The following is a 113,706-nucleotide window of genomic DNA, read 5'->3' as shown; positions in this document are numbered from 1 at the left end:
GCTGGAGTTCTACCGGGATCTGACCGAGTACGCTGGCTATGAGCTGGAAACCGCTGGGGTGCTCAAGGGCGGTAGAAAGTTCTGGGCGCTGGCCCGTAGCGGACTGGGCACGGCGCTTAAGGGTCAGGACCAGGTCAACGCCTATCTGCTGTTGGCCACGTCCTGTGATGGCTCACTGGCCACCGTCGCCACACCCACGTCAGTCCGAGTCGTCTGCAACAACACTCTGACCATCGCCGTGGATGGCATGAGCCAAGGCGTGAAGGTGCCGCACAGCACCGAGTTTCGCCCGCAGCTGGTCAAGCAACAGCTGGGCATCTCAGTCGCCCAATGGGACGACTTCATGTATCGAATGAAGACCCTGGCCGAACGCAAGGTCAGCCAGGACGAGATCAAGACCTATTTCCAGTCGGTGATCTGCAACGCCGAGGCGCCGCTGGACGATCCTTCCAAGCTGCCCAACGTCCGGGCGCTCAACCGCGTCCAGAAGCTCTACCAGGGCGAAGGGCGGGGCTCGCAGCTCTGCACGGCCCAGGGCACCGCCTGGGGCCTGCTCAACGCCATCACCGAGTACGTCGACCACGAGAAGCGCGCCCGAAGCAACGACTACCGCATGGATTCCGCCTGGTTCGGCCAGGGAGCGAGCCTCAAGGACAAGGCGCTGGCGTCGGCCATGGCGCTGATCGCCTGATCGATATCGTTCCCCTACACATCACGGCATAGCGCCCGGCCCCCACCAAGGCCGGACGTTTCTGTTTCTGGAGGACTCATGTCATCGCGATTGTCATTCGAGATCTGCCGCGCCCTGACCCAGCTGACTCGCCAGCTGCTGGGGGCCAATGAACGTGAAACCCATACCCACGTGCTGGCCGAGGGCCGGATCTACCGCGTGGTCGTGTCACTGGAGCCGGTCCCGGCCGAACAGCTCTACGAGGTCATCAACCGCTACCTATAAGGAGGTCAACATGGCAACCACTACCCAACCAACGCCTTCTCCTAAGCCATCTGGGCACAACGGCCAGGTGTCGACGGACCCGCCGCTGCAGGAGAGCACGGCGATCATCCAGGTGATCGAGCGTGCCGCTCTCAACCCGGAGGTCGACATCGACAAGATGGAGCGACTGCTGCAGATGCAGGAGCGTGTCCTCGACCGCCAGGCGCTGATGGCCTACAGCGCTGCCATGGCGTCGATGCAGACCGAGATGCCGAGCATCGCCGAGCGTGGCCAGGGCAACAACGGCGCCTACGCCACGTTGGAGGATATCGTCGACACCGTACGCCCGATCATGCAGCGCCACGGCTTTGCGGTGAGCTTCCGTATTCAGACACAGGAGCGTGGTATTCAGGTCACCGGTGTGCTGATGCACCAGGGAGGTCATCGCGAGGAGACCAGCATGCTGCTGCCGGCGGACGTCAGTGGCAACAAGAACGCCGTGCAGGCCTTCGGTTCATCCACCAGCTACGGCAAGCGCTACGTGCTGTGTGCGCTGCTCAACATCACCACCCGCGGCCAGGACGACAACGGTCAGGGCGCCGCGCCCCCAATGAAGGTGGTCACGCCCTTCCAGGCCAGCCAACTCAAGCAGCTGATCACCGCCTGTCCCATCACTACCCAGGAGTGGCTCGTTGGCAAGTACGGCGAGGTCGAGCGGGTCCCCCGCAGCGACTTCGACAAGCTGCGTGCCTCGCTGCAGAAGCGGGCCCTACCCAACCATCAACGTCACTGAGCGATCGGCGAGGGTTACCCCTCGCCGCTATGCCGTCATGTCACAAGGAGATCGTCATGCAGATCCTGACACTGGAACAGGGCACGCCCGAATGGCATGCCGCACGCCTCGGTATCGTCACCATGTCCGAGCTGAAGACCCTGCTGGTCAAGGGCAAGGGGCCGGCAGGCTTCGGTACTGGCGCCATCAGCTACATGCACCAGCTGATCGGCGAGCGTATCACCGGTGAGCCCTCGGATGCCTTCCAGGGCAATGCCCATACCCAGCGTGGCCACGAACTGGAACCGGTGGCCCGGGAGCTTTACCAGGAAGCCACTGGCCTGCCTCGCCTCGAGGAGGTCGGCATCATTCTCAACCACGGCGTGGGCTATTCACCGGACTGCCTGGTGGACAGCCACGGCCTGGCCGAGATCAAGACCAAGCTGCCCAAGTACCAGATCGAGCTGCTGCTGGACGGTGAGCTGCCGCAGGAACACGTGGCCCAATGCCAGGGAGGCCTGTGGGTCAGCGAGCGGGAATGGATCGACTTCGTCAGCTACTGGCCGGGGATGCCGCTGTTCGTGAAGCGCGCCTACCGGGACGAGGCGCTGATCAAGACCATCGCCGAGCGGGTCGAGGCGTTCTACGAGGAAATGGAGCGCCGCATGGCGCAAGTGATGGCGGCCTGAGGAGACACCCTATGAATCACCGTAAGCTGAGTGCCGGCGAGACCGCCGGTACCTATCGCATCACCGACACGGTGACCGAAGCAGAGCTGCTGAGCATCGCCCAGACCTTCGCCCGTCGACGGCTGGCCAGGGGGCGCAAGATCACCCAGCCGGCGCTAGCGTTCGAGTACCTGCAGATTCTGCTGCAGGACTACGAGCATGAGGTGTTCAGTGCCATCTTCCTCGACAGCCAGCATCGCGTCATCTGCTTCGAGGAGTTGTTCCGCGGCACCATCGACTCGGCCAGCGTCTACCCCCGTGAGGTGGTCAAGCAGGCACTGGCCAATAACGCCGCGGCTGTGATCTTGGCCCACAACCACCCAAGCGGCGATCCAGAGCCCAGCGATGCGGACCGGCGCATCACCCAGCGGCTCAAGGACGCGCTGGGGCTGGTCGAAGTGCGGGTCATCGATCACATCGTGGTCGGTAGTGAGGGATGCGTTTCGTTTGCGGAGCGGGGGGATCTATAGTGCCCATATTGCGACAAAAACCGGTGCTGCCCATCGGGCAGCACCGGTTTAGTTGGTATTTTTTTATTTTGCCTAGAGCCCCAGCATTGCAACGGCAAATCATGAGCGCCTCGAAATGCCTGGTTGCACGTTGCGGCTGCCGCGTGCCGGCCACTCCACGGGCCGTGGTAGAAGCACTCACGCGATAATGACTGGGCAGCTATTCCGAATCTGTGGCCCACCAGCGTGAGAACTCCTGGAATTCGTCATCTGGTCGTATCACCTCGCCAATGATTGGCACCACTAGGCGATATGGTTGATCTTCACTGGCCTTTACAATGCGTTCGAAGGGTTCGTCCCAGTCGTGGGCTGCGATAGAGAAACGACCCGCATGACCCGGGAGGAGGATCTGCGTGTCAAGGTCGAGGGCTGCCTGTGCGGCCTCCTCGGGAGTCATGTGGATGTTGGCCCAGCGGCTGTCGTACTGGCCCATGTCCAGCGCGGCCACGTCGAAGCCACCCAGGCGCTCGCCAATCTCACGGAAATGCGGGCCGTAACCGCTGTCTCCACTGAAATACAGGTTGCGCTGAGGCGCTTCCAGAGCAAAGGCCACCCACAATGTCTTGTTTCGGGTCAGCATGCGCCCGGAGTAGTGGCGCGCTGGCAGGACGTGAATGCGCAAGTCGGGGTCAAGCTCCAGCACGCTATTCCAATCCGCCTCATAGATATTTTCAGCAGGATAGTCCCAGTGCCGGAAGTATTCACCCATGCCCAGCCCCGTCACCACATGGCGCACCCGCTCCCGCAGCGCGGCGATGCTGGGATAGTCGAGATGGTCCCAGTGATCGTGGGTGATCAGCAGGTAGTCAATTTCCGGAAAGTCGTCAGCTGTGTACGGAGTTGTACCGGCAAAGGCGGTATTGAGGTATGGGGCCGGCGCAGCCTCTGTGGAGAAAACCGGGTCGATCAGGATGCGATGCCCCGCTACCTGCACGAAGTAGGACGAATGTCCCAGCCAGACTACCACGTCCTCCTCCGGATCGAGCGCCTTGAGATCACGCCGTACCGACGGCAAGGCCATATCGGGAGCCAGGCGCGGATTTCGATCGAACAACATCGACATGACGTTGCCCACGAAGCCGCGGCTCTCGCCGGTGCGCATCGGGGTGTCGATCAGGTTGCGGAACTCGCCGTCGACATAGTGCGGTGATGCCTCAATGGCGCGCAGGGATTCGCCCTCGGGCAGCGCCCCGAACTTAGGATGTTGCAGATAGGCGTAGCTACCTGCTGCGAGGGCGGCACCCAAAACCAACAGTACCAAAGCGGTACGGCGTAACCATTTCTTCATCAACCATCTTTCTCCATCACAGCAAAACCCCATGTCGCAGTCTCTTAATTCGACAACGGTGCCAGGCCGATACCAAAGCGATGCTCTTGCCCAAACAGGCCAAAAGAACAACCACCTTATCAAGGTGTAGTTGGATAGAAAGCGGCAGCTTTCCATCAAGACATGCGATCCACAGCGACAGCGCTTGAATCAACGGTCTACTTTCTCGTCGATCCAGGCCAGGATTAGATCGGCGATCTGTAAGTTGTTCTCGTCCATCATCATCATGTGGCTGTTGCCGCGCGTGCCGGTGTCGGCTGTGGCCAGCAAACGGACATCGCCCTGGGCGGCATCGATGCGCTCTTTGAATGCCTTGCAGTCGTTGAAGCGATCTTCCCAGCTTGGCCCCGGCAGCTGTGTGTTAGCCGCAAGATGGTCACCAAACAGGATGAACATCGGTGTCTGCGCGAGGGTGGCTATCTCGTCATCAGTGTGGACCTCTGCATTACAGGTACCCGGTTCCACCATCACGATGGCTCGAATGCCAGTGGCGTCGATGATGGCCGATTCCAACGGATATGGGCCGGATTGGGAGTGGACCAGCAGCACCGCGCCATCGAGTTGCAACGCCAGGTCTGACAATGCCTCCCAGTTCGGATTGGTTGCACGGGAGGTCCCGAGAAGGTCGGGGACGCTTTGCTTGGACAATTCGGCTGCGGCCTCGACCGGGAATTGCGTATCAGGGAACGGCTGGCCGGGTTCAGGGCCAAAGCGAAAGTTCGTCCATGCACCGAAACGGTCCCCAAGCCTGAGCAGTTCGGGTTGCTCGTCGGCTGGAACTTCCTCGGCCTGGACCCTGTTGAATACGGACTGGTCGAAGCCCGAACGCGCTCGACCTATCTGATCAACGACGTAAACCGGATGGCCTTCGCGGACGAAATATTCGAACCATCCCATACGACCGTCCGGAGTGGTGTCGTAGGTCTTTCCGCTGAGCGTGGCGCCATGGACCATCACCACCGGCACGCTGGCTGCCCTCTCTGGAACCATGTATTCCACATACATCTGATTGATAGTGATCTGATCGTCCGGCCCCAGGCTGCCGATCTCAACGTCAGTTCTTTCCACCTGCTCACCACCAACGAAGAAACTGCCGCGTGATTCGAGGACCAGTGGGCTTTCAGCAGGCCGAATATCGTTCAGTTGTTGAGCGGTAGCCGAACCCACGCCCAGCGTGCTGGCTAGCATTATGGCCGCAATAGCCGTGCTCAAAGGTCTAGTGGTCGGGTTGTCAGGTAAGCGCATGGGCTGTGTCCTTGTCCGTTAACAGGGGTATCACAGAGTAATTCGGTGGCGTTGCGGTCATAACATTTGGTCGTGACCATGGCGACCAGGATTCATGGTATGGCCCGCCGCTCGCAGACTCCTGAACCGATAGGCCAGAAGCCATGCGCTTACAGAGTGGCCGTAGCGTCATGGCAGCGGTGCTTCAACCCCGCTAAAGGCGAGCACCGCCGGCGGCAGTCGCTCGCCGCGGATGGTGATTTGGTCGAGGGCCGTATTCAACTCTTGAAGCTCGTCGGCGCTGAAACTGACCTCTTCCGCACCAATGTTCTGGAGCATGTGCGCCATCTGTGTCGTTCCGGGGATGGGCACGATCCAGGGCGCCTGTGCCATGAGCCACGAAAGCGCGATCTGGGCCAGCGTCGCGTCCTTGCGCTCGGCCCAGTCCTTCACGAGCTGGACGAGCGCCATGTTGTGGGGCAGATTCTCTGGCGAGAATCGGGGCTCGATTTTTCTGATATCGCCCTCTGCGAAGCGCGTGTTTTCGTCGATAGCCCCAGTGAGAAATTGGACCCCAAGCGGACTCCATGGCACGAACCCAATGCCCAGCTCCGCGCACAGGGGGATGACTTCCTCCTCAGGACCGCGCCACAGCATCGAATATTCGTTCTGAACGGCAGCAACGGGCAGCGCGGCGTGCGCGCGACGCAGGGTATCCAGGCCCATCTCAGACAACCCCCAATGCAGCACCTTACCTTCATCCATCAAGTCCTGAACGGCGCCAGCGACATCTTCAATCGGTACCTCCGGGTCGACCCGGTGCTGGTAGAGGAGATCGATCCGATCCGTGCGCAGGCGCTGGAGCATCCCCTCGACAGCCAGTTTGATGTGTTCCGGGCGACTATTGAGCCCTGGTTGCCGCTCGCCAGTTTCGAGATCGATGTTCCAGCCGAACTTGGATGCAATCACGACCTGATCTCGGAACGGCGCGACACCTTCGCCCAAGATACGTTCTACCTCGTGAGGACCGTAGGCCTCGGCCGTATCGTAGAAAGTAACGCCACGATCGAAAGCGGTCCGAATGATATCGATCATCTCAGGACGGTGCGGGATCGTGGTTTGATAAGTGCGACTCATGTTCTGGACGCCGAGCCCGAGACTCGATACCTCCAGCGATCCCAGTCGGCGGCGCCCAATCGCCTCGTTGGTCTGATTGGCGCTGCTGCTGGCGCTTTCGACGCTCGCCTGTACTCCCTCTCTCAACGGGCTGAAGCCCGCCGCAATCCCTGCGGCAGCCAGCGCCACCGATCCCTTTAGTAACTGACGACGACTGCTATCCATGGCTACTCTCCTCGCTTGGCTGTTAATGCGCTTTTTCAATTACGAACGTTGAGGAAGGGGCTCGAACCTGGGTTCATGCTAAAGAGTTCTAGCGTAGAACTCGTTCAGCTTGCCCATTGCGGTATCGACATACTCAGGCATCCAATAGGTTTCGATGTGCGTGGCGTCGTCGATGAGGAACAGTTCCTTGTCCTCAGTGCCAGTGGCCTGGGCGAACGCGTCTTCGGTCATGTAAAGGCTGTCAGCTTCACTGCCTGCAATCATCAGCAGCGGTTGGTCGATCAGTTCGATCTGATCAGTGGCATCCCAGCGCATCAGGTCGAGCAGGCTGCTGGTGGTATACCTGAAGGTCGAGTTGGGGTGCGCATGTGTCCGCCAGTAGTACTCGTAGCCTTGGCGATACAAATCAAACGGCAGCGCTGCGATCTCCTCATCGGTCATATCAGCGTCGCCAGAGTAGAGCACCTCGCCGCCGGCCGCTTCCTGTGCTCGGGCATCCGAAGCCTGCTGCAAACGTTCCTGAATCGTGTCCAACTGGGAGTCCTGGTAGCCATTGCGACGTACCGCCCCTGAGTTGAACATGCTGAGCGTTGCGACAGACTGAAAACGCTTGTCGGTCTGCGCTGCGGCCAGCGTGTATCCGCCACCGCCACAGAGGCCGAGGATACCCAACCGAGCTTGGTCAACGCCCTCATACTGGGTGATGAAGTCAGCCGCACCGTGGATGTCCTCGATACGGTAAACAGGTTTATCGACGTTGCGCGGTTCGCCGCCACTCGCCCCCTGATACGCCGCGTCCATCGCAATCGTGATGTAGCCCTGTTCTGCCAAACGCTGGGCATAGAGGCCCGCAACCTGTTCTTTCACTCCACCGTTGGGGTGTGCCACGACGATGGCGGGGTACTCCTGCTCGGGATCATAGTTCGCCGGCGTATAGACATTGGCCGCAATGTCCAAGCCGTTCAGTTGATAAGTGACCGGGTGAATGTTGACCTGGCCTGTCTCGTTTTCGGTGATTGCACCTTCATAGACCAGGGTAAAAGGGTTCTGCTGAGAGTCCGCCGCGACAGCAGTCGTTATTGATGAAACGCCTAACATCGCACCTGTGACAATCAGTGCGGTGGCGCCGAGAAAATTTTGTCTCTTCAAAGTGACGATTGCGTTGGTCATTTTGCTCTCCATATACGTCTTTACAAACGAATAAAGTAATAGCGTCTTGAGAGAGGGCGCCTGGAACTGTCAGTCCAGGTTTTTCTCCGATAGAAACTGTGAAACCTGGTCGGCGATCTCGACATTATTGAGGTCGGACATCGGAAAGTGCGTGTTGCCCTGAATCCCGATCTCTGGCAAATGCACCAGCTGTGCGTCACCGCCATGGCGATTGATGGCATCCACCCAAAGCCGGGCCATGGCCAGCCGTACCCGCCAGTTGTCCTGTCCGCGTTCAGTAGTGGGTTCGATCGGAAAGTTGTCGCCGTAGTAGATGATGATCGGAATACGGGTGAGTTGCTGGAAATCCACTAACGGCACTGCTTCCGCCTCCAGTACTCCGGCCGCACTGGGCATCTCCGGCGGCACTTCTCCCTCAGGGAAGATAAACCCGCTACCAGGTTCAAAAGCGACGATAGCCTCGACGTTCTGGCTCTTGATCGCGGTCAGCCAGCCAGGTCCACCTGCCTGCGAGTGCGAGAACAAAATGCCAGGGCCCGTCTTATCGAATAGCGCTGCCATGGCATCCGAGATTACGTCGGCATCGTAAGGCCCGGTGTTGGGCGTGACCGAGCGAAAGAACTGTTCCAGCGTCTCGGGGGTGCGGTCGAACTGGACGTTTTCGAAGTAGTCTGGCCACTTGCCGAGCCGAAATTGATCGAAGAAGAGCTGATCCAGAGGTGTCGGTTCGATTGTCTCCGCGACAGTGCTATTGCCCGCTCGACCTCGACGTGGCTGATCGACGAGATAGACTGGAAAGCCCCGGCGCAGGAAAAGGGTTTGAAACCCTTCACGGCCATCTGAGGTGGTTTCCCAACTGCGCCCTGATTGAAAAGCGCCATGCAGCATGATGATAGGTAGCGGTTTGGAGTCCTGCGGGACTTGATAGAAGGCGTAAAGATGATCGCCATGGAAGGTCTGCCCCGCAGCCGTCGGGTTGTTGTTGTCGTAAGTGCCGGGAGTACTCACCAGTTCCCCGCCTGCGGCGAAGCTACCTTGCTCCTGAATCACGAGCAGGTCGTTGGAGCTTGAGCCCTCGGGGAGGGTTGTGCAGGCGGAGAGCGAGGTCAGTGCCGTTAGGGTCAGCAGAGCCTTGGTAATATGCATGTTCAGCCTCCAGACTCCGCGAGTGCCTGATTCAGTGCCTCACTGGCACGGCTAGCGGCATCTTCATCGAAGCGTTCTGCAAGCACCTCGGTGAGCTGACGCAACTGTTCATCCGTCAGACCAACCCGCATGCTGACTCCCATATGCGAACGCAATTGTGCCTCGGCTCCAGGCAATGCAGACAGAACACCCACAGTTCCCAGCTGACGACTCTGCCAATCGAGGTTGTCTCGCTCGAAGAGGGCGCCGAACAGGTGGGTTTGCAGGAACTCGTTGATGATTGGAGCAAATTCGTACACGGGGCCCTCTACCGTCCGGCCAGCCAGTTTGGTCTGATTGGCCGTCCCAGCAGCTCGCAGATCTTCGCCCTGCGGAATCTCACCGCTGGGCTCTCTTCCCGGATCGTCTTCTATGCCTTGCTGTTGGCGATCCTCAACGACGCGAAGCAGTGCATTCAGTGCATTGAGACTGCGCGGGAAGCCGGCATAGGCGTAGAGGTGCACCAGCAGTTCGCGCGCGTCACTCACGCTTAGGCCATCATCCAGTCCCTGGTTCAGGGCCGTTTCGAGGCGCTCGATATCGCCGCTCGCGGCAAGCGCCGTAATCACGGGAATGGCCTGCTGCCGCTCGCTCAACGTTTCGGAGGCTGCGTCAGTATGCATAGCGTCCCGGGAGGCCTGGGTCGAAGATGAAGGTTCGGTAGCCTGGCTCAGTGGCACCCAGAGAACGGCGGATGCGATCAGTGCAATCAATGTGGTTTTCATGTTTTCTCCCTTTACGGATTTTCCGTAGCCTGGTCCGGCTCTTGGTATTCTTCGTCGCTGACCCGTTCCAACCAGTCAACAGCCCTGCTGTCTTGCATGTAAGCCACGGAGATATGCCCCATGCTTGTGGTATCCGTAGCGCCATGCCAGTGATTGACGTTGGGTTCGATCCAGACCACATCACCGGCTCGGATCTCATGCCTCGGCTGACCTTCTTCCTGCACCCAGCCTTTGCCATCGGTCACGATTAGCAGCTGTCCGGCCGGATGCGTATGCCAGGCGCTCCGCGCACCGGGTGCGAAATCGACCTTGCCTACGCTGCCATATTGGGCGCTGTCGCCGGCAACCATTCTATTTACTACGGCATGGCCGGAGAAATTTTCGGCGGGAGCAATGCTGGACGGCGCCGAGCCCGCTGGAGTGACCTGGATACCTTGTGCTTGCGCAGAGGCGGCGCCCATGAGAAGCAGCGATATGCTGGCTGCGATCAGGTGAGTTTTCACTGGAGACTCCTTCTCTGTCATGACGCAGAACATCGTTCGTGCCCATATGAACGCGTGAACGTGCTCGGCCGATTAGTGACCAGAGAAGAGCCTATAGAAGAGGTGTATTCAGAGTAAGCCCATAATCATGCAAGCGCTTTTGAGCTGAGTTCATCAATGCGCCGACTCCGTGCGTCTCCTGCTTTTCACGAAGCTTAACGGGGAAGGGTTGGCGACCGAGTGAGTCAATCCTGATGGCGTAGCGCCTCGACGATGACCGCCAGCGCGCCGGAGGATTGCCGCCGGCTGGGGTAATAGAGGTGATAGCCTGTGTAGGGCTGGCACCAGTCGTCCAGTACGCGGATCAGCCGGCCTTCGGCAATGTGCTCTGTTACTGCATCGTCCGGCACGAAAGCCAAGCCTTGCCCCTCGAGCGCGGCCCGCACGATAGGAGAAACACTGTTGTAAATCCACTGTCCGGTCACGTGTACCTTGAGTTCGCGCTTTCCCTTCTGAAAATCCCATGGCAGCAGACCACCGTGGGTGGGCAGACGCAGGTTGATGCAGTTGTGTTCCGCTAGGTCATTGGGAATTTTGGGCTTTGCCCTGTCAGCAAAGTAAGCGGGGGAACCAACCACGGCGATGCGCATGTCTGGGCTAATGCGCACCGCGATCATGTCCTTGGCCAGTTCGTCGCCCAAGCGCACGCCAGCATCGTATCGCTCGGCAACGATGTCCGAGCGGTTGTAGTCCACAGTGACTTCCACCGTGATGTCGGGGTATTCGGGCAGTATCTTAGACAGTTTGGGCCAAAGGATGGTATTGGCCGCATGTTCAGCGGTGCTGATGCGCACCGTGCCGGCGGGCTTCTTGCGCTGTTGGGCCACGGCCACCAACTCAGCGTCGATCTCTTCGAAGCGAGGCGCAACTTGCTCAAATAAATACACACCCGCTTCCGTGGTGGACACGCTGCGCGTGGTGCGGGTCAGCAGGCGTACATCCATGCGCGACTCCAATGCTCGAACGGCATGGCTGAGCGCGGATGGCGACACGCCCAGCTGCGCAGCGGCGCGAGTGAAGCTGCCCTCGCGAGCCACGTGGATGAAAGCGAGCAAGTCACTGTAACCGTCTCTAGCCATTTTTGAATCCAGCTCAAGTCCGTATGTCGATTACCCTATCTTATCAATGAAGTGCCTTGTCGCTACATTGCTTGTTGCATGCTGGCGAGAGCATCACATCAGCCAATGTTCCCACAAGCAATCTTATTTCGGCTTCGTGTCGCCGCGGTTTTGAAGCTAGCGCACTGACGAAGACGAGTTGGCTCACCCATGTGCGAAAGTTGACAGGTGAGGTACTAGCGATGCTTTCGACATCACCCTGCGACGAGCAGAGTAAACGAACCCCTGTGTCGGCAAGCAAAACAACGGCACAGACGCTCCCGGCGGTCAGCATCCAGTATCCCTGTCTTCATTCAGAGGATCGTTGCAATGATCTACTGAATCATCCGGCCTTCCGAGACTTCAGCCATCGGATGCTGCCATGGGATGGACAAAACTACGACTTGGCGTTGCCGCTCAAGGAGATTGGCCAGCTCCTGCCCTACCACAGCCAAGTGGCACCGGCAGTCGTGATCGCCGCGCTCAACCGCATGGTGCACGATGTGAGCGCCGACCGTACCGTATTTTATGAATTTTACACGGATGCGCAGCTGCAGGCGCAGCCGGCGCTGAAGAACACGGGGCTGTTTTTTTTCCGAGGCAAGCCCGGCGCCCCTTTCGCTGTCATTGCACCGGGGGGCGGGTTCACCTACGTGGCGTCGGTGCATGAAGGCTTTCCCTATGCCGAGGAAATCAGCAAGCAGGGACTCAATGCCTTCGTGCTGACGTATCGGACGGGGCAAGGCGGCAGGATGGCGACAGAGGATCTGGCGGCGGCGATTGCCTACATCGTCGAGAACGCGGATGTCTTACAAGTCGACATGGCAGGCTACTCGCTGTGGGGCAGCTCCGCAGGAGCGAGGATGGCCGCAGCCATCGGCTCGCATGGCACAGCCTGGTTCGGCGCTCCATCCCACCCCAAGCCGTCTGTGGTGATCATGGCCTACACTGGCCACTCGGAAGTCGCCACATCGGAGCCGCCCACGTTCGTGGTCGTGGGTGACGGCGATGGCATCTCGCCGCCTACCGCGATGGAAACGCGCATTGCCGCATTGCGGCGCATCGGAACGCGGGTCGAGTACCACAAGTATTCCGGCGTGGGTCACGGATTCGGCACAGGCCAAGGCACCAGTGCACAGGGCTGGATCGGCCAAGCCATCAGATTCTGGAAAAAGGAAATCGAGATAGCGTCATGAATTCACCAAAATCACCTTCTCGTCGGGCTGTTCTGTCGGCCTCCATGCTGTTGCCGCTGGTGGCCTGGGCGCCATCCGTACTGGCTACATCGGAGACAACGCCACGTCGCGCCGGCGAAACGCTGGTGGCGTATTTTTCGCGTACTGGAAATACCCGTGTGATTGCCGGTCAGATTCACCGTGCTCGGACCACCGATCTTTTTGAAATCAAACCCGCCACCTCGTATCCCGAGGACTACGAACAAACCGTCGCACAAGCGCGGCGTGAACGGGACAGCGGTTTCGAGCCGGCACTTCAGGACAGGGTCTCCAACATGGCAAACTACTCGACCGTATTCCTTGGCTTCCCGATTTGGGGAGGCACCGCACCGCCAATCATCCGCTCCTTCCTCTCCAGCCATGACTTGTCGGGTAAGACCCTGATTCCCTTCATCACCCACGGGGGCTATGGCTTGGGCAACAGTCTCGCCGTAATCGCTGAGCACGCCCCTCGGGCCCGGCTACTCAAAACTGAGCTGTCGATGGAGGCCGATCAGGAGCGGCGGACTCTTAATCGCGTCACGGACTGGCTCAACGAGGTTCCATCGACTGACTGAACTCACATTGACCGGCTCGACCAATCGCTTTGGTAATATTCGATCTGGAAAAGATTTTTACATTTGCAATTCAGCGCTGCGCAACTGATCTTTGTTTGGTATCTGGCAGCGCCTAGCCATGCCACGCCAACGCTCCTAGTCTGACTGTTTCTGTTGGAGCCCCAACTGCAGCGGAGTGGCATGCTATAGGTTGGCTGAACGTCCTCAGCATGGACAGCAATAGCACGAGGATGAGTGGAATCTTATTAGCCTGCTACTAATCATGGGGGGCCTCGTATGGCGTTCTCAGCTGCAGACGTTCTGGATAACAGGAAAAAATGCGTCTACAATCCGTATTGCAGAAATCGCTGCCTGCAACCTGAGGAACCGTTGTGAATCAAGAAGAAATCAGCCGTTTCATCTGCCAGGAACTGCCTCGCCACCACCTGCAGAGCGTGCTTGAGAGCATCGAGGCGGCGTTCAACAAGAGCGATCGTCACCTCAAAGCTACCTATCAGAATGTGCCTTTAGCAGGGCCTGGTCCGCAATCCCACCACTACATGGTGCAGGAGGCGCTGCTGGGGTTGCCAGGGGGGGAGGGCTTCGAGGTGATCAACCGAGCCACACGCCCAGCCGGCGGTTACTACGCGCTTATACGTGCCGGTTTTCTACAGATCACAACCAGCATCGTGACGGTAGACAGGGTTCCTCCAGTCCGGGAGGCCAAGTTTCGGCGCGAACTTCGTGTGGAAAACGAGCGGTTGCAGCAGCAACATCCTGATTTTTTTGCTCCTTTCGTGCCACCCTTCGGTCCAAACGATGACTCGCTTCATGCCTTGTTGTTACCACATTCGGCTAAGTGGACTGAAGGGGATCATAGCAGCCCGTTGGGCTATGTGATCGCTGTTCCTTACAGTGACCATCGGGCACGCTATCACCTGTGGGCAGAGGTAGGTCAGCTCTGGCAGTACTATGATGAGGAAGGGGAGCTTCCTGATGTTGCCTACCCGACCCTGCGTGAGAGGATGCGCCACGCCGAGTCTGAGGACCAAAGCGAAGAAGGTGGAAGCGAGTGACATGAGAACAGGGGTTGAGGGTTTCCAGGGCCAGCGGTTGAGCCAGTTGCGTACGGTCCACAATTTAACCCTATCGGAGCTGGGAGAGCAGGTTGGTCGCTCTTCCAGTACCGTTTCGGCTTGGGAGAAAGGTGCTCAGCTGCCTGAGGTTGAGTCATTTGATCGCCTGTGTCGCGTGTTTAGTGTTTCTCGCATGTGGTTTTTGAGGCCAGTGCCCACTGCAGTTGAAGAGAAACAGCGCCCTTACTTTTTTCGTAACCAAGCGGCTGCTTACAAACAGGCGCGCGAAAGGTCTCAGCTATATTTGGCCTGGCTTCAAGAGATCTCTGACTTCTTTCAAGATGCGATGGACTGGCCTGAAGTCAATGTGCCAATACTAGATACCGACGATTGCCGGCTGATTAGCGATGAGGATATTGAGGAAATCGCGCGGGAGTGTCGCGAGACTTGGAAGCTCGGTACGGCTCCTATCCCGAATGTCATCCAGGTGATGGAGAATGCGGGTATTATTTGCACCCGTGCAACCCTGGGGCACGTCAAGATGGACGGTGTTTCCCATGTATCAATTCTGGATGATCGTCCGTATGTTCTTATCGCTGAAGACAAAGCGAATGCGATTCGCAACCGCTTTGACGCAGCGCATGAGCTTGGACATGTCGTTCTTCACTCCAGAATACCGGCTTCCCAATATACGAAAAACGAGCTGTATGATCTTTTAGAAGCTCAGGCTCACCGCTTTGCTAGTGCCTTTTTGATGCCGCCTGAAAGCTTCTCCCAAGAGGTGGTGTGGCCAACGCTTGATAACCTGCTTTCACTGAAGCCTCGCTGGAAAGTCTCTGTGGCAGCGATGATTGTACGCTGCCGTGATTTATCGCTTCTTTCTGACCAGCTGGAATTAAGGCTATGGAAAGGGCGTTCGGCACGCAAATGGACGAAAGGCGAGCCAGGCGATGATGCTTTTGAGTTTGAACAGCCCAAGCTGATGATGCGTGGTGCTCACCTGTTGGTCGATAATGGCATTTTTGATCGTGCTGAGCTGGTGCATCAGATTGGGCTATCACCCGAAACTATTGAGATGCTTTGCAACCTGCGCCCGGGTTACCTGAGCGCGCAGCCTGAGGCTGGAGGTAACGTTGTGCCTCTCAAGCTCAAGCACAATGCCGGGAGGTCGGGTCGAGCTACCCGAGCGGATGTTCTGCCATTTCAGAAATAGCGCGGTGATAATGTTGAAAATGCCAGTGAAAGGAAATGCCTGGTCGAGGAAAAACTAATGGCGAACGGGAAAGTGTTAAGGCAGTTGATTCGAGCCGGGGCCAGTGGAGACTCTGCTGCATTTCGTCATGCTTCAGAAACTATTATTCAGGATGAACGGCAGAAGCAGCACCATCTGTTAGCTAACGACCTTGAGAAAATTCTGTACGGCGATAATTTAAAGCCTGCAAAATGGAACGGGCGTAGTGCTTTACCACAGCCTCCCACTGACAAAGAGCGTGGTTTACCTCTGCTGGATATACGCCAAGCGCAACGACCCTTGGAAGAGATTGTATTACCAGATAAAAGCTTGGCAGCTATAGAAGAGTTGCTGGAAGAACACAGGCGTGCAGATGTTCTTAAAAGTTACGGTATGAAGCCGTCAGGCAAAGCTATTTTGTTTGGCCCTCCAGGATGTGGAAAAACCCTAGCTGCAGAGGTGATCGCTTTTGAGTTGGATCTTCCACTAGCTATAGTACGCCTTGATGCTCTAGTTTCTTCTTTTCTTGGAGAAACTGCTGCAAACCTTCGTAAGGTGTTTGATTTTATTGCAAATCAACCAATGGTGGTTTTGTTTGATGAATTTGATGCCATTGGTAAAGCGCGGGATGATTCAGCCGAGCACGGTGAGTTGCGTCGAGTAGTTAACGCTGTACTACAAATGATGGATGCTTACCAAGGAAGAAGCCTTATCTTGGCAGCTACTAACCATGAGAGGATTCTTGATACTGCGATCTGGCGTAGATTCGATGAAAGCATTGATTTTCCGCTTCCCAGTGAACAACAAATTCAGCAGGTTCTTTTGCTTAAGCTTCGGGGAGTCCGGCGGCAGTTTGAGTTGGACGATAAAGCATTAATAGAAATATTTGTCAATTGTAGTGGCGCTGACATCGAACGCATTGTGCGAAGAGCTGTTAAGCGTATGATTCTTCGTAGTCAAGAGTTTATTACTATTAAAGACATTAAGCAGGCTGCTTTGCGCGAGCGAGTGAAATAAGAAGGGTTGGCTATTATGGATTATGAGCATCTGTTTATAGAAAGGGAGCTTCTGAAAAACGAAAGAAGAACAAGAAGAATGAATATTCCAAGGCCAGATCGCGGCGACCTTAGAGATCACGGTCAGCGCTTGTTGACCAGCTTGAATCATTCTATTGAATATGCAAGAAGGCAGCCTTCATCTAGGCCTGGTAATTTTGTTTTTAAGATCCGATATACAGGACCGCTAGATATTAATCATCTGCAAAAGCACGGCGTTCAATTTGTCAGTCAGGAAGATGGTGAGTTATGTGTTGTTTTTGCGGATGAAGCCGGTTTGGCAATTTTTTCAGATCATCTACAAAAACTTGGGATAGATGAGGAGGAGCTCACATATAAGCAAATCCTAGAGGCTATCGAAGGGGTCGAAAATTGGACAGCTGAAGATAGAAAAAGCTGGGTTGTTAATAAAGAAGGTTTTCCAGACCAAGTATCATTTGTCGTTGATGTGGAACTTTGGCCAATAAATGTTGCTCACCATCCTGGTAGGCTAAATATCTGCCAGACTTTCGAGCGATGGTTAGCTGAAAACGATATTTCACGTAAGGATAAGCTGAATCTCGACAGCTTGGTTATGTATCGTTTAGAGGTGACCGAGGAGCAAGCAAACTTACTGCTCGAACATGGTGACGTTAGGCTATTGGATTTGCCACCTAGAAGTGGCATTCAATACCATCAGCTCAATGTTAACCTTGAAAATCTGCCTCTTGATATTCCTGCTCCGCCTGAAAATGCAGCCAGGATCTGTGTTCTTGATAGTGGCATCGCGACAAACCATCCACTAATAGCCCCAGCGATGGCTGAGAGTGAATCGTTTGTTAAGGGGGAAGATGAGTTTGATGGTGCTGGTCACGGCACAGCAGTAGCAGGAATAGCTCTTTATGGTGATATCGAAGCGTGCAAAGCCTCGAACTATTGGAAGCCAGAGCTTCTTATTTTTAATGGTAAGGTCTTGGACGAAAATTGCGAATTCGATATAGGGACAATAGAAAAAACTTTATTGGATGCTGTTTCTTATTTTGTAGATGAGCATGGGTGCAGGATATTTAATCTATCGATAGGGAATAAAAATTCTCCGTATGATAGTCGTCATATCCGGGGCATAGCTTATGTGTTGGATAAGCTATCAAGAGAGTATGATGTGCTTTTTGTTGTTTCGGCTGGAAACTTTACAGGGTCGGTAAATCCTGAGGTCCCCAAGAATAGTTGGCGTGAGGAATACCCGGAGTATTTGTTATGTGAGCAAAGTGTTATTTTTGATCCTGCTCCTGCCTTGCATGCAATTACTGTAGGGAGTATAGCAAGGCATAATGCTACATTTGATGCTCAGCGCTACCCTGAAATTAATCAGCTTGCACCTGCATCTGAAAACCAGCCTTCACCGTTCACCTGTCATGGTCCATCTGTTAAAGGTGCAATAAAGCCTGAGTTGGTCGCAGTTGGTGGTAACTACGCCTCTCCTGTGAGAACAGAGGCTGAATATAATGCTGTTGCGCGTGGCATGGGGGTGTTGACTTGTAATAATAAATTTGTTGGTGACGCTCTTTTATGTGAAGTGTCTGGGACAAGCTATGCAGCTCCATATGTGACCCATTTGGCCGGGCGCTTGCTGAACAATTATCCCAAAGCATCTTCAAATTTGTTGAGAGCGTTGATTGTAAATCACGCTAATATGCCGAGAGAGATTAAGGATACTTTCTCTGAGGAGGCTAAAGAGGCTTATAAGAGGGCAACTGGCCGCGAGGCATATCGAGATACAGCTGGCTATGGCTTTGTGGATGAAAGTGAGCTATTTCGTTCATCTGAGACGGCTGTTGTGCTTATGGCGGAGGAAAAGATCGAAAATAATGTTCACCATTTTTTTGAGCTTCCTCTCCCTGAAGAATTTTTAAGGCCTCAGCGAGCTACTCGAGAGATTCGCGTTGCTCTCGCCTATTCTCCTGCGGTCAAAACTACTCGAATTGACTATATGGCCACGAAGATCCATTATAGGTTGGTCAAAGACTCATCTTTAGATAATGTTCAAAGGTTCTTTAATCACAATACCCAAGATGAAAACAAGTCAAGGGGTGATGATTCTGTGAGCAATAGGGATATCTCTGCTGATTTGAGAGGGAGAGGATCTGTTCAGTGCTCTAAATGGACAATTCGTCAACCTAACCCAGCTGAAAAATGGTTTGTAGTCGTTACCCGACAAGATAAGGATTGGGGTGAGGCGATTAGCTTAGAGCAAGAGCCATACTCGCTTGTGGTTACAGTTACTGACCGTGAAAACGAAAACGCTCAGTTATATACACAAATTTCACAGCGGATCGAGCAACAGGCTCAACAGAGGGCTAGAGCGCAGGGAAGAGCTAGGGTCTAGTAATCGGATTAATGAAAAACTATGCTCGGTGATTATCTATAACGGGTTTTTTAGCAATGTCATGGTGAAATGTGTGCTCGGCGGTAACATGCCCGCCAAAATGGTAGGCAATGTGGAACCGAGCTCCTTTTATCAGAAGCAAGTCGAAGGCCGACCAAGAAGGGCCTTTAGGAGCTCTTATCTCTGTGGCTCCGTAGAGGCACATTACTCACCCAGCGTCCTCTGGGATCTCGCATTATCATGTTATCGGCCATGGCTGATCCCTCCCATTTCATTAGAGGTTAGGGACTACGATGAAAAGCTTCTGTCTACGCAGCGGACGATCGTCCGCTGTGAGGGCAGACCCAATCTGGTCGCGGTTTGGTTGCTGATTGGGTGCTACCCGTGTTAAGCATGTACTACATGGAAATCTCCAATTATCTGAAATTAAAGGATTATGCGCTGCAGGCGCGCTCCTCAGAAATGGCTTGGTTGCACTCATAATCCCTTGGTCGCTGGTTCGAGTCCAGATGGGGCGATGGGGCCACTACGTCAATAGCTCCCCATATCCTTTTAAAAGCGGTGCCGGGCATCCCACCCGGCACCGCTTGTGCCGCCTACCCCGATCAGAACGCCAGTCCGAGCGCGAAGCCACCAAGCAAATAGCAGAACAGGGTAATCAAGACGATACCGATGACGTTGAGCACGATCCCGCCGCGGGCCATCTGCCCGATGGTGACCGCGCCGGTGCCGAACACGATGGCGTTCGGCGGCGTACCCACTGGCAGCATGAAGGCGCAGGTCGCGGCAAAGGCCGCCGGGATGAGCAGCGTCATCGGGTCGGCGCCAATGCCGAGCGCCACGCCCCCGAGCACGGGGATGAAGGTCGCGGCGGTGGCGGTGTTGCTGGTCACCTCGGTCAGGAACAGGATGATGGTGGCGACGGCGGCGACGAGCAGGATGATAGGCAGCATGCCGAGGCCCGAAACCTGCTGGCCGAACCAGCTATCGAGGCCGGAGGCAGCAACGGCGCCGGCAAGGCTCAGGCCGCCGCCGAACAGCAGCAGTACGCCCCACGGCAGCCCGTCCTCGGCATCCTGCCAGGTCAGTACCATCTCGCTCCGGCCCCTCCCGGGCAGGATGAACATCGCGATGCCGGCGGCGACGGCGATGGCGGTGTCGTTGAGCTCGCCCAGCGGCCCCAGCCGCTCACCCAACCAGGGGAGGTTGCCGAGCAGCCCGGGCACCACCCACAGAAACGCCGCCGAGAGAAACACCAGCATCACCATCTTCTCGCCCTGGCTGAACGGGCCAAGCTTGTGGATCTCGCCGGCGATCATCTCCTTGCCGCCGGGAATCTCATCGACCTTGAAGGGGTAGAGCACCCGGGTCATCATCACCCAGCCGATCAGGATGAAGGTGAAGGCCAGCGGCACGCCGAGCATCATCCACTCGAGAAAGCCGATATTGCGGCCCAGTTCGTCGGCGGCGTAGCCGGCGACGATGGCATTGGGCGGGCTGCCGAGCAGGGTGCCGAGGCCGCCCATGCTTGCCGACCAGGCGATCGCCAGGAGCAGGCAGAGGCCGAACCGCTTGATGTTGTCATCGAAGATGAAGTCCACATGACCGGCCCGGTGGTGGTCGTGTTCGTTGCCCGCGGGGTCGTGCCCAGGGGCGGCCTCGTTGAGGGATTCGCCGCTACGCTCCGCGACCAGGGCCAGCACGGAGAGACCGATCGGCAGCATCATCAGCGTCGTGGCGGTATTCGAGACCCACATCGACAGAAAGCCGGTGGCGAGCATCATGCCGAGCACGATGCGCTTCGGTTCGACCCCGACCCGTGCCAGTGTCATCAGCGCGATGCGGCGGTGCAGGTTCCATTTCTCCATGGCGATGGCGATCAAGAAGCCGCCAAGGAAGAGAAACACGATGGGACTGGCGTAGGGCGCCGTGGCCTGGCCGACGGTGCGCTCGGTGAGCATCGGGATCAGCACGATCGGCAGCAGTGACGTGGCCGAGAGCGGGATGGCCTCTGTCATCCACCACACCGCCATCAGGGTGCCGATCGCGGCGACCCAGCGCGCGTCCGACGACAATCCCTCTGCCTGGCCCATGGCGAGCCAGACCAGCAGCGCCATGAACAACCCGAAGCCGCGCAGGCCCCATATCATGCTGGCGGATCGTCCACTGGGTGAATCATCGAGCCCTGGTTGCTGGTGAGGTTGTTCACTCATCGTTCTCTCCTCTTCCTTGCCTGTCTCCTGTCATGCTCAGGAGCCCAGCGTCAGTGGCTGAGGTTGCGGGAGTCACGGTACCTGTTCAGCCGGACTCAGCGCGATGGCGCTACAGGCAATATAGACAATAACGATGAATGCCAGCGCCTCAGCCTCTGGCGGATACTGCGGTTTCCACTTTCGCCCGATCGCGGGCGAGCTCCTCGCGCAGGCTGCGTGCCCGGTAGTAGAAGGTCACGCAGGTCGAGGTGATGACGATGAACAGCGAGTACATCACTGGGATCAGCAGCATCTGCTGCTGGGTCTCGCCGGCGAAGGAGAGGGTGATGATCAACACCGCCAGCGGCCCGTTCTGTATGCCGGTCTCGAGCGACACGGTGCGCGCCTTGAGCGGGTTGAGGCGGGCGGCACGGCTGAACCAGTAGCCGATCAGGAAGCCGCACAGGCCGAGACCGATGGCCGCCAGGTAGATCTCGGGGCCGGTGGTCATCAACAGTTGCCAGTTGCGCGGCACCCAGGTCGCGATCAAAAAGACGATCACCACCACGCCGAGGATGCCGCCCATCAGCTCGGTGCAGGCACCGAGGTTGGCGTTGCGCCGACGCAGCCACATGCCGAACAGGGTCGGCACCAGCAGCACGCCGAGCACCGCGACGATATTGCCCGAGGGGATCCGGAAGGCGGCGTCGATGCCGGTGGTGTAGATGGTCAGCACCAGCGGCACCATGACCACCGCCAGCAGGGTCGAGCAGACCGTCATCAGGATGGAGAGGCCGAGCAGGCTCCTCGAGAAGTAGGCGAAGATATTGGAGGTGGTGCCACCGGGCACGCAGCCCATCAAAATCAGGCTGACCGCCTGGATGGGCGGCAGCTGCAGGGCGCGACCGATCAGGAAGGCGATCAGCGGCATGAACAGGTACTGCGAGGCGAAGCCGATGCCGATCGCCTGGGGGTGGCGCATGGCGATGCGAAAGTCCTTGAAGGTCAGCGATGACCCCATGCCCAGCATGATCACGGCCATCATGATGGCCAGCAGGGTTTCCTCGAGTGGGCTCAGCATGGGCGGCTCCCGTCGGTGGCGGCTTGCGGATGATCCTTGAGGTACTCGGCGCGCAGGTCCTTGCGCAGCACCTTGCCGATGGGGCTCTTGGGCAGGTCGTCGACGAACTCGATCTGCTTGGGCACCTTGTAGCGGGCTAGGTGCTGGCGACAGTGGGCCTTTACCGCCTCGGGCGCGAGCTCGCCCCGGGTGACGATATAGGCGCGCACGGCTTCGCCGCTGTCGGCATCGGGCACGCCGATCACGCCCACCTCGTGCACGGCGTCGAGCAGGGCGATACAGTCCTCCACCTCGTTGGGGTAGACGTTGAAGCCGCTTACCAGGATCAGGTCCTTCTTGCGGTCGACGATGCGCAGGTAGCCGTCCTCGTCCATGGCGGCCACGTCGCCGGTATGTAGCCAGCCGTCGCGCAGGGTCTCGGCAGTGGCCTCGGGCTGCTGCCAGTAGCCCTGCATCACCTGGGGCCCGCGGGCGGTGAGTTCCCCCGGCTCGCCTTGGGCCACCGGCGCGCCGTCGTCATCGACCAGGCGGATCTCGGTGCCCGGCACCGGGATGCCGATGCTGCCCGGCTTGCGCGTCCCCACCAGCGGATTGAAGCTGATTGCTGGCGAGCTCTCGGTGAGGCCGTAGCCCTCCACCAAGGGGGTACCGGTGACCGTCTCCCAGCGTTCGGCCACGGCGGCATGCAGGGCCGTGCCGCCGGCTGCCGCGGCGCGTAGCCTGCGCGGCGGGTAGAGGCTGAACCACTCCTCGTTGAGCAGCGCATTGAAGAGGGTGTTGACCCCGCTGATCCAGCTGATCGGGTAGTTCTCGATGGCCCGCTGCAGGTTCTGGATCGGCCGCGGGTTGGGCACCAGGACGTTGTGGGCGCCGTGCTTGAAGAAGGCCAGCAGGTTCACCGAGAAGGCGAAGATATGATAGAGCGGCAGGGCGGTAAGCACGCACTCCTCGCCGTCGCCGATATGCGAGCCGGCCATGGCCTCGATCTGGGCCACATTGGCGAGCAGGTTGCCATGGCTGAGCATGGCGCCCTTGGCCACGCCGGTGGTGCCGCCGGTGTACTGCAGGGCGGCCAGGCTCTCCGGGCCCAGGTCGCGCCAGTAGCCGGTCACGTCGACGCTGCGGGCCTGGCGCAAGCGGCGGCCTTCGGCCAGCGCCTGGCCCATGGCAAGCGCTGCCACGGGCCAGGGCGGAATCACCCGATTCCAGTGCTTGAGCACCGCCTGCACCACCTGGCGCACCACCGGCGGGAAGAACTGCGCCAGGCTCGCCACCACCACTTGGCGGATACTGGTATGTGGCAGCACCTCGGGTAGCTTGTCGACGAACATGTCGACGATGACCAGCGCCTCGGCGCCGCTGTCGCGGAACTGGTGGGTCATCTCCGTAGCGGTGTAGAGCGGGTTGGTGTTCACCAGTACGCAGCCGGCCTTGAGGATGCCGAAGACCGCTACCGGATAGCTCAGGCAGTTGGGCAGTTGCACCGCAACGCGGCTGCCGGGAGCAAGTCCCAGCCCCTCGCGCAGGTAGACGGCGAAGGCGTCGGAGGCCTCGTCGACTTGGGCATAACTCAGCGCGCCGTTCATGCCGTTGGGCATGCAGCTGGTGAAGGCTTTATGACTAGCGAAGCGCTCGGCGCTGGCGCTGATCAGCGCGGCCAGGCTGGGCTGCGGCGAGGGCGGGAGCTCGGCCGGGATCGAACCATAGTGGCGAACCCAGGGGCGCTCTTGGGGGACGCTCGGCGGTGACTCCATGCGGTTCCTTACGAAGCTGGGTTATCGTTGTCCTTATATCCTCCCTTATAAGCGGTAAGTGGCCGTTATTGCACCCCCTTTCGCATCATCTCTGGCGATAGATCGACCACTACCGGGTCATGGTCCGAGGAGCGGAAGGCGTCGGGCTGGAAGTGGGGCAGTGCGCTGTCCGGGCCATCGTAGCCGAGGAAGGGCGGCTCATCGGCGTTGATCGGCCACGGCCGCACCGTCGTCACGGCGGCGGCCAGTGCGGGGTTGGCCAGGGCATGGTCGAGGTAGCCCGACTCGCCGCGGAACACATAGGTGTAGCGGCGCTCGGCGGGAAGCTCCCGGGCGAGCAGGTCGATCAGGCCTGCGTCGGTCAGGGTACGAATCGGGTCCTCGGCGCCGTAGGCATTGAGGTCGCCGATCAGCAGCAGTCGTTCGCTCTGCTTTGCGGCGAGGCGCTCGAGGAAGGCGTTCATGGCGTGAGCCTGCGCCACCCGGCGCTGGTTCCAGCAGCCCTGGCCGCGGTCGATGTCGCCGCTGGGTGGGCAGCCGGTCTTGGCCTTGAAGTGGGCGCTCACCACGCCGAAAGCGGGGCCGTCCTGACGGTCGCGGAAGAACGCCGCCAGCGGTGGGCGGTGGTGCACGCGGTCATTGTCGGCATACAGCTCACTGACGGCCTGCACCCGGTCCGGCCGGTAAATCAGGGCCAGCTTGATGGCGTCAGAGCCGCGGTTGGCGCTGCCGCCCACGGCGCGGTAGCGAACCCCGGTGCGCTCGCTGAGCTGCTCGACCAGGTCGCGCAAGGCCCCGGGGGTATTCTCCACCTCCACCAGGGCCAGGATGTCGGCGTTGAGGCCGGCGACCGCCGCGGCCAGCTTGGCGCGCTGGCGCTCCAGTTCCACGGCGTTGGCCGCACCGCGCTGGCCCAGGGTGGTGAAGTAGTTCTCGACGTTGAAGGCCGCCACCCGCAGTTGCTCCCCCGGCTCATCGAGCGGTTCCGGGCGTGGGTTGGCATCGCTGAAGCGCGGCTCGCGGATGGGGTGGAGGCGGTGGGCGTCGAAGGCGTGGGTGAGGATGCCCGTGAGCCCCGCCACCCGGCTGCCGACGCGGCGCGTGCCCTCGTCGTTGAGATAAGGAATGGGGCTCGGTGAGGTCCGATAGCTGCCGTCGTCGAGCATCAGGACGGCGCGCTCCTGCTCATCTTCGGGCGCGTTGGTGGGCCGGAACAGCCGCTCGTTGGCCAGTCGCAGGCTGCCGTAGCGGGCCAGCTCGTAGTTGCCGGTCACGGTGAGCGGCTCGCTAAACCTCACCAGCCGCCCCTCCAGGCGCGTCAGGGTGTCCTCATCCTGAGGCCATGTCAGTTCCTTTGGCGGCGGTAGCCGGCTGCGACCGCACACCTCGATGCGCTCGACCCGCTGCAGCTGAACCTGACCGCGATATTCGCCAGTGCGGGCGTGGAGCTGGACGTGCTGGCCGGGAGCGATACGCTCGGCATCGGCTTCGCTGGCCGCCGGCATATAGACGAAGAGCCCCACCGGGCCCTGCTCGGTGGTTTGCTGCAGATAGAAGCCATCCAGGTGGTCGCGACCCAGGAAGGCGCCCGTCACCACGCCGTCGGCGACGACCGCCTGGCCCTCAGCCAGGGCCGCCTCCTCGCCCGCGCCCTTGATGGCGGCGAAGTCGGCGCTGGAGTCAGTCGGGCAGTCGGCCGCTACCGGCGCGGCCACCAGCGCCAGGGCCAACAGGCCCGCTAGGGAGCGACTTGCGACGAAGCGGCGCGTGGGAGAGGGGATCATGGCGGCTCCGGCAGAGGTGGCGACGTTACCCATCGGGTCAAGGGGTTGCGAGTGCGATCAACACCACCACGGCGCCATACGCTGCCACGCCGGCGGCGATTGGCCAGCCCAGGCTGCGCATGCGCCACCACACCACCAGGGTGGCGGCCACGCCGATGGCGGTGGCGAGCCAGGAGGTGGCGTCGTTGGTGGCGGGCACTAGCGAGACGCCGAGCACGGCGGCGATCATCATCGGGCCGAGGATGCTCAGCCACTGGGGCATGGCGTCGAGGCGCTCGTCACCGTCGAGCCTGGCCAGGCGGCGGCGCATCCACAGCAGCGGCAGCAGCCGCATCAGCAGGGTGCCGGCCGCCGAGGCCAGCACGGCCAACCACAGTGCGTTACTCATGGCGTTCTCCGCTTGCCGGTACCCTGGACTTCACCATATAGAAGCATACCGCGCCACCGGCAGCCGCCAGGGGAATCGCCGCGTTGGTCAGCCCGGCCAGGGTAAGCAACAGGGCCATGGCGATGCTCGAGCCCAGTGCCAGTGACCAGCGCCGCGAGGTAAAGCGCGGCGCCACCAGTACCAGGAACAGGGCGGGGAGTGCGAACGGCATGACCTCGCCGAGCAGCGGCCAGCGCCGCGTCAGCTCTTCGCCGGCCACGGCGCCCAAGGCGGTGCCGGCGATCCAACTGAGCCAGGCTAGCAGCGCCGCGCTGGTGAACCAGCCAAGGCGTCGTTCGGCGGGCATCTGCGGCAGGCGGCTGTGAGCCAGGGCGAAGATTTGATCGGTCAGGCCGTGCATCAGCCAGGGCCAGGTGCGGCTGGTGGTCAGCCAGGGGGCGATATTGGGGGCATAGACCACATGGCGCGCATTGATCAACAGCGTCATGGCCACCACCAGCCACAGCGGTGAGCCCGCAGCGACCATGCCGACGAACAGGAACTGCGAAGCGCCGGCATACAGCAGCGTCGAGATCAGCATCGCCTCCCAGGTGCTGAAACCGGCCTGAGTGGCGATCAGACCGAAGGATATCGCCACCGGCACATAGCCACCGAGCAGCGGGGTAGCATCGCGCAGGCCGGTTAGCCAGGGACGTGGCAGGGGCTGAGTGGCCTGGCTCATGGCGTCTCTCCTTGTTCGGCATAGACGATAGTCATCAGCAGCGTGGCCCAGGTGTCGTGGGTACGATAGGAGTGCGGACGATCGGCGGCGAAGGTCAGGGTGTCGCCCGCCGATAGCCGCTTGGTAGCGCCCTCCGGTCCGACCTCCAGGCTGCCGCTGATCACGGTAAGCGACTCCTGGGCGCCTGGGGTATGCGGCTCGGCGTGGCGCAGGGTATGCGGCGCACAGCGCATCCAGTAGGCATCCACCTGGGGCGACGCCTTGCCCTGATCGATGAGCCGCACCTCCACGCCATCCTCGCCCAGCGGCACGCTGATCGGCGCCACCAGGGTGCCGAAGGGCACGCCCAACTGCACCGCCAGGCGCCAGATGGTGTCCAGGGTGGGGTTGCCGTTGCCCTGCTCGAGGCGCGACAGGTTCGACTTGGCGATGCCGGCGGCGGCGGCCAGCTGCGACAGCGACCAGCCCCGTGCCAGGCGCAGGGACTGCAGGTGCTGCCCCAGGGTACCGAGGGAGAGTTTGTCCATGACGGTCTTGCCTTGTTCCTTTTAATGAACGTTCTATAAAAGGAACAAGGGGCTGTCAACCGTTTTTGCTTGGGGGTAGGGGTGGCGGGGCGTTGAGGTCGAGCTGCAGTAGCGTCGATCCTCACGCCCCTGTGAATCAGGTCGGCAAGCCGAGTACCGCGGTGGCGATGGCGAAGTAGATCAGCACGCCCACGCCGTCGGCGACGGAGGTCACCAGCGGTGCGGAGGCAGTGGCCGGATCGAAGCGCAGGCGCTGCAGCAGGAACGGCAGCAACATGCCGATCAGGCTGCCCATGATCACGATCAGCACCATGCTCATGGCCACCACCATGGCGATCTCGGTGCCGGCACGGAAGATGCCCACCACCGAGACGGCCAGCGCCATGGTCAGGCCGAGGCCGATGGCAACGAAGATCTCGCGTCCGAGCAGCTTGGCCCAGTCGCGGGTTCGCACGTCGCCGGTGGCCATGCCGCGCACCATCAGGGTCGCTGCCTGGGAGCCGGCGTTGCCGCCGCTGTCCACCAGCAGGGGCAGGAAGAACACCAGCGCGATATAGGCCTCGATGGTCTCCTCGAAGTAGGCGATGCCGGCGCCGGAGAAGATGTTGGCGAACACCAGCAGCACCAGCCAGACGATGCGCTTGCGATAGAGATCGAACAGGCTGGCACTGCGCAGGCTGCCCTCGATCTTGCCCACCGAGACACCCTTGTGCATGTCTTCGGTGGCCTCCTCCTCGGCCACGTCCATGGCGTCGTCGTAGGTCACGATGCCCACCAGGCGGTCACCGCCGTTGGTCACCGGCAGCGCCAGCAGGTCGTAGCGTGAGATCAGCTTGGCCACCTCTTCCTGAGGCGTGTCGACCTTGGCCACCACCAGCTCTTCGGTCATCAGGCTCGCCAGGGTGTCCTTGGGGTTGGCCAGGATCATCTCGCGCAGCGACAGGGTGCCGAGCAGGCGACCTTCATCGTCGACGCAGTAGATCTGGTAGATGGTCTCGGCGTTGGGGCCGGTGTGGCGTACCTTGTCCAGCGCCGTGGCCACATCGAGGCTGCTGGGCACGGCGACGTAGTCGGAGGTCATCACCGCCCCGGCGGTGCCCTCTTCGTAGCTGGCCAGCTTGCGCAGGTCGTCGCGCTCGGCCTGGGCAAGGCGACGCAGCAGGCCCTGCTGGCGCGGCTCGTCGAGCAACTTGAACAGGTCGGCGCGCTCGTCGGCGCTCATGTGATTGAGCAGCTCGACCAGCTCAGTGTCGTTCATCTCCCCGGCGATCTGGGCCTGGGTCTCTTCCTCGAGGTAGCCGAAGGCGTTGGCGCGCTTGTCCAGCGGCAGGTAGTCGAGCAGCGACAGGGTGGTGCCCTCCTGCTCGTGCTGGACGAATTCGGCAAGGTCGGCGAGTTGCATCTCGGCCACCAGTTGGCGGATGGCGTCGATGTCCTGGCGCTCGATAGCGCTGCGCAGAGAGGCAGCGAGGATGGCATAGCTCATGGTTTGGCTCCTTGGCGCGCATCGTATCCGGCGCGCAGGAACCACGGCCTAGCGAATAGGCAGAGGCGGGCTCCGGCGCACCACGACAGTCGACGCGGCGCGTTCGATCATGTTGTCAGTCGTGTAATTGCGACTCGGAGGTTCCATAGATTCCTCTATAGGGGTTTCGCTGCCATTCAGCAGCGCGCGCAGCTTAGCCAGTTCACTAATGGAGGTCAACGCCAAGTGTTAAAAATTTACTGCCAGGCGCCGCATAATGTTATGTGATAGCGTTTCAGTATTGCCCGCGGCGACTCGATAGGGATCGAGGTAGAGAGTAGCTATGTCACCCAGCTTTCAAATGATCGAGACGCTCCACGCTGACCGCCCCTGGGGCAGTTTTCTCGATGCCGGCACCGGGCGGCGCTCACTGACGTGGGTCAGTGGCCTCGACATCGAGTGCTGGACCGCGGTCACCGACTCGCGGGTCACTGGCATCTCGGTGAAGTCCTCGTCGAAGGCCTGCTGGAAATAAGGGGCGCGGCGTCACTGACTTCAACCGCCAGCAAGGGTTTCCTTAGCCGCCAGCAAAGGTTTCGGTATCGACTTCCGACTGCTGCGCTTCGGTGTAGCGGTCACCGGCTATCTGCTCGTGGGTCATCATGGCATCCAGCCGGGCCACGCAAGCGGCATCCAGTTGCAGCGCCTCGGCGGCCAGGTTCTCACGCATGTGGGTCACCGAGCGCGAGCCGGGGATCGGGACGATGTCGTCTCCCTTGGTGCCGAGCCAGGCCAGGGTCAGCTGAGCCGTAGAGACGCCGAGTGCCTTGGCCTCGGCGCGTAGTGCGTCCAGTCGTGTCAGGTTGTGCGGCAGGTTGTCGGCGCTGAAGCGCGGCATCTGGAGGCGCATGTCGTTGTCGGTGAGGTCGGCGCGGTCGACGACGGCCCCCGCCAGGAAGCCCCTGCCCAGCGGGCTGAAGGCGACCAATGGAATCGCTGCCTCACGGCAGGCATCGATCAGCGCGATCTCGGGATTGCGCGTCCACAACGAGTATTCCGACTGTACCGCGGCGATGGGGTGCTCGGCACAGGCGCGCCGCAGTGTCGTCGCTGACACCTCGGACAGGCCGATGCCGCGTATCTTGCCCTCTTCCACCAGGCGACCCAGGGCACCGACGCTCTCCTCGATGGCCACCTGTGGATCCCACCGGTGCAGGTAGTAGATATCCAGGTGGTCGGTGCCCAGGCGCGCGAGGCTAGCCTCGCACTGGCGTCGAAGCGTGTCGGGGCGCCCATCGATGACTTTCTTGCCGAGTGCCGGATCGATGACCATGCCGCCCTTGCTGGCCAGCAACAACCGCTCGCGCTTGCCTGCCAGGGCCTTCCCCACCAGCCGCTCGTTGGCTGTGGCTCCGTAGAGCGTGGCGGTATCGAAATGCCGGTAGCCCATGTCGAAGGCGGCTTCCAGGGCGCGTAGCGCATCGCCCTCGGGCAGCGGATTACCGTAGCCGTGGGAGAGATTCATGCAGCCCAGGCCGATACGTGGTGAATTGACTTCCTCAAGGCGGGCCAGAAACGTCGACATGTGAAATCCTCGTTCGTTAGGCGGGGCCGAGCTGGCGGCCGGCATGATGCCTATCATGCCGAGCGGTAGAGTGAGGGTGCAAGCTGTCGACGGAGCGGCCTAGTTGGCCGCTCTGGATGAAGGAGCGTGCTCAGTTGTTGAGCGTGCGATCCAGCAGCAGCAGGGTGGACTGCCAGGAGACGGCGTCGGCGATCGGGTCGTAGGCCAGCGGCAGGCCGAATGCCTCGCCGGCGGCATCGGCGCCGGGGTTGGTAAAGCCGTGGGTGGCGTCGTGGTAGTTGATTACCTCGATCTCTGCACCGGTGGCGGCAAGAGCGCTGGCCATGGCCTCGAGATCGTCCTGGGCGACCATCGGGTCGGCGGCGCCGTTGTGGATCTGCACGGCACCGCTGAAGTCGGCCGGGGTGTCGACGGCCTGGGCCGGGCTGCCGTGATAGCTGACCACCGCCTCCAGCGGCATACCGGCCAGGGCCATGTTCATTACCACGCTGCCGCCGAAGCAGTAGCCGATCGCCGCCATGCCGCTGTCGGCCACCGCGGGGTGCTCACGCAGCCGTGCCATGGCGGCTTCCAGTCGATTGCGTGCACCTGGCCAGTTCTGCATCACCTGGGACGAGAATTCGCCGGCTTGATCGGGGTGGTCGGCGGTCTGGCCGTCTCCGTACATGTCGACCGCAAGGGCAACGAAGCCTAGCGCGGCGAGCTGGTCGGCGCGATGCTTCACGTAGTCATTGAGCCCCCACCATTCGTGAACGATGAGCACCGCGGGGCGCGGCGTCTCGTCGCTGGCGCTGCGTGCCAGGTAGCCATGGTAGGTCTCGCCGTCGGCGGTGTATTCAAAGCGCTCGCCTTCCACCTGCGGTCCCCAGCTCATGGTGGCATCGGCATCATTGACGGTGTCGGAGGTGGCGCTATCGGTCTCGGCCAGAGCAGGGCTGGCCAGCAGTCCTGCGGCCAGGCCGAGGGAGAGGAGTCGCTTGTACATGATCGGGGTGTCCTGTGTCGAAATAGACGGCTCGCCCTCCTACCATAGCTGGCCGCAGGCGATAGGGCATGCGCTGCAGCACCGGTGGCGGTACGTCACGATGTACCGGGATCTTGTTATTTCTTGTACTTCTTATGAAAAGTGTTTACGGCACAAGTCTGTAGCGTGCCTTTAAAATCAATAGGATAGTTTTTCTTGTGGTGGGCGTCGGTGGTGTCTTTGTATAATTTTTTCGAGCAAATACTTGTACACGTCCAGCCGGTTGTCTATGGTTGTATCAGCTCCCACGCAACGGATCGCGTGGATAGCTAGGACGCTCAGGCCAGGATGGCCTACCGGACATGGACGGCACTCACGACAGGACGTCATGATCGCCAAGGAGTCCACCGAGCCCCGACATCCCCTGCTTCTTGCCCCCTTCCCCAGGGGGCGTTTTTTTGCCAGCCGGGAATGGACGCCTGCCGCATAACCTGGGTTAGCGTATCAAGTGGGGAAGGCTGGGATGCTATGATCTGTACATTCGCTGTACAGGGAGGTGCGATATGCTGAAGTTACTTGCGGGTGCGGCAAGTGTGAGCTTCCTGATGGGCATGATCGCGATGCTGGTTTTCGTGCTGACAGGCTTGTAAGGGGCGCTGCTCGCCACCTAGTTGGAAGAACCGCGAAACCCTCGGTCGATGGCCGGGGGTTTCGTCTTGTTGCAGGAGGGGGCGTCGCTACAGCGACACGAATGGCAGCAGCGACAGCGTCAGTACCGCCGCTGCGGCCAGGGTCAGGGCGATCACCTGCAGCGGCCGTTCGCGCAGCCGCTGCCACAAGCTGAGCGACTCACCGCGGGCTTCGCGCTCGGCCAGGTCCTGCTGCATACGCTCGCTGAGGCGGGCCTGGTAAGCATCGAGCGCCGCACGCGCCTCGGGCAGCTGCTCCTCGTCGCGCAGCCAGATCGCTGCCACCGAGAGTTTCCAGCGCCCCTCGCTGGTCTCGTAGACATCGAAGCCGCCCTCGTCGAGCAACTGGCGCACCTCGGCGGCCTCCTCCTCAGGCACGCCGCCGAGCCGGAACAGCAGTACGGCCATCGGCTACCTCGCCGCCTGGTAGTGGAGGTCGAGCGACTGCGCTAGCGAGCCGCCTCGAGCGTCGATGCTGTTGGCCAGCGTTGCCACCTGCCCGCAGCTGATGTAGGCCGACTCGGCCAGCCACTCGGCGTCGGGATAGTAGGCGAACAGGTAGTGGTCGTCCTTGATGGTGTCGATCAGCGGCCGCGCTATCTCCTGTCGTACGGCGGGGCAGCCGAAGCTGCGCCCCAGGCGGCCGTTGTCGGCAATGAACTGCTCGCTGACGTAGTCGGCGCCGTGGACCACGATGGCGCGCTGGTAGGCCAGGTCGTTGACCCCGGTCTCGAGCCCCTCGAGACGCATGGAGTAGCCGTTGGCGCCGTAGTAGCTATTGAGGGTGCGGAACAGTCCCAAGCTCGACTGGTAGCTTTCGGGGATATTGGAGAACCACTCTGCCTTTTCGTCGCCGCTGCCGCGGCCGTGGGAGACCAGCTCCTCGAACAGCAGCTGCTGGTGCTCGAGGTCGAAGACCCACAGCCGTGGCTGGTTGGCGCTGCGCGAGAAATCGATCACCGCCAGGCGCTCGGCGTCGGGGTCGGCGCACTGCACGGCGCTGGCGGCGAGGCGCAGCACCTGCGGATCGGCGTCCGGTGCCAGGTATTGAAGGCTGTCGGCGAGCAACACATGGGCCTGGGCGGACACGGGCATGATAAGTGCCAGGGCAAGCCCGGCGACGGGGAGGCGAGGGGTGATTGGCATTGTTATGACGTCTCCGGCGCAACAGAATGGACCAACAAACGGCGCTATTATGAACAGAAGAGTGGCATCAGCCAAACCAGGGACGGTAAGGGGAGACGTCGCATGACGACAGTGTGGCAGTGGAGCAGGGCGCGAGCGTGGTTGGTGGCCGCAATGGGGCTTTATGTCGCGCTGCTGGTGGCACCGGCCATGGCGGGGCAAGCATTGGCGCCTGCCACCGAATCTCAGCTGACCGCGGGTGGTTTGCAGGAGGAAGAGCTGGCGACCTTTTACAGCAGCCGCGCATATCACGCCGTGTGGCAGTCGCCACAGCGTGTCGAGGCGCTGGCTGATGCGGTGGCTGGACTGCAGGACGATGGCCTGACGCCCGGCGACTATCTGCCCGAGGGGCTGGCGGAGCGCCAGGCCACACTCGGCGACGACGAGGCGGCACGCGTGCGTTTCGAGCTGGATGCCACACGCGGGCTGCTCCTGGCGATGCGCCACCTGGCGCGCGGCAAGACCGACCCACGGCGTCTGGAGAAGGACTGGAGCATTCCGCTGGCGAGCTATTCGCCGGACTGGGCACGGCTCTCGCAGCAGCTGGATGCTGGCGATATCGATGCGGCGTTCGAGCAGGTGCGCCCCGAGGCCAGTTTCTATCAGGCCCTGCGTGAGGGGCTGTCGCACTATCGTCGCGTCGCCGCCAGCGGCGGCTGGCCTAAGCTGCCAGAGCGCAGCGAGTCGCTTCGCGAGGGGGATCGGCACCCCGATGTGGCGCTGCTGCGCCAGCGCCTGGCAGTGGAGCGCGACCCGGCCAGCCTGCCGGCCGACGCCGATTATTATCCGCAGGTCGAGCTGGCGGCCGAAGCGCAAGGCAGCGGCGATGCCGAACGCTTTGATGCCGAGCTGGCGCGTGAGGTTCGCTTCTTCCAGCGTCGCCATCTGCTCGAGCCCGACGCCGTCGTCGGTCGCCATACCCGCCAGGCGCTCAACGTGCCCGTGGAGGCGCGCATCGACCAGCTGCGCGTCAATCTCGAGCGCGCCCGCTGGCTGCTGCACGACCTGCCGGCGTCCTACGTACTGGTCGACATCGCCGGCTATGAACTGCATCACGTGCGTGAGAGCGGCGAGGACTGGCGCACCCGGATCGTGGTCGGCCAGCCGTATCGTGAAACGCCGTCGATCCGTTCGTCGATCACCCACCTGACCTTCAATCCGACCTGGACGATACCGCCGACGATCTTCCGCGAAGACAAGCTGCCGCGGATTCGCGACGACCTCGGCTATCTCGAAGAAGCCAACCTGCGCGTGCTGGCGCCGAGCGGCGAGGAGCTCGACCCGGCCGAGGTCGACTGGGACAACCCCGGCGGCGTAATGCTGCGCCAGGCGGCCGGCGGCGATAACCCCTTGGGTGACCTGGTGATCCGCTTTCCCAATGACCACGCCATCTACCTGCACGATACCCCGGCCCAGGGGCTGTTCAATCGTGCCCAGCGCGCCGCCAGCTCGGGCTGCATTCGCGTGGAGTACGTCGAGGAGCTGGCGCGTCAGCTGCTGGGTGACAGCCAGCGCTGGAGTGCCGGCGACATCAGCGAGCGGATCGACGCCGGGCGCACCGGCAACGTGTCGCTGGCCAGCCAGGTGCCGGTGATCCTCAGCTACTGGACTGCCGGCCCCGACGAATACGGCGGTATCGCCTTCCGGCCAGATATCTACGGCCGCGATGTAGCGGTGCGGCGCGCGCTGGACGCCCCGGCGGGATAGCGAAAAATATGTTTGACTCGCGGCACGGAATCGCGCATTCTGATTTGGCAGTTGGTTAGCAAGTTGTATATCGTCAGTAGAAATCGAACGTTGTCAGTATCAATTTCGGTAGCCTGGTGTATCTCCTTGTCTTACCCACTCGATACGGGTAATTCCCGCAACATCATCAAGCATTAGGAAATTGAAAAATGGCAACTGGTACCGTTAAGTGGTTCAACGACACCAAAGGTTTCGGCTTCATCTCTCCGGACGATAACGGCGACGACCTGTTCGCGCACTTCTCCGAAATTCAAGCTGACGGCTTCAAGACTCTGCAAGACGGTCAGAAGGTCTCCTTCGACGTCACCCAGGGCAAGAAAGGCCTTCAGGCTTCCAACATCAAAGTCCTCTAATAGTTGACATTTGATGTGTCCCTCTCGAGGGACGATGCAAGGCCCGCCATGTGCGGGCCTTGTGCGTTTTTACCCGGCAATCGCCTTCCCCCTTCTCTTTTTTAATTCCCTTTTCGAATAGTTAAATTTCCACAAATAACTTTTTGACATAAAGATTGGCCGTCACAATGGCAGGGTTTTCCCTTTGCCCATGGACTGCCGATGTCGCCTGATGCCTGGCTTGCTCTGACCGTCGTAGTGGCGGTATTTCCCTTGATGGCCTTTACCCGCCTGGGCCCGGACATGGTGCTGCTGGGCGCCGTGGTGCTGCTGTTGACCCTGGGCGTGATCGATGCCGAGCAGGCACTGGGCGGCTTTTCCAACAGTGGCTTGTTCACCGTCGCGTTTATGTATGTGCTGGTGACGGCGATACGTCAGACCGGCGGCATCGACCTAATCATCCGTGTGGTGCTGGGACGCCCGGGCAGCGAGCGTGGCGCCCTGGCGCGGCTGCTGCTGCCGGTGGCGGGCATGAGCGGTTTTCTCAACAATACGCCGGTGGTCGCGACCTATATTCCCGCGGTGATCAGCTGGTCGCGCCGCTTGGGCATGCCCAGCCACCGCTTTCTGATGCCGCTGAGCTTTGCCTCGATCCTCGGCGGCACCGTGACGCTGTTCGGCACCAGCACCAACCTGGTGGTGCACGGCATGCTCACCAGCCGCTATCCCGAGCTCTCCATGGGGCTGTTCGATATCGCCTGGGTCGGAGTGCCGGTGGCGATGGTGGGGCTGATCTATCTATGGTGGCTGGCGCCACGCCTGCTGCCGGCGCGACGCGGCTTGGCCCAGGCGTTCGACAATCCCCGTGAGTTCACCATCGAGATGGAGGTCGACCCCAAGGGGCCGTTGGTCGACAAGAGCGTCGAGGAGGCCGGTCTGCGCCATTTGCAGGAGCTGTTCCTGGTCGAGATCGAGCGCGAGGGCAACATCGTCAGCGTGGTGGGGCCGGGGGAGAAGCTCAAGGGGAGGGACCGGCTGGTCTTTGCCGGTACCTCGGCGGCGGCGGTGGAGCTGCAGCAGATCCGCGGTTTGATCCCGTCGCGCCAGGGCGAGTCGAGTCTGAGCAAGGACTTCAAGGAGCGCCGCCTGGTGGAAGCGGTGGTCTCCGACCAGTGCCAGTTCGTCGGTCAGCGCATCCGCGATGGCCACTTTCGCACCCTATACGGCGCCGCGGTGCTGGCGGTATGCCGCAACGGCGAGCGGGTCGCTGGCAACCTGGGCCAGATCCGCCTGCAGCCCGCCGATGTGCTGCTGCTCGAGGCGCGCCCGCCGTTCATCGAGCGCCATCGCCAGTCGCGGGATTTCCTGCTGATCAGCCGGGTCAACGGCGCGGCGCGGCCAGTGCACGAGAAGGCCTGGCTGGCCTGGGCGATCCTGCTCGGCGTGGTGGCGCTGGCCGCCTTCGGAGCGATGAGCATGCTCAACGCGGCCATGCTAGGGGCGGCGCTAGCGGTGATCAGCGGCTGCTGCACCATCGGAGCCGCCAAGCGTGGCCTGGATACCCAGGTGCTGCTGACCATTGCGGCTTCGTTTGGCCTGGGGGCGGCGCTGGAGAGCAGCGGGGCGGCGGCGTATCTTGCCGGTGGGGCGCTGGGCCTGGCCGACGGCAATCCGCTGCTGCTGCTGATCGGCACCTACCTGCTGGTGGCGCTGCTCACCGAGCTGGTCACCAACAACGCCGCGGCGGTGATCACCTTCCCCATCGTCATGGCCAGCGCCGAGAGCCTTGGGGTGAATCCGATGCCCTTCGTGGTGGCGGTGATGTTCGCCGCCTCGGCGAGCTTCCTGACCCCCATCGGTTACCAGACCAACCTGATGGTCTACGGGCCCGGCGGCTATCGCTTTAGTGACTTCATGCGCGTGGGCGGGCTGCTCAACCTGTTGGTGGCAGTGGTGGCGCTGGCGTTGATCCCGCTGATCTGGCCCTTTGCCGGCTGAGCCGACGGGGCCATCTCGCCGCTCGCGGCGCTTTAGGGTAGGCTGGGGGTTTTGCCAATGATGGAATTCGACCCCACCATGCGTGATGAGACCTCCCCCGGCGAGCTGGTCATCGAGCCGTCAAGCGGCCAGCCGGCAAATGCCTGTGTGATCCTGCTGCACGGCCTGGGTGCCGACGGCAACGACTTCAAGCCGCTGGTGCCGGCGCTCAACCTGCCGGCCTCGCTGGCGGTGCGTTTCGTGCTGCCGCATGCGCCGCGCATGCCGGTGACCATCAATGGCGGCATGCAGATGCCGGCCTGGTACGACATCCTCGAGATGAACCTCGGGCGCCGCGTCGATGAAGCGCAGCTGCGGACATCCGCGGCGCGTGTGCACCGCTTGATCGACGCCGAGATCGCCCGCGGCATCGACAGCCGTCGGATCATTCTGGCCGGCTTCTCCCAGGGCGGCGCGGTGGCCTACGAAGCAGCGCTGACCTATCCCCAGCCGCTGGGCGGTCTGCTGGCGCTGTCGACCTACTTCGCTACCGCCGACAGCATTGCCCCCAGCGAGGCCAACCGCGAGCTGGTGATCGAAGCCCATCACGGCAGCTTCGACCCGGTGGTGCCGGAGAGCCTGGGTAAGGAGGGCGCCGAGCGCGCCCGCGCCATGGGCCACCCGGTCAATTACCGTCGCTATCCCATGCAGCATTCGCTGTGCCCGCAGCAGGTCGCCGATATCGGCCCCTGGCTGACGGCACGTCTGGCCACCGACTGAGCGGAGCGTCGATGGATACCCTCGACAAGATGGCAGCCCCCGGGCCTGATCGGCGCCTGTCCAGCCCGGCCGCGGCGCGCAACCGCGAACCGATTCTCAAGGTGCTGCGCGATTGGCTGCCGATCCAGGGGCGGGTGCTTGAGGTTGCCAGTGGCAGCGGCGAGCACGCGCTGCACTTTGCCACCGCCATGCCCAATCTGCGCTGGCAGCCCAGCGACCCCAGTCCCAGCGCCCGAGCCTCGATCGAGGCGTGGCGCGTCGAGCAAGGCCCGGCCAACCTGCTGGCGCCGCTGGCGCTGAACGTGGAGCAGCGGCCGTGGCCGGTGCCCGACTTCGATGTGCTGCTGGCCATCAACCTGCTGCATATCTCACCCTGGGCGGTGAGCGAGGCGCTGTTCGCCGAGGCCGGTGCGCGGCTGCCCGACGGCGGTATCCTGTATCTGTACGGTCCTTTCATGCGTGACGGTGAACACAGCGCTGCGAGCAATGCCGCCTTCGACGCCGACCTGCGCCAGCGTGATCCCGAGTGGGGCATTCGCGAGCTGGAGACCGTGCTCACCCTGGCCGAGCGCCATGGCCTGGGGGTGGTAGCGGTGGAGGAAATGCCGGCCAATAATCTCAGCGTGGTGCTGCGCGCCGAGGCGGTCGCCGGGTCTTGAACTCGGCACCGCTGCCCCAAGTCTACTGGTTAGTCATCAAGGAGGAGTGAGCATGCACGATCTGTCAGAAGACATCCGACTGCCCGACGGTTGCCCCAACTGCGGCAGCCACCGCGCCAGGGTCTCCCAGGTCAAGAATCCCGATGACAAGGTGTTTTGCGCGTCCTGCAATACCGTGATTGGGCTGTATGGCGAGGTCAAGGAACGTCTCATCAAGGCCCAGCCCAGTGAGACCGAACAACTGCTCGAGAAAGCCGCCAATAAGAAGCCGTCCTGACGTTTCGCGCGCCGATGCCGTTTCTGCACGCCGATGGCTTGGCACTGCTGCTGATGGCGCTGACCACCCTGGTGGTCGGCGCCAGTGCCCTGCATGGGGCGCGCTATCTGCGGGAGAGCGAGGCACCGCGTCGTCGTAGCGGGTTGCTGTGGCCGCTGCTGGTGCTGCTATGGGCAGCGCTGTGCAGTTTGTTCGCCAGTGGCCATCTGGTCGTCCAATACCTCGCGCTCGAAGTCACCGCGCTGTGCGCCGTGGCGCTGATGCTGCTGCCTGGCAGCCGGGCCTCGCGAGAGGCGGGGCGCCGCTATCTGCTGTGCACCCTGAGCGGCTCGCTGCTGGTGCTGCCGGCGGTGGTCTGGCTGGCTAGTCGGCAGGCCGACCTGAGCCTGGCGGCGCTGGCCGAGGTCGACGTTGCGCCTTGGTGGCTGGCGCTGGTCACTGCCGGCCTGCTGATCAAGATGGCGGCATTTCCGCTGCACGGCTGGCTGCCACCGGCGCATGGCGCCGCCTGGGTCTCGGTGAGTACCGTCCACGCCGCACTAGTGATCAAGGCGGCCTTTTTCATGGCGGTGAGCCTGTGGACCACGCTGGCCCCGGAGGCGGCAAGCGGCGCACAGCTGCTCGGCTGGCTGGGCGCGGCAGCGATCCTCTGGGGCAGCCTGCTGGCCTGGCGCCAGACCGAGCTCAAGAGCGTAGTGGCCTACTCTACGGTGGCCCAGGTGGGTTACCTGCTGCTGCTGTTTCCGCTGCTGTTCGGCACCGACGACGAGGTCGCAACCCTGGCCTGGCAGAGCACCTGGCTGCTGGTGATCAGCCATGCGCTGGCCAAGGCGGCAATGTTCATGGCGGTCGGCAGCCTGGTACTGGCGATGGGCCGCGGCGACCTGCAGGGGCTGTCAGGTGTCGGCCAGCGGCTGCCGCTGTCGCTGCTGGTATTCGGCCTGGCCGCGGTCTCGCTACTGGGGCTGCCGCCCAGCGGCGGTTTTACCGCCAAGTGGATGCTGCTGCATGCGGCGATCCTCGCCCACCAGTGGCAGTGGGTGCTGGTGGTAGGGATCGGCACCCTGCTGGGCGCCGCCTATGTGTTCCGGGTGTTCCGCTACTGCTTCATCGTTCCCGAGGATGAGCAGGCGATGCGCGTACCGCCGGTGTCGCTGGACATCATCGCGCTGCTGCTGGCGCTGGCGGCCATGGGCCTCGGCCTGGCGGCGGCGCCAGTGGTGGCGCTGATGGGGGACGCGCCATGAGTGATAACCCGGGCCTGCTGCTGGCGACGCTGGCCACTTCGCTGCTGGTGGCGCCGATAATCTTCCTGCTGCCGGAACGCGCCTGGCTGGCGCGGACCTCGCTCAACCTGGGGGCGGCACTGCTCAAGCTGGGTCTGGTGGCGCTGATGGTGTGGGGCGTGGCTCGCGGCGACAGCTACGCTTTCGGTTTCACTGTGGTGGAGGGCGTGAGCTTCGAGCTGCGCGCCGACCCGCTGGGCATCATGTTCGCCGGGCTGTCGTCGCTGCTGTGGCTGTTCACCACCCTCTACGCCATCGGCTACCTGGAGGGGTCGGATAACCGCAAGCGCTTTTTCGGCTTCTTCAGTCTGTGCGTGGCCAGTACCCTGGGCATCGCCCTGGCCGGCAACCTGTTCACCTTCCTGCTGTTCTACGAGCTGCTGACGCTCTCCACCTATCCATTGGTCGTGCACCGCGGCACGCCCAAGGCGCTGGCGGCCGGTGCCACCTACCTGCGCTACACCGTAAGCGGCGGGGTGCTGCTGCTGATTGCCGTGGTCGCGCTGCATGTTCTGGCCGGCGAGGTGAGTTTCGGCCAGCGCGAGATACTGGCCGAGCTGGGGCCGGAGCAGCACCCGTGGCTGATCGGGATCTTCGTGCTGCTGATGTTGGGGCTGGGGGTCAAGGCGGCGCTGGTGCCACTACATGGCTGGCTGCCCCAGGCGATGGTGGCGCCGGCGCCGGTCAGCGCGCTGCTGCATGCGGTGGCGGTGGTCAAGGCCGGGGCCTTCGGCATCGTGCGGGTGGTCTACGACGTCTACGGCATCGCCTTGAGCTACGAGCTTGGCCTGCTCACCGGACTGGCCATCATCGCATCGTTCACCATCCTGTATGGCTCACTGCGGGCCCTGGCTCAGGTCGATATCAAGCGCCGCCTGGCGTTCTCCACGGTCAGCCAGGTCTCGTACATCATGCTCGGCATCAGCCTGTTCGGTCCCATGGGAACCGTGGCCGGGCTGGCGCATCTGCTGCATCAGGGGCTGATGAAGGTCACGCTGTTCTTCTGTGCCGGCAACTACGCCGAGGAGCTGGGCATCCACCGCATCGATGAGCTGGATGGGGTGGGGCGGCGGATGCCGGGCACTAGCCTGGCGTTCACCTTCGGGGCGCTGGGCATGATCGGCATCCCGCCGCTGGTCGGCTTTCTCAGCAAATGGTATCTGGGCATGGGGGCGATCCAGGCCGGCATGCCCTGGGTGATTGCGGTGCTGGTGGCCAGCAGTCTGCTCAATGCCGCCTATTTCCTGCCGATCCTGTATCGGCTGTGGTTCAAGCCCGGCCCGCTGGAAGGGAGTGGCGAGTGGCCCCACGAGCGGCGCCTGGGCCGGCTCGAGACCAGCGCTTGGCTGCTGTGGCCGGCGCTGGGGACCGCAGCCTTCAGCCTGCTGGCGGGGATCTTTGCCGGTCTGCCGTTGAGCCCGCTGAGCTGGGCGAGCCTGATCGCGACCCAGGAGTATCTGCCATGAGCCTGGCCCATCTCCTCTTGCTGTCGGTGGCCTGGCCGCTGTGCGTGGCGGCGCTGGTGGCGGGCATCCTGGCCTGGCGCCATGGCCATGCGCTGGTGGAGCAGCGCAGCTCGGGGCGCTACGTGGTGCCGCCGGGCATCGCAGGCGACTGGCCGTACCGCTGGCGTGTGGCGCTGTGGGTGAGTGCGCCGCTGCCGGCTTTGGCGGTGGCGCTGGCATTACCCGAGTCCATGCTGACCATGGAGTGGTGGCTGCTCGGCGGTGACTGGCGGCTGGATGGCACGCGCCGGGCGCTGCTCGGCTTTACTGCGCTGCTATGGGCATTGGCCGGCGGTTACGCCCACGGCTACCTGAGCGGCAAGGCGCGCCGCGCGCGCCACGGTGACCCGGACGCCGAGCGTGATCTGCAGGCCTTTGTACTGCTATGGCCGCTGACCTTGGCGGGCAACCTGATGCTGATCCTGGCCGAGGACATCGCCAGCTTCTATACCGGCTTTGCCATCATGACCTTTGCCGCCTACGGCCTGGTAGTCAATGCCGGCACTCGCGAAGCCTACCGCGGCGGCCGCGCCTACCTGATCATGGCGATCCTCGGCGAGGGCATGATCCTGGCCGGGCTGCTATGGGCAGCAGCCAGTGCCGAAACCCTGACCCTGACCGGCTTGCGCGAAGGCCTCGCGGTATCCGCTCAGGCCACTATCATGGCCACGCTGCTGTGGCTGGGTTTCGGGGTCAAGGCCGGGGTGATCGGGTTGCACGTATGGCTGCCATTGGCGCATCCGGTGGCGCCGACGCCAGCCAGCGCGGTGCTCAGCGGGGCAATGATCAAGGCCGGCCTGCTCGGCTGGTGGCAGACCCTGCCGCTGGGGCTGACCGCCCTTGCTGGGCTCGGCACCACCATCATCAGCCTGGGGCTGATCGCCGCCTTTGCCGCGGCGCTGTATGGCGTGACCCAGCGCCACCCCAAGGCGGTACTGGCCTACTCCAGCGTCAGCCAGATGGGCATGATGACGGCGCTTATCGGCGTGGGGCTGCTGGCCCCATCGCTGTGGCCGATGCTGTTGCCGGCGCTGGTGCTGTTTGCGGTGCACCACGGGCTCAACAAGGGCGCGCTGTTTCTTGGCGTGGGGATCACCGAACACCCGCCGCGAATGCCGGGCTGGCTGCTGTGGCTATTGCTGGCGCTGCCGGCGCTGTCGCTGGCCGGGGCACTGGCCAGCGGCCTGAGCGCCAAGTGGATGCTCAAGGCGGGGCTGTATGACGCCGGCTGGAATGGCCTGGTTTTGCTGCTGACGTTAGCAGCAGTGGGCACCAGCCTGCTGATGGCGCGCACGCTATGGTGCCAGGCTCACGCCTGGCAGAAGGCGCGGCGCCAGGGCGTAGCCGCTGCACCGCTGTCGATGACCCTGGCCTGGGCATCCGGCGCGTTGCTGGCTGCCGCCGTGCCCTGGTGGCTGATGCTGCCTGAGGCGCCGGTCGGCGCGGTGCAGCCAAGCGACCTTCCGCCCTGGGGCGAACTGGCTGGGCTGATGTGGCCCGCGCTGCTGGGGGCGGTGGTGACCGCCGCTCTGGTGGTGGCCAGCCACCTGGAGCCACGGCTGCATACGCGGCTGAGCCATGCCGAGCGGCTGCCGCCCGGCGACCTGTGGCCGCTTTATGTGGTCGCGACGCACTCGCTGATGGAGCGCGTACGGCGCGGCGTGGCGCAACTGGGCAATGCCCAGGAGGCCGTGCAGGGTGCAGCGGCCTCCTGGGCCCGCCAGGCGATGGTCGGGCTGACCGCACTGCAGCGCTGGGAGGCCGTGCTGCGCCGCTGGGCGGTGGCGCTGATGGTGGTGTCGGGGGGCGTGCTGTGGCTCACGCTGATGCGCTAGCGACTACGCCCCGTACCAACCGGGGCGCAGCGAGGCAAGAGATGAGGGACGAGGCTACAGCAGCTCTTCGGCGGCCAACGCCAGGCGCGAGCGCTCGACGCTTCTGAGGGTGATGTGGCCAGCATGCGGCCAGTCGCGGAAGCGCTCGACCACCGCTGCCATGCCGCAGGTATTGGCGGTGAGATAAGGGGTGTCGATCTGGCCGACGTTACCCAGGCAGACGATCTTGGTGTTGCGCCCGGCGCGGCTGACCAGTGCCTTGAGCTGCTTAGGAGTGAAGTTCTGCGCCTCGTCGATGATCAGGAAGGTGTCGTTCAAGGTGCGGCCGCGCATGAAGCCCGGCGAGCGGATCTGCACCCGCGACCCCAGCAGCTGGCGGGTGGCGCCGTTGTCCCAGCTGGTGTCGCCATCTTCGTTGCGCAGCAGGTTGTCCATATTGTCGTGGAAGGCACCCATCCACGGCGACATCTTCTCCTCTTCGGTGCCGGGTAGAAAGCCGATGTCCTCGCCCATGGGGATCGGCGCGCGGGTGAACACGATGCGTTCGAACTGCTTGGCATCCAGCGTCTGCTGGAAGGCCGCGGCCAGGGTCATGAAGGTCTTGCCGGTGCCGGCGTTGCCGGCGATGGTGACCAGGTCGATCTCCGGGTCCATCAGCAGGTTGAGGGTGAAGTTCTGACGGCTGTCGTGGGCATGTACCCCCCACACCCCGGCGTGGTGGCGGTAGTTGGTGAGCAGCTGCAGGCGCGCCGCGTTCGGCGACAGCTCGCGTACGATGGCCTCGAAATCGGCACCGTTGTCGCTGTCCGAGACCAGCATGCCGACGTGCCAGTCGCTCGGTACCTCACCGCTGAGCTGATAGAAGGTGTGGTGGTCGATGCGCTCGACCTTGACCTCGACGTTGAGGCTCTCCCACAGGCCGTTGCCATCCTGACCGGCGTCGGCATAGACCTTGGCGCCCTCGATCATGGCGTCGCTGTCGGAGAAGGCGCGGTCGTTGAGGTAGTCCTCCACCGGCACCTTGAGCGCCGAGGCCTTGACCCGCAGATTGATGTCCTTGGTGACTAGGATCACCGAGGCATCGGGGCGCTCGTCGCGTAGCCGGCAGGTCTCGGCGAGGATACGGTTGTCGGGGCTGTCCTCGAGGTTGTCGAGGGGCTTGAGGTCCTGGTAACAGAGGAAGCGCAAGCGGCCGCTCTCGCCGCTGATGCGCGGAATTGGAATGCCTTCCTGGATCTCGTCGAAACTGACCTGGCTAGTGAGGTCGGAGAGGGTGCGGCTGACTTGCCGAGCGGTACGCGCAATCTCGCGGATGCCGTTCTTGTGCTTGTCGAGCTCTTCGAGGACGGTCATCGGGATGACCACGTCGTGCTCCTCGAACTGATAGAGCGCGGCGGGGTCGTGAATCAGGACGTTGGTGTCCAGTACGTAAAGCCGGGTGGCCTTCTTGTCGAGTCGTACCATCGGTGGAAGCACTCCTTGGTTGACGGCAATGTCGACACTGGCAGTGACACCTTACGGTCATGTGACAGGCTGTCATCTGGCGCCCAGCGTCGCTTCCATGATGCGTGCGCTGCTTTCCTCCTCTGATGATGGTGGTTATCCCCTTCGACTCCAGCATGAGCCGCAAGCTCCCGTTTTGCCACTTGCGGCGTCAACGTTATGTCATTCCTGCTGCAGGTAGACGCTGTCGATATCCAGCGTCGAGCGCTTGCCGAGGTCGTCGAAGGCCGCGTCGAGCCAGGCGTCGCAGGCCTTGCGGCCGCTGTCGCGCAGCTTGCACAGGAAGGCCCACTCGGCGTTCAGTTTGCTCGACACCGATAGCCCGTCCAAGGCGTCGTCGGCGCTGATGCGGTGGAACAGGGTGTCGCGGTAGCAGCCGATATCCATGCCGCTGTCGCTGATCAGGCCCTTGAGCATGGCCGCCATGCGCACTTCCTTGATCAGCGACGCGTTGAAGGTGATCTCGTTCATGCGGTTGAGAATCGCCGCGGCGCTGGTCGGCACCTCGTCGCGCTCGATGGGGTTGATCTGCACGACCACGATGTCTCGTGAGCCGCACTCCTCCATCAGCGGGAACAGCGCCGGGTTGCCGACGTAGCCGCCATCCCAGTAGGCGCGGCCGTCGATCTCCACGGCCTGGAACATGAACGGCAGGCAAGCAGAGGCCATCACCGCATCGGCGCTCATCTCCTCGCGGCGAAAGATCCGCTGCTTGCCGCTCTTCACATCGGTAGCACAGACGAACAGCTTGAGCGACTCGCAGCGGCGCACCCGCTCGAAGTCGACCAGCTCGGCCAGCAGGTCGCGCAGCGGATTGAGGTTGAACGGGTTGAACTGGTAGGGCGAGACCACGCGGGTCATGAAATCCATCATCACGTAGCCGGGGGAGTGGTCGAGGCTCCAGTTGCCGAGCAGCATGTCCAGCGGGGTGCGCTTGATGGGACTGTGCATGGCCGCCTCGCTGACCGCGCGCCAGAAGGCTTCCAGCCCTTCACGTGCGGCTTGCTCGCCGCCGCGGGTCAGGCCCTCGGCCACCACCACCGCGTTCATGGCGCCGGCGCTGGTGCCGCTGATGCCCTCGATTTCGATGCGCGGGTCTTCCAGCAGGCGGTCGATCACGCCCCAGGTAAAGGCGCCGTGGGCGCCCCCGCCCTGTAGTGCAAGGTCGATGGCTTTGGTCTCGGGCATGTCGCCTCCCAGGCGTTGATGCAACGCAATATGTGCTTAGCATAGTGGGCACCGTCGCTGCCCTCCAAGTCAACGCTTAACGCAGGCGAGGGATTTGTCACCCGTCCACGGCAGGGCCTAGGCTGGAAAGTACTACCGATGCCATGAGGGCAGCGGGTTGAAAAGGTAGCCCCCCTGGCTGCCGCTGACGCGGAAGGATTCGCAAATGAACCAGAACGTTGCCGACATCATCGTCGAGACACTGCAGGATGCCGGTGCCAAGCGCTGCTACGGGGTGGTGGGTGACACCCTCAATCACTTCACCGATAGCCTGCGCCAGAGCCAGATTCAGTGGGTACCGGTGCGCCACGAGGAAGTTGGCGGCTTCGCCGCCGGCGGCGAAGCCTACATGACCGGCGAGCTGGCGCTATGTGCCGGCTCCTGCGGGCCGGGCAGCCTGCACTTCGTCAACGGCCTGTTCGATGCTCACCGCAACGGGGCGCCGGTTGTCTTCATCGCCTCTCAGGTGCCGATTGGCGAGTCCGGCGTCGGCTTTCCCCAAGAGGTTGACCAGTCGCCGATCTTCAAGCAGTACAGCGTGTTCTGCGAGACCCTGGTCTCCCCCGAGCAGGCCCGCCGCATGACTGCCATCGCCGCGCAAACGGCGCTTACCAAGCGCGGTGTGGCGGTGCTGATCGTGCCCGGCGACCTGTTCACCCAGCGACCGTCCCAGGACCTTCCCTACCGCGCGCACCGCTTCGACTACGCGCTGCGGCCCAGTGCCGAGTCGTTCGTGCCGGCGGTCAAGCAGCTCAACCGCGGCGGCAAGATCTCGATCTTTGCCGGCTCCGGCTGCGAGCATGCCCGCGAGCAGGTGCTGGCGCTAGCGGAGAAGCTCAAGGCGCCGGTGGCCTGGTCCTCGCGGGCCAAGGACTTCATCGAACACGACAATCCCTACCAGGTCGGCATGACCGGGATCTTCGGCCTGGAGGGTGGCTATGAAACGGTGGCCGAGTGCGACACTCTGCTGCTGCTGGGCTGCAACTTCGCCTGGACCCAGTTCTATCCCGACAAGGCGACCATCATCCAGGTCGACCATGATCCAGCGCAGATCGGTCGCCGCCATCCGGTGGACATCGGCCTGGTGGGCAGCGCCCGGGATACCTGCGAGGCGCTGCTCGAGGTGGTCGAGGAGCAGACCAGTACCCGCTGGCTCGACAAGTGCCTGAAGCACCACCGCAAGTCGCTGGAGAAGTCGGCGCACAACACCCGCGACGACGGCCTGATCCATCCCCAGGAGCTGACCCTGGCCGTCGACCGCCTGGCCGCCCAGGACGCCATCTTCACCGCCGACACCGGAAGCGCGATGGTGTGGATGCTGCGCCATATCCAGACCCACGGCCGTCGCCGTACCCTGGCCAGCCTGCAACACGGCACCATGGCCAACGCCTACCCCCAGGCGATCGGGATTCAGCTTGCCCACCCCCAGCGCCAGGTGGTGGCGATGTGCGGCGACGGCGGGCTGGCGATGCTGCTCGGCGATCTGCTGACCCTGGTGCAGGAGCAGATCCCGCTCAAGCTGGTGATCTACAACAACAGCTCGCTGGGCTTCGTTGAGCTGGAGCAGAAGGTAGAAGGGCTGCTGGATGCCTACACTGGCCTGACCAACCCCGATTTCGGGCGCCTGGCCGAGGCCATTGGCATGTGGGGCAAGCGCGTCGAACGCGAGGACGAGCTCGATACAGCCCTCGGCGAGCTGTTCGCCCAGCCGGGGCCGGCGCTGCTGGATGTGAAGGTCAACCCCATGGAACTGGTGATGCCGCCTAAGGTGGAAGCCGGGCAGGTCGCCTCCACCGCGCTCTATTCCGGCAAGGCGGTACTCGCCGGGCGCATGGATGAGGTGGTGAGCCTGGTCAAGAGCAACTTCCTCAAGCGCTGAATCAGTACGGGGCGTTGATCCAAAAGCCACGTACTGACCATACTTGTTATCCGCTTGACCTTGGTTTCATGCTGGTGTGCTGGCCGATACCTCTGGCTATTACACCGCACTGAGTATCTTTGGTTTGACGCTGCTGGTTGGGGTGATCGCGACACTCGGCGTTATCCGGTGTAATGGTTGTGCCTGCGCTTATCTCAGGGAGGAGACGTAACCGTGACCTTAATGACCGTACTGCTATTCATACCCGCGTGCTTTGCACTGAATATGGCGCCTGGGCCGAACAACCTGCTCTCCATGGCCAACGCAAAACGCTACGGCGTGCGAGTGGCCTGCTATGCCGGCATCGGCCGCCTAGTGGCATTCGTGGGCATGATTACGCTAGCGGCCACTGGGCTGGCGACGGTGTTATATACCTCCGAAAAACTCTTCCTGATGATAAAGGTGGTGGGAGGGCTATATCTGATTTGGTTGGCTTACCAGCTCTGGACGGCTGACACCTCCGACAGTGGAGGTGGCGCCCTGGGAGGAAAGAGCCTGTTCCAACTGGCAAGGCAAGAGTTCCTGCTGGCCGCCGGTAATCCAAAGGCGATCCTGATCTTTACCGCCTTTCTGCCACAGTTCGTTGACCCTGCAGGCAATGTCGCGGGCCAGTTCCTGGTGCTAGGCGTGCTGTTCTTGATGCTCGAGTGGGTTGCCATCGCCGGATATGCGTTCTTTGGCAAAGTGCTGCAACACTGGTTCTCACGTCCCGCGATGCGACGGCTGTTCAATCGGGTATGCGCGGGGCTGATGGGGAGTGCTGGGGTAGGGCTGCTAATGTCGCGTCGCGAATGATCAGCGGTAAAGCTCTCTATGCGCACGCCAATGCCATGTGATGAACGTCCAGGCTCATGTCGTCGAGAGAATTGCCCTTGGCACACCGCTTGGTTAGGGTGATAAAACAAAGGCGACTTAAGATGGCCATGAAGTATCAGGGTACGCATAGACTGCCGCACCAGGATGATGCGAGGCATCATCGATGCTGTCAGGTAGGGGCGGTAGCGTACCTAAAGTACGTCACTAACCAATTAACCCAGTGGGCTGCGGACTCCGGCGAAGCCTTACCCAGCGCATGAGTGAAGATCTGCGTCGTTTCGAGGCGCTTGTCCCCCAGCAGCTCCTGCGCTGTTAGAATATCCGTTCCCTGGTTAGTTGCCAAAGCCGCGAGTCAATAGAAAGTGCCGAGCAAGAAACAACCGCAGTTCACGACGCAACGACTTCACCTGCGACCCTTCGTGCTCGCGGATGCGCGTGATGTCCAGAGACTCGCCGGAGAGTGGAGCATTGCCGATACGACTCTCAATATCCCGTATCCTTATGACGAAGGCGTCGCGGAGGAGTGGATTGCATCCCATGCTCGGCACTTTGATGATGGGACGTTGGCGACTTTCGCGGTAGTTGAGACCGAGTCCGAACAGCTAGTCGGGACGGTGGGGCTTTCTATCAACCCCAAACATGCGGTAGGTGAGCTCGGCTACTGGATCGGATTGCCCTTCTGGGGCCGTGGTTACACGACCGAGGCAGTCCGGGCACTGGTGAATTACGGCTTTACAGAGTTGTGCCTGAACCGGATTCAGGGGCGGCATCTTGTCCGTAATCCCGCCTCAGGCCGTGTGATGCAGAAGATAGGCATGTCCTATGAGGGTACATTTCGCCAGAGCATCCGAAAATGGGACGTATACGAAGACCTTGCCATGTATTCCATTCTTGTGGAGGAATGGGGAGAGGAGAAAACTGGCACCTAGCAAGGCGCTGCAGCGAACAGAACCGACTGTCGCGCTTTTTGAATAGGCAGAGCCGGATCGTTAAAAGGGCACATCACCAGAGGATGAGCCATGGAGATTGATGAAGAGAAAATCGATGATGTCGTATTGGCTTTGCTATACTTGACTTTGCATGATGGCGGTCGGGCGTGGAAGTCCTTTGATTGGGATGCCATGAATAGGCTTCACGAAAAGGGGCTCATTGAGAACCCGGTTGGTAAGGCTAAGTCTGTCCTGCTCACTGTGGACGGTCTCAAAGAGTCGGAGCGTCTGTTCCAGACATTTTTCACCAAGGACTCGTGAACTTGGATAGTAGGTTTTTTAACCAGGCGATAAACCGGACGCCGTAGCGTACCGATTCTGGTTTCCTTTGCTGTGCTCCGGCGCCGGTTACCTCACCGTTAATACGCTCTTTTTGCGTATCAGAAGGGACTCAAAGCTATAGCAATTCGTATTGGCGCCTTCTAACATGCAAACGATTGAGGACGGATGAGCGGACGCGATCTAAGCGCTTTGATAGATCCTAAAGATCTTTGCGAGCTCTTTGTTCGCTGTATCGAAAGAGATCTAAGGGAGGAGCCGTTTGCTATTGTACACGGCATATCTGACAACCGACTCAAAAGGTTATACCTGACAGATGGCCGAGCACTCCTAGAATACGAACCAAAGGCTGATTATTTCTCAGTTTGGCGAGTCGCGCTCTATAATGCGAGTGAATCGGCATAACGCTTTTTTACAAGGAGCTGATGCGCTCTTTAACTTCGTCATTATGAGTATAGGGAGTGCCTGTGCATCATTTAGCAGCCCAATGGATTGTGGGGTTACTGAGAGATAGGAATATCCCCTTTCTGATCTGTGGAGGACTCGCTGCAAAGGGGTATGGCTCTGAGCGCGACCTGCATGACATTGATCTTTTCGTGCCTGGTGAGCACTTTGTGTCTGTAGTTCAGGCCGGTCAGGAATTTGTATCCAAAGCTGCCGCTCACCGCCAAGAGGAAGGCTGGGATCTGACCTACGTTCAGTTTAAGTATAAAGGGATAAAGGTGGAGGTGGGGAGTGCTGACGGCCCACGAATTTTCGATGCAGGTAACGAGACTTGGGTTCGGCTTAATATGGATTTTTCTCGCTATGTGATCGTGGATGTGCTGGGTCTAGAGCTTCCGCTTATGCTGCGGGAAGACCTAATCCGATATAAAGCTGCGCTTTCACGGCCGGTAGATGTCGAGGATATCCGTGCCATCCGAAAGAGCGCACAATCAGGCCAGGCACCGGATGGCAAAATCTCTGCCCCGCGCCGGTCTGTCATCGGTGATGATGAGCGTTATACATGAGGCGGAGCTCTGATGAGCTTTTCGTTATTTGACCTTTGGATCCTTAATATGGCATTCACTGAATCGGAAAGAACCGCTCTGCTGGCGTTAAAAGGCGTTGGGCCTACGGTTGTTAAGCGCTTTGAGGAAATAGGTATAGATTCATTCTCTGAGCTGGCAAGCCATGAGCCAAGCGAAATAGCAGAAATGGTGGCTTCGATGCTTGGGACTACCTGCTGGAAGAATAGCCCTCAAGCATTGTCGGCGGTGGGGCTTGCGATAGATATAGCGCGCCATAGTCGGCGAATGAGTGATGTGAAATAATCACAACCTGAAGCAGCTGAGCCATAAATCGATTTTGGCTTGATCACAAGTGCTATCACGGCTGAGCCGATAGTCGCGCCTAGCTACCGTCTTTTCCCCACAGAGACTACTGAAGCATCACAAGTCCAGTCAGCGCTTCGTACCTATGGTGTGATCCAGAGGAAAGATGCATAGCCAAGCGATTGCCTTCGCTCATGCAGTTGCAGGATGCTTGTTATTGGTGCCGTTTTTGGCGAGTCTTGAAGTGGTAGAAAAAGCGAGGGCGGAAGTGAAAAATGGATCACGTAGATAAAGATATGAAACCGGTCATCCAGGAAGAAATCAGCGGTTGTGGTATTGCGGCAAGCGCTACTCTAGCGGGCATTAGCTATGCAGAGGCCAAGCGTAGGGCAAATGCTATGGGAATTTACGCCGCAGACCCGACTCTCTGGTCGGAGACAGCCCACGTCCGCAAGCTTCTATGTGAACTCGGTATTTCGGTGTCGCCGAGAGAAGCACCATTCGAGTCGTGGGGACGCCTGCCAGACAAGGCCCTCATGGCGATCAAATGGCGCCTGAAGCAGGGCAAACCATTCTGGCATTGGGTCGTATTTGTCAGAGAAGGCAGTGAGGCAGTGGTGCTGGACTCCAAGAAGGCATTGAAAACGAATGCCCGTCGCGATTTCGGCCGCATCAAGCCTAAATGGTACATTGAGGTAACTAATTAACAGGCCATCGTCTGTGCTTTGCTGTAGCTACTCCCTAAAAGCCGCCCGCGCTCCCCGGCCCGGGCGGCTTTTTCGTTTCCCGCAAACCTATCTCATGCCTCGATCACGATTTTCTCGCCGTCGAGGCGGATTGGCCAGGTGCGCAGCGTCACGCTGTCGTCTTCCACGCAGCTGCCATCCTTGAGCCGGAAGTGCTGCTTGTAGATCGGCGAGGCGACGACGGCGTCACCCTTGATGTCGCCGACGATGCCGCGGGCGATGACGTTGGCGCCGGAGAAGGGGTCGCGGTGCTCCAGGGCATAGAGCTCCTGCTCGAGGCCGGGCAGGTAGAAGATCGCCACCTGGGCCGGGCCTTCGGCGGTCTCGAGCCAGGCGGCGACGCCGGAGAAGGCTACCAGGTCGGCCTTGGTGCAGAGGGGTTGCCAGGTCACGTCAGTGTGTGCCTCATCTTTTAGTGCTGTCGCAGTGTTCATAAATGCATCCTGTGGATTAAGCCGGGCGCAGCTGGCCGCGCTCGCTGGTCATGATAATGTCCGGATCCGGGCGCTCGTCGTTGACGAAGCTGCGGAAGCGCTTGAGCTTGTCCGGGTCGCTGATGGCGTTGGCCCATTCGCACTGATAGTTGTCGATCACGGTCTGCATCTGGCGCTCGAGTTCGTCGCCGAGGCCGAGGCTGTCGTCGAGGATCACTTCCTTGAGGTAGTCCAGCCCACCCTCGAGGTTTTCGCGCCACACCGAGGTGCGCTGCAGGCGGTCGGCGGTGCGCACGTAGAACATCAGGAAGCGGTCGATGGTGCTGAAAAGCTCTTCGTCGCTAAGATCGGTGGCGAACAGCTCGGCGTGGCGCGGGCGCATGCCGCCGTTGCCGCATACGTACAGGTTCCAGCCATGTTCGGTGGCGATCACACCGATGTCCTTGCTCTGCGCTTCGGCGCACTCGCGGGTGCAGCCGGAGACGCCGAACTTGATCTTGTGCGGCGCGCGCAGGCCCTTGTAGCGATTCTCCAGGCGGATCGCCATGCCCACGCTGTCCTGCACGCCGTAGCGGCACCAGGTGCTGCCGACGCAGGACTTCACGGTACGCAGCGACTTGCCGTAGGCGTGGCCGGTCTCGAAGCCGGCCTCGATCAGCTCGCCCCAGATATCCGGCAGGTCCTCGAGGCGGGCACCGAACAGGTCAATGCGCTGGCCGCCGGTGATCTTGGTGTAGAGGTCGTATTTCTGCGCCACCTGGCCGAGCACCACCAGCTTGTCCGGGGTGATCTCACCGCCGGCGATACGCGGCACCACAGAGTAGGTGCCGTTCTTCTGCATATTGGCCATGAAGGTGTCGTTGGTGTCCTGCAACGGGATATGCGCCGCATCGGTGATCGGCTCGTTGAAACAGGAGGCCAGGATCGAGGCCACCGCCGGCTTGCAGATATCGCAGCCCAGACCATGCCCGTGTTTTTCCACCAGCTCGCTGAAGGTCTTGATGCCCTCGATGCGAACGATGTCGAAGAGCTCCTGGCGGGTGTAGTGAAAGTGCTCACAGATCGACTGGTCGACCTCGACGCCACGGGCGGTCAGTTCGTGGTCAACCACGCTCTTGAGCAGCGCCGCGCAGCCGCCACAGCCGCTGCTGGCCTTGGTGTCGCCCTTGACCGTGGCCAGGTCCACTGCGCCGGCGTCGAGAGAGGCGCAAATATCGCCCTTGGTGACGTTGTGGCAGGAGCAGATGGTGGCGGTTTCCGGCAGCGCATCCGGGCCTAGCGCCGGGGCGCCCTCGCTGCTGGGCAGAATCAGCGAGGCGGGATCCTCGGGCAGTTCGAGGCCGTTGTCGTAGTACTGCATCAGGGTATCGAAATAGCCGTTGTCGCCTACCAGCATGGCGCCGAGAAGCTTCTTGCCATCGCTGGAGACCACCAGCTTGCGATACTCCTGCTTGATCTGGTCGAGGTAGCGGAAGTTGCGTGCCCCCGGGTTCTGGTTGCCGTGGGCATCGCCGATGGAGCCGACGTCAACGCCGAGCAGCTTGAGCTTGGTGCTCATGTCGGCGCCCTGGAAGCGCGTCTCGCCGTCGGTGAGGGTGGCCAGCGCCGCCTTGGCCATCTGATAGCCGGGGGCGACCAGCCCGAAGATGCTCTGCTGCCACAGCGCCACTTCGCCAATGGCAAGGATCTGCGGATCGCTGGTCAGGCACTGGTCGTCGATCACCACGCCGCCGCGCTCGCCAATCTCCAGACCGCAGTCGCGAGCCAGTTCGTCGCGGGGGCGGATGCCCGCCGAGAACACGATCAGGTCGGTCTCGAGGATCTTGTCGTCCTGGAACACCATGCGGTGGCGCGCGGTGTCGCCGTCCTCGATGCGTTGGGTCGCGCGCTCGGTCAAGACTTGCACGCCGAGGGTTTCGATCTTCTCGCGCAGCAGCTCGCCGCCCTCGCTATCCACCTGCATGGGCATCAGCCGCGGAGCGAATTCGACCACTGCGGTATCCAGGTCGAGGCCACGCAGGGCGTTGGCGGCTTCCAGGCCGAGCAGGCCACCGCCGACCACCACGCCGGTGTTGGCATGCTCGGCGGCGGCGCGGATGGCATCCAGGTCCTCGAGGGTGCGGTAGACCAGGCAGCCCTCGCGGTCGTTACCGGGAATCGGCGGCACGAAGGGGAAGGAGCCGGTGGCCAGCACCACGCGATCGTAGGGATAGCGATCCTGGTCGGTGACCACTTCGCTGACATCGCGGTCGATGGCAAACACCGCCTCGTTGAGGCGCAGCTCGATGCCGTGCTCGGCATAGTAGTCGGCAGTGGAGAGCGCCAGGGACTCGGCGTCACGACCGCTGAAGTACTCGGAGAGGTGGACGCGGTCGTAGGCCAGGTGGCGCTCTTCGCCGAATACCGTGACCTGGTAGCGCTCGAGGGCGCCCTGCTCGACGAGCTGCTCGACCAGATGATGCCCGACCATGCCGTTACCGATGATGATCAAGCGCTGCTTGGGGGATGCGGGGGTGTTCATGCGGCCTCCTCGACGGGGCGTTCCTGATGAGCGGAGTCGTTAGCCCGGGCGAGGTCCTCGGCGGCTGCATCGCGCAGCGCCTGGACATCGGCCGGGCCGAAAAGCAGTGCCTGGCGGCAGGCGCTGAGGTCGCTGCCGGCCTGGGCCTGTTCGAAGTACCAGGGGCCGGCGCCGGTGTCGCCGTAGAGCACGGCGCCCTCGAGTCGGCCGTCACGCAGCAGCAGGCGGCGATAGTCGCCGCGCTCCGGGTCGTGGTAGCTGAGTACGTCGTGCTCGGGGCTGGCTTCGGTAGGGCCAAAGGCATACAACGAGACGCCGCTGACCTTGAGCTTGGTGGCGCTGGGCTGCTCGACGTAGCCGTCGACCGCTTCGCCGGCGAGATGCGCGGCCAGCACCTCGACCTGGCGCCAGATCGGCTCGACAAGGCCGTAGGTCCGGCCATCGAACTGGCAGCACTCGCCGAGGGCGTGAATCGCCGGATCGCTGGTGGTCAGGTGGGCATCGACCAGGATGGCGCGCTCGCTGTCGAGCCCCGCGTCGCGGCCCAGCTCGGCGTTGGGGGTGATCCCTGCGGCCACCACCACGCAGTCGGCGGGCAGGCGGCGGCCATCGTCGAGGCGTACCGCGGCGACTCGGCCGTGGCCATCGTCTTCGATGGCGGCCAGCTGGGCGCCGGTGATGACGTCCAGCCCGCGCTCGGCCAGTTCGTTCTCGAGCAGGCCGGCGGCGGTGGCATCGAGTTGCCGATTCATCAGCTGCGGTGAGCGCTGCAGCACGCTGACGTCCATGCCGCGCTTGCGCAGCCCCTCTGCGGCTTCCAGGCCCAGCAGGCCGCCGCCGATCACCACGGCGTTGCCGCCACGTGCGGCGCAGTCCGTGAGGGCGGCGGCATCGTCGAGGTCGCGGAATCCGTGGACACCGGCGAGCGCGATGCCGGGCACCGGCGGCAGCGCCGGGCGCGAGCCAGTGGCCAGCACCAGGTGGTCGTAACCGATGCGGCGTCCGCTGGCGGTGATCACCTGGCGCGCCTGGCGTTCGAGGTGTTCGACGCGGTCACCGAGGATCAGCTCGACGCCCTGTTCGGCATACCAGTCGGCATCGCGCAGGGTCAGGGCGGTGTTGTCCAGCTCGCCGGCCAGCAGCGGCGAGAGCAGGATGCGATTGTAGGCCGGTACCCGCTCCTCGCCGATCACGGTGATACGCGACGGGGGCGCGGGCTGTGCCAGCAGCGCTTCGACCAGCCGCTGACCGGCCATGCCGTTGCCAATGATCAGCACGTGAGTGGGAGATAGTGTCATGTCGGTGACTCCTCGATGACTGCCAGGCGCATGCGGCCAAAAAAAAGACGCCCTGGCGTCCTGCTGGAGCAGGAAGCCAAGACGTCTGTGTCTGGTGGTGACGGTCGCCTTTGACCGTCGGGCGACCGCGATGCCGCCGAATATTGCGTTGCTCTAGATGAAGCAAAGCGCCTGCCAATCGGCGGTCATTATAGATTTTTTAAGGCTTTTCAGTCTTCTGGGGTCGTCGCGCAGAGGAGATGCTGGCCCCCCGGCGGGGCCAGTTGCACGTCAGTGGTGCAGGGCGCGATCGAAATGCACGGCGCTGTAACACGCGCCGAGGGTGGAGAGGTCGAGCTGCTGCCCCTGGTCGCGCAGTTGCTGGTCGATCTGTTCGGCGAGCAGCTCGGCGAAGGCGGGGTCGGGACGCAGCACGTCCCGGCCGCACAGGCGCTGGTGCAGCGGCGGGGCGTCGATGGGCAGGGTCTCGAGATGGCCCACCGAGCGGTCGAGGTAGGGTGGCAGGGCCAGCCAGTCACGCGCCTGCAGGCGGTTGGCCGGCGACTCGGCTAGCCAGTCGCTGGCGGCGATCAGTGCCTGAACCAGCCGAGCCAGGGTCGCTGGGTAGCGATTCGCCCAAGAGTGGGTCACGCCGAGCACCTTCTCGGGCTGTTCCGGCCACAGCTGGGCGCCGCTGGCGACGATGCGGCCGGCCTGTCGAGATTCGGCAAGACTGCCCCAGGGTTCGCCAACGCAGAAGCCGTCGATCTTGCCCTGTTGCATGGCGTCGACCATGCGCGGTGGCGGCAGGGCCACCAGTTCCACGGCCTGGTCGGCGTCGATGCCGCCGAGGCCCAGCCAGTGGCGCAGCTGATAGTGCTGGCAGGAGTGGGGGTAGACCATTCCGAGGCGTGTTTGCCGGCTGGCGCTGGGTAGGTAGCCTGCCAGCCCCTTGGCACTGTCGGCCGGGTCATCGCCGAGGCGTGCCCCGCAGGCATCGGCCAGTTCCCGCGACAGCACGATGGAATTGCCGTTACGGCTTAGGGTGATCGGTGCCAGGGTGTCGCAGGGCGCCCTGCCCAACCCGAGGCTCATGGCCAGCGGCATGGGCGCCAGCATATGGGCGCCGTCGAGCAGCCCGGCGGCGACCTTGTCGCGCAGGGTCGACCAGGCGTTCTGTCGTGACAGCGTCACGTCCAGGCCCTGGTCGGCGAACAGGCCGCGCTCGCGGGCGACCACCAGCAGGACGCAGTCGAGCAACGGGATGAAACCTAGCTGCAGGCGTGTCAGCTCGGCCTTGGGCAGCGTGTTCATAGGCCCTTCTCCAGACGTTCGAGGATGTCGATGACGCTCGTGGCGACCTCGGCGATGCGCTGGCCGCGGTCCATGGCCAGCTTGCGCAGCATTTGGTAGGCCTGCTCTTCATCACAGCTCTGGTGACGCATGAGCAGGCCCTTGGCGCGCTCGATGCGCTTGCGCTCGGTGAGTTGGGTGCGAGTGCGGTCGAGCTCCTGGCGCATCGACTGGAAGGCCTCGAAACGGGCGATGGCCACCTCGATGATCGGCTTGACCCGCCCCTGTACCAGACCGTCCACCACATAGGCGCTGACCCCGGCTTTGAGCGCCGACTGCATGGTGTCGGGGTCGTGCTGGTCGGCGAAGAACACCACCGGCCGTGGGTTCTCGCGATTGAGCTGGGTCATGCTGTCGAGCGTATCGCGGTCCGGCGATTCCATGTCGATGATCACCACGTCGGGCTGATGCCGCGCCACCATGTCATTGAGGCTGGCGGGGCTCTTGAGGTGGCAGATCACGCGATGGCCTTCGTGTGTGAGCGCCTCCTCGACCATGGCGGCGCGCACCTCTTCATCGTCGACCAGTAGAACATCAAGCGCTGGGGGCATGGTGTGGGCTCGTATGGCAGTGGTTGATGCGCATGTACCTTGGCTGTGCAATTTGTGTTCCACGGTGGCGCATGCCGGTGGCCAATGCACTGTCGTTGGGCGCATAACGCCGTAGCGGCGTTGGGCTCAGTTACCCGCCAAGGGCACGCTGCACTGCATTATGCTGGTGCAAATCCGTGGTCGAGCGCAATGCCGTGGTGCGAGATACCCCGCCGGCTGGACGCGACTCACACCGTCGGCAGCATGCCGCCAGGCCCCTCCCGTCAGGCCGTGGCGGCGAGGCCGGGCCGGGCTGGCACGACGCTTGCTTAACTACAGCATAGACAATTGCCGAGGGCCAACGCCGGCCCTCATCCGACGACGACGTCCACTGCTGGCATCCCGAGATGCCGGTAGTGGACGTTTTTGCGTTGTAGCCCACTCGCACTGGGCGGCGGTAAACGAGGAGTTACCATGTACCAGGCCGATGAGTCAGCGTCGACGACCTGTCAGGCGCAAACCACCTGCCCCTACTGCGGGGTAGGGTGCGGCGTGACCGCGACGCTCGAAAACGGCGCCCTGACGGCGGTGGAGGGCGATCGCCAGCATCCCGCCAACTATGGCCGCCTGTGCGTCAAGGGCTCGGCGCTGCACGAGACCCTGGGGCAGCAGGGCCGCCTGATGCGCCCGCGGGTCGATGGCACCGAGGTCGACTGGGACACGGCACTCGAGGCGGTGGCCAGCCGCTTGACGTCGATCCGCCAGGCACAGGGTAACGAAGCGGTGGCGGCCTACCTCTCCGGCCAACTGCTGACCGAGGACTACTATGTCGCCAACAAACTGTTCAAGGGATTTCTCGGCACGCCGCATCTGGATACCAACTCACGGCTGTGCATGGCCTCGGCGGTGGTCGGCTACAAGCGCGCCTTTGGCGCCGATGCGGTGCCGTGCAGCTACGAGGACCTCGAGGAGGCCGAACTGGTGGTGCTGGTCGGCTCCAACCTGGCCTGGAACCATCCGGTGCTCTATCAGCGCCTCAAGGTGGCCAAGACCCGCAACCCGCTGATGCGGGTGGTGGTGATCGACCCGCGGGTCACCGACAGCTGCGAGATCGCCGATCTCTATCTGGGCCTCAAGCCCGGCAGCGACGCGCGTCTGTTCAATGGCCTGCTGAGCTGGATGGCGGCCAAGGGCAAGCTGGATCGCGTCTACCTGGAGCGCCACACTCAGGGTTTCGACGAAGCCCTGGCCGCGGCTCGAGAGGATGCTTTCGACCTCGAGTCCGTGGCCGCCGACTGCGACCTCGACGCCGAGGCGCTGGAGACCTTCTACTACTGGTTCGCCAGCCAGCTGCACGTGGTCACCCTCTACTCCCAGGGCGTCAACCAGTCCTCTAGCGGCACCGACAAGTGCAACGCCATCATCAACTGCCATCTGGCCGGCGGTAAGCTGGGCCTGCCCGGGGCGGGGCCGTTCTCGATCACCGGCCAGCCCAATGCCATGGGCGGGCGCGAGGTGGGCGGCTTGGCCAACCAGCTGGCCGCCCACATGGATTACCATACGCCCGGTGCCATCGACCTCGTGACCCGCTTCTGGACCACCGACAGGCTGGTGCCGACCCTGCCCGATGCCCCCGGCCACAAGGCGGTGGAGCTGTTCGAGGCCATCGAGCGCGGCGAGGTCCAGGCCCTGTGGGTGATGGCCACCAACCCGGCGGTGAGCCTGCCGGATGCCGCGCGGGTGCGTGCGGCGCTGGCCAAGTGCCCGCTGGTGATCGTCTCCGAGTGCGTCACCGACACCGACCTGCTGGCCTACGCCGACATCGTGCTGCCGGCCTCGAGTTGGTCGGAGAAGGACGGCACCGTGACCAACTCCGAGCGCCGCATCTCGCGACAGCGCGGCCTGCTGCCGCCCCCCGGGGAGGCCCGCCACGACTGGTGGATCATGTGCGAAGTCGCCAAGCGACTGGGCTATGGCGAGGCCTTCGCCTATACCCACCCCAGCGAGATCTTCGACGAACACGCCCGGCTCTCCGGGTTCGAGAACGTCGCGGATACCGGCCGGCGGCTGTTCGATATCTCCGGCCTCGCGGGCCTCGACCGCGCTGCCTACGATGCCTTGGCGCCGATCCAGTGGCCGGTCACCGCGCAGGCGCCCCATGGCACCGCGCGGCTGTTCGAGGATGGCCAGTTCGCCACCGATAACGGCCTGGCCCGGCTGGTACCGATCACGCCGCGGGGCCCCGAGCAGCGCTTGAGTGCGGCGCGTCCGCTGCGTCTCAATACCGGGCGGATTCGCGACCAGTGGCATACCATGACCCGCACCGCGCGCGCCCCGCGCCTGATGAATCATCGCGCCGAGCCGTTTATCGAAGTACACCCCGACGATGCGCTGGCCTACGGCGTCGCCGACCAGCGCCTGGCGGTACTGACCAGCGAGGCCGGCGAATATCGCGCCCGGGTGCGGGTCGCCAATGCCCAGCGACGCGGCGAGGTGTTCGTGCCGATGCACTGGACCGACCGCTTCACCAAGCAGGCGCGCAGCGGCGCCTTGATCAGCGGTTACACCGACCCGCTCTCCGGGCAACCCGAGTCCAAGCACGGCGCCGTGGCCCTGGCGCCGCTGAGCACTGCCTGGGAGGCCACGCTATTGGTCAGCGAAGCGCTCAGCGACGCCGCCCCCTGGTGCGAGAGCGACTACTGGGCACGCATTCCCATGCGCGGCTGCCAGCGCTGGCAGCTGGCCAGCGGGCAGGTTGAGCACGACTGGCTGGAGCGCTTGGCGGCCTGGCTGCCGGAGGCGGCGACGCTGTGGTGCGAGGATGCCGGCGACGGCCGGTTGCGCGCCGCGGCGGTGAAGGATGGCCGGCTGTGCTGGTGGGCGATGATCGGCCCGCCCGCCGAGCTGCCCGGGCTGGCCTGGCTGGAGCAGCGCTTCAACGATAGCGAGCTGAGCGACACCCATCGCCGCCGGCTGCTGGCCGGGTGCGACGATGGCGCTGCCGATAGCGGCGCCACCATCTGCAGCTGCCACCAGGTCGGCCAGAAGGCCATCGTTTCTGCCATTCGCGACGGCGACACCAGCGTCGAGGCGCTGGGCGCCCGGCTCGCCTGCGGGACCCAGTGCGGCAGCTGTATTCCAGAACTCAAATCCCTGATTGAAGAGGAGCGGGCGCATGCCAAGCCGACCCCTGATACCCAAGTGGCCTGAGGCCTTGGCCCGTCTCAGCCAGAGCATCACCCGCCACCTCTCCTTGAGCGGTGATGCAGCGCCTGGCGCTACCGCTCCGGGCATGCCACTGCGCGGCGAGTGTCGCGCGGGCAAGGTCTATCTGGTCGGCGCCGGCAGCGGCGACGTCGAGCTGCTGACGCTGAAGGCCGCGCGGCTGCTGCAGCAGGCCGATGCGGTGGTCTACGACCGCCTGGTCGGCGATGACGTGCTGGCGCTGATCGGCGCTGCCAGCGAGCGCTACTACGTGGGCAAGGCGCGCGGCCACCACAGCGTGCCCCAGGCCGAGATAGGCGCCTTGATGGTGCGCCTGGTCGCCGAGGGCAAGTCGGTGGTGCGCCTCAAGGGTGGCGACCCCGGCGTGTTCGGGCGTATGGGCGAGGAGCTTGCCGCCCTGGCCGAGGCCGATGTGCCCGCCGAGATCGTCCCCGGCATTACCGCCGCCTCGGCGGCCGCGGCGAGCATGGGCATTCCGCTCACCGACCGCGGCCACGCCCAGCAGCTGCGTTTCGTCACCGCTCAGCTATGCCGCGAGGACGGTACCCCGGACTGGCAGTCGCTGGCGCGCCGCGACGAGACCCTGGTGTTCTATATGGGGCTCTCCAAGGTGGCGGCCATCTGTGTCGGGCTGCGCGACGCCGGCCTGCCCGGCGAGTGGCCGATCATGCTGGTGGCCAACGCCAGCAAGCCCGAGCAGCAGGCGCTAACGGGTACCCTGGCGGATATGCCGGCACAGCTGGCAGAAAAGCCGCTGCCCTCGCCGTGCCTGATCGTGGTCGGCAGCGTGGTGCGCATGGTCGAGACCAGCCCCGCCGTGCAGCAACACGCGTCAAACTTAACCATTTAATCCAAAGCATGCTCTACGTCTGAAAAGTCGGCGAGCGAAGGTCAGGCCTTGGTCAGGCGCTTATACATGATGCGGGTATCCACCAGCCCCAGCTCGCGGTGGCGGTAGCCGCCGGGCACGGTGCCGATGATCTCGAAGCCCAGCGTCTGCCATAGGCGGATCGCCACCTCGTTGGTGGCCACCACGGCATTGAACTGCATGCCCAGGTAGCCGGCCTTGATGGCAACCCGCTGGGAGTGCTCGCACATGGCGCGGGCCACGCCCTTGCCGCGGGCTTGGGGGGTGACCATATAGCCGCAGTTGCAGATATGGTCACCGGGCCCGGCCGCATTGGGCTTGAGGTAGTAGGACCCCAGCAGCTCGCCGTCCTGCTTGGCGACAAAGGTGAACTGCGGAAGCTCGCACCACAGTCGCCAGGCAGTATCGAAATCCATGTCCGGGTCGAAGGCGTAGGTCTCCTGCGCCTTGACGATGGCCTGGAAGGCTGGCCAGAAGGCCCGGAAGTCATCACGGGTAATCGGGGTAATGTCCATATGGTCTCTCGATGGTGGCAGCCAACCATTTTGACCAGTCACCCGCTAGAGGCACAAGGGCCGGCCAACGCCCTTCACCCCCACCCCTCGACGACGTGTTCGATGATCAGGGACTTTAGCGCCGCGGCAGCCGCCGATGGCGCGTGGCGACGTCGCATGACGATACCCAGTGGCCGCTTGACGTCGGGCGCTAGCAGCGGCCGGTAGGCGATGCCCCCAGTGGCGATCTGCCGAAAGCTCAGCTGCGGCAGTACGCTGATGCCCAGCCCGGCGGCCACCATGCGGCCTACCGTGGCGATCTGACTGGCATCGCAGAGAATATCCAGTGGGGCACCGACGTCAGCCATGATGCGGTCGATGTCCTGGCGCGAGCTGGATAGTCGGTTGATGCCGATGAACGGGTAGCCGGCCAGTTGCTTCCACTCGACACTTTGCTGCTCCAGGAGGGGATGTCCGTTTGGGCAGACAGCGACATAGCGATCTTCCAATACCGGCGTGAAAGTCAGCTCCTCGGCGTCGTGTGGAACAACTGATAGGCCTAGGTCAGCCCGGCCCTCACGCACCATCTGACTGACCTGTTCGGCCAGCACGTCGTGCAGGCTCAGGTTGATACGCGGGTATCGGGTGTGAAAGGTCGCGATAATGGCAGGAAGGAGGCCTGCGGCCAGGGTGGGGAGGGCGGCGACCGTCACCTTGCCGCGCTGCTTGGAAAAGCGCTCCTCCAGGTCCTCGAAGGCTTCCGACCAGTCATGCAGCAGCCGTATCGCCACTGGCAGAAAGGCCGCACCTTCAGGCGTCAGGCTGAGCTGGCGCGTGGCTCGCGAGAACAGGGCACCGCCTACCGTCTCCTCCAGCTTGCGCAGGGCGATGGAGATCGCCGGCTGGGAGAGGTGAATGCGCTCGCTGGCTTCGGCCAGGCTGGAAGACTGCGCCGCGGCAACGAAGGCGCGCAGCTGCTTGATGCTCGGATTCATTTAGAAAGTAAAACACAAGTTAAAAACTATTCAATATACAAAAATAACGTCTCGACCCATTCTGCTAAGTGGGATTACCCCGAATGCAACACGACAACAACAAGCCCGCCAAGGAGCTACCATGCAAACGCCAATCAAGACCATGCTCACCGCCATGGCCGCCAGCGTCGGCGTGCTCGCCGCCGCCTCTTCCGTACAGGCCGATGAACGCCTGCTGATCGGCTCGACCTCGAGTTCCTCCAGCCATTACGGCTACTTCGTTGCCGTCAATCAGATCATCAATAGCCACGTCGAGGGCGTCAGTGCCTCGGTGGCCGAGACCGGTGCCACCGTGGATAACCTGCGCCGCCTCGGTCGCAACCAGATCGACATGGGGCTGGTGACCACCAACACCGGCTATCACGCCTACGCGGGCCTCGATGACTTCGACGGTCGCCCCGTGGATAGTCGTCTGCTGTGGGTCTATACCGTGGCGCCACAGAACGTGGTGATGCGCCAGGATGCTGAGGTTGCCACCCTCGAGGAGTTGGAAGGCGTGCGCTTCAACCCGGGGATTACCGGCTCGGCCACCGAGAAGACCACCGAGGCCGTCATGCGCACGCTGGGTGTCTCGCCGGACTATGTGCGTGGTTCCACGACCGATATCGTCGATGCCATGAAGGATGGCCGTGTGATGGGATCGGCCAAGTCCGGGGTCGGCAATCGCCTCGACGGCTCGAGCATGGATATCGCCACCTTTACACCGATCAGCGTGCTATCGCTCTCCGACGAGCAGGCCGACACGCTGCGCGCCGAGATGCCGGACGTGGCCATCGTCGACGTGCCGGAAGGCGCAGGTGAGGGCATTCCAGCCTACACCACCTGGGCCTTTGGCGTGGCCGTGCATGCCCACCCTGACCTCGACGAGGAGACCGCCTATCAGATCGTCAAGGCGGTGATGGAAAATCCCGAGCCGCAGGCCAATGCGTTCTCTGCCGTTCGTGACGCCGACCTGGCTGGTATGACGCTCGAGGTGGGCACCGTGCCGTTGCATGCCGGTGCCGCGCGCTACTTCGAAGAGCAAGGCCTTGAGATTCCCGAGGCGCTGAAACCAGCCCAGTAACGGCGATCGATAGGTGTCAGCCATGCGCGCGAACCTGACCAAAGTGCTGGCCCTGATGCTGGGCGGGCTCATTCTCTACACGTCGGCCACCGGCCCCTTCGAGAGCCTGGTCCAGCGCAGCGTCTTTCTCGCGCTGGTGATCTTGCTGGGGCTGGTCGTCTACCCGCTGGGGGCCGGCAAGCGCTGGCGCCCGATCGGATTGGGCATCGACCTGGCCCTGGCGCTGGGCGTGATGCTGGCTTGCGGCTACGTGGCCATGAATCACGACCATATTCTGGTCGAGCTGCCCTGGGCATCGACCCGCGACATGCTGTTCACCGGCGTGTTGCTGGTGGCGATTCTCGAGCTGTCGCGGCGTGCCATCGGGGTGATCTTCCCGCTGCTGGTGATGGCGGGGCTGGCCTATGCCTGGCTGGGGGCCGCCATCCCTGGCCCGCTAGGGCATCGTGGCTTCGATGTCTACTACATCACCGAGACCCTCTACCTGGGGGACCTGGGCGTATGGGGCATGCTGGTGGGGGTGGCGGCCACGACCATTGCCGCCTTCGTGCTGTTCGGCTGCCTGCTGCTGCACACCGGCGGAGGCCAGACCTTCATGGACATGGCACTGCGCATCAGCGGCCGCTCGCCGGGTGGCGCGGCCAAGGTGGCGACCGTAGCCTCGGGGCTATTCGGCATGGTCAGCGGCAGTGCGGTGGCCAACGTGGCCACCACCGGCAACTTCACCATTCCGATGATGAAGCGGCTCAACTACCCGCGACCCTTCGCCTCCGGCGTCGAGGCGGTGGCCTCCACCGGGGGGCAGATCGCCCCGCCGATCCTGGGGGCGGCGGCCTTCATCATGGCCGAGATTCTCGGCGAGAGTTACCTGCGCATCGCGTTAGCTGCACTGTTGCCGGCGATCCTCTTCTACCTGGGCGTATTCCTGACCATCCATCTGGTGGCGAAGCGCCGCAGCTTACAGGTGGTGCCCGACGATGAGCTGCCTACCTGGCCCGAGGTGCTGCGCCCGGAGCGCATCATTCCGATCCTGGCGGCACTGGGCGGGCTCTTCTACGGGGTGTTGTCGGGTCGCTCGATCCAGCTGTCGGCCTTCTACGGCATCCTGATGACGCTGCTGACCTTCGTGCCCTTTGCCCTGCTGGCGAAGAGGCCATTGCGCGAGATTGTCGGCAAACTGCTTTCGGGGCTGATGGACGCTGGCAAAGGCATGGTGATCATCGGCGTACTGCTGGCTGGTGCCCAGATCCTGGTGGCAATGATCGGCATGACCGGGATCGGTGTGACGCTGGCCAGCCTGATCGTCAACGTGGGGGGCGAGTCGCTGTTCCTGGTCGCCTTCATCGTCGGCGGCGTGTGCCTGATTCTAGGCATGGGCATTCCCACCACCGCCGCCTATGTACTGGTGGCGTCGGTATTGGCGCCGGCGCTGACCACCATTGGCGTCGAGCCGCTGATTGCCCACCTGTTCGTGTTCTACTTCGCCACCTTGTCGGTGATCACGCCGCCGGTGTGCGTGGCGGTGTTCGTCGCAGCAGGCATCGCCGGGACTAACTGGCTACCGGCGGCGGGAGAGGCCGTGCGGTTGGCGGCGGCGATCTATGTGATTCCCTTCCTGCTGCTGATCTACCCGGCGCTGGCCGGTTTCGGTGGTGCGGTCGATATCCTGTTGGCCAGCCCCCAGGGGGTGGTGTTCGTGCTCGCCTTCGCCTCGCTGATGTCGCGGGTGGCGATTACCGGTAGCCGTGTCCTGGACGTAGTGGGGCTGCTGTTGGTGGTCGGCTTGGCACTGACCCCCGGCTGGTTAACCACGATAGGGGCGCTGCTGGTGCTGGCGGGGCTCTATGCTCGTCACCGGAAACTGGCGTCATTGATCCCCCGCACATCGTCGTCAGGTGCTGCCGGGCCTCGGAGCGTGCATACCAAGGAGACCCACCCATGACCTTCCTGCTGGGCAGCGGGGCCGGCTTCTCCGGTGACCGTACCGATGCGGCGATTCCCGTGGTGGCAGAATTGATTCGCCGCGGCCAGCCCTCGGCCTTGGTCTTCGAGACCCTGGGAGAACGCACCCTGGCCGCCGCGCACCGGGCCATGCGCGAGGCTCCTGACGCGGGATACGAGCCGCTGCTGTCCGAGCTGCTCGCGCCGGTACTGGGGGATTGCCTGAGCCACGGCATCTGCGTTCTCGGTAACTTTGGTGCCGCCAATCCAGACGGTGCTTGCCAGGTGGTCGCCGAGCTGGCCGGGCGCGCGGGCTTTCCCCAGGTGCGCATCGGACGCGTCCACGGTGACGATATTCGGGCACACTTGGGTAGCCTCGACCTGCAGCGCTGGGAGGCGGAAAACCGCGAGCTGCCCGATGAGGCCTCGCTGATTTCGGCCAACGTCTACCTGGGGGCGGTGCCGCTGACCGAGGCGCTAGCGCTGGGGGCCGAGGTGGTGGTGACTGGGCGAGTGGCCGACCCGGCGCTGTTTCTGGCTCCCTTGGTGCACCATTTCGGCTGGGCTTGGGACGACTGGGACCTGCTGGCCGCCGGCATGATGGCCGGCCACCTCGCCGAGTGCGGCGCCCAGGTAACGGGCGGCTACTTCGCCGATCCGGGATACAAGGAGGTGCCGGACCTGGCCCGGGTCGGCTATCCGATCATCGAAGTAGAAGAGGACGGCAGCCTGGTGGTGACCAAGCCGCCGGGTACCGGCGGCTGCGTGACCGAGCGCACCGTCAAGGAGCAGCTGCTCTATGAAGTCCACGATCCGGCCAACTACCTGACCCCCGACGTGGTAGTGGATCTTACCTCCGTCGCGGTCAGCCAGGTCGGCCCCGACAGGGTGGCGGTGCGTGGCATTCGCGGCAAGCCGTCGCCGCAACGACTCAAGACCACCGTCTGCTACGAGGGCGGCTGGCAGGGTGAGGCAGAAATCTCCTACGCCGGTCCCAACGCCCTGGCCAGGGCGCAGCTGGCCGCTGATGTGCTGCGCGAGAGGCTGGCGTTTCGTGCGCCAACGGAGCTGCGTTCACGACTGGATATCATCGGCCACGCCAGCGTCTTCGACAGCGACGCCGGCGACCTGCAGCGGACTGCCATGGGCACAGGCAACGGCGACTACCGCCTGCGGTTGGCGGCAGAGCACGCCGAGCGACGCTGGGTGGAGCGCGCCACCCAGGAGCTGTTGGCACTCTACTGCGCCGGTCCGGCGGGAGGCGGCGGCGTGCGCCGGCATTATCAGCGTCGGGTGTGCACCGCCTCCTACCTGGTCAAGCGCAGCGATGTGGAAGCGTTTGCCACGCTGTTTAACCCTCGGAGTGACTATCATGTCGCCAGTTGAACCGACCCTGGTAACTTCATCCGAACGAGTGCAAGACGGCGTCGACGGCCTCACGGTTCCGCTCCATCGGCTGGCTCACGCCCGCGCCGGTGATAAAGGCGACCGCCTCAATCTGGCGCTGTTCGCCTATGATCCGAATCACTACGCCCTGCTGATGGATCAGGTCACCGAGACGCGGGTGCTGGCACTGTTTGCCCACCGCGGTGCCAGCCGGGTGCGGCGTTACCCGATGCCGGGCCTGGCCGGGATGAACCTGGTGATAGACGATGTTTTGCAGGGCGGGGTCAACGGGGCGCTCAACCTGGATGGCCACGGCAAGACACTCTCGTTTCTGCTGTTGGGCATGACCGTCGAGGTACAGAAGGTGTGAGGAACGTGAGGCGCCACCCATCCAGAGTGGCGCCTTGTCTATCGATTGCTTGTCTGCGGAATTGCTGGTTGGCGCTACAGCTGAGCCAGCACCGTCTCGGCACTGCTCTTCTCAACGCCCTTGGCGTCGATGCCGATGTACTCGACCACGCCGTCATTGGCGATCAGCGCAAAGCGCTTGCTGCGCGTGCCCATGCCGCCAGCGCTAGCATCCATGTCGGTGCCGATGGCCTTGGCGAAGTCGGCATTGCCGTCGGCGAGCATGGTGAAGGCCTCGGCATTCTGGTGCTTCTGCCAGGCGTCCATCACGAAGGCGTCGTTGACCGCCATGCAGGCGATGGTATCGACCCCCCTGGCCAGAATCTCGTCGGCCTTTATCACGAACCCCGGCATATGGGTGTTGGAACAGCCGGGGGTGAACGCGCCGGGAACGGCGAACAGCACCACCCGCTTGCCGGCAAACAGCTCCGCGGTGGAGATATCCTGGGGGCCGTCGGGGCCATTGGTCTTGATCGTGACGTCGGGAATCTTGTCGCCTACTGCCAGTGTCATACCAGATCCTTCCATGTGGTGTGAGTGATATACCCAGGCTACGCCAATGTGCTGCCTTGTCCAGCCGCATGAGGTGAGTCATGTCACCACGGCATCGGCAGGTTGATCCAACTCCCCACGGGTGGGGTGAGCCGCATCAGGGCGAACATCCCTTGGGCCGTGGCATATACGATGGCGCCATAGAGTGCTGCACTGATCAGCCGCATTCCCGCGCACTTCAGCAGCAGCCAGGCCAGCAGCAGCGGGGTGGCCAGATTGAAGCCGACCAGCCACATCGCCAGGCCATAGCCGAGAATGCCCGCCAAGACTGGCAGTTCCTGACGCGAGCCGAGATGGATGATGCGCCCTTGCTGGCGCATCCGGTAGAGCTGGCGACCGAGGATATACAGGCTCAGCAGCAGCCCCGGCACGATGCCCAGCGCCGGCATTAGCCTGGCATTACTGCGAAAGCCCAGCATCTCGTAGAAGGCATAGGCGAAGGTGACCAGCAGCAGCGACGAGGCGAGCAGCAGAACGGCGGTGTCGCGAGGGGCTTCATCGTCGCGTGCGGTATGGCTCTCCTGTTCGGTCGAGTCGGATGACGTTGATGAACGTTTGGCACGCCATTTGCGTACGAGGGCGAGCAGCATGGGGACGACGATCAGCGAGGCGATGATCAGTACGCCCGGCCGGGTCAGCCAGGTGAAGCCGTGGATCTGCGTGGTCAGCCAGAAGTACTGCTCCATGGGCGTGGCCAGCACGAAGCCGACCAATACGGGGGCCCGTGGCCAGCCGGCGTTTTTCATCAACCAGCCGATCACCCCCAGTACCAGCAGGGCCAGAATGTCGCCGAAGGTCTGGGTGCCCTGATAGGCCCCGGCGACCATGATCAACAGCAGCGGGGCGGCGATCAGCGCAAAGTTGATGCGCGTCAAACGCGCCAGATAGGGCGTCACTGCGAAGCACAGTACGGCGCCCATCACCGAGGCGAGTGCCACGCTCCACACGATCATGTACATCAGGTCCGGTGTCTCGCTGACCATCCGCGGACCGGGGTAGAAGCCGAACGAGAACAGCGCGCCGAGGAAGATGGCCGCCGCAGGCCCGCCGGGCACGCTGAACAGCATGGTCGGCACCAGATCGGATATCACGGTGGCATTGTTAGCGCCCTCGGCACCGGCCACCCCACGGATCTCGCCCTTGCCGAAGCGACGCTTGTCCTTGGTCGAGCTCATGGCGTGGCCGTAGGCGATCCAGGTAGAGGCGCTGGCACCCACCGCCGGTACGAAACCACCGAAGATACCGATGATCGACGAGCGCACGATCAGCCAGCGGCTGATCCAGAACTCCCTGAAGCTCTCGCCCCACTTGCCCATGGTCATCGGCTTGCCGGCGATACCGCCGCCGGCGGCGACCATGCCGATCAGCTCGGCTACGGCAAACAGCCCGAGGGCGACGATCGGCAGCGACAGGCCGTCCATCAGATAGGACTGGCCAAAGATGAAGCGGTAGTTGGCGGCGGCCGGGGCGGCACCCACCACGCCCAGCAGGATGCCGAAGCAAGCTGCGGCCAGGCCCACGACGATATCCTTGCCGACCATGCTGGCGGCAAAACATAGCCCCACCAGGGCGAACATGAATAGCTCGGGAGTGCCCAGCGCTAATACCAGCGGTCCCGCAATCGGGATCGCTACTGACAGGATCATGGCGCCGAACAAACCGCCGACCATCGACGCCAGGAAGCCCACGCCCAGCGCCAGCGAAGCCTTGCCCTGTTTGGCCAGCGCATGCCCCTCGATGGCGGTGGGTGCCGAGGCCGGAGAACCCGGTGCGCCCAGTAGCACCGAGGTGATGGTGTCGGCAGTGTAGATGACCGAAATAGCGCCCAGCAGCATGGCCAGCCCGGAGTAGCTGTCCATCAGGTAGATGAAGGGTAGCAGGATCGACACGGCGGCGACGCCGCCTAGCCCCGGCAGCATGCCGAAGACCATACCGGCCAGCATGCCGGCAAACAGCGCCAAAAGCCGCATGGGCTCGAACAGGATCGCCAAGGCCGATGAAATGTTCTCTAGCACAAGACATGTCCTATGCAGGGGTCAAAAAAACGCGGCCAGGGCCACTCGCGGAGCGGGTGGTTGGCCGCGACACGAGGCGCGAGGTCAGAGCTCGACGTCGTACTCTTCCGAGAGAAGCGTGCGCAGATGCTCGCGTACCTCATCGGATGGCTGCAGCGCTTCGCTGAGCGACTCGCTGACCTCGGAGGCGGGCAGTAGCGAGTAGCCGCCCACGGCGTCCTGACTCTGCTCCTGATACTCCGGGTCCTCGTTGATGGCGGTAATGGTCTGTTCGAAGATATCGAGGATCTCGTCAGGCGTGCCTTCGGGCAGGTAGGCGGTGAGGCCGAAGTTGAAGGTCACGGCGCCGATCGATTGGAAAGCGTCCCACTCCACGCCGGAGGGGGCGTCGCCGTAAAGTTCCTCATAGACTTCGTAGACCGAGGGGTAATCCGGGAAGGCGGTGTCGCGTGCACTGAGCACGCCATCTTCGCCGACCGAGCCACCGGTCATGAGGGGGACCGCAGTGCCGGCCTCGACCATGTCGACGACCTGTGACATGTAGGCCGGTGTGAACTGGAAGTCGATATTGGTTTCGCCACGCTCGAAGGCCAGGCGCGCTGGGCCGCGGCCGTCGAAGCCGAGTACCGTCTGGATATCGAGATCCAGCAGCTCGAAGGCCAGCAGCGTCGGGAGATCGCTGGCCGCTGCGGCGATACCGCCGTAGATCAGCGGCATGTCGGGGGCCTGAAGGCCGGCGGGTGAGTCGATCCCGGTGCTCGGTGAGACATAGATCACCGCACCAAAGGGCAGACTATAGGCCGGACGCATGGCAGCGAGATCGTATTCCACGGCGTCCATGCCCAACACATAGGGGTTGGACGTCGACGATGTGGTGAACAGGATCGTTTCGCCGTCCGGCTCGGCATTCTGCTCGAACCAGTTGGCGCCGAGGATCGAGCCGCCGCCGGGGCGCGTCTGGACATCCACGCGCGGGTTGCCGGGCAGGTGCTTCTCGAGGAACGGCTCGAGGAACTTGGCGGCCACATAGGTGGCGCCGCCCTCGCCGAAGGGCACGACCATTTCGATGGTCTTGTCGGCGTAGAAGTCGTCGGCCGTGGCAGTCGTGGCGGCAATGCTGCCGGAAGCGACCAGCACGGCGGCTGACAGCGTCTTGAGTACGGGAGTGTTAGTGAACATGGCGTGCTCCTGGTGTTGTTGTGGAATATTGTTGACCCGGTGCGTCTACCTGATGGGCGGCTACTGACCGACCCGGTTCTCGAGTGCCCCCATGCCCTCGACCTCGACGCGTACCACGTCGCCGGTCTGCAGGAACTTGGGGGGATCGAAGCCGATGCCGACCCCGACCGGGGTGCCGGTGATAATCACGTCCCCCGGTTTGAGCTCGATACCGGCCGAAATGGTTTCGATCAAGGTAGGAATGTCGAAGATCAGTTGACCAATATTGGAGTCCTGGCGCAGCTCACCGTTGACCCAGCACTTGATGCTGGCATCGGTGGGGTCGATCTCGTCGGCGGTGGTGATCCACGGCCCCATGGGGCAGAGTCCGTCCAGGGATTTTGCCAGGTGCCACTGCTTGTGATTCTTCTGCAGGTCACGAGCGGTGACGTCGTTGGCCACGGTATATCCCCAGACGTGATCGAAGGCCTGGTCCTTGGAGATGCCGCGCCCACCCTTGCCGATGATGATGGCGAACTCGGCCTCGTAGTCGAGTTGCTCGGTGACCGCGGCGTGACGCAGGATCTCGTCGCCGTTTGCGATCAGCGTGCTATAGGCCTTGGTGAAAATGATGGGGAACTTTGGTACTACATCGTCGGCATTGGTGCTGCTGTCGAAGCCCGAGTTGCTGAATTCGGCTGCGTGCTCGAAGTAGTTCTTGCCGACGCAGAACATGTTGCGGTGCGGGTGTATGGGGGCTTCGACACGAACAGTGTCGAGCGGCTGGCCGTCGCCTTTGGGCACGACCTGATGCTTGAGGCTGCCCCATACCTGTACTAGCTGAGTCATATCCCCCGAGAAATCAGGTATCAGATCGGACAGCGGCCAGTAGCGCTGGGTATGCTCATCGACCAGGGCGACGAAGGTCGGCAGGTCGGGGCTTGAGCGGAGCGTGGCGAATTTCATCTGGCTTGGTTCTCCATAGGTTTGATTTGGTCTCGTATTCATCGAGACTAGAACTTATCATGTACCAATTCAAGGGTGTTTTTTGAATAGTGGGACCAAATGGTATACTTTTGCTGAATTGGTGACGGATCGGCACGAGGATGAAGGACAGCCTGTGAGTGAAAAGACCCTGGGTAAGGCAGTGCGTGCCGATGGTGCGCGCTCCCTGGCTCGCTATCTTCAGCAGCAAATCGAAAGCGGCAACTTCCCTGCGGGCCACCGCTTGCCCACAGAGCGTGAACTCAGTGAGCGGTTTGCCGCCTCGCGTGGAGCAGTGCGGCGCGTGCTTGGCAACTTCAAGCAGCAGGGCCTGATCACTCAGGTGGTAGGGAGTGGGACCTTCGTCTCGGAGCAAGTCAGTGAACTGGTACCCCAGCGCGAGGAGCCCGTCGTGGGGGCACGGGGGGTGGCGGTCCAGACCAGTCCGGCCCAGCTGATGGAAGCACGGTTGCTGATTGAACCGCAGATGGTGGCGCTGATCGTGCGCTACGCCACCGCGTCTGACTTCGAACGCATGGATGAATGCATCGTCCGCTCGGAAGCCGCAACGGCCATCGAAGCGTTCGAGCACTGGGATGGTGCTCTCCACCAGGCGTTTGCCGAGGCCACCCACAACAGCTTCTTTCTGCGCATCCTGGAATTAACCAATGTGGTGCGTGAGGAGGGGGAATGGGGGCGTCTAAAGCGTGTCTCGCTGACTCCCGAGCGTCGCAAGCGCTACGAGATGCAGCATCGCGCCATCGTCGCCGCACTACGCGATCGCGACGAGGACACGGCCAGGGCGCTGCTGGAAGAGCACCTCAGGGAAGTGCAGAAGAATCTATTCGGTAGGAACTGAACGGGGCCTCAGAAACACTCGCATTCCCCTCGGGCGGCTGCAATCATGGGGCGATCACATGAGGCAGGGAGCCATTCGTGAAACGTCGTACTCGACTCATTGCCTACACGGCCGCAGTGGTCGCCGTTGTGTTCACCGTGGGCAGCGTGCTGCTCTACAACGCGACGCCCAAGCCGAAGCGGCTGCTCGAGCCGGTGGCGGTGGATTTCGATACCAGCGACGCGGATTTTCGCCGCAGCATGGGGCTGATCCTCGAGCAGTCGATCGTGGCCGGCAACCGTATTGCCATGCTCGAGGACGGCGAGGCGATCTACGCCGATATGCTCGATGCCATTGACGCTGCCGAAGCCTCCATCACCTTCGAGACCTTCGAGTTCTGGGGCGAGGCGGCCACCGAGCCATTCGTCGAGGCGCTGTCGGCGGCGGCCGAGCGCGGTGTGGCGGTGCATGCGCTGATCGACTATGTCGGTTCGGTGCCTGCGGCGGCCGACAAGTTTTCACGCATGCAGGACGCAGGCGTCGAGGTGATCCGCTGGCGCAAACCGTCATGGTACGAGCTGGCGCGATTCAATCATCGTACCCACCGCAAGCTGCTGATGGTCGATGGTCGCAGCGGTTTTATCGGTGGCGCCAATATCACCGACAGCTGGCTCCCCGGTGACGATGGCCAGGCCTATCGCGATCATCACTTCCGCGTCGAGGGGCCGGTGGTGGGTAATATGCAGGCCGCCTTCGTCGACACCTGGCTGGACGCCAGTGGCCGTCTGCTATTGGGCGAGGCGTACTTTCCCGAGTTGGAAGCGCAGGGCGAGCTCGAGGCGCAGATGGTGACCAGCACGCCTCGCGAAGGCCGTCATCGCATGCGCAAGATGCTGATGGTGGCCATCGCAACGGCCGAAGAGCGTATCACCTTCGGCTCGGCCTACTTCTACCCCGATGCCGAGTTTCTCGAGGCGCTGGTCGATGCCCGCGAGCGTGGCGTCGATATCAATATCCTGGTGCCCGGCGACAGCATCGACATGGGTTTCATGCGTCACGCCTCGGTCAACCGCTGGCGGCCGATGCTCGAGGCCGGGGTGGCGATCCACGAGTACCAGCCGTCGATGTATCACGCCAAGCTGATCAGCATCGACGACCGTTGGGCGAGCATCGGTTCCACCAACCTCGACAACCGCTCCTTTCGCATCAATAAGGAGGGCAATCTCAACGTCTACGATGAGGACTTTGCCCAGCGAATCCGCGAGCTGATCGAGGACGATATTCGCCACGCCGAACGCTACGACCTCGAACGCTGGGAGAGCCGCCCCTGGCACAAGCGTCTGGCCGGTTGGGTCAGCATGCTGGCTGGCGCCCACTTCTGACTCTCAGCTTCCGTCGCCAGCGTTAAACGCCGCGAACACCTGATCGCCGGTCATGTCGTGGGTCTCGTTGGCAAAGGCGTAGTAGCCGGGCTTTTCGTCGATGAAGATCTGGGTGGCGAAGTGCCAGCCGTGGCCCTGGTCGACCAGTCCCACCGGTACCGCATGGTGCTCGCCGCTCTTGAGGCGGTAGAACAGGTGGGTGCCGCAGTGCCGGCAGAAGCCGCGCTCGGCCCACTCGGAGGAGGCATACACGCTGACATTCTCCTCGCCTTGCAGCTCCAGGTGGCCGGCTCCCTCGATGGCCAGCAGTGGACCGCCGCCCCAGCGGCGGCACAGGCTGCAGTGACAGGCGTCGACCTCATCGGATTTGACCTCGACGGTAAGGGTGACGGCGCCGCATAGGCAGCTGCCGCTATGTTGGGTCGTGGCAGACATGATGCTCCCTCGCAATGACGGCTTCCCAGCCAGTCTAGTCGCAAATTGCGCTGTTGCGGTCTGCATGCCTCGTCAGTGCGAGGCGTCATCGAAGCGGTCGACGCGGCGCAGGGTGGGGAACAGCCGCATCCAGGCGCCGACCACCGCCAGGGTGCCTAGGCCACCGATAACCGCTGCCGGCACGGCGCCCAGCCAGGCCGCCATGCTGCCGGCGCGGAACTCGCCGAGCTCGTTGGAGGAGCCGATGAACAGCATGTTGACGGCATTGACCCGGCCGCGCATCTCGTCCGGGGTGGCCAGCTGGATCACCGTCATGCGCACATAGACGCTGATCATATCGGCGGCGCCGGCCACCAGCATGGCCAGCAGCGACAGCCAGAACAGCGTCGAGAAGGCGAACACCAGGTTGGCAACGCCGAATATCGCCACGGCGACGAACATCACCATGCCGGCGTGGCGCTTGATGCCGCGCACCCCGAGATAGATCCCCATCAGCAGGGCGCCGACGGCGATGGCACTGCGCAGCGCACCCAGCCCCTCGGGACCGACATGCAGCACCTCCTGGGCGTAGATCGGCAGCAGCGCGACCACCCCGCCGAGCAGTACCGCGAACAGGTCCAGCGAGATGGCGCCGAGGATGATCGGCTGGCGGCGGATATAGCCAATGCCGGCGGTAAAGCGGCGCCAGGCGGTGGCCTCTAGAGAGGTGGCGGCCTCGCTGAAGCGGATCGGCACCGGCAGCAGCGCGGCCAGGGCAATGGCGAAGCAGCCCAGGCAGGTGGCGTAGGCGAGGCTGCCGCCGCCCAGCGCATAGAGTATCCCGCCGAGCATTGGGCCGCCGATCACCGCGATCTTCATGATGGCGCTGTTCAGGGCGATGGCCTGGGCAAGCTGGGCGCGCGGTACGATATTGGGCAGCAGGCTCTGAAGCGCCGGACCGGTGAAGGCGCGGGCGCAGCCGAACAGCGCGAGCACCGCATAGAAGGCCCCGACCCGCTCGCTGGCGGCCAGCGAAAGCGCTAACAGCATGGCGCTACACAGCGCCTGCACCCCCCAGCTCAGCTGCAGGATGCGCTTACGCGGAAAGCGATCGACCAGGTCGCCGGCAGGCAGCAACAGCACCACCATGGGCAGAAACTGCGCCAGGCCCACATAGGCCAGCGACATCGGATCACGGGTAATGGCATATACCTGCCAGGCCACCACCACCGCCTGAATCTGCATGGCGAACACCGCCGCCAGGCGCGACACCAGGAAACTCACAAAGCCGGGTTGGCGATGCAGGGCGATCTGCTCTGCGGCGGGGGGATCAGCGGCGTGGGCAGAACTCATGGCGTGTCCGGCAGCGAAGCGAAACGTCGATTCTAGTGATTCTTAGGGTGATATTCACTGGCTAATGAGTAAGGGGCTAATGATAGCGGCATCAGCGCCAGTCGGCGGCGTTGCGCCGCAGGATCTCACAGAATCCGGTCACCGGCTCGCCGTAGAGGGTGTCCTTTCGCGTCAGCAGGCCGAACGGTGACAGCGTGCGCCCGAGCAGTAGCGGTAGCCTTTCGATCAGGCCGGTTTGCAGATGGTCGCGCAGTACCGTCTCGGCCATCACCAGCAGGGCATCACTCTGCTGCACCAGCTGCAGTGCGGCGAAGATCGAGCCACACTCGATGATATCCCGGGGCGAGACCAGCCCCTCCATCTCGAATTCCTTCTCCAGCGCCTGGCGGGCCGGCGTTGCCATGGGCTGAAGGATCCACGGCCAGGTCTCCAGCAGCTGCTCCAGCGGCGGCAGCTCGCTGCTGCAGAGTGGGTGGCCGCGGCGCACCACGGTGATCATGGTCTCGTTGCCCAGCGGCTCGAAATCGAACTGGTTGTGCTGCACCGAGGTGGCGTAGCGAGCGATGGCGATATCCACCCTATCCTGCTCGAGCAATTCCACCAGCTGATCGCTGGTCTCGCCCATCAGCCGGATCTGCAGCAGCGGGCGCTGGCGTTTCAGCTCGATGATCGACTGGGCGACCAAGTCCGGCGCCGCGCCCATGATGGCACCGACGGTCAGTTGGCCGCGACCGCCGAGCTGGTAGCGACGTACCTCCTCGGCGCAGCGATCGAGGCGGGTCAAGGCGTTGTCGGCGAAGTCGATCAGCATCTCGCCGAGCGAGGTGGGGTGCATGCCGCGGGCGGTGCGCTCGAACAGCTGGCAGCCGAATACCTTTTCGATCTCGCTGAGCATGCGTGTCGCCGCCGGCTGCGACATATGCATGGCTGCAGCGGTTTGGTGCAGATTGCGGCGCGAGCCTAGCGTCGAAATCATCAGCAGATGCTTATAGCGCAGCCGGCCGATCAGTGCCTGATAGCCATCCATCCAAGAACTCCGTCTATTTCGATACCTTGCCATTATGGAGATGACCAGGCGTCAAAGCGTGAGACATTAGTCTAATCCCGCATATTGGAAGGGACGCTGGCGCTCAGCGCTATGCCAGGCATCAAGCGGGATTCGTTTTTTTGATACCTTAAGGGTATCGGGAGCGGCGTGATTCTCATTGGTCGCTTTCGCCGCCCTTGCGTAGAACTTCCTCATCAACGTCGTATTTCATCCGACATGAGGGAGCCCATGAGCGAAGTGACCATCAACCAGGTTCGTGCCTATACCGTCCGCGGCGGCGGCGCCGACTACCACGATCAAGCCGAGGGGCACTGGATCGATGCGCAGATCGCCACGCCGATGAGCAAGTACCCTGAGTACCGTATGACCCGGCGCAGCTTCGGGCTCAATGTGCTCGGCACCCTGGTGGTAGAAGTCGAGGCCAGCGACGGCACTGTCGGTTTCGCAGTTACCACCGGTGGCGAGATCGGGGCCTGGATCGTCGAGAAGCATCTGGCGCGTTTCATCGAGGGCAAGCGTGTCACCGAGATCGAGAAGATCTGGGACCAGATGTTCAATGCCACCCTGTATTACGGGCGTAAGGGGGTGGTGATCAACACCATCTCCTGCGTCGATCTGGCGCTGTGGGACCTGCTGGGCAAGGTGCGCGAAGAGCCGGTTCACCAGCTCCTCGGTGGCCCGGTACGTGACGAACTGACCTTCTACGCTACCGGCGCACGTCCCGATCTAGCCAAGCAGATGGGCTTTATTGGCGGCAAGATGCCGCTGGCTCATGGCCCGGCCGAGGGCGAGGAGGGGCTCAAGCGTAACCTGGCGCACCTGGCCGAGATGCGCAGCGCCGTGGGCGATGACTTCTGGCTGATGTACGACTGCTGGATGAGCCTCGACCTCAATTACGCCACCCGGCTGGCCCACGGCGCCCAGGAGTTCGGCCTCAAGTGGATCGAAGAGGCGCTACCGCCGGATGACTACTGGGGCTATGCCCAGCTCAAACGCGATGTGCCCAAGGGCATGCTGGTCAACACCGGCGAGCACGAAGCCACCCGCTGGGGCTTCCGGCTGCTGATGGAGATGGAGTGCTGCGACATCATTCAGCCCGACGTGGGCTGGTGCGGTGGTCTTACCGAGCTGATCAAGATCTCGGCCCTGGCCGACGCCCACAACAAGCTGGTGGTGCCCCACGGCTCTTCAGTCTACAGCTACCACTTCGTGATCACCCGCCATAACAGCCCCTTCGCCGAGTTCCTGATGATGGCACCCAAGGCGGATGAGGTGGTGCCGATGTTCAACCCGCTGCTGCTCGACGAGCCGGTGCCGAAGAACGGGCGCATGTCAGCCTCCGCGCTCGACAAGCCCGGCTTCGGGGTACGGTTGAATCCCGAGTGCGAGCTGGCGCGCCCCTACACCCACTGACGTGAGCGTCGCGACGAGGAGGGCAGCATGCCGATTCAGGCCTTTCGCATGACCCTGTATCCCGGCCAGATGGCGGAATATCGGCGGCGTCACGACGCCCTCTGGCCGGAACTATCAGCGGCGCTGCAGCAGGCCGGTATCGAGGAGTATCGCATCTTCCTCGACTCCGAAACCCATCAGCTGTTCGCGGTCATGGTGCTTCGCGAGGACCACCAGGCGGATCGCTTGCCCGAGCTTTCGGTGATGCGCCGGTGGTGGGCCTACATGGCGGATATCATGGAAACTCACGAGGATCAGGCACCAGTCAGCGTGCCTCTCGATGAGGTGTTCACTTTTCTGCCAGGAGCTACGTCATGCAAGTGATCGACCCCCATGTGCATTTCTGGGCGCTCGGCCAGGGCAACCAGCCCTGGCTCGAGCATCCCACCCCTAACCTGCTCGGCGACTACTCGCCGATGGCACGCGACTTCGGCCCCGAGCAGCTGTTGGCGGCGTGCGGTGATATCGAGCTGCTGGGGATGGTACACGTTGAGGCCGATGCGCTCGACCCGCTCGCCGAGACCCGCTGGTTGACCGCGCAGTTGGCACCCTACGCGGCGAGTCTCCCTTGGGCGCTGGTGGTGGGCGCCGACCTGGCCCAAGCGGGCGCCGGAGCGCAGCTGGAGGCGCAGTGCACGCTGAGCGATCGAGTGCGTGGGGTACGCCAGATCCTCAATGTGCATGACGACCCACGCTACGACTATGTGGGTCGCCACTATATGGAGGAAGCCGGCTGGCGTGAGAATGTGACCCAATTGGAGCCTTTGGAGCTCTCCTTCGATCTGCAGATCTACCCCTCCCAGATGGCTCAAGCGGCGCGGCTGGCAAGCGAGCATCCCTGGATTAGGTTCATCCTCAACCACGCCGGCATGTATGTCGACCGCCAGGGCGTGGCGGGCTGGCGCGCCTGGCGTGACGGCCTGCGTCTGCTGGCCGCTCAGGATAACGTCACCCTCAAGCTCAGCGGCTTCGGCATGCTTGACCACCGCTGGACACTGGGCAGCATCCGTCCGCTGGTACTGGAAGCGCTCGATGCCTTCGGCATTGGGCGCTGTATGTTTGCGTCCAACTATCCGGTGGATGGCCTCTACGCCCGCTATCAGGACATCTGGCACGCCTATGCCGAGCTCGTCACCGACGCCTCGGCAGACGAGAAGCGAGCCCTTTTCATCGACAATGCACGACGTGTCTACCGGCTATGAGCGCTAACACGTCCCCTCACTCTTTTCAGGAGCCCGCCATGTTGCTCAAGGACAAAACCGTCATTATCACCGGCGCCTCGCGCGGGATTGGCCGCGCCGCAGCGCTGGAGTGCGCTCGGCAGGGTGCCGATGTGGTCATCGGCTATAGCGGCAGCGAATCCAGCCGCTCAGGGGTCGATGCACTGATCGAGGAGATCCAGTCGCTGGGATGTGGTGCCGTTGCGGTAGGCGCGCCGGCCGGTGACCCCGAAACCGGGGATAAGCTGGTCGAGGCGGCGGTTTCCTACTTCGGCACTGTCGATGTGTTCGTCAACAACGCCGGCATCTGCCCCTTCCATAGCTTCCTCGACATGCCCCGGGAGACCTATCTGGAGACAGTCAATACCAACCTCAACGGCGCCTTCTTCGCGGTCCAGGCAGCGGCCAATCAGATGAAGCGTCAGGGGCGCGGCGGGGCGATCATCGCCGTCAGCTCGATCAGTGCCCTGGTCGGTGGCGGCATGCAGACCCACTACACCCCGACCAAAGCCGGGCTGCTGTCACTGATGCAGTCCTGTGCCATCGCGCTCGGCCCCTATGGCATCCGCTGTAACGCCTTGCTGCCCGGCACCATCGAGACCGATATCAACAAGGAGGATCTCGCCGACCAGGAAAAGCGAGACTACATGGCTAGCCGAACGCCACTGGGGCGCCTGGGGCGCCCGGAGGATCTGGCCGGTCCCATCGTCTTTCTCGCGTCCGACATGGCTGCGTACGTCACCGGCGCCTCGTTGCTGGTCGATGGCGGCATGTACGTCAATCTGCAGTAGGAGACCTCCATGCAGCTGCCCCTCAATCCCTTCAAGGCGACCCTGGCCGGTGGTGAGCCCCAGTATGGCCTGTGGGCCGGTTTCGGTACCGGCTACGCCGCCGAGATTGCCGCCACCACCGGTTTCGACTGGATGCTGATCGACGGCGAGCATGCTCCCAACACGCTGCCGACCATCCTCACCCAGCTCCAGGCAGTGGCGCCCTATGCCACTGCTCCGGTGGTGCGCAGTGTCAACCAGGACCCGGCACTGATCAAGCAGCTGCTCGATATCGGTGCCCAGACCTTGATGGTGCCGATGGTCGAGAGTGCCGAGCAGGCCGCGAATCTGGTGCGCGCGATGCGCTACCCGCCCCACGGCATCCGTGGTGTAGGTGGCGGCTTGGTGCGCGCTACCCGCTGGGACGCGGTGGACGACTACCTGACCCGCGCCCATGAAGAGCTCTGCCTGATCGTCCAGGTCGAGTCGCCCAGTGGAATCGACAATGTCGAGGTGATCGCCGCCACCACAGGCGTCGATGCGGTATTCATTGGGCCCGCGGATCTCTCGGTAGGCATGGGACATCCCGGTAACCCAGGGCATCCCGAGGTTCAGGCCGCCATCGAGCATGCCATCGCGGCTATCCAGGCCGCTGGTAAACCGGTGGGCATCCTCGCGCCGCGGGAAGTCGACGCACGCCGCTATCAGGCCTTGGGCTGCCAATTTATCGCCGTGGGCATCGATATCAGTCTGCTACGCCAGGGGGCAATGGAGACCATCGCCCGCTACAAGGGCGGGCCATCCGGCGCGTCGCCCTCGACCACCTACTGACATCCTTCACTGCATAGCAACAACATAGCAACTAAGTGAGACAGAGCATGAGCCAGCCTACTACCTATCAGAACTACATCGATGGTGCCTTCGAGTCGACCCGCGACCATCTCGAGGTGTTCAACCCGGCCACCCAGGCGCTGCTATCCCGGGTACCGGCCTCCGGAGGTGAGGAGGTCGAGCGCGCCTTGGCGGCGGCACGCCGCGCCCAGAAGGGCTGGGCGGCGACCCCGGCCGTGGAACGTGCGGCCTTCCTGCATCGGCTCGCCGACACCCTGCGTGATAACGTGGCGCTACTGGCCAGGACCATTACCCAGGAGCAGGGCAAGGTTAGCGGCCTGGCCGAGGTGGAGGTCAACTTCACCGGCGATTATCTGGACTATATGGCCGAATGGGGCCGTCGGATCGAAGGCGAGATCATCGAGAGCGATCGCGCCGGGGAAAATATCTTCCTGTTTCGCAAGCCCCTCGGCGTAGTGGCCGGCATCCTGCCGTGGAATTTCCCATTCTTTCTGATTGCTCGCAAGATGGCGCCGGCGCTGGTGACCGGCAATACCATCGTTATCAAGCCCAGCGAGGAGACCCCCAATAACTGCTTCGAGTTTGCCCGGCTGCTCGATGGTCTGGGCCTGCCAAAGGGCGTTTTCAACGTGGTTAGCGGCACCGGCGCGGCGGCTGGCAGTGCCCTGACGTCGAGCCCCGACGTCGATATGATCAGTTTCACCGGCAGTGTCCAGACCGGTTCGCGGATCATGGCCAGCGCCGCCGACAACATCACCAAGCTCAACCTGGAGCTGGGTGGCAAGGCGCCAGCCATCGTGCTGGACGACGCCGATCTCGATCTGGCGGTCAACGCCATCCGCGGCTCGCGCATCATCAACACTGGCCAGGTGTGTAACTGCGCCGAGCGGGTATATGTTCAGCGCGGCGTGGCCGATGAGTTCATCACGCGCATGGCCAAGGCGATGAGTGCCACGCGTTTTGGCGACCCGCTGGCGGATGCTGAGGTTGAGATGGGCCCGCTGATCAACCGTGCCGGCCTCGACAAGGTGGCGCGTATGGTCGAGACCGCTCGGCGCGAGGGCGCAGAGCTGATTACGGGGGGCGAAATTGCTGACCTGGGCGCCGGTTATCACTACCAGCCTACCGTGCTCGCCGGCTGTCGCCAGACGATGGAGATCATGCAGCAGGAGATCTTCGGGCCGGTGCTGCCGATTCAGATCATCGACGATCTGGATGAAGGGATTGCACTGGCAAACGACTGTGAGTACGGCCTCACCTCATCCATCTATACCCGCAGCCTCAAGAGCGCCATGCAAGCCTGTCGCGAGCTCGACTTCGGCGAGACGTATATCAATCGTGAGAATTTCGAGGCGATGCAGGGCTTCCATGCCGGGGTGCGCAAGTCGGGTATCGGCGGGGCCGATGGCAAGCATGGACTCTACGAGTACACCCATAGCCATGTGGTGTACCTCGAGAGCTAATTCGTCTGCTAGGGAAACACTGCATAAATGTCTGCGCGTGCGAATCACTGCGTTGCGCGGTGCGCGAAATCCTCACCTATACCCCATAGGCTCCGGTTTCTGTGCTCCGTGCGCCTTGTGCTTCATCCCGCTCGCCGATTTATTCAGCGCTTCCCTAATAACAATGGAGGTGCACGCCATGAGTAACACCGCCGAGATGCCAGCATCTGCTGGGGAGTCCGCAGCAGTGGGTGGTGAATACGAACGGCAGCCGGTGCCTGCTCGGGCCCGGTTGGGGTTCAAGAACTTCATCGGTATGTATGCCGGGGAGCATACGGCTGGTACTGAACTTATGATCGGCCCGCTATTCGTTCTGGCGGGCGTCGCGGCCTTTGATGTGGTGGTCGGGCTATTGATCGGCAACCTGTTGGCGGTATTGAGCTGGGTGTTGCTGACGGCACCCATCGCCACCCGGGTCCGCCTTACTCTCTACTGTCAGCTGGAGAAGATTGCCGGTCGCTACACCGTGATTCTCTATAACCTGGCGAATGGCCTGGCCTTCTGTTTTTTGGCAGGGGCCATGATCACCGTTTCCGCCACCGCCGTGGGCGTCTGGTTTGGCTTTCCGCTGCCGACGTTGGCGGATTTGACCCCCAACAGCCTCGGCTGGGTGCTCAGCGTGCTGGGTGTAGGGCTAGTGATCACTCTGGTGGCTGCATATGGGTACCGCTTCGTCTCCTGGTTTGCGAATATCGCGGCGCCCTGGATGGTATTGATCTTTCTCGGTTTCGGGATCGTGTCGCTGAAATGGTTCATTGATGCCACCGGCGCTGAGGCCGGTTCCGCCAGCGATCTCTGGGCGCTGGCCGAAACGGCGATCTGGACCGGTGTACATGTGCCCGGTCAGCCCGATTTTTCGATCTGGCATGTGATCTTCTTTGCCTGGTTCGCCAATATGGCGATGCATGTGGGGATGTCGGATCTGTCGGTACTCAGGTTCGCCCATAAGAGCTGGTACAGCATCGCCTCGGCGGCGGGGATGTATGTCGGCCACTTTATGGCCTGGCTGGCGGCCTCAATGCTGTTCGCATTCCAGATGTACGAAGCGGGTTTGACCAGCGACGCGGCCGTGCTGGCCGCCGCTGAGGCCGGGCAGATTCCCAGCCCGCTGCCCGGCCCCCTGGCCGATCAGGCGTTAGGCGTGGCGGGACTGATCTGCGTGATCATCGCCGGCTGGACGACCGCGAATCCCACCATCTACCGTGCTGGGTTGGCCTTTCAGGCCGTCATTCCCTCTGCATCCAGGTTTCGAGTCACCATTGGCACGGGGCTGCTGACCACCTGCGTGGCACTGTTCCCTGGGGTGGCGATGCAACTGCTGGACTTCGTGGCGCTCTACGGGTTGTTACTGATGCCGATTGGTGCAGTGATTTTTATCGACTTTTGGGTACTGCCTAAGCTGGGCCTGAAACGCTTTTATGCAGATGTCGCGGGTCTCAAGATGACGCTGCCGGTGCTCGGTACATGGTTGGCAACCCTGGCCATTTGTCTGGGGCTGGTACAGCTAGCGGGTATCGAGATTTTCTTTGTCGCGTTGCCCGGCTGGTTTATCGCAACAGGGCTGTTTATCGCGCTGAGCTTTATTGCCCAGCGCAAAAGTCGCGTAAGTAAAAGGAACGTTGCATCGACGGTTGCAGAGAGCTCGGACCTGGTGAGGGAGTGAAGATTATGTATAAATTTTTGCAGGCGGTATCATTGATGATGCTGATACTCACCGTACTGTTTCCCTTTTTGTACCTTTTCGATGTTGTGGGTGAGTCGACAATGAAAGTGGGCGTGCTTGCAGTAACAATCGTGTGGTTCATTGTGACCCCGCTCTGGATGGGGCGTGAGGACCGCGCAGCAGCGTTTACCGAAGTGCGAGGAGGGGCTAACAAGGAGTAGCCGTTAATATTTTAGATCCCTCCACCAATGGCTAACTACTAGAGCCTTACCACCGCATGTGGTAGGGCTTTTTTTTTGGGGGAGAAATATCTAATAAATTCATCATATCGAATAGGAATAGGCCGCTTTTCAATAGAACAATAATGTATAAGAAATAGACAAAAGTATAAGAGAAACGATGTTTCAATTTTATTAGAGTGGTGTTTCTAAATAAATTTATAAAGTGAAGAGGACGCAATGAAATACAAAAAACAGTTCGCCGCAACAGTGGTTGGTGCAGCACTCTTTCTCTCCTCTATGGGGAGTGTATGGGCGACAAGTAACAACATAACCATCAAGCTGGAACACACCACCAATGATCACTCCTTGACACTGCCCAAGGCGGCTTATACGCGGTCGTTCTCAGATGGATCCTCGCTTATGTTCGAAAAATCATGGTTCTGGCAAGAGGGAAATCACACCAGCGGTTGGCCGAAGCATGACGAAGGGTTTGTGAACTATACGCTGCCCTCCTATCGGTTTGGGCAGGACTCCCGATGGTCTTTGGCGCCACAGCTGGGAGCGAAATTTCGTTCCAACCTGACACGCGCACTGGCGGGACTGCGCCTCGGTTACGCTGGGGATGGTTGGAGTTTGGCGACGCGCTATCGATATGAACACGATACCAACCACGAGACGGCAGAAAGAGCCCAGGTCGGGCGCATCGATCTCTTTGCCAGCTACGAGATAAGTGATCGCTGGAGTATACTCTACAACCCCCACTATCACTTTAAGCAGGAGAATCGCTCCCCCGACTTTGCTAATGGCAAGAGAGACTTCATTGAGCATGAATTACTGGCATTTTATCAGTTGAGTGAGCAGAGCACAGTATTTGGTGGGCATGTTTGGAGAGCCAAGAACTCAGAGAGTGCTGCAGTAGATCCGAATCAGCGCCTAAATTCCTTTATTATTGGCTACAGTTTCAATTTCTAAGGGGCTGGGCAGAGGACGGCAGCGCCGTCTTCTGCTTTTTCAGACGAGGCAATTAAACCTGAACGATCGACCGCCAATAACATGCCTGGCAACACGGCAAGGTGTAGGGCTATGAAATACTTGAGAAACTATCTTGACCAGCTCATGCAGATAATATGCTGCGGCTTGTTTTCCATGATGATCATGGCTGCCAGCTGGCAAGTATTCAGCCGCTATGTGTTGAATACACCCAGTACGGTGTCTGAGGCTTTTTTGCGTGTGTCACTCATCTGGCTATCCATGATGGCGATCGCTTTCGTGGCAGGACGACGAGATCACGTCTCCTTCACCTTGTTTACCGACATGGTGAGTGCCCGCTACAAGTCAGTGGTCCTGGCAGGCATCGAATTGGTGTTTTTATTATTTGCGATTCTCATCATGTTGTATGGCGGATACGCCATGGTAACCAGCACAATGAGCCAGAACTATCCACTACTTAATATTCCTAGAGGGTACATTTATCTCTCATTACCTGTTTCAGGAGGAGTGATCGCTCTATATTGCGTCATGAATATTATTGATCTGTGCAAAATGCCCGTTTCCAACTTCAGGGGTGAGGTGAAAGATGTTTGATGCCAGCTTCGTCTTGGTGATCTCTTTTTTTGTCCTCCTTGTCATAGGGATCCCCATCGGTGTCTGTATTGCGGCAGCGTCGGCGGTGACAGTACTACTTGTGCTACCCGCTGATATTGCCATATCGACGACGGCGCAAAAAATGGTATCGAGCCTAGACAGCTTTACGCTACTCGCCGTGCCCTTCTTTGTTCTGTCAGGTGTGCTGATGAATAATGGTGGGATTGCGTTAAGGCTCGTTAATTTTGCCAAGATGTTCAGTGGTCGGATTCCTGGGTCGCTAGCGCACACGAACATCGTAGGCAATATGATGTTCGGCTCTATCTCGGGATCGGCCATAGCCGCATCGACCGCGGTCGGCGGCGTGATGGTCCCCATGGGAGAGAAGGAGGGGTATAGCAAGTCATTTGCCGCGGCTGCCAACATCACCTCTGCCCCCACCGGTATGCTAATTCCTCCAACGACAGCCTTCATTCTTTATGCCTTGGTGAGCGGAGGCACGTCAATTGCGGCGCTCTTCGCCGGTGGGTTGGTGGCCGGTCTGTTATGGGGTTTCGGCTGCATGTTGGTCACCTATATCATTGCCAAGATGCGAGGTTATGGCATCAAAGATGCCGCGCAGTCCGAGACAGTCAGATCGGTTGTAGGGCAGGCGCTTCCCAGCCTTTTCATGATCTTTATCATAGTCGGCGGGATCGTATTTGGTGTGTTTACGGCCGTGGAAGCGTCTGCGGTATCAGTGCTGTATACCATGCTGTTGACCATGGTGATATATAGAACGATTGATCTTCGTTCTTTTGTCGGTTCCTTGGTCAAAGCCATTGAAACCACCGGCGTCATCATGTTCTTGCTGGCCGCCTCTTCGGCGATGTCCTTTGCCATGTCGATAACCGGTTTACCAGCAGAGATCAGTAGCATGGTACTGGGGGTCTCGGATAATCCTCTCATCGTGCTACTGGTGATCACGCTGATACTGCTGGTAATTGGCTGCTTCATGGATATCGGGCCGGCCATCTTGATCTTTACCCCTATCCTGCTGCCCATTGCTACGGCCATTGGCGTGGATCCCGTGCACTTTGGCATTGTGATGGTTTTCAATCTCTGCATCGGCACGATTACACCACCAGTAGGCACTGGACTGTTCATTGGTGCCAGCATTGCCAAGGCGAAGGTGGAAAGCCTTATTCTGCCCTTGCTGCCCTTCTATTTTGTCATTCTGGCAATACTCCTGCTCATCACTTATGTGCCAGCGGTGACGCTTTTTCTTCCCCGGGCGCTGGGTCTCTAGTGGCGACTGGTTGATTTATATAAAAGGTATTTAATATGAAAATATATAGCGTAAAAAATAGTCCCTTGCTGCGACAGGATGAGAGGGCTATGACAAGAGATAGCCTTGTTGCATTAATCAAGAAGGCGACGCATAACCTAGTCAATATTCAGGACGAAACGGGGGAGTATCTGCTCCACCTTGATGATGGGCGCGTCATCGATACCAAGGGCTGGGCCGGTTGGGAGTGGACCCATGGTATCGGTCTATACGGTATATATAAGTACTACGAACAGACTAACGACCAAGATGCCGTTGCGATCATCGACGATTGGTTTACAGCACGATTCGCAGAACGGCTAGCCACCAAGAATGTGAACACGGTCTGCCCCTTCCTGACACTTGCTTATCGTTATGAAGAGACTGGCAGGAAAGTGTGGCTTCCCTACTTGGAAGCCTGGGCAGACTGGGTGATGCACGATATGCCGCGCACGTCGAGAGGAGGGCTACAGCACCTAGTATACAATAGCGAAAATCACCAGCAACTATGGGATGATACGCTGATGATGAGCGTACTTCCCTTGGCCAAGATTGGCCTGCTCCTAGGAAAAGAGGAGTACGTAGAAGAGGCCAAGTATCAGTTCCTACTGCATATACAGTACCTGATGGATAGGCAGTCGGGTGCCTGGTTCCATGGTTGGACCTTTGAGGGAGCGCATAACTTTTCCAACGCACTCTGGGCGCGTGGAAATAGCTGGATCACCGTTGCCATTCCCGAATTTCTCGAACTCCTGGACTTACCTCAACACGACGCCTTGCGGCGCTATCTGCTGCAGGTGCTGAATGCCCAGGTAGAATTGCTTGCACGAACTCAGGCGGAGAGTGGCCTGTGGCATACCCTGCTTGATGACCCCACGTCTTATCTCGAGGCGTCTGCGACGGCAGGATTCGCTTATGGGATTCTCAAGGCTGTTCGTCTGCGTTATATCGACAGTGGCTATTATGGTGTGGCTGAGAAAGCCGTTGCAGCGGTGGTGGAAAACATCAATGCCGACGGTGAGCTACAGAAAGTCTCTTTCGGAACGGCAATGGGGGAGGATTTAGACTACTACAGAAATATACCGCTGACATCGATGCCTTATGGTCAGTCCATGGCGATCCTGTGTCTTGCTGAGTATATGCGAACTTATATCTGATATGCCGTGCTATCCAATCACAACGTCAATAACGATGAATTAATAGCTGGAGATTAACATGAACGCTCACTGGAATAAGAAAACTTCTTGCATGATGCTGGCCTCTCTCTTAGCAGTGATGGGGGGAGGATTGGCGCAAGCCGAGAGCCAGATCAATCTTAGGCTGGCGTATGCTCAGAACCCTCAGCCCGTCAAAGACGCCCTGGCCCATTTTGGCGAGCTGGTGGAGGAGAAGAGCGATGGCAGCATCACCGTCACCTTCTTCCCGGATAGCCAGCTGGGGGGCGAGGGCGAGCTGGTCGAGCTGCTGCAACGCGGTGCCATTGATATGACCAAGGTGTCGGGGGGGCTGATGGAGAGCTTCTCTCCCCTTTACCAGGTCTTCTCCATGCCCTACCTCTTTGATGACGAATCACATTTTCGTGAGGTGATGAATCACGACGAGATCATGGATGTGGTTTATCAATCGACCAGCGATCAAGGTTTCGTTGGGATCGGCTGGTACGATTCTGGCCAGCGGAATTTTTATACCAAGGAACAGCCCATTGTTTCTCCCTCTGACCTGGCAGGCAAGCGCATTAGGGTTATGCAGAGTCAGACCTCCATTGACACGATGCAGTTGTTGGGCGCCTCACCGGTGGTGATGTCTCAGGAAGAGGTCTATACATCTCTCCAGCAGGGTATATTGGACGGTGCGGAGAATAATGAGTTCGCCCTCACCGCCGCGCGCCACGGCGAAGTCGTAAGCTACTATTCGCTCGATGGTCATGCCCGTATACCCGATATCGTTCTTATTAATAATAATACCTTTAACAGTTTGTCAGACTCACAGCGTTCTGCGCTTATGTCTGCCATGGAGGAGTCTATTGCCCTGCAGAACAACTTGTGGGCGGAAGCCGTCGACGAAGCGCGTCGCCAAATTCAGGAAGACTTTGATGTTACCATTAATGAGGTGGATATTGCGCCTTTCCGCGAAGCGGTGATGCCAATGTATGAGGAACTCGAACAGTATCCAGAGCAGTATATTATTTACGAGAAAATAGATGCGCTTAGAGACTGATAGGTCTTTTCTGGTGTGGCCATTATTCAGTGGTCACACCACTTTGTACTATTTTTATTTTATAAGCAATTAGGGTTTTTATGAATATAGGGATAAGAGCACATGACTTGAAAAAGCAGCCACTAGCAGACTTGGTTGAAGATGTGGCTGAGCGAGGGCTAAGCTCTGTTCAGCTGGCACTAGGAAAATCCTTCGATTTTTTTACCGATACCGGATGCTTGAATCCTGGGGTGGCATTTTCAGTCGGTGATGCCTTTCGTCGGCGAGGCATACAAATTGCGGTGTTGGGCTGTTATGTGAATATTATTCATCCAGACCTCGATGCTAGAAAAAAGGCCTTGCAAGATTTCAAGATGCATTTGCGTTTTGCAAGAGACTTCGGGTGTGGTGTAGTGGGTACTGAAACGGGAAATGTAAATAGAGAAATAGCGTATACTGAGGATAACTTCCATGAAAAACCCTTCATGGAAGTCGTTAAGAGTGTCAGGGAGTTGGTGGATGAGGCGGAGAAGTTTGGAGTGGTTGTTGGGGTAGAGCCGGGTGTCAATCATCCAATTTACTCTCCAATGACCATGAGACGGCTTCTTGATGAAGTTGGGTCTAATAATCTCCAGGTGATTTTCGACCCCGTCAACCTGCTAACGCTTGGAAATTACACTAATCAGCATGATATTTTTGATCAGGCACTCGATTTGTGGGGCGACAGGATAGTAGCTGTCCACGCTAAAGATTTCTATGTGGCTGATGGTGCCTTTCACTACTCGCCGCCTGGTCAAGGTGTTATTGATTATCCATACTTGATGGGTAAGCTTAAGGAGCGCAAGCCGTATGTGAATATTATCCTCGACGAACTGGATCGGAACGATATCGAGGCCGCGAAGAATTTCTTGAACGATAATTGAAACTGATAACTCTGCCAGCCGGCCCATGCTCGGCGCTCTTCACGGCTATTAGTGATTTAACTACCGCCTTGCTGCTCAGGGCTGGGATGGGTAGCCTAAGAGTTCAAATTGCGGTAAATTCAGACCAGCTTTCCATTTTTTATGAAATAAGGGTTGGTTAATATGGCAGTGCCGCAGAAACCCGATAATGTCGCCGCCGTCATGAAGGTCTTCGCGATCCTCGAGGCGTTGGCTGAGCAGAGAGATATCGGCTTGTCCGAGCTATCGCAGCGTGCCTTTACATCGAAGAGTACCGCCTATCGCTTCTTGCAAACCATGAAGGAGCTAGGCTATGTCAGTCAGGAAGAAGAGTCCGAGCGATACGCGTTGACGCTTAAGCTGTTCGAGCTTGGCGCTTCGGCTCTGGAGAACGTGGATCTTATCCGTCTGGCCGATGCCCAGATGTCACGGCTTTCCGAAACGACCCATGAAGCCATTCACTTGGGGGCGCTGGATGAGGATTTCCAGCACATCATCTATCTCCATAAGTATGATTCGCAATTCAATCTATGTATGCAATCGCGGGTCGGTCGTCGCAACCCTGTGTACTCCACCGCCATGGGCAAGACCCTGCTGGCGTGGATGGAAGATGATAGAGCACGAGAGGTGCTGAAGAGGGTGAGTTTCGTGCCGCGTACCGAGCATACCCTTATCAGTGTTGAGGCGGTGATGGATGAGTTGCCGCGGGTTCGTCAACACGGTGTGGCGGAGGATCGCGAGGAAGCTGAGCTAGGGGTGCGTTGTCTGGCGGTGCCGATTTTTGATCGCTTTGGCAAGGCGGTGGCTGCTCTCAGCATGTCTTTCCCTGTGGTGCGATACGACGCAGAGAAGCGGGAAGAGTACGTGCGCTTGCTACACGAAGCAGGTGAGAAAGTCTCTCAAGGCCTAGGATTCCACGACTACTACTTCGAAAAAGTCTCTGAAACGTCGTGATGTATCGTCATCGTAAACGGCACGCAGGATACGGCATTAGCGTCGTATCCTGCGTGGTCCATAGACTCATGTTATTGATACCAGTAGCTTAGCGGGACAGCCATCCGCCATCTACCGCGAGGGTGTGACCGTTGACATAGTCCGATGCGCGCGAGGCAAGGAAGACCGTTGCACCGACGAGGTCTTCTGGACTGCCCCAGCGCCCCGCGGGAATGCGACCAAGGATTTCACGGCTGCGCTCGGGATCGTTGCGTAATGCCTCTGTATTATTGGTGGCCATGTAGCCCGGAGCGATGGCATTGACATTGATTCCCTTGGTGGCCCATTCGTTAGCCATTAGGCGCGTTAAACCCAGGACGCCACTCTTGGAAGCAGTGTAGGAGGGGACTCGGATACCGCCTTGGAACGAGAGCATTGAGGCGATGTTGATGATTTTCCCCTGGCGCCGTTTATCGACACAGGCTTGCCCAAAGCCCTGAGAGAGGAAGAACAGGCTTTTGAGGTTGACGTTGATGACATCGTCCCAGTCCTGCTCACTAAACTCGAAGGCATCGGCCCGGCGAATGAGCCCCGCGTTATTGATCAGGATGTCGGCACCGCCGAAGCGCTGCTCCGCTTGCGAGAGGATATCGTCTATCGGTGCCGTTGTGGCCAGGTCGGCATGTACAGACAGGAACGACCTTCCTAGTGCCTCGACACGTTGCTGAGTCTCCTTAGGTTCGCTGCGATTGACGGCCACGATATTGCAACCGGCCTCGGCTAGCCCCAACGCCATCCCCTGACCAAGGCCAGTGTTGCAGCCGGTCACAATGGCGGTCTTTCCACTCAAGTCGAAAAGCTTCGCACTCATGTTGCCCCCTCGTTCAGCGCAAATCAGCCATGGCGATATGATCCATATCTGAGAAGGTCTGATTCTCACCCAACATAGCCCAGATGAAAGTGTAGCTGCCCGTACCGACACCTGAGTGCAGCGACCAGCTCGGAGATAGCACAGCCTGGCGATTGCGTACCACCAGATGCCGTGTTTCATGGGGTTCTCCCATCATATGGAAAACGAGGCTGTCCTGGGCCATATCGAAGTAGAAATAAGCTTCCATGCGCCTGTCATGAATGTGGCAGGGCATAGTATTCCAGAGGCTTCCCTCCTCGAGACGTGTCATGCCCATCAGCAACTGGCAGGTGGGCAGGACATCGGGCACGAGATATTTGTATATGGTACGGCGATTGCTATTGGCCGCGTCGCCTAGAGTCTGAGGAGAGGCTTCTTCCAGCTTGACCTTGCGGGTTGGGTAGGCCTGATGGGCCGGAGCGCAGCATAGATAAAAGGTCGCTGGCTTAGCGGGATCGTCGCTCTCGAACCGGACATCACGGCTCTCCTTGCCGATATACAGCGCCTCATGAGTGCCGACCGCATAGCGAGTGCCATCTACCGTGATGCTACCCGGACCACCAATGTTGATGGTGCCTAGCTCGCGCCGCTCGAGAAAGTAGTCGGTGCCTGTCTGTTGGTTCAGCGACTTGGGAATCGTAATAGCCTTATCGACGGGTAGTGCCCCGCCGAGAATGATGCGGTCGAGATGGCTATAGACCAGCTTGAGCTGATCGGGGATGAAGAGCTTTTCGATCAGGAACTGATCTCGCAGTCCTTGGGTATCCAGCTGCTTGGCATGCTCGCTATGGATGGCTTGCCTGATTTCCATGTCTTCTCCAGAACCGTTGGTTTCTAAAAATCAAAACGTGGGTTCAAAAATATCATCTGCGCGTGGAGTCTTGCAAGCACACCTGTATAGGGCGCGCTGGTGCAAGTTAGGCATCATGGAACTAAGAGGCCCCGGCCACGTCCTGTGGCCGGGGCGATGGCTACGTCAGTCTGCTCCCGCAGTGGGGACAGCTCTCATGCGCGTCGCGGGTGACGGCCTTGCGTTGCTGAGGCGCCGGCTCGCGCTCGGGGTTGATGGCGACCAGGGTGCCGCGCTCCCAACGCAGGCCCATGTCCTTGAGCATGCGTGGGTCGCACTCCCTGAGTTGAGCGAATTGACGACGCTTGATCGCACGGCTGCTCAGGGCGTGAAACAGTTTTTTAATAGTCGATGAAATTGCCATTTCTCGGTCTCCTTACGGAGGCCGGGATGTGGCGCGAACAGGGGATGACCGATACAGCTGGGAGATCTCATGACCGCGACACATGCCGCGGCCATCGTTTCTCAGTATTGGATTGGCACGCGGCAACGGCAGGCTCGCATCGCATTATTGGCAATGCGATGTAGCTTGCTTGGGCGGTTGACGCGGACTTGCCAGCGCATGAGAAAACGGTCTCTGGATGGGATGAATGTCGCCCACCTTAAGGTGAGTGACGCTTTTTTTATAAACAATCGCTGATCAAGCGTCAAGCGGTTGAGAGAGAGCCGTTGAGCCCGGACCGTCAGCGATACCCCTTGGCCTGGAGCCTAAACAGCGTGGCGTAGCGGCCGTCGGCGGCCAGCAGCTGGTCGTGGGTGCCGCGCTCGATGATCTCGCCGCGGTCGATGACCAGGATCTGCTCGGCGCTGCGCACCGTGGAGAAGCGGTGCGAGATCAGGATGGTCATCTTGTCGCGCCCATGCTCGCGGAAGCGCGCGAAGATCTCCGCCTCGGCGGCGGCGTCCATCGCAGCAGTGGGTTCGTCGAGCACCAGGATATCGGCTTTTTCGCGCATATAGGCCCGCGACAGGGCGATCTTCTGCCACTGCCCGCCGGAGAGTTCCTGGCCGCCCTTGAACCAGCGACCCAACTGGGTCTGGTAGCCGCTGGTCATGCGTGCGATGAAGTCGTCGGCCATGCCGTGGCGGGCGGCCTCTTGCCAGCGGTCCTGGTCGTCGAAGGCGTGGGTATCACCGACGCCGAGGTTCTCGCCGACCTGCAGCTGGTAGCGCACGAAGTCCTGGAAGATCACGCCGATCCGCTCGCGCAGAGCCTCGGTCTGCCAGTCGCGCAGGTCGCTGCCGTCGAGCAGGATGCGACCCTGGGTGGGGTGATAGAGCCGCGTCAGCAGCTTGATCAGGGTGGTCTTGCCGGAGCCGTTCTCGCCCACCAGGGCAAGACTCTGGCCCGGCGCAAGGTGCAGGTCGATATCGTGCAGTACCGGCTCGCCGCCGGGATAGGCGAAACTGACACCCTCGAAGCGCAGACCGTCACCAGGATGCGTTCCTTGGGTGAGGGTGCCGCCGTCGTCCTCTACCGGCTGCTCCAGATACTCGTAGAGATTCGACAGGTAGAGGTTGTCCTCGTACATGCCGCTGATCGCGGTGAGGCTGGCCGAGAGTGCCGCCTGGCCCTGCTTGAAGACCATCAGGTACATGGTCATCTCGCCCAGTGTCAGGGTGCCGGCGATGGTCTCCACCACCACCCAGCCGTAGGCGGCGTAGAAGGTCAGGGTGCCGAGCAGGCCGAGCAGGAAACCCCAGGTCTCGCGGCGCAGGGTCAACAGGCGTTCCTCGCGGAACAGCCGGGTGAAGATATCGCGATAGCGCTGCAGGAACAGCCCTTCGAGGCCGAACAGCTTGACCTCCTTGATGCTGTCCTCTCGGGCCAGCACCGTCTCCAGGTACATCTGCATGCGGGTCTGGGGCGAGCGCCAGCGGAACAGCCGGAAGGCGTCGCCGGAGAACTTGGCCTCGGAGACGAACACCGGCAGGGCGCCGGCCACCAGCAGCAGAAGCGCCCAGGGCGAGAACTGCACCAGCAGCACGCCGAAACTGGCCAGCGAGATGGCGTTCTGCAGAAGGCCGAAGGTCTTGTTGACCAGCGCCAGGGGGCGGGTCGAGGCCTCGCGGCGGGCGCGGGTCAACTTGTCGTAGAGCTCGGAGTCCTCGAACTGGCTCAGCGACAGGCGTCCGGCTTTCTCGAGGATCATGACGTTGACCTTCTGGCCCAGCAGCGCCCGTAGCAGCGACTGCTGGGCGGCGAGGCCGCGCTGAGCCATGGCGATCAGCCCGATGATCAGCCCCTCCAGTGCCACCAGCCACAGCACCGGGGTGATCAGTACCAACAGCTCGGGATCGCTGGCCGCGCGGTGGGCCTCCATTGCGTCGACCACGCCGTCGACGATCAGCTGGCCCACCCAGGCCGCCACCGCCGGCAGCACCCCGGCGACCAGGGTGCATAGCATCAGCCCCAGGGTCATCCAGTGTGAGGTTTCCCACACCAGACCCAGGGCTCGGCGGCTGTAGCGGAACACGCCAAAGAAGCCGGCGAGCGGGTTGCGGCTAGCGCTATTCGATGAGGCTGAGGTCAAGACAAGCGATCCACGGCATTTGCCGCGAGTGTACCTTGTTCGAGGGGGCCCTGGCCTGTGCGAGAGGACGCGAGGGTCGCTTGCCTTGCCAGGCCGCGCTTACTCGTCGCTCTCGAAGGCCTTGAGGCCACCCTGGATATTGACCACCTGGGTGTAGCCCATGCGCTGCAGGGTGTCAGCGGCCAGCGCACCGCGGTTGCCGCCGGCGCAGTGGCAGACGATCGGCGCCTGCTTGTCGGGAGCGGCCTCGCCGATGCGCATCTCCAGCGTGCCGCGGCTGATGTTGAGCGCCTCGTCGATATGCCCCTGCTCGAACTCCTCCTTGTCGCGCACGTCCAGCACCAAAGCGCCGTCGCGGATCATCTGCTTGGCTTGTGCGGGGGAGACTTCCTTGATGCGCGCCTTGGCCTCGTTGGCCAGGCGCAGAAACGCCTCGGAATGATTGGCCATTGCATGACTCCTCTGATCGGATTGGGCTTGCCCTGCACGAGCAGGCTTGCTAAAACGAAAATCGATATCGATTTTCGTTAGTTGTCATCAGCGAGTCAACAACATGGAACATCATGATCTGCTATCGGGGTTGGTACGCCTGCACGTGTTGCACCACGCCGCCGAGCACGACATCTACGGCCAGTGGATGATCGACGAGCTGGCACGCCACGGCTATCGGCTCAGCCCCGGCACCCTCTATCCGATGCTGCATGCCATGGAGCGCAAGGGCTACCTGCAGTCACGCCAGGAGCAGCAGGGCAGCACGCGACGCAAGCTGTATCGCGCCACGCCCCTGGGCCTGGAGGGGCTGGCGGTCGCCAAACGTCAGCTCAAGGAGTTCAGCGCCGAGGCGGGTCAGGGGGAGATAACTGATAGCACGCACGCCCCACCACACACCGAGGAGTCAGGAGAATGACGGCAGTGACCTATCCTGCGGGACGCATCAAGGAAGTGTTCCAGGCCTTTCTGATGCTGGGGCTGACCTCCTTCGGAGGGCCGATTGCCCACCTGGGGTATTTCCGCAGCGAGTTCGTGGCCCGCCGCCAGTGGCTGTCGGAGAAGGATTACGCCGACCTGGTGGCGCTCTGCCAGTTTCTGCCCGGGCCGGCCAGTAGTCAGGTCGGCTTCGCGTTGGGCCTAATGCGCGCCGGCCCCTGGGGGGCGGCCATGGCGTGGCTGGCCTTTACCCTGCCGTCGGCCATCGTGCTGGTCCTGTTCGTTTTCGGCGCGGCGGTGATGGAGGGGCCGGTGGGAAGCGGCATCATCCATGGCCTCAAGGTCGCGGCGGTGGCCATCGTCGCCCATGCGGTGTGGGGCATGGCGCGTAACCTCTGCCCCGATCGACAGCGCGCGGCCATCGGCCTGGCGGCGGTGCTGATCGTGGTGATGGTCAGCGGCCCCTTGGGGCAGGTGGTGGCGATCGTTGCCGGGGGGCTGGCCGGTCTGGTGCTGTGCCGCGCCGCGGTGGAGCAAGCGGTCAGCGAGGTGCATTTCCCGGTCACCCGGCGCGCTGGTGGCATCGCGCTGGTGGCCTTTGCACTGCTGCTGGTTGGCTTGCCGCTGCTGGCCTGGGCCACGCCGTCGCAGGCCCTGGCGCTGCTCGATGCGTTCTACCGCGCCGGTGCGCTGGTATTCGGTGGCGGCCACGTGGTGCTGCCGCTGCTCGAGGCCGAAGTGGTGCAGTCTGGCTGGGTCACTCCGGACGAGTTCCTGGCCGGCTACGGAGCAGCGCAGGCGGTGCCGGGGCCACTTTTCACCTTCGCCGCCTACCTCGGCGCGGTGCTCGAGCCGGTGCCTAACGGCCTGATCGGCGCGACCCTGGCGCTGCTGGCGATCTTCGTGCCCGGCATGCTGCTGCTGGTGGCGGTGCTGCCGTTCTGGAACCGCTTTCGCCAGTGGGCCAGCGCCCAGTCGTTGATGCGGGGGGCCAATGCCGCGGTGGTCGGGATCCTCGGTGCCGCGCTCTATCAGCCGGTATGGACGAGCGCGATCATCGGTTCCTACGAGTTCGCCCTGGCGCTGAGCGGTTTCCTGCTGCTCACGGTGTGGAAACTGCCGGCCTGGGCGGCGGTGGCGGTGATGGCGCTGGGCGGCGTGCTGATCAGCCTGGTCGCCGGCCTGCCGGCGTGATACGTGGCACACCGGCGAGGTAAGCGATCACGGGTCGAGAAAGGCACTGCGGTGAAAGGCGGCAGCGGCCTCGACCTCGGCGACGCCAAATTCGCCGGGCGGTGGCGGAATGGCGCCGGCCAGTACCTCGAGCACGGCTTTGACCCCGTGTGACAGTGAGATCAGGTTGTAGCCACCTTCGAGGACGAACACCAACCGACCGTCGCAGTGCCGCTCGGCGAGCAGTTTGAGGCGGTGGGTCATGGCGGCAAAGCCGCCGTAGGAGACATTCAGCGCCAGGTCGTGGGCGTGGGGGTCGAAGCCTGCCGAGACCAGGATCAGGTCGGGCTGGAACCACTCGGCGGCCGGCTCGAGGATGCTGTCGAAGGCTTTCAGGTAGGCGGCATCGCCGGCGTTGGCCGGCATCGGGATATTGACCGTGGTGCCTTCGCCGAGGCCTCCACCAACCTCCTCGAGACTGCCGGAGCCGGGATAGAAGGGCGCGGCCCGGTGCAGATCGATGAACAGCACGTCGGGGTCGGCCCAGAAGATGTCCTGGGTACCGTTGCCGTGGTGGGCATCCCAGTCGACAATCATGATGCGTTGGCAGCCAAGCTCCGCCTTGGCGTGGGCGGCGGCCACGGCCACGTTGTTGAACAGACAGAAGCCGCGTGCACGCACTGGCTCGGCGTGGTGCCCCGGTGGGCGGACCAGGGCAAAGGCGCTGGGATTGCGCCCGGTAACCACGGTTTCCACCGCGGCGATGGCGGTACCGGCGGCCACCTCGGCGGCTTCGACGCTGCCCGGCGAGACGGCGGTGGTATCCACGTCCAGCCAGGCATACTGACCGCGCAGCTTGTAGACCTGCTCGAGATATGACGAGGTATGGACCCGGCCCAACTGTTCCCGGGTGGCGGCCGTGCCGTCGGCGAAGTCGATACCCTCGATAGGCGTCAGCGCCAGCAGTTGCTGGATGGCGGTCAGCCGGCCCGGGTGCTCCGGATATTTCCAGGGCACTCCGAGACCCGAGAGCAGCTGACGGATACGCTGATCCATGCGCCCAGGCAAGAAGGCAGCGTCGGGACTGGGTTCGTGGGCCAGCATGCGCGGGTCATAGAACACCATGACGGGGGTGACATCGGTCATTGGGCGGGCTCTAAATTACGGTCGATGGCTATGAGCATGGTCCGATGATCGCCGCCTTGCCATCTTTAGCGTGATTCAATGGTGCCTATACGCAACGCCCGCCACCCTAAGGTGGCGGGCGTTGCTGCGCTTGGCCCGGCGCCGGTGCGATCAGGCACGGGCCTTGGTGGGTTGGGGGTTGTCACGCCGCTCGGCAAGCCGCTCGACCTTGCGCTGCTTCTCATACAGGAAGCGCAACACCTCCTGGCGGTAGCGGTTGTAGGCCGGGTCGTCCGCCAGGGTGATGCGATTGCGCGGCCGCGGCAGGTCGATATCGAGCACTTCACCGATCCGCGCCGAGGGGCCGTTGGTCAGCATCACGATGCGGTCGGAGAGCAGCACCGCCTCGTCGACGTCGTGGGTGATCATGATCACGGTGTTGCCGAGCTCATCCTGGATGCGCATCACCTCCTCCTGGAGGTGGGCACGGGTCAGGGCGTCGAGTGCCCCAAAGGGCTCGTCGAGCAGCAGTACCTTGGGTTCCATGGCCAGCGCCCGGGCGATACCGACACGCTGCTTCATGCCGCCGGAGATCTCCGCCGGGCGCTTGTCCAGCGCATGGCTCATGCCGACCATCTCGAGGTTCTTGAGAATCCAGGCGTGGCGTTCGGCCTTGCTCTTGGTGCGCGCACAGGTCTTGTTGACCGCCAGCGCGACGTTCTCGTAGACGGTCAACCATGGCAGCAGCGAGTGGTTCTGGAACACCACGCTGCGATCGGGGCCCGGGGCGTTGACCTCTTTGCCGTCGAGGATCACTGCGCCAGAGGTCGACTCGGTCAACCCGGCGATGATATTGAGCAGGGTCGACTTGCCGCAGCCGGAGTGGCCGATGATCGAGATGTACTCGCCACGGGCGACGCTCAGGTCGATGCCCTTGAGTACGTTGCTCGCGCCGCCTTTGGTGTGAAAGGTCATGTCGACCTGTTCGATGCTGAGATAGCGATTGGTCATGGGGATCTCCTTAGCCCTTGGCGGTGCCGCGGGTGACGCGGTTGCCGATGTAGGCGACCATTCGATCGAGGAAGAAGCCGACGATGCCGACATAGATCAGCGCCAGCACGATGTCGCTGATCATCGAGGCGTTCCAGGCATCCCAGATGAAGAAGCCGATGCCCACCCCGCCGATCAGCATCTCGGCGGCGACGATGGCCAGCCACGACAGTCCCACGCCGATGCGCAGCCCGGAGAAGATATAGGGGGCAGCGGCGGGCAGCATGATGCGGGTGAAATACTCCGCGCCATTGAGGCGCAGCACCCGTGCCACGTTGCGGTAATCCTCGGGGATATTACGCACCCCAACCGAGGTGTTGATGATGATCGGCCAGATCGCGGTGATGAAGATCACGAAGATGGCGGACGGGGTGCTGTCCTGGAAGCCGGCCAGGGAGATCGGTAGCCAGGCCAGCGGCGGCACGGTGCGCAGCACCTGGAACACTGGGTCGAGGCCGCGCATGGCCCAGGTGGACTGGCCGACCAGCACGCCGAGGCTGATGCCGGCCACCACCGCCAGCAGGTAGCCGTAGGCGACCCGCTCGAGGCTGGCCAGGATCTGCCAGCCCATGCCCTTGTCGTTGCCGCCGTAGTCGTAGAACGGGTTGACGATCAGCTCCCAGGTATCGCTGATCACCTGGGAGGGAGGCGGCAGCGCTGCGCCGGGCGACGAGCAGAGGATCTCCCAGATTGCCCCAAGCACGGCAATGATGATCGCCGGTGGCAGGACATTATGGATCAAGGTGCCGCGAAGGCGGTGAAGATTGGGCGACCACCCCGGTAGTGGGCGACGGGGGCTGTCAGTGCTGGATGAAACGCTCATGGCGATTCTCCCGTGTCAGTGGGTCAGTGGTTGAGCGAGGTACATGGCTCAGGCCAGGCGCTTGATCTCGAGGCTGTCGAGGTAGGCCTGAGGATTCTCAGGGTCGAACGTCTTGCCATCGAACAGAGTCTCGACGCCACGCGATGTCGACTCGGGAATATCGCTTGATGCCACACCGAGGCGGTCGGCGGCCTGGCGCCATAGATCCTCGCGATTGACCTGCTCGATCAGGGCGGCGGTGTCGAGCTCCTGCGGCAGGTAGCCCCAGCGCTGGTTCTCGGTCAGGAACCACAGGTCGTGGCTCTTGAAGGGGTAGGATGCATGACGGTCCCAGTAGCGCATCATCTGCGGATGGTTCTCGATGACGCGCCCTGTTCCGTAGTCGAAATTGCCCTGAATGCGATCGATAAGGTCATCAAAGGGGGCATGAATCCAGCGACGACGCGAGCAGATCTGCGCCATCTCTTCATGGTTGGCCGGGTCCTCGCACCACATCTGGGCTTCCATGATCGCCATCAGCAGTGCCTGGGTGGCGTTGGGATTTTCCTCCACATAATCGCTGCGCATGGCGAAGGCTTTCTCCGGATGGTCGTTCCAAAGCTCACCGGTAGTATTGGCGGTATAGCCGATCCCCTGGTTGACCAGCTGATGGTTCCAGGGCTCGCAGACGCAGAAGGTATCCATGCTGCCAACGCGCATATTGGCGACCATCTGTGCAGGCGGAATCGTGATGGTCGATACGTCGCGATCGGGGTCGATACCGCCAGCCGCCATCCAGTAACGAATCCACATGTCGTGGGTGCCGCCAGGGAAGGTCATGGCAGCAGTGGCCTCGTCACCTCCGGCACGCTTCTCGGCCAGTGCCTGTCCGAACTCACGGGTATCGAGCTGCACCTCCAGGTCGGCGTAATCACTGCCTACCGAGATGCATTGGCCGTTGAGGTTGAGGCGTGCCAGGATGCTCATCGGCACCGGCTGGTTATTGGGCGTGACGGCTCCTGAACTGATCAGGTAGGGCATCGGCGTGAGGATGTGCGCACCGTCGATGCCGTTGCGCTGCGAGCCTAGCACCAGGTTGTCACGGGTCGTGCCCCAGGACGACTGCTTGAGCACCTCGACATCGGTCATGCCGTGCTTGGCGAAGAAGCCCTTTTCATCGGCGACGAATAGCGGGGCGGCATCGGTCAGGGCAATGAAGCCCAGTTTGGCCGCGGTGGTTTCCGGCTTGCCGTCGGCGAAAGCCCAGCTAACCGGCAGGCTGCTGAGCAGTGCAGCTCCACCCATCATGGTGGCGGAGTTCTTCAAAAAGCGACGACGCTGAGGGGAGTAGCCCTTGAATCTATTGTTGTTCATGCGATGGCTCCAAACAAAGAAACGGCGCCTGATTCAAGTCACTCCACTAGGTGGATGACTCTTATCAGACGCCGTTGTCCGGTATTGAAAACTGCCTGGGAGCTGAACCGTCGTTGACTCAGCGTACGCCAATACCGTTGCAGTTAGGGTGCCATTTTTCCGCCTAATAGTGCTGATGCTTTCGTTAACAAGGACTTGCGAAGAGAAGGTTTATCTGGTCAATGACCGGCACGGCGTTGTCTTGGTGCGTGGTGATAATGCAGCGCACCACTTGCGCCCTCATGCCTGACGCTTTTGCAGGATATCGGCCAGGTCGATGATGGTCTTGGCCATCTCGGCCATGCTCTTGCTCTGGTCCATGGAGGCCTTGCGCAGGAAACGATAGGCCTGGTCTTCACTCATCTGCTGGTGTTCCATGATCATGCCCTTGGCGCGCTCAATTAACTTACGCTCACGCAACAGTTCACGGGTGCTTTCCAGTTCGTCGCTGATGTGCTGGAGTCGCGCGTTCTGGGACTGCATCAGGTCGATCAGGCCGCGATTGAGCCGCGACTCGACCGCAGTGGCGGTCAACTGGCCTAGCTCGTGGGTGGCCTCCTGGGGAAATAGGTCGACCAGCTGTTCACAGGTAGAGCACTGCTCGACGGCATCGTGAAGCGAAGCATCCAGCTGTTGCTGGTCATGCATATCGCTGCGTGCCTGTTCGATCTTGCGGTGGCACAGCTGAGAAAGCTCAGCGGCCAACTGCGCCTCGACCTGCTGCATGGCGTCGAGCCGTGCGGTGGTGAGCTCGTACCAGGTTTCACCAAGGCTGCGATCCAGGCGCTGGCCAGTGCTCTCGGTACAGGCCTGTTCGCGTAGTTGCTGGATACCATCCTGGCGGCGCGGGGCATGCTGCTGTTGCCAGTGCTCGCGGGCAGCGTCGCTGGCAAACTCGCTGAAGGTATCGAAACAGCGCTGCTGAGCGTCGATCAGTTGAAGCAGCAGCTGGCGATGGGCGCTGTCGAATTCACCGGCGGTGAAGCCGATGGCGCCACAGGCGCGCTCCTGGCCGGCCAGCTCCTTGCCCTGCATGAAATGGAAAATGGCCACCAGCGAGCGGGTTACATCGGGGTCGTCGGCGGTATCGGCAGCATCGAAGACAACTGCCAGCAGCCCGCCGATCAGGCGATTATAGGTGCGGGTGGCAGCGTCGGCGCTGATCGATAGCGCCTCGATCTCCTCGCGCAGTGCGGGGAGGGCGTCGAGGGCGGCCCACACGCAGGCGATGCGCTTGAGCAGGCGGGCATTACTGGCGGCGTGCTGCGGCAAGTCATCGAGGCGTTCACGAATCGCCTGTTCGCGCTTGAGGCTGTCACTGATGCGCTCCAGGCGGCGTTCGCTGAAGCGCTGGGCGCCGGAGGTGAGATAGATGTTCGAGGCACCGCGCTCCTTTTGCAGCGCATGCACGAAGCGGCTGATATCGCCGACCAGTTCGCAGGTGGCGGCGAGCCGTTGGAGGCTGTCGATTTCGCTACGCTTGGCGGCCTGCAGTAGGCGGTATGCGGGATTCATGGGCTAGACCTCCTGGAAAAATACGCAGCAATACGGTGCCTGTTGTCACGCAAGCCGCCGCCCTTGCGGGCGGCGGCTTGCTGATGAACCGAGCCTGATGGCAGCGCGGGCTGCACTCAGCGCAGCGAGAGTGCCCCGGCACCGGTCTCCTCTCCCACGGCATCCTGATAGGCGGCGGCTTCTTCGGCTTCGGTCTCCGGTGAGAAGCGCACCAGCAGGGCGCATGAGGCCAGCACCAGCACGATCAGGCCGAGGTAGAACAGCCCCTGCTGGTAGGTGATGGCTTCCGAGCGGAACAGGAAGGCCGCGGCCACGGCGCCGACGTTGCCGCCGGCGCCAACGATACCGGCCACCGCGCCCAGCGCTTTCTTGTTGATGAACGGCACCACGCCGTAGGTCGCGCCTTCGGCCATCTGCACGAACAGGCTGAACACCAGCATGATGCCGATGGCGTAGGAGAGGACATGCATCTGAGAGAACGCCACCAGGGCGATGCCCTCGCATACCAGGGCGATGAACAGCCAGCGCACGCGGCCCTTGAGACCGCCATGCTTGGCGAACAGATCCGAGAAGATACCGCCCATGGTACGAGCGAACACATTCATCAGGCCGAACAGCCCGGCAATCAGGCCCGCGGTAGCCAGGGTCAGATCGAAGTGATCGAAGAAGTAGATGGCGGCAATGTTGTTGATGGTCAACTCGACGCCGAAGCAGATGGCGTAGACAACGAACAGTGCCCAGACGCGGATGTCCTTGGCGGCGGCCAGGAAGGTCTGGCCGGCACCGCTGTCGCCGTTGGCCTGGGGTAGCTCGCCGCGGGCGCGCAAGTCCTCGAAGTTGCCGTTGGGGGCATCCTGGGTAAAGCGGTAGTAGCAGATGCCGGTAATGAACAGCACCACGCCGGGCACCACCATGGCCAGCCGCCAGCCGAGGGTCTCGCTGACGCCGAGCATCAGAATGCCGGAGAAGATCAGCGGCATCAGGATTTGCGTGGTGCCTCCGCCCAGGTTGCCCCAGCCCGCCGACGTAGCGTTGGCGGTGCCGACCACGTTGGGGGCGAACATCATGGTGGTGTGGTACTGCGTAATCACGAAGGAGGCGCCGATCGCACCGATCGCCAGGCGGGCCAGCAGGAAGGTCTCGAAACTGTTGGCGAAGCCGATACCCATCACTGGAATCGAGCCGAGGATCAGCAACCCGGAGTAGGCCTTGCGCGGGCCGATGCGGTCGCACAGCACGCCGATCAGCAGGCGTACGATCACAGTGATGGCCACCGAGGCGATGATGGTATTGCCGATCTGGGTCTGGGTCAGGTTGAGGTCCTCGCGGACCACCGCCATCAGCGGTGCGATACCGAACCAGCCGAAGAAACAGATATGAAAGGCGAACCAGGAGAAGTGGAAGGCTCGCATCTGTGGGGTACTGACGTTCAACAGGCGAATCTTGTTGGCCTTGTTGCGAATATCCATGGGACTAACCTCGTCAAGTGACGGTCGAACTCACGATCAGGGCCTTCGCCGTTGAAGGTCAGGTCGACGCACTCGTACTCGGTTGAGCCTGGTCCACGTCAATAGCTGCAATAACTGCTAGCAAATATATTGCCGATATTGGTGTTTTTGTTTTTAATCAGTTGCTTGCGCTTGTTGTGGCAAATGGCATGTTGCGCTGCATGGTGCATGTTGGTGCACCTTTGACGTTGCTATGTCGGGCCAGGGTGCAGGGAGCGGGCGCCTGGCGCTGGAACCGCCCGCCTCGGCGTGGGGAAAATGGTACGCTTGATAGGGGCCTGGCTAGCGGGCCGTGGCAACGTTCAGCGTGAGACCTGGGTGGAAGGAGGCTGGATGGCCAAGAAGAAGGGTGATATACGCCGCCGCAATGTCGAGAAGATCCTGCTCGCCGCCGAGCAGGTCTTTGCCGAGAAGGGCTATGCGGGCGCCGCCATGGGTGACATCGCCCAGTTGGCCGATTTGCCCAAGTCGAATGTGCACTACTACTTCGCGACCAAGGAAGAGCTGTATCGCGAAGTGCTGTTAGGGCTGCTCGAGGTGTGGAAGCAGGATGCGCTGTGCTTTGAACTCTACGATGACCCCCGAATCGTACTGTCGAGCTATATTCGCGCCAAGATGCAGCACTCTCGCAACCGGGCCTATGGCTCCAAGGTCTGGGCGGCCGAGGTCATGCAGGGTGCGCCGATACTTCAGGAGCGTCTGCGCGACAACCTCTATGAGTGGGCCAAGCTCAAGGAAGCCAAGATTCGGGAATGGATCGAGGACGACCGGATCCTCCCGGTCGACCCTTCGCATCTGCTCTACATGATCTGGGCCTCGACCCAGCACTATGCGGATTTCGATCACCAGATAGCGTTACTCAACGACGACCGCCCGCTCGACGATATCCAATTCGAGCGGGCGGTGCAGTCGGTGACCTCGGTGATCCTGCGCGGGATCGGCCTGTCGGCCTAGGCCATTCAGCTTGCTTGGCGGAAGGGGTTGCGCGGGTCCTGATCCCAGCTCATGTAGGGCTTGCCGGTTTGTTGGGGCACCATGGTGATGCAGTCCTGAACCGGGCAGGTGATCTGGCACAGGTTGCAGCCCACGCACTCCTCTTCGATCACTTCGTAGCGCCGCGCACCGCTGGCGTCGATCAGCTTGGCGATCGACTGGTGCGAGGTATCCTCGCAGGCGATATAGCAGCGTCCGCACTCGATGCACTTGTCCTGATCGATATGCGCGATGGTCTTGAAGTTCATGTCGAGGTGCTTCCAGTCGGTGGTGTTGGCCACCGCCTTGCCCGAGAAGGCCTGGATCGTGTCGTAGCCCTGCGCGGCCATCCACCGTGACAGGCCATCCTTCATCTCCTCGACGATGCGAAAGCCATGCAGCATGGCGGCGGTGCACACCTGCACGCTGCCGGCGCCGAGCGCCACGAATTCCGCGGCATCGCGCCAATCCGAGATGCCGCCGATGCCGGAGATTGGCAGATCCTGGGTGGGGGTGTCGCGGGCGATCTCGGCGACCATGTTCAGGGCGATGGGCTTGACCGCACTGCCGCAGTAGCCCCCGTGGGTGCTCTGCTGCCCGACGGTGGGCTTGGCCACCATATTGTCGAGATCGATGCTGGTGATCGAGTTGATGGTGTTGATCAGCGATACCGCGTCGGCGCCACCGCGCAGGGCCGCCTGGGCGGCCACGCGGATGTCGGTGATGTTGGGGGTCAGCTTGACGATCACCGGTTTGGCGTAATACTGCTTGCACCAGCGCGCGACCTGCTCGATCAAGTCCGGGTTCTGGCCCACCGCCGCGCCCATGCCACGCTCCGGCATGCCGTGGGGGCAACCCAGGTTGAGCTCGATGCCATCGGCACCGGTGGCTTCCACCAGTGGCAGGATGTGCCGCCATGCCGCTTCCTCACAGGGCACCATGATCGATACGATCAAAGCGCGATCCGGCCAGTCGCGTTTTACCCGAGTGATCTCTTCGAGATTCACTTCCAGCGAGCGGTCGGTGATCAGCTCGATGTTATTGAAGCCCAACACCTCACGGTTGTTGCCGAAGTGTGCCGAGTAGCGCGACGAGACATTGACCGCGGGCGGGTCCTCACCCAGGGTTTTCCAGACTACGCCGCCCCAGCCTGCCCGATAGGCGCGCTCGACGTTATAGGCCTTGTCGGTGGGCGGTGCCGAGGCCAGCCAGAAGGGGTTGGGGGCCTTGATGCCGGCGAAGTCGACGGACAAGTCGACGCCATTGACGATGCTATCGTTGGAAGGGGTCATGCGGCCTCCTGCTTGGCCAAGAGATCCTGGTGGATGGCATGTGCGGCGAGCTTGCCGTGCTGCACGGCCTGGACGGTGAGGTCCTGGCCGGGGGCCACGCAGTCGCCGCCGGCATAGACCCGCGGCAGCGAGGTGCGGAATGCCTCGTCGACGTGGATGCGCTCACCGTCGCGGGCCAGTTCGCTGGCCGTGGCATCGCTGAGGCTGTCGTCATCGAAGCGCTGACCGATGGCCTTGAAGATGGCGTCGGCAGCTAGCTTAATGTGCTCGCCGGTGTCGGTCAGGCGTCCCTCCTCGTCCTGGGTTTTGGCAAAGCGAATGCCCGTCACGCGGCCTGACGCATCGAGCAACACCTCTTCGGGGCGCGCCCAGGTCAGCAACCGCACACCGTTGGCCTTGGCGATCTCCTGTTCATGTTGGGTGGCCGACATGGCCTCGATGCCACGGCGGTAGACCAGGGTTACCTCCTCGGCACCGAGGCGGGCCATCTGGGTGGCCATGTCGATGGCGGTGTTGCCTGCGCCGATCACCACGCAGCGCCGTGCCAGGGGGAGTTGGGTCAGATCCTCGGCCTGACGCAGGGTCTTGATATAGTCCACGGCTGGCGCCAGGCCTGGCGCATCTTCACCGGTCAATCCCAGTTGGCGACTGGCCCCCAGGCCGAGCCCCAGGAATACGCTGTCGTAGTCGGCATGCAATTGCCCCAGGTGGAGCTCATGGCCTAGTCGTTGGCCGTAGCGGATCTCGATGCCACCGATCTCGAGCAGGAACTCCACCTCTCGGCGAGCGAAGTCATCGGTCATCTTGTAGCGGGCGATGCCATATTCGTTGAGACCGCCGGGCTTGGCCTCGGCCTCGAAGATGGTCACGCGGTGACCCAGCATCGCCAGGCGATGGGCGCAGGCCAGGCCGGCGGGGCCGGCGCCGATCACTGCGATGTGGCGGCCGCTATCAGCGGCACGCTGGAACGGATGCCCGTCGAAGCGCATGTGGTCGGTGGCATAGCGCTGCAGCAGACCGATCAGCACCGGCTGACATTCGCTTTCGTGATTGCGCACGCAACGCTGCTCACAGAGGATCTCGGTAGGGCAGACCCGCGCGCAGCTGCCACCCAGGATGTTCTGCTCGAGGATGGTGTGCGCGGCGCCGTTGGTGTTGTGTTCGCTGATTTGGCGGATGAAGCGCGGGATATCGATATCCGACGGGCAGGCCTCGATACAGGGCGCGTCGTAGCAGTACAGGCAGCGCTGGCTCTCGGTCATCGCCTGGCGCGCATTGAGCGGTGGGTGGAGGTCATTGAAGTTGTCGGCCAGGCCGTGCGCGTCCAGCGCGCTGGCCTCGCCAACCCGGGGGAGATGGGTCAGATCACTCATCACGGTAGTGCCTCTTTGTTATTGGACGGCTGAGCGCCCCGTTGGCCGGGGCGCTGGCGGGGCCTGGTGGGCCCCGACGTCGAGGGTTAGCCGCGTGCCACGGCCTTGGGGGCGTGCCGTTCGGCACGCCGCTCGAGCAGCTCGAAAACGCCCGGATAGGCAGGGCGTTCGAGATAGCGGCCGGCACCGCGTTCGGCGTGAAGTTCGCCGTCGCGCCACACCCATTTGCCCTGGCTGACGGTGTGGCGCGGAATGCCGCGTACCGTCTTGCCCTCGAAGATGTTGAAGTCGACGTTCTGGTGGTGAGTCTTGGCCGAAATGGTGCGGCTGCCCTCGGGGTCCCACACCACCAGGTCGGCGTCGGCGCCGACCTGCACGGCGCCCTTGCGCGGATAGAGGTTGAAGATCCGCGCGGTATTGGTGGACGTCAGTGCCACGAATTCCTGTATCGACAGCTTGCCGCTGTTGACGCCCTCGTCCCAGAGGACCGCCATGCGATCCTCGACCCCGGCGGTGCCGTTGGGGATCTTGGTGAAGTCGTCCTTGCCGGCGGCCTTCTGCTCGGCACAGAAGCAGCAGTGGTCGGTGGCGGTGGTTTGCAAGTTACCCGATTGCAAGCCTTGCCAGAGGGCCTCCTGATGCCCTTTGGGCCGGAACGGTGGGCTCATCACGTGGGCCGCAGCGCGTCCCCAGTCGGTGTCGAGATAGACACTGTCGTCGAGCACCAGGTGGCCGGCCAGACACTCGCCGTAGACCGGGTGGCCCTGCTGGCGCGCGTAGGCGATTTCGTCGACGGCATCCTTGGTGGAAACGTGCACCAGATAGATCGGTGCCCCCAAGGTGCTGGCGATACGGATCGCGCGGCTGGCGGCCTCGCCCTCGACCTGGGGCGGACGCGACAGCGGATGCGCCTCGGGGCCGGTAAAGCCTTCGGCCAGCAGCTTCTGTTGCATGTGGTAGACGAGTTCGCCGTTCTCGGCATGCACGGTGGGGACTGCGCCGAGCTCCAGGCAGCGTGAAAAGCTCTCCACCAGGATGTCGTCGGTGGCCATGATGGCGCCCTTGTAGGCCATGAAGTGCTTGAAGCTATTGACGCCGTGCTCGCGCACCAGGGTGCCCATCTCCTCGCGGACGCTGTCGTCCCACCAGGTGATGGCGACGTGAAAGGCGAAGTCGGTGGCGGCCTTTTCGGCCCAGCCCTGCCAGGTCTCGAAGGCCTCCAGCAGCGATTGACCGGGCTGGGGAATGACGAAGTCGATGATCGAGGTAGTGCCCCCGGCCAGCGCCGCGGCGGTACCTGTGTAGAAATCCTCGCTGGCCACGGTGCCCATGAAGGGGAGCTGCATATGGGTGTGGGGGTCGATGCCGCCAGGCATGACGTACATGCCGTTGGCATCGATGATCTCGCAGCCGGAAGGCGCCGCGAGATCGTTGCCGATGGCGTGAATGGTGCCGCCCTCGCAGAGCACGTCGGCGCGGTAGGTATCGCTGTCGGTGACCACGGTGCCACCTCGAATCAGTAAGCTCATGCTGCGTCTCCTGGTAATCGGGGTCATTCGCCGTCGGTCAGGCGCGCGTAGGCGTCCGGGCGGCGGTCGCGGAAGAACTGCCAGTTGTTGCGCACTTCGCGGACCATCTCGAGGTCGATCTCATGGATCAGCAGTTCGTCCTCCTTGTCACTGGCCTGGGCTTCGATCTGGCCGCGCGGATTGACGATGTAGCTCGAACCGTAGAACTCGCCGATGTTCCAGGGCGCCTCTGTGCCGACGCGGTTGATGGCGGCGATAAAGCAGCCGTTGGCCGCGGCGGACGCGGGTTGTTCGAGTTCCCACAGGTACTGGGAGAGGCCGGCGACGGTGGCCGAGGGGTTGAAGATTACCTCGGCGCCGTTGAGCGCCAAGGCTCGCCAGCCTTCAGGGAAGTGGCGGTCGTAGCAGATGTAGACGCCGATCCTGCCGTAGGCGGTATCGAAGACCGGCCACTCCGATTTGCCGGGCTTGAAGTAGAACTTCTCCCAGAAGCCAGCAACCTGGGGGATATGGGTCTTGTGATACTTGCCGAGATAGCTGCCGTCGGCGTCGAAGACCGCTGCGGTGTTGTAGTAGACCCCCGTCACCGTCTCCTCGTAGACCGGCACGATCATCACCATGCGATGCTTGGCGGCAAGCTTCTGCATCATCTGGCAGGTCGGCCCCTCGGGGACCCGCTCGGCGGCGGCATACCACTTGGGGTCCTGGCTGGGGCAGAAGTAGGGCTGGTTGAAGACTTCCTGAAAGCACAGCACCTGTACGCCGGCATCGGCGGCCTGCTGAATCAACGGCAGGTGGGCGTCGTTCATGGCATCGCGAATGGCGTCTGGAGCCAGCTCGGTACTGGTGTTCAGCGCCATCTGGATCAGACCGATCTTCATCTTCTGCGGTTCTTCGTCACTTCATATGGATTTGGTGTGATCCAGCATTCGCCCCACGGGGCTTCCGATCAGGTAGATCATGGCGATGAAGTTGGCCTCGTTCCGGTAGCCGCGTGCGCGTGACCGGGCCGCCTGGAATAGACCGTTCATGCCTTCCAGGCGTGCGTTGGTTAGACCGGACATCCAGCGCCTTACCACCTGCTCGGCATGCCGCTCCAGCGTCGTCAGAGCCTTCGCCATCGGCTTGAGCAGTGCCTGACCGGTAACGGCCTCACGCATGACGTTGAGGTAATTCGTGATGCGCCACCGGGCGGCACGTGGCGTCGGCGCCTGCTGAATCCAGCGCAGCTTTTCTTTGA

General features: G+C 61.8%; 106 protein-coding genes (1 of these 106 only partly in view). 54 read left to right on the top strand and 52 right to left on the bottom strand.

Features of this window, described 5'->3' with window-relative positions; genetic code table 11:
* From BLT16_RS13790 to radC, 5 genes are all read left to right on the top strand, one after another.
* A protein-coding gene (locus tag BLT16_RS13790) for a DUF932 domain-containing protein (RefSeq protein ID WP_089659085.1) crosses the window boundary here: on the top strand, positions 1 to 691 show its 3' portion. 278 nt of this gene lie to the left of the window's left edge; the window shows 691 of its 969 coding nt (coding positions 279-969); the start codon falls outside the window, past its left edge; the stop codon is at positions 689 to 691.
* Between the two features lie 78 nt (positions 692 to 769).
* Positions 770 to 955 (top strand): hypothetical protein, encoded by a 186-nt coding sequence (locus BLT16_RS13785; RefSeq protein ID WP_089659084.1) that lies wholly within the window; start codon positions 770 to 772, stop codon positions 953 to 955.
* Between the two features lie 10 nt (positions 956 to 965).
* Positions 966 to 1,727, top strand: coding sequence for an ERF family protein (locus BLT16_RS13780; RefSeq protein WP_089659083.1), 762 nt, complete (start codon positions 966 to 968; stop codon positions 1,725 to 1,727).
* 56 nt (positions 1,728 to 1,783) lie between these two features.
* Positions 1,784 to 2,395 (top strand): lambda exonuclease family protein, encoded by a 612-nt coding sequence (locus BLT16_RS13775; protein WP_089659082.1) that lies wholly within the window; start codon positions 1,784 to 1,786, stop codon positions 2,393 to 2,395.
* An 11-nt stretch (positions 2,396 to 2,406) separates the two neighbouring features.
* Complete coding sequence (gene radC, locus BLT16_RS13770) at positions 2,407 to 2,904, top strand: RadC family protein (protein ID WP_089659081.1); 498 nt, start codon at positions 2,407 to 2,409, stop codon at positions 2,902 to 2,904.
* A 199-nt stretch (positions 2,905 to 3,103) separates the two neighbouring features.
* On the opposite strand, the gene BLT16_RS13765 is transcribed toward radC, so the two are convergent.
* The 8 genes from BLT16_RS13765 to BLT16_RS13730 form a co-directional block, all read right to left on the bottom strand.
* Positions 3,104 to 4,231, bottom strand: a complete 1,128-nt coding sequence (locus tag BLT16_RS13765; RefSeq protein WP_089659080.1) for an MBL fold metallo-hydrolase — start codon at positions 4,229 to 4,231, stop codon at positions 3,104 to 3,106.
* 189 nt (positions 4,232 to 4,420) lie between these two features.
* Positions 4,421 to 5,515, bottom strand: coding sequence for an alpha/beta hydrolase family protein (locus BLT16_RS13760; protein WP_218124454.1), 1,095 nt, complete (start codon positions 5,513 to 5,515; stop codon positions 4,421 to 4,423).
* Positions 5,516 to 5,683: 168 nt separating this feature from the next.
* Entirely contained in the window at positions 5,684 to 6,835 is a 1,152-nt protein-coding gene (locus BLT16_RS13755; protein ID WP_089659079.1) for an aldo/keto reductase, read from the bottom strand.
* A 78-nt stretch (positions 6,836 to 6,913) separates the two neighbouring features.
* Entirely contained in the window at positions 6,914 to 8,005 is a 1,092-nt protein-coding gene (locus BLT16_RS13750; protein ID WP_089659078.1) for an alpha/beta hydrolase, read from the bottom strand.
* 69 nt (positions 8,006 to 8,074) lie between these two features.
* Positions 8,075 to 9,151: an alpha/beta hydrolase gene (locus tag BLT16_RS13745; protein WP_089659077.1), complete on the bottom strand. Its 1,077-nt coding sequence runs from the start codon at positions 9,149 to 9,151 to the stop codon at positions 8,075 to 8,077.
* Between the two features lie 2 nt (positions 9,152 to 9,153).
* Entirely contained in the window at positions 9,154 to 9,915 is a 762-nt protein-coding gene (locus tag BLT16_RS13740; RefSeq protein ID WP_218124453.1) for a carboxymuconolactone decarboxylase family protein, read from the bottom strand.
* Positions 9,916 to 9,926: 11 nt separating this feature from the next.
* Positions 9,927 to 10,418 (bottom strand): (R)-mandelonitrile lyase, encoded by a 492-nt coding sequence (locus tag BLT16_RS13735; RefSeq protein ID WP_089659076.1) that lies wholly within the window; start codon positions 10,416 to 10,418, stop codon positions 9,927 to 9,929.
* A 224-nt stretch (positions 10,419 to 10,642) separates the two neighbouring features.
* A complete protein-coding gene (locus BLT16_RS13730) occupies positions 10,643 to 11,536 on the bottom strand; it encodes a LysR family transcriptional regulator (RefSeq protein ID WP_089659075.1) in 894 nt (297 codons plus the stop codon).
* A 266-nt stretch (positions 11,537 to 11,802) separates the two neighbouring features.
* On the opposite strand from BLT16_RS13730, the gene BLT16_RS13725 reads away from it, so the two are divergent.
* The 6 genes from BLT16_RS13725 to BLT16_RS13705 all read left to right on the top strand — a co-directional run bounded on the left by BLT16_RS13725 (position 11,803) and on the right by BLT16_RS13705 (position 19,052).
* Complete coding sequence (locus BLT16_RS13725) at positions 11,803 to 12,750, top strand: alpha/beta hydrolase (protein ID WP_218124452.1); 948 nt, start codon at positions 11,803 to 11,805, stop codon at positions 12,748 to 12,750.
* Positions 12,747 to 13,346, top strand: coding sequence for a flavodoxin (locus BLT16_RS13720; RefSeq protein ID WP_089659073.1), 600 nt, complete (start codon positions 12,747 to 12,749; stop codon positions 13,344 to 13,346). The genes BLT16_RS13725 and BLT16_RS13720 overlap by 4 nt, the downstream gene beginning before the upstream one ends.
* 371 nt (positions 13,347 to 13,717) lie before the next feature.
* Positions 13,718 to 14,401, top strand: a complete 684-nt coding sequence (locus BLT16_RS20670; protein WP_143025074.1) for a hypothetical protein — start codon at positions 13,718 to 13,720, stop codon at positions 14,399 to 14,401.
* 1 nt (position 14,402) lies between these two features.
* Positions 14,403 to 15,614, top strand: a complete 1,212-nt coding sequence (locus tag BLT16_RS13715; protein ID WP_176817237.1) for a helix-turn-helix domain-containing protein — start codon at positions 14,403 to 14,405, stop codon at positions 15,612 to 15,614.
* A 57-nt stretch (positions 15,615 to 15,671) separates the two neighbouring features.
* Positions 15,672 to 16,649: an AAA family ATPase gene (locus tag BLT16_RS13710; protein ID WP_089659071.1), complete on the top strand. Its 978-nt coding sequence runs from the start codon at positions 15,672 to 15,674 to the stop codon at positions 16,647 to 16,649.
* 15 nt (positions 16,650 to 16,664) lie between these two features.
* Entirely contained in the window at positions 16,665 to 19,052 is a 2,388-nt protein-coding gene (locus BLT16_RS13705) for a S8 family peptidase (RefSeq protein WP_176817236.1), read from the top strand.
* Positions 19,053 to 19,657: 605 nt separating this feature from the next.
* On the opposite strand, the gene BLT16_RS13700 is transcribed toward BLT16_RS13705, so the two are convergent.
* The 8 genes from BLT16_RS13700 to mgtE all read right to left on the bottom strand — a co-directional run bounded on the left by BLT16_RS13700 (position 19,658) and on the right by mgtE (position 28,985).
* The gene (locus BLT16_RS13700; RefSeq protein WP_089659070.1) at positions 19,658 to 21,265 is read right to left on the bottom strand and encodes an SLC13 family permease; all 1,608 of its coding nucleotides are present in this window, start codon (positions 21,263 to 21,265) and stop codon (positions 19,658 to 19,660) included.
* 148 nt (positions 21,266 to 21,413) lie between these two features.
* Entirely contained in the window at positions 21,414 to 22,325 is a 912-nt protein-coding gene (locus tag BLT16_RS13695) for a bile acid:sodium symporter family protein (protein ID WP_089659069.1), read from the bottom strand.
* Complete coding sequence (locus BLT16_RS13690; protein WP_089659068.1) at positions 22,319 to 24,079, bottom strand: AMP-binding protein; 1,761 nt, start codon at positions 24,077 to 24,079, stop codon at positions 22,319 to 22,321. Before BLT16_RS13690 ends, BLT16_RS13695 begins: the two co-directional genes overlap by 7 nt.
* 65 nt (positions 24,080 to 24,144) lie before the next feature.
* Positions 24,145 to 25,863 carry an ExeM/NucH family extracellular endonuclease gene (locus tag BLT16_RS13685; RefSeq protein WP_089659067.1) on the bottom strand — a complete coding sequence of 573 codons (1,719 nt, stop codon included), beginning with the start codon at positions 25,861 to 25,863 and terminating at the stop codon, positions 24,145 to 24,147.
* Between the two features lie 37 nt (positions 25,864 to 25,900).
* Positions 25,901 to 26,251 (bottom strand): AzlD domain-containing protein, encoded by a 351-nt coding sequence (locus tag BLT16_RS13680; RefSeq protein WP_089659066.1) that lies wholly within the window; start codon positions 26,249 to 26,251, stop codon positions 25,901 to 25,903.
* Positions 26,244 to 26,972, bottom strand: coding sequence for an AzlC family ABC transporter permease (locus tag BLT16_RS13675; protein WP_089659065.1), 729 nt, complete (start codon positions 26,970 to 26,972; stop codon positions 26,244 to 26,246). Before BLT16_RS13675 ends, BLT16_RS13680 begins: the two co-directional genes overlap by 8 nt.
* A complete protein-coding gene (locus tag BLT16_RS13670) occupies positions 26,969 to 27,499 on the bottom strand; it encodes a helix-turn-helix domain-containing protein (RefSeq protein ID WP_089659064.1) in 531 nt (176 codons plus the stop codon). The genes BLT16_RS13675 and BLT16_RS13670 overlap by 4 nt, the downstream gene beginning before the upstream one ends.
* 136 nt (positions 27,500 to 27,635) lie before the next feature.
* Positions 27,636 to 28,985, bottom strand: a complete 1,350-nt coding sequence (gene mgtE, locus BLT16_RS13665) for a magnesium transporter (RefSeq protein WP_089659063.1) — start codon at positions 28,983 to 28,985, stop codon at positions 27,636 to 27,638.
* 322 nt (positions 28,986 to 29,307) lie between these two features.
* On the opposite strand from mgtE, the gene BLT16_RS13660 reads away from it, so the two are divergent.
* Positions 29,308 to 29,499, top strand: coding sequence for a hypothetical protein (locus tag BLT16_RS13660; RefSeq protein ID WP_089659062.1), 192 nt, complete (start codon positions 29,308 to 29,310; stop codon positions 29,497 to 29,499).
* 42 nt (positions 29,500 to 29,541) lie between these two features.
* Here BLT16_RS13660 and BLT16_RS13655 read toward each other — a convergent pair whose 3' ends face one another.
* The 4 genes from BLT16_RS13655 to BLT16_RS13640 form a co-directional block, all read right to left on the bottom strand.
* Entirely contained in the window at positions 29,542 to 30,549 is a 1,008-nt protein-coding gene (locus tag BLT16_RS13655; protein WP_089659061.1) for an aldo/keto reductase, read from the bottom strand.
* A 130-nt stretch (positions 30,550 to 30,679) separates the two neighbouring features.
* The gene (locus BLT16_RS13650) at positions 30,680 to 31,534 is read right to left on the bottom strand and encodes a dienelactone hydrolase family protein (RefSeq protein WP_089659060.1); all 855 of its coding nucleotides are present in this window, start codon (positions 31,532 to 31,534) and stop codon (positions 30,680 to 30,682) included.
* A gap of 716 nt (positions 31,535 to 32,250) precedes the next feature.
* Positions 32,251 to 32,610, bottom strand: coding sequence for a DUF6164 family protein (locus BLT16_RS13645; protein ID WP_089659059.1), 360 nt, complete (start codon positions 32,608 to 32,610; stop codon positions 32,251 to 32,253).
* A gap of 3 nt (positions 32,611 to 32,613) precedes the next feature.
* Complete coding sequence (locus BLT16_RS13640; protein ID WP_245701676.1) at positions 32,614 to 33,297, bottom strand: murein L,D-transpeptidase catalytic domain family protein; 684 nt, start codon at positions 33,295 to 33,297, stop codon at positions 32,614 to 32,616.
* A 153-nt stretch (positions 33,298 to 33,450) separates the two neighbouring features.
* Between BLT16_RS13640 and BLT16_RS13635 the strand changes: the two genes are divergently transcribed.
* From BLT16_RS13635 to BLT16_RS13595, 9 genes are all read left to right on the top strand, one after another.
* Positions 33,451 to 35,094 carry a L,D-transpeptidase family protein gene (locus BLT16_RS13635; protein ID WP_089659057.1) on the top strand — a complete coding sequence of 548 codons (1,644 nt, stop codon included), beginning with the start codon at positions 33,451 to 33,453 and terminating at the stop codon, positions 35,092 to 35,094.
* Between the two features lie 188 nt (positions 35,095 to 35,282).
* Complete coding sequence (locus tag BLT16_RS13630) at positions 35,283 to 35,486, top strand: cold-shock protein (RefSeq protein ID WP_009101184.1); 204 nt, start codon at positions 35,283 to 35,285, stop codon at positions 35,484 to 35,486.
* A gap of 201 nt (positions 35,487 to 35,687) precedes the next feature.
* Positions 35,688 to 37,463 carry an SLC13 family permease gene (locus BLT16_RS13625; protein WP_089659056.1) on the top strand — a complete coding sequence of 592 codons (1,776 nt, stop codon included), beginning with the start codon at positions 35,688 to 35,690 and terminating at the stop codon, positions 37,461 to 37,463.
* A gap of 57 nt (positions 37,464 to 37,520) precedes the next feature.
* Complete coding sequence (locus tag BLT16_RS13620) at positions 37,521 to 38,222, top strand: alpha/beta hydrolase (RefSeq protein WP_245701665.1); 702 nt, start codon at positions 37,521 to 37,523, stop codon at positions 38,220 to 38,222.
* Positions 38,223 to 38,233: 11 nt separating this feature from the next.
* Entirely contained in the window at positions 38,234 to 38,881 is a 648-nt protein-coding gene (locus BLT16_RS13615) for a DUF938 domain-containing protein (RefSeq protein WP_245701664.1), read from the top strand.
* 52 nt (positions 38,882 to 38,933) lie between these two features.
* The gene (locus BLT16_RS13610) at positions 38,934 to 39,158 is read left to right on the top strand and encodes a hypothetical protein (RefSeq protein ID WP_089659055.1); all 225 of its coding nucleotides are present in this window, start codon (positions 38,934 to 38,936) and stop codon (positions 39,156 to 39,158) included.
* A gap of 14 nt (positions 39,159 to 39,172) precedes the next feature.
* Positions 39,173 to 40,405 carry a complex I subunit 5 family protein gene (locus BLT16_RS13605; RefSeq protein WP_089659054.1) on the top strand — a complete coding sequence of 411 codons (1,233 nt, stop codon included), beginning with the start codon at positions 39,173 to 39,175 and terminating at the stop codon, positions 40,403 to 40,405.
* Positions 40,402 to 41,910 (top strand): proton-conducting transporter transmembrane domain-containing protein, encoded by a 1,509-nt coding sequence (locus BLT16_RS13600; RefSeq protein WP_089659053.1) that lies wholly within the window; start codon positions 40,402 to 40,404, stop codon positions 41,908 to 41,910. The genes BLT16_RS13605 and BLT16_RS13600 overlap by 4 nt, the downstream gene beginning before the upstream one ends.
* The gene (locus BLT16_RS13595; RefSeq protein ID WP_089659052.1) at positions 41,907 to 43,784 is read left to right on the top strand and encodes a complex I subunit 5 family protein; all 1,878 of its coding nucleotides are present in this window, start codon (positions 41,907 to 41,909) and stop codon (positions 43,782 to 43,784) included. The genes BLT16_RS13600 and BLT16_RS13595 overlap by 4 nt, the downstream gene beginning before the upstream one ends.
* Positions 43,785 to 43,838: 54 nt before the next feature.
* Here BLT16_RS13595 and BLT16_RS13590 read toward each other — a convergent pair whose 3' ends face one another.
* Both BLT16_RS13590 and BLT16_RS13585 read right to left on the bottom strand, forming a co-directional pair.
* Positions 43,839 to 45,248 carry a PhoH family protein gene (locus tag BLT16_RS13590; RefSeq protein ID WP_089659051.1) on the bottom strand — a complete coding sequence of 470 codons (1,410 nt, stop codon included), beginning with the start codon at positions 45,246 to 45,248 and terminating at the stop codon, positions 43,839 to 43,841.
* 201 nt (positions 45,249 to 45,449) lie between these two features.
* Complete coding sequence (locus BLT16_RS13585) at positions 45,450 to 46,475, bottom strand: patatin-like phospholipase family protein (protein ID WP_089659050.1); 1,026 nt, start codon at positions 46,473 to 46,475, stop codon at positions 45,450 to 45,452.
* Between the two features lie 205 nt (positions 46,476 to 46,680).
* Between BLT16_RS13585 and BLT16_RS13580 the strand changes: the two genes are divergently transcribed.
* From BLT16_RS13580 to BLT16_RS13545, 7 genes are all read left to right on the top strand, one after another.
* Entirely contained in the window at positions 46,681 to 48,393 is a 1,713-nt protein-coding gene (locus BLT16_RS13580; protein WP_089659049.1) for a thiamine pyrophosphate-dependent enzyme, read from the top strand.
* 213 nt (positions 48,394 to 48,606) lie between these two features.
* Positions 48,607 to 49,227, top strand: a complete 621-nt coding sequence (locus tag BLT16_RS13575; protein WP_089659048.1) for a LysE family translocator — start codon at positions 48,607 to 48,609, stop codon at positions 49,225 to 49,227.
* A 383-nt stretch (positions 49,228 to 49,610) separates the two neighbouring features.
* Positions 49,611 to 50,177 carry a GNAT family N-acetyltransferase gene (locus BLT16_RS13570; protein ID WP_089659047.1) on the top strand — a complete coding sequence of 189 codons (567 nt, stop codon included), beginning with the start codon at positions 49,611 to 49,613 and terminating at the stop codon, positions 50,175 to 50,177.
* Between the two features lie 90 nt (positions 50,178 to 50,267).
* Positions 50,268 to 50,498, top strand: a complete 231-nt coding sequence (locus tag BLT16_RS13565) for a DUF6429 family protein (RefSeq protein ID WP_089659046.1) — start codon at positions 50,268 to 50,270, stop codon at positions 50,496 to 50,498.
* A gap of 485 nt (positions 50,499 to 50,983) precedes the next feature.
* Positions 50,984 to 51,526, top strand: coding sequence for a nucleotidyltransferase (locus tag BLT16_RS13560; protein WP_143025073.1), 543 nt, complete (start codon positions 50,984 to 50,986; stop codon positions 51,524 to 51,526).
* Between the two features lie 12 nt (positions 51,527 to 51,538).
* Positions 51,539 to 51,829: a helix-hairpin-helix domain-containing protein gene (locus tag BLT16_RS13555; RefSeq protein ID WP_245701662.1), complete on the top strand. Its 291-nt coding sequence runs from the start codon at positions 51,539 to 51,541 to the stop codon at positions 51,827 to 51,829.
* Between the two features lie 296 nt (positions 51,830 to 52,125).
* Positions 52,126 to 52,536, top strand: coding sequence for a hypothetical protein (locus BLT16_RS13545; RefSeq protein ID WP_089659155.1), 411 nt, complete (start codon positions 52,126 to 52,128; stop codon positions 52,534 to 52,536).
* 92 nt (positions 52,537 to 52,628) lie between these two features.
* Here BLT16_RS13545 and nirD read toward each other — a convergent pair whose 3' ends face one another.
* The 5 genes from nirD to BLT16_RS13520 form a co-directional block, all read right to left on the bottom strand.
* Positions 52,629 to 53,009 (bottom strand): nitrite reductase small subunit NirD, encoded by a 381-nt coding sequence (nirD, locus tag BLT16_RS13540; RefSeq protein ID WP_089659045.1) that lies wholly within the window; start codon positions 53,007 to 53,009, stop codon positions 52,629 to 52,631.
* A 16-nt stretch (positions 53,010 to 53,025) separates the two neighbouring features.
* Positions 53,026 to 55,530 (bottom strand): nitrite reductase large subunit NirB, encoded by a 2,505-nt coding sequence (gene nirB / locus BLT16_RS13535; protein WP_089659044.1) that lies wholly within the window; start codon positions 55,528 to 55,530, stop codon positions 53,026 to 53,028.
* Positions 55,527 to 56,828, bottom strand: a complete 1,302-nt coding sequence (locus BLT16_RS13530) for an NAD(P)/FAD-dependent oxidoreductase (RefSeq protein WP_089659043.1) — start codon at positions 56,826 to 56,828, stop codon at positions 55,527 to 55,529. Before BLT16_RS13530 ends, nirB begins: the two co-directional genes overlap by 4 nt.
* A 270-nt stretch (positions 56,829 to 57,098) precedes the next feature.
* Positions 57,099 to 58,121 carry a CmpA/NrtA family ABC transporter substrate-binding protein gene (locus BLT16_RS13525; protein WP_089659042.1) on the bottom strand — a complete coding sequence of 341 codons (1,023 nt, stop codon included), beginning with the start codon at positions 58,119 to 58,121 and terminating at the stop codon, positions 57,099 to 57,101.
* Positions 58,118 to 58,711, bottom strand: a complete 594-nt coding sequence (locus BLT16_RS13520) for an ANTAR domain-containing response regulator (protein ID WP_089659041.1) — start codon at positions 58,709 to 58,711, stop codon at positions 58,118 to 58,120. Before BLT16_RS13520 ends, BLT16_RS13525 begins: the two co-directional genes overlap by 4 nt.
* Before the next feature lie 453 nt (positions 58,712 to 59,164).
* On the opposite strand from BLT16_RS13520, the gene BLT16_RS13515 reads away from it, so the two are divergent.
* Positions 59,165 to 61,900, top strand: a complete 2,736-nt coding sequence (locus BLT16_RS13515) for a nitrate reductase (RefSeq protein WP_089659040.1) — start codon at positions 59,165 to 59,167, stop codon at positions 61,898 to 61,900.
* A complete protein-coding gene (gene cobA / locus BLT16_RS13510) occupies positions 61,866 to 62,765 on the top strand; it encodes a uroporphyrinogen-III C-methyltransferase (protein WP_089659039.1) in 900 nt (299 codons plus the stop codon). Before BLT16_RS13515 ends, cobA begins: the two co-directional genes overlap by 35 nt.
* Before the next feature lie 41 nt (positions 62,766 to 62,806).
* On the opposite strand, the gene BLT16_RS13505 is transcribed toward cobA, so the two are convergent.
* Positions 62,807 to 63,298 carry a GNAT family N-acetyltransferase gene (locus tag BLT16_RS13505; protein WP_089659038.1) on the bottom strand — a complete coding sequence of 164 codons (492 nt, stop codon included), beginning with the start codon at positions 63,296 to 63,298 and terminating at the stop codon, positions 62,807 to 62,809.
* Positions 63,299 to 63,372: 74 nt separating this feature from the next.
* Entirely contained in the window at positions 63,373 to 64,272 is a 900-nt protein-coding gene (locus BLT16_RS13500; RefSeq protein WP_089659037.1) for a LysR family transcriptional regulator, read from the bottom strand.
* A gap of 121 nt (positions 64,273 to 64,393) precedes the next feature.
* On the opposite strand from BLT16_RS13500, the gene BLT16_RS13495 reads away from it, so the two are divergent.
* From BLT16_RS13495 to BLT16_RS13480, 4 genes are read left to right on the top strand one after another with little or no spacing between them, the layout of a single operon-like run.
* Entirely contained in the window at positions 64,394 to 65,374 is a 981-nt protein-coding gene (locus BLT16_RS13495; protein WP_245701661.1) for a TAXI family TRAP transporter solute-binding subunit, read from the top strand.
* A 22-nt stretch (positions 65,375 to 65,396) separates the two neighbouring features.
* Entirely contained in the window at positions 65,397 to 67,316 is a 1,920-nt protein-coding gene (locus BLT16_RS13490) for a TRAP transporter permease (protein ID WP_245701660.1), read from the top strand.
* Entirely contained in the window at positions 67,313 to 68,701 is a 1,389-nt protein-coding gene (locus BLT16_RS13485) for an acyclic terpene utilization AtuA family protein (protein ID WP_089659036.1), read from the top strand. The genes BLT16_RS13490 and BLT16_RS13485 overlap by 4 nt, the downstream gene beginning before the upstream one ends.
* A complete protein-coding gene (locus BLT16_RS13480; protein WP_245701659.1) occupies positions 68,688 to 69,071 on the top strand; it encodes an AtuA-related protein in 384 nt (127 codons plus the stop codon). Before BLT16_RS13485 ends, BLT16_RS13480 begins: the two co-directional genes overlap by 14 nt.
* A 74-nt stretch (positions 69,072 to 69,145) precedes the next feature.
* On the opposite strand, the gene BLT16_RS13475 is transcribed toward BLT16_RS13480, so the two are convergent.
* From BLT16_RS13475 to BLT16_RS13460, 4 genes are all read right to left on the bottom strand, one after another.
* Complete coding sequence (locus BLT16_RS13475; protein WP_089659035.1) at positions 69,146 to 69,622, bottom strand: peroxiredoxin; 477 nt, start codon at positions 69,620 to 69,622, stop codon at positions 69,146 to 69,148.
* Positions 69,623 to 69,705: 83 nt separating this feature from the next.
* Complete coding sequence (locus BLT16_RS13470) at positions 69,706 to 71,676, bottom strand: tripartite tricarboxylate transporter permease (protein ID WP_089659034.1); 1,971 nt, start codon at positions 71,674 to 71,676, stop codon at positions 69,706 to 69,708.
* Between the two features lie 84 nt (positions 71,677 to 71,760).
* A complete protein-coding gene (locus BLT16_RS13465; protein WP_089659033.1) occupies positions 71,761 to 72,855 on the bottom strand; it encodes a Bug family tripartite tricarboxylate transporter substrate binding protein in 1,095 nt (364 codons plus the stop codon).
* 60 nt (positions 72,856 to 72,915) lie between these two features.
* Positions 72,916 to 73,800 (bottom strand): fumarylacetoacetate hydrolase family protein, encoded by an 885-nt coding sequence (locus tag BLT16_RS13460; RefSeq protein ID WP_089659032.1) that lies wholly within the window; start codon positions 73,798 to 73,800, stop codon positions 72,916 to 72,918.
* 154 nt (positions 73,801 to 73,954) lie between these two features.
* Here BLT16_RS13460 and BLT16_RS13455 point away from each other — a divergent pair, with 154 nt between their 5' ends.
* Both BLT16_RS13455 and BLT16_RS13450 read left to right on the top strand, forming a co-directional pair.
* Positions 73,955 to 74,677, top strand: coding sequence for a FadR/GntR family transcriptional regulator (locus BLT16_RS13455; RefSeq protein WP_218124451.1), 723 nt, complete (start codon positions 73,955 to 73,957; stop codon positions 74,675 to 74,677).
* Positions 74,678 to 74,754: 77 nt separating this feature from the next.
* Positions 74,755 to 76,038, top strand: coding sequence for a phospholipase D-like domain-containing protein (locus BLT16_RS13450; protein WP_089659031.1), 1,284 nt, complete (start codon positions 74,755 to 74,757; stop codon positions 76,036 to 76,038).
* A 3-nt stretch (positions 76,039 to 76,041) separates the two neighbouring features.
* Here the strand turns inward: BLT16_RS13450 and BLT16_RS13445 are convergent, their stop codons facing one another.
* The 3 genes from BLT16_RS13445 to BLT16_RS13435 form a co-directional block, all read right to left on the bottom strand.
* Positions 76,042 to 76,473 carry a GFA family protein gene (locus BLT16_RS13445; protein WP_089659030.1) on the bottom strand — a complete coding sequence of 144 codons (432 nt, stop codon included), beginning with the start codon at positions 76,471 to 76,473 and terminating at the stop codon, positions 76,042 to 76,044.
* 72 nt (positions 76,474 to 76,545) lie between these two features.
* Complete coding sequence (locus tag BLT16_RS13440) at positions 76,546 to 77,805, bottom strand: MFS transporter (protein WP_089659029.1); 1,260 nt, start codon at positions 77,803 to 77,805, stop codon at positions 76,546 to 76,548.
* Between the two features lie 91 nt (positions 77,806 to 77,896).
* On the bottom strand, positions 77,897 to 78,832 hold the full coding sequence (locus BLT16_RS13435) for a LysR family transcriptional regulator (protein WP_089659028.1): 936 nt from the start codon (positions 78,830 to 78,832) through the stop codon (positions 77,897 to 77,899).
* A gap of 249 nt (positions 78,833 to 79,081) precedes the next feature.
* Between BLT16_RS13435 and rhmD the strand changes: the two genes are divergently transcribed.
* From rhmD to kdgR, 15 genes are all read left to right on the top strand, one after another.
* Positions 79,082 to 80,266 (top strand): L-rhamnonate dehydratase, encoded by a 1,185-nt coding sequence (gene rhmD / locus BLT16_RS13430; protein WP_089659027.1) that lies wholly within the window; start codon positions 79,082 to 79,084, stop codon positions 80,264 to 80,266.
* A gap of 27 nt (positions 80,267 to 80,293) precedes the next feature.
* Entirely contained in the window at positions 80,294 to 80,629 is a 336-nt protein-coding gene (rhaM, locus tag BLT16_RS13425; protein WP_089659026.1) for an L-rhamnose mutarotase, read from the top strand.
* Positions 80,620 to 81,507, top strand: coding sequence for an amidohydrolase family protein (locus BLT16_RS13420; RefSeq protein ID WP_089659025.1), 888 nt, complete (start codon positions 80,620 to 80,622; stop codon positions 81,505 to 81,507). The genes rhaM and BLT16_RS13420 overlap by 10 nt, the downstream gene beginning before the upstream one ends.
* A 38-nt stretch (positions 81,508 to 81,545) precedes the next feature.
* Entirely contained in the window at positions 81,546 to 82,316 is a 771-nt protein-coding gene (locus tag BLT16_RS13415) for an L-rhamnose 1-dehydrogenase Lra1 (protein ID WP_089659024.1), read from the top strand.
* Positions 82,317 to 82,325: 9 nt separating this feature from the next.
* Entirely contained in the window at positions 82,326 to 83,126 is an 801-nt protein-coding gene (locus BLT16_RS13410; RefSeq protein WP_089659023.1) for an aldolase/citrate lyase family protein, read from the top strand.
* Between the two features lie 47 nt (positions 83,127 to 83,173).
* Entirely contained in the window at positions 83,174 to 84,610 is a 1,437-nt protein-coding gene (gene aldA, locus BLT16_RS13405; RefSeq protein WP_089659022.1) for an aldehyde dehydrogenase, read from the top strand.
* Positions 84,611 to 84,788: 178 nt separating this feature from the next.
* Positions 84,789 to 86,312 carry a purine-cytosine permease family protein gene (locus BLT16_RS13400; protein WP_176817235.1) on the top strand — a complete coding sequence of 508 codons (1,524 nt, stop codon included), beginning with the start codon at positions 84,789 to 84,791 and terminating at the stop codon, positions 86,310 to 86,312.
* Between the two features lie 5 nt (positions 86,313 to 86,317).
* The gene (locus BLT16_RS13395; protein WP_089659021.1) at positions 86,318 to 86,533 is read left to right on the top strand and encodes a hypothetical protein; all 216 of its coding nucleotides are present in this window, start codon (positions 86,318 to 86,320) and stop codon (positions 86,531 to 86,533) included.
* 237 nt (positions 86,534 to 86,770) lie between these two features.
* Positions 86,771 to 87,505, top strand: a complete 735-nt coding sequence (locus BLT16_RS13390) for an oligogalacturonate-specific porin KdgM family protein (RefSeq protein WP_089659020.1) — start codon at positions 86,771 to 86,773, stop codon at positions 87,503 to 87,505.
* 111 nt (positions 87,506 to 87,616) lie between these two features.
* Complete coding sequence (locus BLT16_RS13385) at positions 87,617 to 88,117, top strand: TRAP transporter small permease (protein WP_176817234.1); 501 nt, start codon at positions 87,617 to 87,619, stop codon at positions 88,115 to 88,117.
* On the top strand, positions 88,110 to 89,405 hold the full coding sequence (locus BLT16_RS13380) for a TRAP transporter large permease (protein ID WP_089659018.1): 1,296 nt from the start codon (positions 88,110 to 88,112) through the stop codon (positions 89,403 to 89,405). The genes BLT16_RS13385 and BLT16_RS13380 overlap by 8 nt, the downstream gene beginning before the upstream one ends.
* Before the next feature lie 89 nt (positions 89,406 to 89,494).
* Complete coding sequence (bglB, locus tag BLT16_RS13375) at positions 89,495 to 90,580, top strand: beta-galactosidase BglB (RefSeq protein WP_245701658.1); 1,086 nt, start codon at positions 89,495 to 89,497, stop codon at positions 90,578 to 90,580.
* Between the two features lie 58 nt (positions 90,581 to 90,638).
* A complete protein-coding gene (locus BLT16_RS13370) occupies positions 90,639 to 91,640 on the top strand; it encodes a TRAP transporter substrate-binding protein (protein ID WP_176817233.1) in 1,002 nt (333 codons plus the stop codon).
* A 107-nt stretch (positions 91,641 to 91,747) separates the two neighbouring features.
* Positions 91,748 to 92,542: a sugar phosphate isomerase/epimerase family protein gene (locus BLT16_RS13365; RefSeq protein ID WP_245701657.1), complete on the top strand. Its 795-nt coding sequence runs from the start codon at positions 91,748 to 91,750 to the stop codon at positions 92,540 to 92,542.
* Positions 92,543 to 92,704: 162 nt separating this feature from the next.
* Positions 92,705 to 93,514 (top strand): DNA-binding transcriptional regulator KdgR, encoded by an 810-nt coding sequence (gene kdgR, locus BLT16_RS13360; protein ID WP_089659015.1) that lies wholly within the window; start codon positions 92,705 to 92,707, stop codon positions 93,512 to 93,514.
* Positions 93,515 to 93,602: 88 nt separating this feature from the next.
* Here the strand turns inward: kdgR and kduD are convergent, their stop codons facing one another.
* The 5 genes from kduD to BLT16_RS13335 form a co-directional block, all read right to left on the bottom strand.
* Positions 93,603 to 94,364 carry a 2-dehydro-3-deoxy-D-gluconate 5-dehydrogenase KduD gene (gene kduD, locus BLT16_RS13355; RefSeq protein WP_089659014.1) on the bottom strand — a complete coding sequence of 254 codons (762 nt, stop codon included), beginning with the start codon at positions 94,362 to 94,364 and terminating at the stop codon, positions 93,603 to 93,605.
* A 13-nt stretch (positions 94,365 to 94,377) separates the two neighbouring features.
* Positions 94,378 to 95,214: a 5-dehydro-4-deoxy-D-glucuronate isomerase gene (kduI, locus tag BLT16_RS13350; RefSeq protein ID WP_089659013.1), complete on the bottom strand. Its 837-nt coding sequence runs from the start codon at positions 95,212 to 95,214 to the stop codon at positions 94,378 to 94,380.
* A gap of 160 nt (positions 95,215 to 95,374) precedes the next feature.
* Positions 95,375 to 95,617: a DUF1127 domain-containing protein gene (locus BLT16_RS13345; protein WP_089659012.1), complete on the bottom strand. Its 243-nt coding sequence runs from the start codon at positions 95,615 to 95,617 to the stop codon at positions 95,375 to 95,377.
* Positions 95,618 to 95,936: 319 nt separating this feature from the next.
* The gene (locus BLT16_RS13340) at positions 95,937 to 97,787 is read right to left on the bottom strand and encodes an ABC transporter ATP-binding protein (protein WP_281243313.1); all 1,851 of its coding nucleotides are present in this window, start codon (positions 97,785 to 97,787) and stop codon (positions 95,937 to 95,939) included.
* A gap of 99 nt (positions 97,788 to 97,886) precedes the next feature.
* Complete coding sequence (locus tag BLT16_RS13335; RefSeq protein ID WP_089659011.1) at positions 97,887 to 98,237, bottom strand: rhodanese-like domain-containing protein; 351 nt, start codon at positions 98,235 to 98,237, stop codon at positions 97,887 to 97,889.
* Between the two features lie 103 nt (positions 98,238 to 98,340).
* Here BLT16_RS13335 and BLT16_RS13330 point away from each other — a divergent pair, with 103 nt between their 5' ends.
* Both BLT16_RS13330 and chrA read left to right on the top strand, forming a co-directional pair.
* Complete coding sequence (locus tag BLT16_RS13330) at positions 98,341 to 98,694, top strand: PadR family transcriptional regulator (protein WP_089659010.1); 354 nt, start codon at positions 98,341 to 98,343, stop codon at positions 98,692 to 98,694.
* Complete coding sequence (chrA, locus tag BLT16_RS13325) at positions 98,691 to 99,908, top strand: chromate efflux transporter (protein ID WP_089659009.1); 1,218 nt, start codon at positions 98,691 to 98,693, stop codon at positions 99,906 to 99,908. The genes BLT16_RS13330 and chrA overlap by 4 nt, the downstream gene beginning before the upstream one ends.
* 27 nt (positions 99,909 to 99,935) lie before the next feature.
* Here chrA and BLT16_RS13320 read toward each other — a convergent pair whose 3' ends face one another.
* The 6 genes from BLT16_RS13320 to BLT16_RS13295 all read right to left on the bottom strand — a co-directional run bounded on the left by BLT16_RS13320 (position 99,936) and on the right by BLT16_RS13295 (position 107,261).
* On the bottom strand, positions 99,936 to 101,033 hold the full coding sequence (locus BLT16_RS13320) for a histone deacetylase family protein (protein ID WP_089659008.1): 1,098 nt from the start codon (positions 101,031 to 101,033) through the stop codon (positions 99,936 to 99,938).
* Positions 101,034 to 101,183: 150 nt separating this feature from the next.
* Entirely contained in the window at positions 101,184 to 102,023 is an 840-nt protein-coding gene (locus tag BLT16_RS13315; protein ID WP_089659007.1) for an ABC transporter ATP-binding protein, read from the bottom strand.
* A 10-nt stretch (positions 102,024 to 102,033) separates the two neighbouring features.
* Positions 102,034 to 102,885: a nitrate ABC transporter permease gene (ntrB, locus tag BLT16_RS13310; protein WP_089659006.1), complete on the bottom strand. Its 852-nt coding sequence runs from the start codon at positions 102,883 to 102,885 to the stop codon at positions 102,034 to 102,036.
* A 48-nt stretch (positions 102,886 to 102,933) separates the two neighbouring features.
* Entirely contained in the window at positions 102,934 to 104,238 is a 1,305-nt protein-coding gene (locus tag BLT16_RS13305; protein WP_089659005.1) for a CmpA/NrtA family ABC transporter substrate-binding protein, read from the bottom strand.
* 279 nt (positions 104,239 to 104,517) lie between these two features.
* Complete coding sequence (locus BLT16_RS13300) at positions 104,518 to 105,792, bottom strand: nitrate- and nitrite sensing domain-containing protein (protein WP_089659004.1); 1,275 nt, start codon at positions 105,790 to 105,792, stop codon at positions 104,518 to 104,520.
* A 116-nt stretch (positions 105,793 to 105,908) separates the two neighbouring features.
* The gene (locus BLT16_RS13295; RefSeq protein WP_089659003.1) at positions 105,909 to 107,261 is read right to left on the bottom strand and encodes a NarK family nitrate/nitrite MFS transporter; all 1,353 of its coding nucleotides are present in this window, start codon (positions 107,259 to 107,261) and stop codon (positions 105,909 to 105,911) included.
* A gap of 372 nt (positions 107,262 to 107,633) precedes the next feature.
* Between BLT16_RS13295 and BLT16_RS13290 the strand changes: the two genes are divergently transcribed.
* The gene (locus tag BLT16_RS13290; RefSeq protein ID WP_089659002.1) at positions 107,634 to 108,254 is read left to right on the top strand and encodes a TetR/AcrR family transcriptional regulator; all 621 of its coding nucleotides are present in this window, start codon (positions 107,634 to 107,636) and stop codon (positions 108,252 to 108,254) included.
* Between the two features lie 5 nt (positions 108,255 to 108,259).
* Here the strand turns inward: BLT16_RS13290 and preA are convergent, their stop codons facing one another.
* The 5 genes from preA to BLT16_RS13265 all read right to left on the bottom strand — a co-directional run.
* A complete protein-coding gene (gene preA, locus BLT16_RS13285; protein ID WP_089659001.1) occupies positions 108,260 to 109,564 on the bottom strand; it encodes an NAD-dependent dihydropyrimidine dehydrogenase subunit PreA in 1,305 nt (434 codons plus the stop codon).
* Complete coding sequence (locus tag BLT16_RS13280) at positions 109,561 to 110,937, bottom strand: NAD(P)-dependent oxidoreductase (RefSeq protein ID WP_089659000.1); 1,377 nt, start codon at positions 110,935 to 110,937, stop codon at positions 109,561 to 109,563. The genes preA and BLT16_RS13280 overlap by 4 nt, the downstream gene beginning before the upstream one ends.
* Before the next feature lie 86 nt (positions 110,938 to 111,023).
* The gene (gene hydA, locus BLT16_RS13275) at positions 111,024 to 112,466 is read right to left on the bottom strand and encodes a dihydropyrimidinase (protein WP_089658999.1); all 1,443 of its coding nucleotides are present in this window, start codon (positions 112,464 to 112,466) and stop codon (positions 111,024 to 111,026) included.
* Between the two features lie 23 nt (positions 112,467 to 112,489).
* A complete protein-coding gene (locus tag BLT16_RS13270) occupies positions 112,490 to 113,347 on the bottom strand; it encodes a nitrilase-related carbon-nitrogen hydrolase (protein ID WP_089658998.1) in 858 nt (285 codons plus the stop codon).
* A gap of 21 nt (positions 113,348 to 113,368) precedes the next feature.
* On the bottom strand, positions 113,369 to 113,706 hold a 338-nt coding region (locus tag BLT16_RS13265; RefSeq protein ID WP_143025072.1), incomplete at its 5' end, for a transposase.

The sequence above is a fragment of the Franzmannia pantelleriensis genome, from assembly GCF_900102875.1.
In the GTDB taxonomy this organism is placed as follows: Bacteria; Pseudomonadota; Gammaproteobacteria; order Pseudomonadales; family Halomonadaceae; genus Franzmannia; species Franzmannia pantelleriensis.
The sequence above is the reverse complement of the archived record's forward strand: the minus strand, read 5'-3'. Positions and strand labels throughout refer to the sequence as shown.

Coding starts and splice junctions, on each gene's coding strand:
- kduI (WP_089659013.1), bottom strand. CDS start 95,214: ATGGAAATCAGGCAAGCCATCCATAGCGAGCATGCCAAGCAGCTGGAT.
- BLT16_RS13475 (WP_089659035.1), bottom strand. CDS start 69,622: ATGACACTGGCAGTAGGCGACAAGATTCCCGACGTCACGATCAAGACC.
- BLT16_RS13615 (WP_245701664.1), top strand. CDS start 38,234: ATGGATACCCTCGACAAGATGGCAGCCCCCGGGCCTGATCGGCGCCTG.
- BLT16_RS13485 (WP_089659036.1), top strand. CDS start 67,313: ATGACCTTCCTGCTGGGCAGCGGGGCCGGCTTCTCCGGTGACCGTACC.
- BLT16_RS13705 (WP_176817236.1), top strand. CDS start 16,665: ATGGATTATGAGCATCTGTTTATAGAAAGGGAGCTTCTGAAAAACGAA.
- BLT16_RS13435 (WP_089659028.1), bottom strand. CDS start 78,832: ATGGATGGCTATCAGGCACTGATCGGCCGGCTGCGCTATAAGCATCTG.
- BLT16_RS13750 (WP_089659078.1), bottom strand. CDS start 8,005: ATGACCAACGCAATCGTCACTTTGAAGAGACAAAATTTTCTCGGCGCC.
- BLT16_RS13720 (WP_089659073.1), top strand. CDS start 12,747: ATGAATTCACCAAAATCACCTTCTCGTCGGGCTGTTCTGTCGGCCTCC.
- BLT16_RS13530 (WP_089659043.1), bottom strand. CDS start 56,828: ATGACACTATCTCCCACTCACGTGCTGATCATTGGCAACGGCATGGCC.
- kduD (WP_089659014.1), bottom strand. CDS start 94,364: ATGAGTGCGAAGCTTTTCGACTTGAGTGGAAAGACCGCCATTGTGACC.
- BLT16_RS13555 (WP_245701662.1), top strand. CDS start 51,539: ATGAGCTTTTCGTTATTTGACCTTTGGATCCTTAATATGGCATTCACT.
- nirB (WP_089659044.1), bottom strand. CDS start 55,530: ATGAACACCCCCGCATCCCCCAAGCAGCGCTTGATCATCATCGGTAAC.
- BLT16_RS13650 (WP_089659060.1), bottom strand. CDS start 31,534: ATGTACAAGCGACTCCTCTCCCTCGGCCTGGCCGCAGGACTGCTGGCC.
- aldA (WP_089659022.1), top strand. CDS start 83,174: ATGAGCCAGCCTACTACCTATCAGAACTACATCGATGGTGCCTTCGAG.
- bglB (WP_245701658.1), top strand. CDS start 89,495: ATGACAAGAGATAGCCTTGTTGCATTAATCAAGAAGGCGACGCATAAC.
- BLT16_RS13500 (WP_089659037.1), bottom strand. CDS start 64,272: ATGAATCCGAGCATCAAGCAGCTGCGCGCCTTCGTTGCCGCGGCGCAG.
- BLT16_RS13685 (WP_089659067.1), bottom strand. CDS start 25,863: ATGATCCCCTCTCCCACGCGCCGCTTCGTCGCAAGTCGCTCCCTAGCG.
- preA (WP_089659001.1), bottom strand. CDS start 109,564: ATGACCCCTTCCAACGATAGCATCGTCAATGGCGTCGACTTGTCCGTC.
- BLT16_RS13270 (WP_089658998.1), bottom strand. CDS start 113,347: ATGAAGATCGGTCTGATCCAGATGGCGCTGAACACCAGTACCGAGCTG.
- BLT16_RS13525 (WP_089659042.1), bottom strand. CDS start 58,121: ATGAACACGCTGCCCAAGGCCGAGCTGACACGCCTGCAGCTAGGTTTC.
- BLT16_RS13695 (WP_089659069.1), bottom strand. CDS start 22,325: ATGCTGAGCCCACTCGAGGAAACCCTGCTGGCCATCATGATGGCCGTG.
- BLT16_RS13400 (WP_176817235.1), top strand. CDS start 84,789: ATGAGTAACACCGCCGAGATGCCAGCATCTGCTGGGGAGTCCGCAGCA.
- BLT16_RS13755 (WP_089659079.1), bottom strand. CDS start 6,835: ATGGATAGCAGTCGTCGTCAGTTACTAAAGGGATCGGTGGCGCTGGCT.
- BLT16_RS13635 (WP_089659057.1), top strand. CDS start 33,451: ATGACGACAGTGTGGCAGTGGAGCAGGGCGCGAGCGTGGTTGGTGGCC.
- BLT16_RS13345 (WP_089659012.1), bottom strand. CDS start 95,617: ATGGCAATTTCATCGACTATTAAAAAACTGTTTCACGCCCTGAGCAGC.
- BLT16_RS13690 (WP_089659068.1), bottom strand. CDS start 24,079: ATGGAGTCACCGCCGAGCGTCCCCCAAGAGCGCCCCTGGGTTCGCCAC.
- BLT16_RS13740 (WP_218124453.1), bottom strand. CDS start 9,915: ATGAAAACCACATTGATTGCACTGATCGCATCCGCCGTTCTCTGGGTG.
- BLT16_RS13280 (WP_089659000.1), bottom strand. CDS start 110,937: ATGAGTGATCTGACCCATCTCCCCCGGGTTGGCGAGGCCAGCGCGCTG.
- BLT16_RS13480 (WP_245701659.1), top strand. CDS start 68,688: ATGTCGCCAGTTGAACCGACCCTGGTAACTTCATCCGAACGAGTGCAA.
- rhaM (WP_089659026.1), top strand. CDS start 80,294: ATGCCGATTCAGGCCTTTCGCATGACCCTGTATCCCGGCCAGATGGCG.
- BLT16_RS13385 (WP_176817234.1), top strand. CDS start 87,617: ATGAAATACTTGAGAAACTATCTTGACCAGCTCATGCAGATAATATGC.
- BLT16_RS13745 (WP_089659077.1), bottom strand. CDS start 9,151: ATGCATATTACCAAGGCTCTGCTGACCCTAACGGCACTGACCTCGCTC.
- BLT16_RS13710 (WP_089659071.1), top strand. CDS start 15,672: ATGGCGAACGGGAAAGTGTTAAGGCAGTTGATTCGAGCCGGGGCCAGT.
- BLT16_RS13630 (WP_009101184.1), top strand. CDS start 35,283: ATGGCAACTGGTACCGTTAAGTGGTTCAACGACACCAAAGGTTTCGGC.
- BLT16_RS13370 (WP_176817233.1), top strand. CDS start 90,639: ATGAACGCTCACTGGAATAAGAAAACTTCTTGCATGATGCTGGCCTCT.
- mgtE (WP_089659063.1), bottom strand. CDS start 28,985: ATGAGCTATGCCATCCTCGCTGCCTCTCTGCGCAGCGCTATCGAGCGC.
- BLT16_RS13765 (WP_089659080.1), bottom strand. CDS start 4,231: ATGAAGAAATGGTTACGCCGTACCGCTTTGGTACTGTTGGTTTTGGGT.
- BLT16_RS13305 (WP_089659005.1), bottom strand. CDS start 104,238: ATGAACAACAATAGATTCAAGGGCTACTCCCCTCAGCGTCGTCGCTTT.
- BLT16_RS13390 (WP_089659020.1), top strand. CDS start 86,771: ATGAAATACAAAAAACAGTTCGCCGCAACAGTGGTTGGTGCAGCACTC.
- BLT16_RS13300 (WP_089659004.1), bottom strand. CDS start 105,792: ATGAATCCCGCATACCGCCTACTGCAGGCCGCCAAGCGTAGCGAAATC.
- BLT16_RS13675 (WP_089659065.1), bottom strand. CDS start 26,972: ATGAGCCAGGCCACTCAGCCCCTGCCACGTCCCTGGCTAACCGGCCTG.
- BLT16_RS13605 (WP_089659054.1), top strand. CDS start 39,173: ATGCCGTTTCTGCACGCCGATGGCTTGGCACTGCTGCTGATGGCGCTG.
- BLT16_RS13420 (WP_089659025.1), top strand. CDS start 80,620: ATGCAAGTGATCGACCCCCATGTGCATTTCTGGGCGCTCGGCCAGGGC.
- BLT16_RS13295 (WP_089659003.1), bottom strand. CDS start 107,261: ATGGATATTCGCAACAAGGCCAACAAGATTCGCCTGTTGAACGTCAGT.
- BLT16_RS13330 (WP_089659010.1), top strand. CDS start 98,341: ATGGAACATCATGATCTGCTATCGGGGTTGGTACGCCTGCACGTGTTG.
- BLT16_RS13565 (WP_089659046.1), top strand. CDS start 50,268: ATGGAGATTGATGAAGAGAAAATCGATGATGTCGTATTGGCTTTGCTA.
- BLT16_RS13545 (WP_089659155.1), top strand. CDS start 52,126: ATGAAACCGGTCATCCAGGAAGAAATCAGCGGTTGTGGTATTGCGGCA.
- BLT16_RS13520 (WP_089659041.1), bottom strand. CDS start 58,711: ATGCCCCCAGCGCTTGATGTTCTACTGGTCGACGATGAAGAGGTGCGC.
- BLT16_RS13585 (WP_089659050.1), bottom strand. CDS start 46,475: ATGCCCGAGACCAAAGCCATCGACCTTGCACTACAGGGCGGGGGCGCC.
- ntrB (WP_089659006.1), bottom strand. CDS start 102,885: ATGAGCGTTTCATCCAGCACTGACAGCCCCCGTCGCCCACTACCGGGG.
- BLT16_RS13620 (WP_245701665.1), top strand. CDS start 37,521: ATGATGGAATTCGACCCCACCATGCGTGATGAGACCTCCCCCGGCGAG.
- BLT16_RS13680 (WP_089659066.1), bottom strand. CDS start 26,251: ATGAGTAACGCACTGTGGTTGGCCGTGCTGGCCTCGGCGGCCGGCACC.
- BLT16_RS13660 (WP_089659062.1), top strand. CDS start 29,308: ATGTCACCCAGCTTTCAAATGATCGAGACGCTCCACGCTGACCGCCCC.
- BLT16_RS13395 (WP_089659021.1), top strand. CDS start 86,318: ATGTATAAATTTTTGCAGGCGGTATCATTGATGATGCTGATACTCACC.
- BLT16_RS13595 (WP_089659052.1), top strand. CDS start 41,907: ATGAGCCTGGCCCATCTCCTCTTGCTGTCGGTGGCCTGGCCGCTGTGC.
- BLT16_RS13335 (WP_089659011.1), bottom strand. CDS start 98,237: ATGGCCAATCATTCCGAGGCGTTTCTGCGCCTGGCCAACGAGGCCAAG.
- BLT16_RS13600 (WP_089659053.1), top strand. CDS start 40,402: ATGAGTGATAACCCGGGCCTGCTGCTGGCGACGCTGGCCACTTCGCTG.
- BLT16_RS13460 (WP_089659032.1), bottom strand. CDS start 73,800: ATGAAATTCGCCACGCTCCGCTCAAGCCCCGACCTGCCGACCTTCGTC.
- BLT16_RS13780 (WP_089659083.1), top strand. CDS start 966: ATGGCAACCACTACCCAACCAACGCCTTCTCCTAAGCCATCTGGGCAC.
- BLT16_RS13730 (WP_089659075.1), bottom strand. CDS start 11,536: ATGGCTAGAGACGGTTACAGTGACTTGCTCGCTTTCATCCACGTGGCT.
- BLT16_RS13760 (WP_218124454.1), bottom strand. CDS start 5,515: ATGCGCTTACCTGACAACCCGACCACTAGACCTTTGAGCACGGCTATT.
- BLT16_RS13290 (WP_089659002.1), top strand. CDS start 107,634: ATGGCCAAGAAGAAGGGTGATATACGCCGCCGCAATGTCGAGAAGATC.
- BLT16_RS13505 (WP_089659038.1), bottom strand. CDS start 63,298: ATGGACATTACCCCGATTACCCGTGATGACTTCCGGGCCTTCTGGCCA.
- BLT16_RS13495 (WP_245701661.1), top strand. CDS start 64,394: ATGCAAACGCCAATCAAGACCATGCTCACCGCCATGGCCGCCAGCGTC.
- BLT16_RS13590 (WP_089659051.1), bottom strand. CDS start 45,248: ATGGTACGACTCGACAAGAAGGCCACCCGGCTTTACGTACTGGACACC.
- BLT16_RS13320 (WP_089659008.1), bottom strand. CDS start 101,033: ATGACCGATGTCACCCCCGTCATGGTGTTCTATGACCCGCGCATGCTG.
- BLT16_RS13445 (WP_089659030.1), bottom strand. CDS start 76,473: ATGTCTGCCACGACCCAACATAGCGGCAGCTGCCTATGCGGCGCCGTC.
- BLT16_RS13775 (WP_089659082.1), top strand. CDS start 1,784: ATGCAGATCCTGACACTGGAACAGGGCACGCCCGAATGGCATGCCGCA.
- BLT16_RS13515 (WP_089659040.1), top strand. CDS start 59,165: ATGTACCAGGCCGATGAGTCAGCGTCGACGACCTGTCAGGCGCAAACC.
- cobA (WP_089659039.1), top strand. CDS start 61,866: ATGCCAAGCCGACCCCTGATACCCAAGTGGCCTGAGGCCTTGGCCCGT.
- BLT16_RS13410 (WP_089659023.1), top strand. CDS start 82,326: ATGCAGCTGCCCCTCAATCCCTTCAAGGCGACCCTGGCCGGTGGTGAG.
- BLT16_RS13715 (WP_176817237.1), top strand. CDS start 14,403: ATGAGAACAGGGGTTGAGGGTTTCCAGGGCCAGCGGTTGAGCCAGTTG.
- nirD (WP_089659045.1), bottom strand. CDS start 53,009: ATGAACACTGCGACAGCACTAAAAGATGAGGCACACACTGACGTGACC.
- BLT16_RS13655 (WP_089659061.1), bottom strand. CDS start 30,549: ATGTCGACGTTTCTGGCCCGCCTTGAGGAAGTCAATTCACCACGTATC.
- radC (WP_089659081.1), top strand. CDS start 2,407: ATGAATCACCGTAAGCTGAGTGCCGGCGAGACCGCCGGTACCTATCGC.
- rhmD (WP_089659027.1), top strand. CDS start 79,082: ATGAGCGAAGTGACCATCAACCAGGTTCGTGCCTATACCGTCCGCGGC.
- kdgR (WP_089659015.1), top strand. CDS start 92,705: ATGGCAGTGCCGCAGAAACCCGATAATGTCGCCGCCGTCATGAAGGTC.
- BLT16_RS13580 (WP_089659049.1), top strand. CDS start 46,681: ATGAACCAGAACGTTGCCGACATCATCGTCGAGACACTGCAGGATGCC.
- BLT16_RS13465 (WP_089659033.1), bottom strand. CDS start 72,855: ATGTTCACTAACACTCCCGTACTCAAGACGCTGTCAGCCGCCGTGCTG.
- BLT16_RS13625 (WP_089659056.1), top strand. CDS start 35,688: ATGTCGCCTGATGCCTGGCTTGCTCTGACCGTCGTAGTGGCGGTATTT.
- BLT16_RS13670 (WP_089659064.1), bottom strand. CDS start 27,499: ATGGACAAACTCTCCCTCGGTACCCTGGGGCAGCACCTGCAGTCCCTG.
- BLT16_RS13415 (WP_089659024.1), top strand. CDS start 81,546: ATGTTGCTCAAGGACAAAACCGTCATTATCACCGGCGCCTCGCGCGGG.
- BLT16_RS13610 (WP_089659055.1), top strand. CDS start 38,934: ATGCACGATCTGTCAGAAGACATCCGACTGCCCGACGGTTGCCCCAAC.
- BLT16_RS13645 (WP_089659059.1), bottom strand. CDS start 32,610: ATGGCCGTACTGCTGTTCCGGCTCGGCGGCGTGCCTGAGGAGGAGGCC.
- hydA (WP_089658999.1), bottom strand. CDS start 112,466: ATGAGCTTACTGATTCGAGGTGGCACCGTGGTCACCGACAGCGATACC.
- BLT16_RS13490 (WP_245701660.1), top strand. CDS start 65,397: ATGCGCGCGAACCTGACCAAAGTGCTGGCCCTGATGCTGGGCGGGCTC.
- BLT16_RS13380 (WP_089659018.1), top strand. CDS start 88,110: ATGTTTGATGCCAGCTTCGTCTTGGTGATCTCTTTTTTTGTCCTCCTT.
- BLT16_RS13785 (WP_089659084.1), top strand. CDS start 770: ATGTCATCGCGATTGTCATTCGAGATCTGCCGCGCCCTGACCCAGCTG.
- BLT16_RS13315 (WP_089659007.1), bottom strand. CDS start 102,023: ATGACCAATCGCTATCTCAGCATCGAACAGGTCGACATGACCTTTCAC.
- BLT16_RS13640 (WP_245701676.1), bottom strand. CDS start 33,297: ATGCCCGTGTCCGCCCAGGCCCATGTGTTGCTCGCCGACAGCCTTCAA.
- BLT16_RS13700 (WP_089659070.1), bottom strand. CDS start 21,265: ATGAGTGAACAACCTCACCAGCAACCAGGGCTCGATGATTCACCCAGT.
- chrA (WP_089659009.1), top strand. CDS start 98,691: ATGACGGCAGTGACCTATCCTGCGGGACGCATCAAGGAAGTGTTCCAG.
- BLT16_RS13440 (WP_089659029.1), bottom strand. CDS start 77,805: ATGAGTTCTGCCCACGCCGCTGATCCCCCCGCCGCAGAGCAGATCGCC.